General features: G+C 73.7%; 89 protein-coding genes, 1 pseudogene and 1 riboswitch (2 of these 91 only partly in view). Of the genes and pseudogenes, 47 read left to right on the top strand and 43 right to left on the bottom strand.

The features are described from left to right. Together FYW95_RS02205 and FYW95_RS02200 are read left to right on the top strand one after the other, a co-directional pair. Positions 1 to 761 carry the 3' portion of a glycerophosphodiester phosphodiesterase gene (locus tag FYW95_RS02205; RefSeq protein WP_159940123.1) on the top strand. Its footprint begins 223 nt before the window's first position, so only the last 761 of its 984 coding nucleotides appear in the window; its start codon lies beyond the left edge, outside the window; it ends in the stop codon at positions 759 to 761. Positions 762 to 900: 139 nt separating this feature from the next. Beyond that, entirely contained in the window at positions 901 to 2,142 is a 1,242-nt protein-coding gene (locus tag FYW95_RS02200) for an alanine racemase (protein ID WP_159940125.1), read from the top strand. A 52-nt stretch (positions 2,143 to 2,194) separates the two neighbouring features. Here the strand turns inward: FYW95_RS02200 and FYW95_RS02195 are convergent, their stop codons facing one another. Further along, the gene (locus tag FYW95_RS02195; protein WP_159940127.1) at positions 2,195 to 3,829 is read right to left on the bottom strand and encodes a beta-N-acetylhexosaminidase; all 1,635 of its coding nucleotides are present in this window, start codon (positions 3,827 to 3,829) and stop codon (positions 2,195 to 2,197) included. Positions 3,830 to 4,119: 290 nt separating this feature from the next. Here FYW95_RS02195 and FYW95_RS02190 point away from each other — a divergent pair, with 290 nt between their 5' ends. The 3 genes from FYW95_RS02190 to FYW95_RS02180 all read left to right on the top strand — a co-directional run bounded on the left by FYW95_RS02190 (position 4,120) and on the right by FYW95_RS02180 (position 6,704). Beyond that, complete coding sequence (locus tag FYW95_RS02190) at positions 4,120 to 5,001, top strand: DMT family transporter (RefSeq protein WP_201294608.1); 882 nt, start codon at positions 4,120 to 4,122, stop codon at positions 4,999 to 5,001. Between the two features lie 16 nt (positions 5,002 to 5,017). After that, complete coding sequence (locus FYW95_RS02185) at positions 5,018 to 6,244, top strand: glycosyltransferase (RefSeq protein ID WP_159940131.1); 1,227 nt, start codon at positions 5,018 to 5,020, stop codon at positions 6,242 to 6,244. Between the two features lie 130 nt (positions 6,245 to 6,374). Continuing rightward, complete coding sequence (locus FYW95_RS02180; protein ID WP_159940185.1) at positions 6,375 to 6,704, top strand: hypothetical protein; 330 nt, start codon at positions 6,375 to 6,377, stop codon at positions 6,702 to 6,704. A 104-nt stretch (positions 6,705 to 6,808) separates the two neighbouring features. On the opposite strand, the gene FYW95_RS02175 is transcribed toward FYW95_RS02180, so the two are convergent. Beyond that, positions 6,809 to 7,747 (bottom strand): LysR family transcriptional regulator, encoded by a 939-nt coding sequence (locus tag FYW95_RS02175; protein ID WP_159940133.1) that lies wholly within the window; start codon positions 7,745 to 7,747, stop codon positions 6,809 to 6,811. Positions 7,748 to 7,873: 126 nt separating this feature from the next. On the opposite strand from FYW95_RS02175, the gene FYW95_RS02170 reads away from it, so the two are divergent. Further along, the gene (locus FYW95_RS02170; protein WP_159940135.1) at positions 7,874 to 9,208 is read left to right on the top strand and encodes a pyridoxal phosphate-dependent aminotransferase; all 1,335 of its coding nucleotides are present in this window, start codon (positions 7,874 to 7,876) and stop codon (positions 9,206 to 9,208) included. 178 nt (positions 9,209 to 9,386) lie between these two features. On the opposite strand, the gene FYW95_RS02165 is transcribed toward FYW95_RS02170, so the two are convergent. Then, on the bottom strand, positions 9,387 to 10,544 hold the full coding sequence (locus FYW95_RS02165; protein WP_236567587.1) for a glycosyltransferase family 4 protein: 1,158 nt from the start codon (positions 10,542 to 10,544) through the stop codon (positions 9,387 to 9,389). Positions 10,545 to 10,799: 255 nt separating this feature from the next. On the opposite strand from FYW95_RS02165, the gene FYW95_RS02160 reads away from it, so the two are divergent. After that, a complete protein-coding gene (locus FYW95_RS02160; RefSeq protein WP_159940139.1) occupies positions 10,800 to 11,051 on the top strand; it encodes a DUF6457 domain-containing protein in 252 nt (83 codons plus the stop codon). 209 nt (positions 11,052 to 11,260) lie between these two features. Then, on the top strand, positions 11,261 to 12,679 hold the full coding sequence (locus FYW95_RS02155; RefSeq protein ID WP_159940141.1) for an alanine/glycine:cation symporter family protein: 1,419 nt from the start codon (positions 11,261 to 11,263) through the stop codon (positions 12,677 to 12,679). A 107-nt stretch (positions 12,680 to 12,786) separates the two neighbouring features. Here the strand turns inward: FYW95_RS02155 and thiD are convergent, their stop codons facing one another. From thiD to FYW95_RS02140, 3 genes are all read right to left on the bottom strand, one after another. Then, positions 12,787 to 13,590, bottom strand: coding sequence for a bifunctional hydroxymethylpyrimidine kinase/phosphomethylpyrimidine kinase (gene thiD, locus FYW95_RS02150; protein ID WP_159940143.1), 804 nt, complete (start codon positions 13,588 to 13,590; stop codon positions 12,787 to 12,789). After that, positions 13,579 to 13,678: riboswitch (TPP riboswitch) on the bottom strand. It overlaps the preceding gene by 12 nt. A 68-nt stretch (positions 13,679 to 13,746) precedes the next feature. Further along, positions 13,747 to 14,676: a DUF368 domain-containing protein gene (locus FYW95_RS02145; RefSeq protein ID WP_160049910.1), complete on the bottom strand. Its 930-nt coding sequence runs from the start codon at positions 14,674 to 14,676 to the stop codon at positions 13,747 to 13,749. A gap of 372 nt (positions 14,677 to 15,048) precedes the next feature. Next, positions 15,049 to 16,731, bottom strand: coding sequence for an acyl-CoA synthetase (locus FYW95_RS02140; protein WP_201294606.1), 1,683 nt, complete (start codon positions 16,729 to 16,731; stop codon positions 15,049 to 15,051). A 362-nt stretch (positions 16,732 to 17,093) separates the two neighbouring features. On the opposite strand from FYW95_RS02140, the gene rocD reads away from it, so the two are divergent. Then, positions 17,094 to 18,368, top strand: a complete 1,275-nt coding sequence (rocD, locus tag FYW95_RS02135; protein WP_159940149.1) for an ornithine--oxo-acid transaminase — start codon at positions 17,094 to 17,096, stop codon at positions 18,366 to 18,368. Between the two features lie 75 nt (positions 18,369 to 18,443). Here the strand turns inward: rocD and FYW95_RS02130 are convergent, their stop codons facing one another. Both FYW95_RS02130 and FYW95_RS02125 read right to left on the bottom strand, forming a co-directional pair. Beyond that, complete coding sequence (locus tag FYW95_RS02130; protein ID WP_159940151.1) at positions 18,444 to 19,835, bottom strand: SGNH/GDSL hydrolase family protein; 1,392 nt, start codon at positions 19,833 to 19,835, stop codon at positions 18,444 to 18,446. A gap of 49 nt (positions 19,836 to 19,884) precedes the next feature. Then, on the bottom strand, positions 19,885 to 21,108 hold the full coding sequence (locus tag FYW95_RS02125) for an 8-amino-7-oxononanoate synthase (protein WP_159940153.1): 1,224 nt from the start codon (positions 21,106 to 21,108) through the stop codon (positions 19,885 to 19,887). A gap of 261 nt (positions 21,109 to 21,369) precedes the next feature. Here FYW95_RS02125 and FYW95_RS02120 point away from each other — a divergent pair, with 261 nt between their 5' ends. Next, positions 21,370 to 22,692 carry an adenosylmethionine--8-amino-7-oxononanoate transaminase gene (locus tag FYW95_RS02120; protein WP_159940155.1) on the top strand — a complete coding sequence of 441 codons (1,323 nt, stop codon included), beginning with the start codon at positions 21,370 to 21,372 and terminating at the stop codon, positions 22,690 to 22,692. Further along, on the top strand, positions 22,689 to 23,408 hold the full coding sequence (gene bioD, locus FYW95_RS02115) for a dethiobiotin synthase (RefSeq protein WP_159940157.1): 720 nt from the start codon (positions 22,689 to 22,691) through the stop codon (positions 23,406 to 23,408). Before FYW95_RS02120 ends, bioD begins: the two co-directional genes overlap by 4 nt. 78 nt (positions 23,409 to 23,486) lie before the next feature. Here bioD and FYW95_RS02110 read toward each other — a convergent pair whose 3' ends face one another. Beyond that, positions 23,487 to 23,960: a DUF3291 domain-containing protein gene (locus FYW95_RS02110; RefSeq protein ID WP_159940159.1), complete on the bottom strand. Its 474-nt coding sequence runs from the start codon at positions 23,958 to 23,960 to the stop codon at positions 23,487 to 23,489. Positions 23,961 to 24,100: 140 nt separating this feature from the next. Here FYW95_RS02110 and FYW95_RS02105 point away from each other — a divergent pair, with 140 nt between their 5' ends. After that, on the top strand, positions 24,101 to 25,576 hold the full coding sequence (locus FYW95_RS02105; RefSeq protein WP_160049909.1) for an aminotransferase-like domain-containing protein: 1,476 nt from the start codon (positions 24,101 to 24,103) through the stop codon (positions 25,574 to 25,576). Between the two features lie 101 nt (positions 25,577 to 25,677). Here FYW95_RS02105 and FYW95_RS02100 read toward each other — a convergent pair whose 3' ends face one another. Beyond that, on the bottom strand, positions 25,678 to 26,292 hold the full coding sequence (locus FYW95_RS02100; RefSeq protein ID WP_159940163.1) for a superoxide dismutase: 615 nt from the start codon (positions 26,290 to 26,292) through the stop codon (positions 25,678 to 25,680). A gap of 366 nt (positions 26,293 to 26,658) precedes the next feature. Here FYW95_RS02100 and FYW95_RS28795 point away from each other — a divergent pair. The 6 genes and pseudogenes from FYW95_RS28795 to FYW95_RS02070 form a co-directional block, all read left to right on the top strand. Continuing rightward, positions 26,659 to 27,003, top strand: a pseudogene (locus FYW95_RS28795) (hypothetical protein); the annotation flags it as partial. A gap of 616 nt (positions 27,004 to 27,619) precedes the next feature. Further along, complete coding sequence (locus tag FYW95_RS02090; protein ID WP_159940165.1) at positions 27,620 to 28,666, top strand: class I SAM-dependent methyltransferase; 1,047 nt, start codon at positions 27,620 to 27,622, stop codon at positions 28,664 to 28,666. Between the two features lie 75 nt (positions 28,667 to 28,741). Continuing rightward, a complete protein-coding gene (locus FYW95_RS02085; RefSeq protein WP_159940167.1) occupies positions 28,742 to 30,766 on the top strand; it encodes a glycosyltransferase family protein in 2,025 nt (674 codons plus the stop codon). A gap of 11 nt (positions 30,767 to 30,777) precedes the next feature. Next, positions 30,778 to 32,424 carry a glycosyltransferase family 2 protein gene (locus tag FYW95_RS02080; protein WP_201294622.1) on the top strand — a complete coding sequence of 549 codons (1,647 nt, stop codon included), beginning with the start codon at positions 30,778 to 30,780 and terminating at the stop codon, positions 32,422 to 32,424. Between the two features lie 171 nt (positions 32,425 to 32,595). Beyond that, positions 32,596 to 34,686 (top strand): glycosyltransferase, encoded by a 2,091-nt coding sequence (locus FYW95_RS02075; protein ID WP_159940171.1) that lies wholly within the window; start codon positions 32,596 to 32,598, stop codon positions 34,684 to 34,686. 68 nt (positions 34,687 to 34,754) lie between these two features. Further along, complete coding sequence (locus FYW95_RS02070) at positions 34,755 to 36,413, top strand: glycosyltransferase family 2 protein (protein WP_370462343.1); 1,659 nt, start codon at positions 34,755 to 34,757, stop codon at positions 36,411 to 36,413. Between the two features lie 74 nt (positions 36,414 to 36,487). Here the strand turns inward: FYW95_RS02070 and FYW95_RS02065 are convergent, their stop codons facing one another. The 4 genes from FYW95_RS02065 to FYW95_RS02050 all read right to left on the bottom strand — a co-directional run bounded on the left by FYW95_RS02065 (position 36,488) and on the right by FYW95_RS02050 (position 41,266). After that, a complete protein-coding gene (locus tag FYW95_RS02065; protein WP_159940173.1) occupies positions 36,488 to 36,943 on the bottom strand; it encodes a MaoC family dehydratase in 456 nt (151 codons plus the stop codon). A gap of 195 nt (positions 36,944 to 37,138) precedes the next feature. Then, complete coding sequence (locus FYW95_RS02060; protein WP_160049908.1) at positions 37,139 to 38,272, bottom strand: enolase C-terminal domain-like protein; 1,134 nt, start codon at positions 38,270 to 38,272, stop codon at positions 37,139 to 37,141. Positions 38,273 to 38,663: 391 nt separating this feature from the next. Then, positions 38,664 to 39,785, bottom strand: coding sequence for an alanine dehydrogenase (gene ald, locus FYW95_RS02055; protein ID WP_159940177.1), 1,122 nt, complete (start codon positions 39,783 to 39,785; stop codon positions 38,664 to 38,666). 161 nt (positions 39,786 to 39,946) lie between these two features. Then, positions 39,947 to 41,266, bottom strand: coding sequence for an amidohydrolase family protein (locus FYW95_RS02050; protein ID WP_160049907.1), 1,320 nt, complete (start codon positions 41,264 to 41,266; stop codon positions 39,947 to 39,949). Positions 41,267 to 41,634: 368 nt separating this feature from the next. Between FYW95_RS02050 and FYW95_RS02045 the strand changes: the two genes are divergently transcribed. After that, a complete protein-coding gene (locus FYW95_RS02045) occupies positions 41,635 to 43,809 on the top strand; it encodes a bifunctional copper resistance protein CopD/cytochrome c oxidase assembly protein (protein WP_159940181.1) in 2,175 nt (724 codons plus the stop codon). A gap of 194 nt (positions 43,810 to 44,003) precedes the next feature. Here the strand turns inward: FYW95_RS02045 and FYW95_RS02040 are convergent, their stop codons facing one another. The 5 genes from FYW95_RS02040 to FYW95_RS02020 form a co-directional block, all read right to left on the bottom strand. Continuing rightward, positions 44,004 to 44,429, bottom strand: coding sequence for a hypothetical protein (locus tag FYW95_RS02040; RefSeq protein ID WP_160049906.1), 426 nt, complete (start codon positions 44,427 to 44,429; stop codon positions 44,004 to 44,006). A gap of 57 nt (positions 44,430 to 44,486) precedes the next feature. After that, positions 44,487 to 47,468 carry an AAA family ATPase gene (locus FYW95_RS02035; protein ID WP_160049905.1) on the bottom strand — a complete coding sequence of 994 codons (2,982 nt, stop codon included), beginning with the start codon at positions 47,466 to 47,468 and terminating at the stop codon, positions 44,487 to 44,489. After that, complete coding sequence (locus tag FYW95_RS02030; RefSeq protein ID WP_159939770.1) at positions 47,468 to 48,613, bottom strand: exonuclease SbcCD subunit D; 1,146 nt, start codon at positions 48,611 to 48,613, stop codon at positions 47,468 to 47,470. The genes FYW95_RS02035 and FYW95_RS02030 overlap by 1 nt, the downstream gene beginning before the upstream one ends. Before the next feature lie 74 nt (positions 48,614 to 48,687). Continuing rightward, a complete protein-coding gene (locus FYW95_RS02025) occupies positions 48,688 to 49,347 on the bottom strand; it encodes an O-methyltransferase (RefSeq protein ID WP_159939772.1) in 660 nt (219 codons plus the stop codon). A 199-nt stretch (positions 49,348 to 49,546) separates the two neighbouring features. After that, positions 49,547 to 50,260 carry a metal-dependent hydrolase gene (locus tag FYW95_RS02020; protein ID WP_159939774.1) on the bottom strand — a complete coding sequence of 238 codons (714 nt, stop codon included), beginning with the start codon at positions 50,258 to 50,260 and terminating at the stop codon, positions 49,547 to 49,549. 222 nt (positions 50,261 to 50,482) lie between these two features. Between FYW95_RS02020 and FYW95_RS02015 the strand changes: the two genes are divergently transcribed. The 5 genes from FYW95_RS02015 to FYW95_RS01995 are packed head-to-tail and all read left to right on the top strand — an operon-like array spanning position 50,483 to position 56,352. Continuing rightward, positions 50,483 to 52,297: an ABC transporter substrate-binding protein gene (locus FYW95_RS02015; RefSeq protein WP_159939776.1), complete on the top strand. Its 1,815-nt coding sequence runs from the start codon at positions 50,483 to 50,485 to the stop codon at positions 52,295 to 52,297. After that, positions 52,294 to 53,313 (top strand): ABC transporter permease, encoded by a 1,020-nt coding sequence (locus tag FYW95_RS02010; RefSeq protein WP_159939778.1) that lies wholly within the window; start codon positions 52,294 to 52,296, stop codon positions 53,311 to 53,313. Before FYW95_RS02015 ends, FYW95_RS02010 begins: the two co-directional genes overlap by 4 nt. Further along, positions 53,310 to 54,251 carry an ABC transporter permease gene (locus FYW95_RS02005; protein WP_159939780.1) on the top strand — a complete coding sequence of 314 codons (942 nt, stop codon included), beginning with the start codon at positions 53,310 to 53,312 and terminating at the stop codon, positions 54,249 to 54,251. Before FYW95_RS02010 ends, FYW95_RS02005 begins: the two co-directional genes overlap by 4 nt. Further along, positions 54,248 to 55,291 carry an ABC transporter ATP-binding protein gene (locus FYW95_RS02000; RefSeq protein WP_159939782.1) on the top strand — a complete coding sequence of 348 codons (1,044 nt, stop codon included), beginning with the start codon at positions 54,248 to 54,250 and terminating at the stop codon, positions 55,289 to 55,291. The genes FYW95_RS02005 and FYW95_RS02000 overlap by 4 nt, the downstream gene beginning before the upstream one ends. Continuing rightward, positions 55,288 to 56,352 (top strand): ABC transporter ATP-binding protein, encoded by a 1,065-nt coding sequence (locus tag FYW95_RS01995; protein WP_159939784.1) that lies wholly within the window; start codon positions 55,288 to 55,290, stop codon positions 56,350 to 56,352. The genes FYW95_RS02000 and FYW95_RS01995 overlap by 4 nt, the downstream gene beginning before the upstream one ends. A 10-nt stretch (positions 56,353 to 56,362) precedes the next feature. On the opposite strand, the gene FYW95_RS01990 is transcribed toward FYW95_RS01995, so the two are convergent. Then, a complete protein-coding gene (locus tag FYW95_RS01990) occupies positions 56,363 to 56,788 on the bottom strand; it encodes a VOC family protein (RefSeq protein WP_159940054.1) in 426 nt (141 codons plus the stop codon). Positions 56,789 to 56,959: 171 nt separating this feature from the next. On the opposite strand from FYW95_RS01990, the gene FYW95_RS01985 reads away from it, so the two are divergent. From FYW95_RS01985 to dapB, 6 genes are all read left to right on the top strand, one after another. Next, positions 56,960 to 57,892, top strand: coding sequence for an arylamine N-acetyltransferase family protein (locus FYW95_RS01985; RefSeq protein WP_159939786.1), 933 nt, complete (start codon positions 56,960 to 56,962; stop codon positions 57,890 to 57,892). Positions 57,893 to 58,112: 220 nt separating this feature from the next. Next, entirely contained in the window at positions 58,113 to 59,396 is a 1,284-nt protein-coding gene (gene egtA / locus FYW95_RS01980) for an ergothioneine biosynthesis glutamate--cysteine ligase EgtA (RefSeq protein WP_159939788.1), read from the top strand. Beyond that, the gene (gene egtB, locus FYW95_RS01975; protein ID WP_159939790.1) at positions 59,393 to 60,739 is read left to right on the top strand and encodes an ergothioneine biosynthesis protein EgtB; all 1,347 of its coding nucleotides are present in this window, start codon (positions 59,393 to 59,395) and stop codon (positions 60,737 to 60,739) included. The genes egtA and egtB overlap by 4 nt, the downstream gene beginning before the upstream one ends. Continuing rightward, the gene (egtC, locus tag FYW95_RS01970) at positions 60,739 to 61,479 is read left to right on the top strand and encodes an ergothioneine biosynthesis protein EgtC (RefSeq protein ID WP_159939792.1); all 741 of its coding nucleotides are present in this window, start codon (positions 60,739 to 60,741) and stop codon (positions 61,477 to 61,479) included. Before egtB ends, egtC begins: the two co-directional genes overlap by 1 nt. A 26-nt stretch (positions 61,480 to 61,505) precedes the next feature. After that, positions 61,506 to 62,480, top strand: coding sequence for an L-histidine N(alpha)-methyltransferase (gene egtD, locus FYW95_RS01965; protein ID WP_159939794.1), 975 nt, complete (start codon positions 61,506 to 61,508; stop codon positions 62,478 to 62,480). A gap of 32 nt (positions 62,481 to 62,512) precedes the next feature. Continuing rightward, entirely contained in the window at positions 62,513 to 63,256 is a 744-nt protein-coding gene (gene dapB, locus FYW95_RS01960) for a 4-hydroxy-tetrahydrodipicolinate reductase (protein WP_159939796.1), read from the top strand. Between the two features lie 44 nt (positions 63,257 to 63,300). Here dapB and FYW95_RS01955 read toward each other — a convergent pair whose 3' ends face one another. After that, positions 63,301 to 64,173: a 1,4-dihydroxy-2-naphthoate polyprenyltransferase gene (locus tag FYW95_RS01955; protein ID WP_159940056.1), complete on the bottom strand. Its 873-nt coding sequence runs from the start codon at positions 64,171 to 64,173 to the stop codon at positions 63,301 to 63,303. Positions 64,174 to 64,283: 110 nt separating this feature from the next. Then, a complete protein-coding gene (locus FYW95_RS01950; RefSeq protein WP_159939798.1) occupies positions 64,284 to 64,838 on the bottom strand; it encodes a GNAT family N-acetyltransferase in 555 nt (184 codons plus the stop codon). A gap of 97 nt (positions 64,839 to 64,935) precedes the next feature. On the opposite strand from FYW95_RS01950, the gene FYW95_RS01945 reads away from it, so the two are divergent. From FYW95_RS01945 to FYW95_RS01905, 9 genes are all read left to right on the top strand, one after another. Further along, a complete protein-coding gene (locus FYW95_RS01945) occupies positions 64,936 to 65,316 on the top strand; it encodes a phage holin family protein (RefSeq protein WP_159939800.1) in 381 nt (126 codons plus the stop codon). Positions 65,317 to 65,606: 290 nt separating this feature from the next. Then, on the top strand, positions 65,607 to 66,578 hold the full coding sequence (dapA, locus tag FYW95_RS01940) for a 4-hydroxy-tetrahydrodipicolinate synthase (RefSeq protein ID WP_160049904.1): 972 nt from the start codon (positions 65,607 to 65,609) through the stop codon (positions 66,576 to 66,578). Beyond that, entirely contained in the window at positions 66,575 to 68,260 is a 1,686-nt protein-coding gene (locus tag FYW95_RS01935; RefSeq protein WP_159939804.1) for a ribonuclease J, read from the top strand. Before dapA ends, FYW95_RS01935 begins: the two co-directional genes overlap by 4 nt. Positions 68,261 to 68,404: 144 nt before the next feature. Further along, positions 68,405 to 70,816: a DNA translocase FtsK gene (locus FYW95_RS01930; protein WP_159939806.1), complete on the top strand. Its 2,412-nt coding sequence runs from the start codon at positions 68,405 to 68,407 to the stop codon at positions 70,814 to 70,816. A gap of 326 nt (positions 70,817 to 71,142) precedes the next feature. After that, positions 71,143 to 72,621 (top strand): RodZ domain-containing protein, encoded by a 1,479-nt coding sequence (locus tag FYW95_RS27935; RefSeq protein ID WP_236567575.1) that lies wholly within the window; start codon positions 71,143 to 71,145, stop codon positions 72,619 to 72,621. 248 nt (positions 72,622 to 72,869) lie between these two features. Then, positions 72,870 to 74,327 carry a 30S ribosomal protein S12 methylthiotransferase RimO gene (gene rimO, locus FYW95_RS01920; protein WP_159939808.1) on the top strand — a complete coding sequence of 486 codons (1,458 nt, stop codon included), beginning with the start codon at positions 72,870 to 72,872 and terminating at the stop codon, positions 74,325 to 74,327. Next, the gene (gene pgsA / locus FYW95_RS01915) at positions 74,324 to 74,929 is read left to right on the top strand and encodes a CDP-diacylglycerol--glycerol-3-phosphate 3-phosphatidyltransferase (RefSeq protein WP_159939810.1); all 606 of its coding nucleotides are present in this window, start codon (positions 74,324 to 74,326) and stop codon (positions 74,927 to 74,929) included. Before rimO ends, pgsA begins: the two co-directional genes overlap by 4 nt. 77 nt (positions 74,930 to 75,006) lie before the next feature. Next, positions 75,007 to 75,537 carry a CinA family protein gene (locus FYW95_RS01910; protein ID WP_159940060.1) on the top strand — a complete coding sequence of 177 codons (531 nt, stop codon included), beginning with the start codon at positions 75,007 to 75,009 and terminating at the stop codon, positions 75,535 to 75,537. A gap of 159 nt (positions 75,538 to 75,696) precedes the next feature. Continuing rightward, entirely contained in the window at positions 75,697 to 76,053 is a 357-nt protein-coding gene (locus FYW95_RS01905; protein ID WP_159939812.1) for a helix-turn-helix domain-containing protein, read from the top strand. 109 nt (positions 76,054 to 76,162) lie between these two features. Here the strand turns inward: FYW95_RS01905 and FYW95_RS01900 are convergent, their stop codons facing one another. The 5 genes from FYW95_RS01900 to FYW95_RS01880 form a co-directional block, all read right to left on the bottom strand. Beyond that, entirely contained in the window at positions 76,163 to 76,627 is a 465-nt protein-coding gene (locus FYW95_RS01900; RefSeq protein ID WP_159939814.1) for an RrF2 family transcriptional regulator, read from the bottom strand. 265 nt (positions 76,628 to 76,892) lie between these two features. Beyond that, a complete protein-coding gene (locus tag FYW95_RS01895; RefSeq protein ID WP_160049903.1) occupies positions 76,893 to 78,380 on the bottom strand; it encodes a glycoside hydrolase family 3 protein in 1,488 nt (495 codons plus the stop codon). 161 nt (positions 78,381 to 78,541) lie between these two features. Continuing rightward, positions 78,542 to 79,576 carry a carbohydrate ABC transporter permease gene (locus FYW95_RS01890; RefSeq protein ID WP_236572029.1) on the bottom strand — a complete coding sequence of 345 codons (1,035 nt, stop codon included), beginning with the start codon at positions 79,574 to 79,576 and terminating at the stop codon, positions 78,542 to 78,544. Beyond that, positions 79,573 to 80,562 (bottom strand): carbohydrate ABC transporter permease, encoded by a 990-nt coding sequence (locus FYW95_RS01885; protein ID WP_159939820.1) that lies wholly within the window; start codon positions 80,560 to 80,562, stop codon positions 79,573 to 79,575. Before FYW95_RS01885 ends, FYW95_RS01890 begins: the two co-directional genes overlap by 4 nt. Before the next feature lie 99 nt (positions 80,563 to 80,661). Continuing rightward, positions 80,662 to 81,942 carry an extracellular solute-binding protein gene (locus tag FYW95_RS01880; RefSeq protein ID WP_159939822.1) on the bottom strand — a complete coding sequence of 427 codons (1,281 nt, stop codon included), beginning with the start codon at positions 81,940 to 81,942 and terminating at the stop codon, positions 80,662 to 80,664. A gap of 253 nt (positions 81,943 to 82,195) precedes the next feature. Here FYW95_RS01880 and FYW95_RS01875 point away from each other — a divergent pair, with 253 nt between their 5' ends. Beyond that, positions 82,196 to 83,410: an ROK family transcriptional regulator gene (locus FYW95_RS01875; protein ID WP_159939824.1), complete on the top strand. Its 1,215-nt coding sequence runs from the start codon at positions 82,196 to 82,198 to the stop codon at positions 83,408 to 83,410. Between the two features lie 155 nt (positions 83,411 to 83,565). Here the strand turns inward: FYW95_RS01875 and FYW95_RS01870 are convergent, their stop codons facing one another. Next, positions 83,566 to 84,069 carry a GNAT family N-acetyltransferase gene (locus tag FYW95_RS01870; RefSeq protein ID WP_159939826.1) on the bottom strand — a complete coding sequence of 168 codons (504 nt, stop codon included), beginning with the start codon at positions 84,067 to 84,069 and terminating at the stop codon, positions 83,566 to 83,568. A gap of 262 nt (positions 84,070 to 84,331) precedes the next feature. Further along, entirely contained in the window at positions 84,332 to 88,843 is a 4,512-nt protein-coding gene (locus tag FYW95_RS01865; RefSeq protein WP_160049902.1) for an ATP-dependent helicase, read from the bottom strand. Between the two features lie 48 nt (positions 88,844 to 88,891). On the opposite strand from FYW95_RS01865, the gene FYW95_RS01860 reads away from it, so the two are divergent. From FYW95_RS01860 to recX, 3 genes are all read left to right on the top strand, one after another. Next, entirely contained in the window at positions 88,892 to 89,086 is a 195-nt protein-coding gene (locus FYW95_RS01860; RefSeq protein WP_159939830.1) for a DUF3046 domain-containing protein, read from the top strand. A gap of 223 nt (positions 89,087 to 89,309) precedes the next feature. Further along, entirely contained in the window at positions 89,310 to 90,464 is a 1,155-nt protein-coding gene (recA, locus tag FYW95_RS01855; RefSeq protein ID WP_159939832.1) for a recombinase RecA, read from the top strand. After that, positions 90,457 to 91,029, top strand: a complete 573-nt coding sequence (recX, locus tag FYW95_RS01850; RefSeq protein WP_160049901.1) for a recombination regulator RecX — start codon at positions 90,457 to 90,459, stop codon at positions 91,027 to 91,029. The genes recA and recX overlap by 8 nt, the downstream gene beginning before the upstream one ends. 26 nt (positions 91,030 to 91,055) lie before the next feature. On the opposite strand, the gene FYW95_RS01845 is transcribed toward recX, so the two are convergent. The 5 genes from FYW95_RS01845 to FYW95_RS01825 form a co-directional block, all read right to left on the bottom strand. Further along, the gene (locus tag FYW95_RS01845) at positions 91,056 to 93,164 is read right to left on the bottom strand and encodes a S9 family peptidase (RefSeq protein WP_159939835.1); all 2,109 of its coding nucleotides are present in this window, start codon (positions 93,162 to 93,164) and stop codon (positions 91,056 to 91,058) included. A 199-nt stretch (positions 93,165 to 93,363) separates the two neighbouring features. Then, positions 93,364 to 94,461 carry an amino acid ABC transporter permease gene (locus tag FYW95_RS01840; protein WP_159939837.1) on the bottom strand — a complete coding sequence of 366 codons (1,098 nt, stop codon included), beginning with the start codon at positions 94,459 to 94,461 and terminating at the stop codon, positions 93,364 to 93,366. Next, positions 94,458 to 95,132 (bottom strand): amino acid ABC transporter permease, encoded by a 675-nt coding sequence (locus tag FYW95_RS01835; RefSeq protein ID WP_159939839.1) that lies wholly within the window; start codon positions 95,130 to 95,132, stop codon positions 94,458 to 94,460. Before FYW95_RS01835 ends, FYW95_RS01840 begins: the two co-directional genes overlap by 4 nt. An 80-nt stretch (positions 95,133 to 95,212) precedes the next feature. Continuing rightward, positions 95,213 to 96,052: a glutamate ABC transporter substrate-binding protein gene (locus FYW95_RS01830; protein ID WP_159939841.1), complete on the bottom strand. Its 840-nt coding sequence runs from the start codon at positions 96,050 to 96,052 to the stop codon at positions 95,213 to 95,215. A gap of 44 nt (positions 96,053 to 96,096) precedes the next feature. Next, positions 96,097 to 96,840 (bottom strand): amino acid ABC transporter ATP-binding protein, encoded by a 744-nt coding sequence (locus tag FYW95_RS01825; protein ID WP_201294604.1) that lies wholly within the window; start codon positions 96,838 to 96,840, stop codon positions 96,097 to 96,099. 315 nt (positions 96,841 to 97,155) lie between these two features. Between FYW95_RS01825 and miaB the strand changes: the two genes are divergently transcribed. Beyond that, a complete protein-coding gene (miaB, locus tag FYW95_RS01820) occupies positions 97,156 to 98,622 on the top strand; it encodes a tRNA (N6-isopentenyl adenosine(37)-C2)-methylthiotransferase MiaB (RefSeq protein WP_255459437.1) in 1,467 nt (488 codons plus the stop codon). A 62-nt stretch (positions 98,623 to 98,684) separates the two neighbouring features. On the opposite strand, the gene FYW95_RS01815 is transcribed toward miaB, so the two are convergent. The 3 genes from FYW95_RS01815 to miaA all read right to left on the bottom strand — a co-directional run bounded on the left by FYW95_RS01815 (position 98,685) and on the right by miaA (position 101,967). Next, the gene (locus FYW95_RS01815) at positions 98,685 to 99,956 is read right to left on the bottom strand and encodes a cytochrome P450 family protein (RefSeq protein WP_159939845.1); all 1,272 of its coding nucleotides are present in this window, start codon (positions 99,954 to 99,956) and stop codon (positions 98,685 to 98,687) included. Positions 99,957 to 99,969: 13 nt separating this feature from the next. After that, positions 99,970 to 100,776, bottom strand: a complete 807-nt coding sequence (locus FYW95_RS01810; protein ID WP_201294602.1) for a TetR/AcrR family transcriptional regulator — start codon at positions 100,774 to 100,776, stop codon at positions 99,970 to 99,972. A gap of 189 nt (positions 100,777 to 100,965) precedes the next feature. Then, positions 100,966 to 101,967, bottom strand: a complete 1,002-nt coding sequence (gene miaA, locus FYW95_RS01805; RefSeq protein WP_159939847.1) for a tRNA (adenosine(37)-N6)-dimethylallyltransferase MiaA — start codon at positions 101,965 to 101,967, stop codon at positions 100,966 to 100,968. A 91-nt stretch (positions 101,968 to 102,058) separates the two neighbouring features. Here miaA and dapF point away from each other — a divergent pair, with 91 nt between their 5' ends. Beyond that, the gene (dapF, locus tag FYW95_RS01800) at positions 102,059 to 102,874 is read left to right on the top strand and encodes a diaminopimelate epimerase (protein WP_159939849.1); all 816 of its coding nucleotides are present in this window, start codon (positions 102,059 to 102,061) and stop codon (positions 102,872 to 102,874) included. 44 nt (positions 102,875 to 102,918) lie between these two features. Here dapF and FYW95_RS01795 read toward each other — a convergent pair whose 3' ends face one another. The 4 genes from FYW95_RS01795 to aceB form a co-directional block, all read right to left on the bottom strand. Then, positions 102,919 to 104,256: a (Fe-S)-binding protein gene (locus FYW95_RS01795; protein WP_159939851.1), complete on the bottom strand. Its 1,338-nt coding sequence runs from the start codon at positions 104,254 to 104,256 to the stop codon at positions 102,919 to 102,921. 17 nt (positions 104,257 to 104,273) lie between these two features. Then, complete coding sequence (locus FYW95_RS01790; RefSeq protein ID WP_160049900.1) at positions 104,274 to 105,497, bottom strand: FAD-binding oxidoreductase; 1,224 nt, start codon at positions 105,495 to 105,497, stop codon at positions 104,274 to 104,276. 35 nt (positions 105,498 to 105,532) lie between these two features. Beyond that, positions 105,533 to 107,011, bottom strand: a complete 1,479-nt coding sequence (locus FYW95_RS01785) for an FAD-linked oxidase C-terminal domain-containing protein (RefSeq protein WP_160049899.1) — start codon at positions 107,009 to 107,011, stop codon at positions 105,533 to 105,535. Between the two features lie 146 nt (positions 107,012 to 107,157). Then, positions 107,158 to 108,762 carry a malate synthase A gene (aceB, locus tag FYW95_RS01780; protein WP_159939857.1) on the bottom strand — a complete coding sequence of 535 codons (1,605 nt, stop codon included), beginning with the start codon at positions 108,760 to 108,762 and terminating at the stop codon, positions 107,158 to 107,160. A 333-nt stretch (positions 108,763 to 109,095) separates the two neighbouring features. On the opposite strand from aceB, the gene hflX reads away from it, so the two are divergent. Next, positions 109,096 to 110,619, top strand: coding sequence for a GTPase HflX (gene hflX, locus FYW95_RS01775; RefSeq protein ID WP_160049898.1), 1,524 nt, complete (start codon positions 109,096 to 109,098; stop codon positions 110,617 to 110,619). Between the two features lie 343 nt (positions 110,620 to 110,962). Further along, positions 110,963 to 112,171: an amidohydrolase family protein gene (locus FYW95_RS01770; protein WP_160049897.1), complete on the top strand. Its 1,209-nt coding sequence runs from the start codon at positions 110,963 to 110,965 to the stop codon at positions 112,169 to 112,171. A 54-nt stretch (positions 112,172 to 112,225) separates the two neighbouring features. Here the strand turns inward: FYW95_RS01770 and holA are convergent, their stop codons facing one another. Further along, a complete protein-coding gene (gene holA / locus FYW95_RS01765) occupies positions 112,226 to 113,188 on the bottom strand; it encodes a DNA polymerase III subunit delta (protein WP_159939863.1) in 963 nt (320 codons plus the stop codon). A gap of 41 nt (positions 113,189 to 113,229) precedes the next feature. Then, a protein-coding gene (locus tag FYW95_RS01760) for a ComEC/Rec2 family competence protein (RefSeq protein WP_159939865.1) crosses the window boundary here: on the bottom strand, positions 113,230 to 115,343 show its 3' portion. It continues 220 nt past the right edge of the window; the window shows 2,114 of its 2,334 coding nt (coding positions 221-2,334); its start codon lies off the right edge, out of view; its stop codon occupies positions 113,230 to 113,232.

Raw genomic sequence — 115,343 nt, 5'->3', positions numbered from 1 at the left:
ACGCGGCCCACCGGCTCGGAGCCGAGACCGTCGAGATCGACGTCCAGCGCACGGCGGACGACGTCCTCGTCCTGCTGCACGACACCTCGCTGGAGCGCACCACCGACGTGGAGGAGGTCTTCCCGGACCGCGAATCCTACGAGGTCGGGGACTTCACCCTGGAGGAGGTCGAGCGGCTCGACGCCGGATCGTGGTTCGGCCGCTCCTTCGAGGGCGAGGCCGTCCCCACCTTCGCGCAGGCGCTCGACCGGCTGGAGGAGCTGGAGCTCAACCTCTTCCTGGAGGTCAAGAAGCCCGAGCTCTACCCCGGGATCGAGAAGGAGATCGCCGCCGAGCTCACCGGGCGCGGGGCCTGGCTGGAGCCCGCACCCGCCCGTGAGCCCGTGCGCCTCCTCGTGCAGAGCTTCGACTGGGAGTCGGTGCGCCGCTCCAAGGACCTGCTGCCGTCCGTGCCGCACGCCCTGCTGGGCCGGGTCCCCGAGAGCCAGATCTCCGACCACGCCTGGGCGCAGATGATCAACCCCAACCACACCACGATCGACGAGGCCTACGTCGAGCGGGTGCACGAGGCGGGCCTGGAGATCATGCCCTACACCGTCAACGAGCGCTCCCGCATGGACACCGTCCTGGGATGGGGGGTCGACGGCTTCATCACCGACTTCCCCGACATCGGGCGGGAGGCCATCTCCGCCTTCCAGGGGAAGGCGGAGACGCGGACCAGCGTGACGATCGTGCGCACGCCCGCGGTCCGCTTCTTCTGACCGGCCCGGCCGGGGCCGCCCCTGGCCCCCGGTCCGCGCCGGTGGCATGATCGGTCCGACCCACACCGAGGCCCGGCCCCCGGAAGACGCCGTCGAGGCGTCCCCGGGGCCGGGTGCTGGCACAGGAGGCAGGCCCCACGTGAGCGACCGGCTGACCATCCCCAGGGAACACGTCGACTGGCGCACCAAGGGCCTGTGGTGGACGGGCGGACCGATCGCCCTGGAGGAGTTCGCGGCCCGCCGCGACCACCTGTTCACCGGTCCCTTCACCTGGCCGCTGATGGTCCTGCGGGCCTCCGCGCTGGACCGCAACATCGCCGCCCTCGCCGACTTCACCGAACGCCGGGGCCTGCTGTTCGCCCCGCACGGCAAGACCTCCATGGCCCCGGCCCTGTTCCAGCGCCAGCTGGACGCGGGGGCCTGGGGCCTCACGGCGGCCACCGCCAACCAGGTCCTGGCCTACCGGCGCTTCGGCGTGCGCCGGATCCTGCTCGCCAACGAGCTGCTGGACGAGCGGGCGCTGCGCTGGATCGCCGGGGAACTCGACCGCGACCCCGGCTTCGAGTTCCTGTTCTACGTCGACTCCGCCGAGGGCGTGGCGGCGGCCGCCCGCGCCGCCGCCGCCCGGCCCGGCGGCAGGCCCCTGCGGGTCCTGGTCGAACGCGGGATCCCCGGGGGGCGCACCGGCTGCCGCACCGGAGGGCAGGTGCTCACTGTGGCCGGAGCCGTCGCCGAGGCCCCCGGCCTGGAACTGGCCGGGGTCGCGGGCTACGAGGGGCCGCTCGGCGACGCCGCCGCGGTCCGCGCCTTCCTGGCGGAGCTGCTCGGGAACGCGGCCGCGCTGGAGGCCGGCCCCGGCCCGGAGCGGCCGGTGCTCTCGGTGGGCGGCAGCGCGTGGTTCGACGTGGTCGCCGAGGAGCTCGGCGGGCGGGAGGAGGTGGTCCCCGTCCTGCGCAGCGGCGCCTACGTGGCCCACGACGACGGACTGTACCGGCGCACCACCCCCTACCGGCGCCTGCCCGAGGGGCCCGACTCCCTGGCGGGGGCCCTGGAGCTGTGGGCACAGGTCACCTCGGTCCCGGAGGAGGGGCTGGCGATCGCCGCCCTGGGCCGCCGCGAGGCCAACCACGACCAGGGGTTCCCGGTTCCGCGCCGGCTGCGCCGCCGTGACGGCGCCACCGTGGCGGCGGAGGGCCTGGAGGTGACCGACCTCAACGACCACCACGCCTACCTGAGCGTCCCCCCGGGGCTGGAGGTCCTCCCCGGCGACCTGGTCTCCTTCGGGATCTCGCACCCGTGCACGGCCTTCGACCGCTGGCAGGTCATCCCGGTGGTGGACGACGGGGACACCGTGGTGGACGCGGTGGCCACCTACTTCTAGGGCCCGGGCCACCCGCTTCCGGGGCCCGGGCGGTCCGACTCCTCCGCGCACCTCAGTCCCAGCCCACCACGCCCGGGCGGGTCTGCCACGGGCGCGGACCCTCCAACGGCCGGTACTCCACCCCGGCCGCGTCGAGCCGCTCCAGGTGCCCGCGCAGGCGCGGTTCGAACTCGGCGTAGTCGCGCTCCCCGGTCGACCACACCTGCTCGGCGAAGGCCGACAGCCGGGGGAACACCATGTAGTCCAGCCTGCGCGGGGTGTCGACGTGCTCGGTCCACACGTTCACCTGCGCGCCCAGCACGTGCGCGGCCTCCTCGTCGGTGAGCCCCTCCGGGACGGGCTCGGCCAGGTAGACGTCCTCGGTCCGCAGCAGCGTGCCCACCCTGACCGGTTCGTCGGCCGCGTCCGACTGCCGGTAGTCCAGGTAGGAGGTACGGGTCGGACTCATGACCACGTCGTGTCCGGCGCGGGCTGCGGCGACCCCGCCCTCCTCGCCGCGCCACGACATCACGGTGGCTCCGGGCGAGATGCCCGCCCGTCCTCCCCCACCGGCGCCGTCCCGCTCCAGGAGACCCCCCTCCAGGATCTCGTCCCAGCCCACCAGGCGGCGGCCCCGCGCGGTCAGGTGCGCGTCCAGCTGGCGGATGAACCAGCTCTGCAGCTCGTCCTCGTCGGCCAGCCCCTCCTCCTTGATCCGCCGCTGCGCGGAGGGGCTCGACCGCCACTGGGCCTTGGGGCACTCGTCCCCGCCCACGTGGACGTAGGGGCCGGGGAACAGCTCGACCACCTCGTCCAGGACACCCCGGTAGAACTCCAGGACCTCGTCGGTCACCGCGAGCACCTCCTCGAAGACGCCCCACTGGGTGCCCACCGGGATCCGCCCGCACTCGCCCAGTTCGGGGTAGGCGTGGATGGCGGCCTGCGAGTGGCCGGGCACGTCGATCTCGGGGACCACGGTCACGTGCCGGGCGGCGGCGTGGGCGACGATCTCGCGGACGTCCTCCTGGGTGTAGAACCCGCCGTGCGGACGGTCGTCGAACACCGGAGGGGTGGCGCAGCCCTGTTGGGTGCGCGTCCGCCAGGAGCCCCTCTCGGTCAGCTTCGGATAGCGGCGGATCTCCACGCGCCACCCCTGGTCGTCGGTCAGGTGCAGGTGCAGCACGTTGAGCTTGTGCGCGGCCATGAGGTCGACGAACCGCATCACCTCGCGCTTGGGCAGGAAGTGGCGGGCCACGTCCAGCATCGCCCCGCGCCAGGCGAAGCGCGGCGCGTCGGTGACGCTTCCCGCGGGCAGGGTCCACTCGGTGCCGCCGAGCGGGGCCGCGCGGTAGGCGTCGGCGGGCAGCAGCTGGCGCAGGGTCTGCGCCCCGTAGAACACCCCGGCCGGGTCGTTGCCGACGACCAGGGCTCCCTCGTCGTCCACGATCAGGCGGTAGCCCTCGCGGCCCAGACCCGCACCCGGGTCCACGCTCAGCCGGATCTGGGAGCTGGTCTCGTCCCCGGTGGCCAGGGGTAGCCCGGTGGCCGCACCGAGTTCACGCTGAAGCCACGTGAGCGTGCCCCGGGCGTCGGGGTCGGCGGACACCCTGGTCGAAGCGGTGAGTACGAGGCCCGCCGTGTCACCCGCCACCGCCGTGACGGGGCGGGGGATGAGGGGACGGCTGGCGAAGGGGGAGTTGTCGGTCACGGAGTACCGCTCCTATCCGGTCTAGACCATTACCGGACATGGTGCCATGATCCTCCACACGGGCGCATCCCCGGGGCCCGGCGGCCTCGGGTTCCCCGCTCGGGGTCGGTACCCCGAGAACGGGTGGGGGCAGCACCACTCCGAAACGGGGGCTGCCGTTATCGCCACGGCACGGGGCCCGTCCCTAACGTTGTGGCCGTATCCGCGGTCGGTGCACAGCGAACACCAGGGGATGACGGAATGCAGGACGGACGGGTGAGACCCGCGGGCGGGTCGGGACGGTGGCGCTGATGCTGGTGCCCGTCCTCCTCGCCGTGGCGGGGGCCTTCATTCTGGCGCTCGGCTCGGCCCTCCAGGAGCGCGACGCGGTCCGCGCCCCCGGCCACCAGGTGGCACGCGCGGGCTTCCTGCTGCACCTGCTCCGCCAGCCCCGGTGGATGGCGGGCAGCACCGCGGCGGTCCTGGGCTCGGTCCTGCACCTGCTGGCCCTGAGCGGTGCGCCGCTGACCATCATCCAGCCGATCGGGGTGACCGGTCTGCTCTTCGCCATCGCGCTCTCGGCCGCGTTCAACCGGCGCCGGGTGGCCCCGTCCCAGGCCGTCGCCGGATCCGCGGTCATGGTCGGCCTGGTCGGTGTGCTCTCGCTGTTCCCGCACGCCGCCGCCACCCCCGCCATGAGCGCGGGCGCGGCCCTGGCCCTGGCCGGAGCCGTCCTCGGCGCCGGCGCCGCGGTCCACTTCACCGCGCACTGCGTGCCCAGCGCGACCAGGGCCATCCTGCTCGCCCTCGCGGGGGGCGCGGCCATGGGCACCACGTCCGGGCTGGCGCGGGTGGTCACCGCCAACGCCTTCACGGACTGGACGGGCGTGTTCGGCCTGCTGACCGCACTCGCCCTGGCCACGGGCGTCTTCGGCGCGCTGCTGATGCAGAACGCCTACCGCACCGGCCACTTCTCGGCCGCCTACGCCACCCTCCTGATCACCGATCCGGTGGTGGGCGTGGCCATCGGCGCCCTGATCCTGGGGGAGGGCGCCCCCGGGACCGCCCCCGCCCAGCTGGCGGCGCTGGCCTTCACGGGCCTGGCGGTCGCCGGGACCGTCGCGCTGGCGCAGGCGCGCCACCGCAACCCCGAGGCACCCCGGAGCACCACCGAGTCCACCTCCACCCGCTGAACGAAGGAGTTCCACCATGAGGCCGCTGCGCGTCCTGATCGCCACCGACACCTACCCGCCCGACGTCAACGGCGCGGGGTACTTCACCCACCGCCTGGCCGAGGGGCTGGCGGCTCGGGGGCACCGGGTCCACGTGCTCTGCCCCTCCGAGCGGGGCGAGCCGTACGTGACGGCCAACGGCCCGGTGACCGAGCACCGGCTCCGCTCGGCCCAGCTGCCCTTCCAGACGAGCATGCGCGCCGCCGTCCCGCTGGGCATGGGCGGGCACATCACCCGGCTCCTGCAGCGCCTGGACCCCGATGTCGTGCACGCCCAGAGCCACTTCCCGGTCAGCCGGACGGCGATGCGCAGGGGGCGCGCGCTCGGCGTCCCGGTGGTGCTCACCAACCACTTCATGCCGGACAACCTGTACGCCCACGCCCGGATCCCGGCTCCCATGCAGGAGGTGGCGGGGTCGCTGGCCTGGATGGACATGGTCCGGGTGGCGGCCGAGGCCGACTACGTGACCACGCCGACGCCGCGCGCGGCGTCGCTGCTGCGCGACAAGGGGCTGGCCCGCGCGGTCGAGGACATCTCCTGCGGGATCGACCTGGACCGGTTCCACCCCCGGGCGGGGGAGCGCGCGGCGGCGCGGCGCCGGTTCGGCCTGCCCGACCGGGACACGGTCGTGTTCGTGGGGCGCCTGGACGAGGAGAAGCGGATCCAGGACACGATCCGCGCGCTGGCCAGGATCGTGCCGGAGCACGACGCCCAGCTGGCCCTGGCCGGGACCGGGCAGCGCGAGGCGGAGCTGCGCGCCCTGGCCGCGGAGCTGGGGGTGGCGGACCGGGTGTTCTTCCTGGGGTTCGTGCCGGACGAGGACCTGCCTCTGGTGTACGCGGCCGGGAACGCCTTCGCCATCGCCGGTGTCGCCGAGCTGCAGAGCATCGCCACCCTGGAGGCGATGTCCACCGGCCTGCCGGTGGTGGCCGCGGACGCGATGGCCCTGCCGCACCTGGTGGAGGAGGGGCGCAACGGCTTCCTCTTCCCGCCCGGGGACGACTCGTGCCTGGCCGGGCACCTGCGCACCGTGCTCGGCCCCCGGAACGCGGCCATGGGCGCCGCCAGCCGTGAGCTCGCCCTGCGGCACGACCACCACCGGTCGCTGGAGCGGTTCGAGGCCGTCTACGAGCGGCTGCGGGGCACGGCTCCCCAGCCGCTGTGGGCCGAGCGGGTGGTACCCGAACAGGCGGTGGCGGTGTAGGCGGGGGTCTCCTGTCGCGGCGTGATGTCTGAAATGCGGACTACATGGTTGTTCTGAGCTCTTTGCCACTTTCCGTATTCTTTGCGTAGCGACCCGTGATTGTGTCCTGATGCGGGAAACACAAGATGTTGTGTGGTTCGAAGGCATCAGCGCACAGTCCGGCCGCAGCCGGACCGCCCGTGGCGGCAACACGACCGAAGACCTCACCGAACGGCTCCTCAGCGCCGAGCGCGAAGCGGGATTCCACGAACGCGACATGTCGGTGTTCGAACGCGAGCGCATCGACCTGGAGCACCGGGTGAACCGGATGGAGGCGGAACTGGAGGCACTGCGCAAAAGAAGACTGGAAACCTACGCCCGGTGGTGGAACGCCCGCGACGACCGGGACCGGGCACTCCACCTCTGTCGCAAGCTGCGACGCCGGATCGACCGGACGCGCCGCAGGGAAAGTCCGGAGTGAACGGCGCGCGGCGCACGGCACCGTACCGAACACCTCATCCGACGCGTGGTCCGACCCGGGGGGGGACGGGCCGCGCGTCGTCGTTCCGGAGGGCGCTGAGCCCCCTACGCCGCGACCGTCTCGGCGATCTCCGCCTCCACCTGCCGCGTGGCCTCGCGCAGCGCGGACAGGGTCACGTTCACCGCCGGGCGGCGCACCGCCACCGAGCGCACCACCGCGTACACGTGCCGCACCGGCGCCGAGCGGGGCAGCTTCCGGTACACCAGCCCCGCAGGGCCGCCCACCATCGCCAGGGCCGGAACGGCGGCGATCCCGATCCCGCGCGAGACCAGGCTCAGCACCGTGCCCAGCCCCTCGAACTCCCACGCGGCCGAGGGCAGCCCGCCCACCTCGGCCAGCAGCCGGTCCGTGCCCTCGCGGGAGCGCTCGCTCTCGGGCGTCACGATCCACGGTTCGCTCAGCAGCTCCTCCAGCACCACCGCGACGGCGGAGTCGGCCAGGCGGTGGGTCTCGGGCACCGCCAGCACCATGGGGTCGCGCATCAGGCGGACGTGCCGCAGGCCGCCGTCGTGCCCGCGCCCCGGGTGCTGCCCCGACCAGTCGTCGACCAGGGCGATGTCCACCTCCCGCGAACGCACCTGCTGGGTCCCGGTCGCGAGCAGGGTCTGGCGCAGCAGCAGCTGCATCCCCCGGTGTTCGCGCAGCGGCGGTACGAGTAACGGGGCGAAGGCCACGGCCGCCGTCGGGAAGGCCGTGACGGTCACCGTCCCCAGGGCCAGGTTGGACTGCTCGGCGAGCACCGACTCGGTGGCCTCCACCAGGGCCAGGATCTCCTCGGCCTGGCTCACCAGGAGCCGTCCGGCGTCGGTGAGCTCGGCGCCCCGCGCGGAGCGGTCCAGCAGCGCCACCCCCGTCTCCCGCTCCAGGGTGGCCAACTGCTGGGAGACCGCCGAGGGCGTGTAGCCCAGGGCGCTGGCGGTGGCCGCGATCGTGCCCCGGGCGCTGAACTCGCGCAGGACCTGGAGGCGGCGGAGGTCGAGCATAAGGAGATCTTACGCTCAGCATCGAAAAGACTCGCTTGTACTGATGCCGTGGTCTGGGCAGTGTGTGGGTGAACAGGCCGTCACCATCGGCCACGCATTCCACGACAAGCCGGAGATGAGTCTTCCATGGCCGTCACTGTGTCCGCGACCCTCGCCGTCAACGAAGCCCTCGCCGAGAAGCGCCGCCAGGGGTGCCGTGTGCTTCCCCTGGGCTTCGGCGAGGCCGGACTCCCGGTCCACCCGGTCATGCGCGACCGACTCACCGAGGGCAACGGGGCCAACGCCTACGGGCCCGTGGCCGGGTCGGAGGCCCTGCGCGAGGCGGCGGCCGGGTACTGGAGCCGGCGCGGGCTGCCGACCGACCCCGCACTGGTCATCGCCGGTCCCGGCAGCAAGCCCCTGCTCTACAGCCTGCTGCTGGAGATCGGCGGGGACACCGCGCTCGCCGCGCCCAGCTGGGTCAGCTACGCCGCGCAGAGCCGCCTGACGGGCCAGCGGCCGGTCATGGTGCCCACGGTCACCGGTCAGGGCGGTGTCCCCCAGCCCGACCTGCTGCACGCCGCGGTCACCGCGGCCCGCGAACAGGGCCGCACCGTCAACGCCGTCATCGTCACCGTGCCCGACAACCCGACCGGCACGGTGGCCGACGCCGACACCGTCCGCCGCCTGTGCGAGGTTGCGCGCGAACTGGACCTGGTGATCATCTCCGACGAGATCTACCGCGACCTCCTCCACCCCGCCGCCCCCGGCGGGGAGGCCGCCGAGGTGCACAGCCCGGCCGAGTACGCCCCCGAGCGCACCGTCATCTCCACCGGCCTGAGCAAGAACCTGGCGCTGGGAGGCTGGCGCATCGGCGTCGTCCGCCTGCCCGACTCCGAGATCGGCCACCGCCTGCGCGGAGGGCTGCTCGGCGTGGCCAGCGAGATCTGGTCGAGCCCGGCCGCCCCCGTCCAGGAGGCCGCCGCCTACGCCTTCACCGAACCCGCCGAGCTCGTGGACCACATCGACCGCAGCCGCCGCCTGCACGGCGTGGTGGCCGGGGCGGTCACCGACGCGTTCGCCCGAGCGGGCGCGGCCGTCGCCCGGCCGCGGGCGGCGTTCTACCTCTACCCCGACTTCGAACCGTTCCGCGGACGGCTGGCCGCGCGGCACGGGGTGACCACGGGGTCCGAGCTGGCCGGGCTGCTGCTGGAGCGCTTCGGCATGGGCGTGCTGCCCGCCGTCGAGTTCGGGGAGGGCTCCGACGCCCTGCGCGTGCGGGTCGCCACCAGCCTGCTCTACGGCGACACCGAGGAGCGCCGCTACGCCTCCCTGGCCGCCACCGACCCCTTGGCCCTGCCGTGGATCCGCTCCCACCTCGACCGCCTCGACGAGGTCCTGGCCCAGCTGGTCGGCGCGGGGTCCGTGCCCGGCCCGGCCCTGCCCGGGCTCTCCGAGAGCGCGCCTCAGCCGGCCCTCTAGGCGCGGGCGGCCCTCCGCGGCGCCCGGCCCCAGACCATCTTCGGCGTCCGCCCCGTTAAGGGGGCGGGGCGGACGCGCTTCCTCCGGCCTCCCCCGGCCGCTCCTCCCGGGGGCGGCCGGAACCTCCCACCACGGCGGTCCGCCCGGCCCGGGGCCGGGCGGACCGCCGGATGACCGCCTACCGGACGGGGCCGGAGGAGGCCCGGCCGGGCACGGCGTACTCCTGGCCCGCGGCGCGGGCGACCAGCTCCCGGCTCGGCGTGATCACCGCGCGGTAGTGGTCGAGCAGCTGCTCGCCCACCGCCTCCCACGTGCGGTGCTCCACCGACGGGCGCGCCGCCCGGGCCATCCGCCGCCGCACGTCGGTGTTGTGGGCCAGCCGCCCCACCGCCACACGCAGCTCGCGCACCGACTCCGGCGCGTACAGCAATCCGTTGTGCTCGGGGGCCACCAGGTCCAGCGGTCCGCCCGAGGCCGGCGCCACCACCGGCACGCCCGAGGCCAGCGCCTCCTGGACGGCCTGGCAGAAGGTCTCGTCGGCGCCGGTGTGCACGAACACGTCCATGGACGCGTACAGCCGGGACAGGTCCTCACCGGTGCGCTGGCCGGTGAACACCGCGTCGGGCAGCCGCCGCCGCAGCCGTGCGCGCTCGGGCCCGTCGCCCACCACGACCAGCCTGATCCCGCGCAGCCGCGCCACGTGGGCCAGCAGGTCGACCCGCTTGTCGCGGGCCAGCCGCCCGACGTAGCCCACGATGGTCTCCCCGTTCGGCGCCAGCCTGCGGCGCAGCTCCTCGTCCCGGTGCGCGGGGGAGAAGCGCCGGGTGTCCACACCGCGCTGCCACAGGTCCAGCCGGGGGAACCCCCGGTCGGACAGGGCCTCCATGGTGGCCGAGGAGGGCACCAGCGTGCGGTCCACGGCCGCGTGGATCCTGCGCAGCACCGACCACATGGTGTCCCGCCCGGGCAGCCGGTAGCGGGCCGCGAAGCCGGGCAGGTCGGTCTGGAACACGGCCACCGTCGGCAGCGCCCACCTGCGGGCCGCCTCCACGGCCGCCGAGCCCAGCAGGGCGGGCGAGGCCAGGTGGACGACGTCCGGGGAGAAGGACCGGATCGCCGCGGTCATCGTGCGCCGGGCGGGCAGGCCCAGGGAGAAGTCGCGGTAGAACGGCAGGGGCAGGGAGGGCAGGCGGACCACGGGAAAGCCCGCGTAGGAGGAGGGTCCGATGCCGGGGGCCAGGACCAGGGCCTGGTGGCCCCGGGCGGCCAGCAGGTCGGCGACCCGGCACACGGAGTTGGTGACCCCGTTGACCTGGGGGAGGAAGGATTCTGTCACGATGGCCACGCGAAGCGGGCCTCGGGTGTCGGTCGGGGACATGCGGGTGGCTCCCAACGCCGGGGGATGGCTGACTCCGACGTTAGGCTCGCGGGATGAACCTCGGTTTGGGTGCGGGGGAACCGCACCGGAAGACCAGGTATGGGCTGGCCGATCGGGCGGTGACGTAGTCCGTTCGGCCGCGTGTCCACCGGGTGACCTTCGGTGGCTATGATCGCCTCACGTAATCGTTATATTGCTCCAAGGAGTCATGCGGTGACCCTCACGGAATGGGCGGAACTGGTCCGCAGAGAACTGGACCTGACCGGTACCGAACCCCTCCGGAAGGAGGACGTCGACCGGGTCCTGGACCTGGCCCGCGACGCCGCCCACTCCGTGGCCCGACCCGCGGCTCCGCTGACCACCTACCTCCTGGGCGTGGCGGTGGGACAGGGCGCGGACCCCGACGCGGCGGCGGCCGCGCTGAGCAGGCTCGCCGTGGCGCAGAGCGACGAGAGCGACGCCTGAAACGCCGCGTTCACCAAGAGAACCCCCCGGTTCGCCGAAGAAACCGGCATGTGGACCGGGTGTGATTCGTCTGTTATGCGTCGGTGCGATTCTTTGCCGGTATCGCGAGGCCCTGACCCGTGCCGACGCGACCGCGTGGGCGCCGGATGCCCGCACCGCGCAGTACCGGCGGCCCCGCCCCCACCCACTCACCAATAGGGAGATCCCCTGTGGACCAACTCCTCGAGATGGCGGACCTCGTCAACGGCATCATCTGGGGACCCTTCGTCCTCATCCCGCTGTTGTTCGTCGTCGGCGTGTTCCTCACGGTCCGACTCCGCCTCATCCAGCTGCTCCGCCTGCCGCACGCGCTGTGGCTCGCACTCGTCCGCCGCAAGGAGGACGCCTCCGTCGAGGGTGACATCTCCCACTACCAGGCCCTGAGTACGGCACTGGCCGCCACCGTCGGTGTCGGCAACATCGCCGGCGCGGCCCTCGCCATCGGCGTGGGCGGGCCCGGCGCGCTCTTCTGGATGTGGGTGGTCGGCCTCATCGGCATGGCCACCAAGTACAGCGAGGCCCTCCTGGGCGTGAAGTTCCGCCGCACCGACGCCAAGGGCGAGCAGAGCGGCGGCCCGATGTACTACCTCAAGTACGGGATCCGCGGCGGCCTGGGCACCACCCTGGGCGTCTCCTTCGCGATCTTCGGCGCCGTCGCCGCCTTCGGCATCGGCAACGGCACCCAGGCCAACACCGTCTCCCAGCAGATCACCAGCGTCACCCCGCTGGAGCCGTGGATGGTCGGCCTGGTGCTGATGCTGCTCGCGGGCGCCGTCATCCTGGGCGGGATCAAGAGCATCGGCCGCGTCGCCTCGGGCCTGGTGCCGATCATGATCATCTGCTACGTCACCATCTGCCTGGTGGTCCTGGCCGCCAACTGGGCCGCCATCCTGCCCGCGTTCCAGCTCGTGCTGACCGACGCCTTCACCGGTACCTCCGCGGTCGGCGGCTTCGCCGGTTCCACGGTCATGATCGCCATCCAGATGGGCTTCGCCCGCGGCATCTTCTCCAACGAGTCGGGCCTGGGCACCGGCGGCATCGCCGCCGCCGCGGCCAAGACCACCCAGCCGGTCCGCCAGGCCATGGTCTCCATGACCCAGACCTTCATCGACACCATCATCGTGGTCACCATGACCTGCATGGTCATCATCACCACCGGTGTCTGGCGGACCGAGGACGCCGAGGACGGCTCCCTGCTGACCAGCCAGGCGCTCACCGAGGGCCTGGGCTCGATCAGCCCGGGGCTGGCCCCTGCGGGCGCCTACATCGTGGCCATCGCGGTCGCGGTGTTCGCCTTCACCACGCTGCTGGGCTGGGCCTACTACGGCGAGCGGTGCGTGGAGTTCCTGGGCGGGCGCACCTGGGTCACGCCCTACCGCCTGGTGTTCATCGTGGTCATCTTCGTCGGCTCTGTGGCCGCCCTGGACTCGGTGTGGCTGTTCAGCGACATCGCCAACGGCCTGATGGCGCTGCCCAACCTCATCGGGCTCCTGCTGCTGTCCCCGGTCATCGCGGCCGAGACGCGCAAGTTCTTCGACCACCCGGACTGGCGCGACCCTGACAAGGTCATGAAGGACGTCAGCAAGTAGTACGCCCCCGGGGCGGACGACGAGGGGGACCGGCGCGGAGCCGGTCCCCCTCTGCTGTGCCCGCCTTGGGCCTTACGCTCCGCTTCGGCCCGGTTCGGGCGGCGGGGTCACCACCAGGCGTGGAAGTGGTGCACCGGGCCCTGACCGCCGCCCGCGTCGATCTCGTCGGCGCGCCGGATGGCCTCGGTCAGGTACTCCTTGGCCTCCCGCACGGCCGCGGCCGCGTCCGCGTGCCGCGGCAGCAGGGCCGCGATCGAGGAGGACAGGGTGCATCCGGTGCCGTGGGTGTTGCGGGTGGGCACCCGCGGGGCGCGGAACTCGACCGGGTCGGCGTCCCGCGACACCAGCACGTCCACGCTCTCCCCGCCGTCCAGGTGGCCGCCCTTGAGCAGGACCCGGCGCGGCCCCAGTTCCAGCAGTCGCACGGCCTGGTCGCGCATCCCCGCCAGGTCGGTGGCCTCGGGCTCCTCCAGCAGGTCGGCGGCCTCGGGCAGGTTGGGCGTGACCAGGTCGGCACGGGGCAGCAGCGCGGTGCGCAGCGCCGCCACGGCGGAGGACTCCAGCAGGCGGTCGCCGCTCTTGGCCACCATCACCGGGTCCACCACCACGTTCGGGAGGCGGTGGCGGTCGATCGCCTCGGCCACCGCCTCGGTGACCTCCGAGGTCCCCAGCATGCCCACCTTGACCGCGTACACGGTGGCGTCCGCGAACAGGGTGTCCATCTGGTGGGCGACGAACTCCGCGGGGACCGGGTGGACCCCGGTGACGCCCCGGGTGGACTGTGCGGTCAGCGCGGTGACCACGGTCATGCCGAAGGTCCCGTGCGCCGAGAAGGCCTTGAGGTCGGCCTGGATGCCCGCGCCTCCGCTGGGGTCGCTCCCGGCGATGGACACGACGTTGTACGCGCTCATGGGCGTTCCTTCGCTAGTGCTAACTAGGGCAGGTTCGACGGGTGTGCTCTCAGCCGGGAACGGCGTCCCGGCACCCCGCGCCGTCGGGACCGCCGAGGCGGTCCCGACCCGTATGCGTGTGTGTTCTGGTGAGGCTACCGAACGGCCGGACCGCTCCTAGAGGCGGGCCGCCACCTGGTGGTGCTCGGCCTCCTCCATCTGGACGCGCTTGCGCCGCTCCCACACGATGGCCGCCGCCACGATGGCGAAGCCGACCACCATGAGCGCCACGGTCACCGGGACGTCGGTGGGGGTCAGGATGCTGCGCTCCTCGTCCTGCCAGGGCCACAGGGCGCGCAGCGACCCGGCCATCAGGCCGGTGAGCACGACCAGGGTCATGTGGTGGAAGTTCTCCAGCAGGTACTGCAGGAGCTTCACGAACAACGACAGGCCCGTGAGCGCGCCCAGGGCGAACACCGCCAGGTAGGCGACGTCCATGTCGCTGACCGCGTTGATCGTGGGCTCGTACAGGCCCAGGGTGAGGAGGATGAAGGAGCCGGACAGGCCGGGCAGCACCAGGGCGCAGATGGCCACGGAGGCGGCGAGGAAGACCAGGGCCGGGTGGTCGGGCAGGTTGGCCCCGGGAAGGCCGGTGAGGAAGAAAGCGCCCGCCGCGAAGCCCAGCGCGACGAGGTAGTGCGACGCTCGCCACCGCTGGCCCGCGCCGGTGTAGGGGATCCACAGGCAGGCCAGGACCAGCCCGAAGAACAGCGCGTACGCGTACTGGGTGTAGGTCTCGACCAGTGGGGCGAGGACGACGGCGGCCATGCCCAGGAAGACCACCATGCCGACCAGCGCGGGGATCAGCACGCTCCAGTCCACCTGGCGGAACTGCTCCCGCGCCCGGGCGTCCCCGCGTCCGCGCGGGACGTCGGTGACCCAGCGCTTGATACCGCTGACCATGTGGCCCGCGCCGCCGATGAGCTTGTCGTAGAGGCCCGTGATCAGGGCGACCGTGCCGCCGCTGATGCCGGGCAGGGCCTCGGATGCGCCCACGGCGCCGCCGCGCACCGCGTTGAAGATGTAGCTGCCGACTGTGTTGGGCATCTGGGTTCTTGGGCGCTGTTCGGGAGGGACCCGAAGAGTGCGCCGTCCTCCGTCCTAGTGGTGCCACCGCACGCGTACCGGGTACGCGGGGGGCGGGATGGGTCAGGGCTGTCCGCGCGCTCCGTCAGGCGTCAGGGGGAAGGCGCGGGATCCTCCGGCGGGGGCCGGGGCGGGCCGTTCGGACCGGGGCGGGGGACAGGAGGCCGTGCGGTCCGAACCAGGCGTCGCCAGTCTAGCGGCGGGCGGAGCGGCCGAACGCTGACCGGAAAGCGGAAAAACCGTGTTTCGGCTGGGTAAGACCGCATTGGCCCTGGGCCCGAAATGAGGGTTTCCCTACCGTCGGGGTGCGGGACACCGCGGGGGCGCGGCGCCTCAGCGCGTGAGGCTGCCCGACCGGTCGGCCGCTGCCGGGGCGTCCTGCGCCACCGAGGCCGCCCAGCGGTAGTCCTGCTTGCCCACCGCCGTACGCCGTACCCGGTCCACGAAGTGCACGGACCGCGGCACCTTGAACCCGGCCAGCCGCACCCGGCAGTGCGCGCGCAGCTCCGGCTCCGCCAGGCGGGCGCCGGGGGCCAGCGAGACCAGCGCGGTCACCCGCTGGCCGAGCCGCTCGTCGGGGGCGGGCACCACGATGGCGTCCTCCACCGCGGGGTGCGCCTTGATCGCTGCCTCCACCTCTTCGGGGTAGACCTTCTCCCCGGCGGTGTTGATGACCACGCTGCCCCGGCCCAGCAGCACGATAGAACCGTCGGCGGCCCGGGTCCCGAAGTCACCCGACAGCGCCCAGCGGCGCCCCTCGGCGTCGGTGGGGAAGGTGCGGGCGGTGGCGACGGGGTCGTTGTAGTAGCCCAGCGGGATCCGCCCGGTGCGGGCGATGCGCCCGACCTCGGTCGAGCCCGGGGGCAGCGGGCGCAGGGAGTCGTCCAGGACGGCGATGCTGCCGCCCATGGTGAAGCTGCGGTGGTCGGGGGAGCCCGACAGGGTCCTCTCCCCGGCGGGGCCCTCCTCCCGCTCCGGGCCGGTGGCCGAACCGCACACGCCGGTCTCCGAGCCCCCGTAGGCGTCGGCCAGGGCCACGTCCGCGCGCCAAGCCCGCCACAGGGCGCGCACCGCCGGGGTGAGCGGGGTGCCGCCGGAGCGGACCGAGGCCAGGTCGGGGCACATCCCGGGTTCGGTGAGCAGGTGCCGGGCCAGCGGGCGGGCCATGGCGTCCCCGACCAGCTGGACCACGTGGACGCCCTCGCGGTGCGCGGTCTCCAGGACCCGGTCCGGGTGGAAGCTGCGGTCGGTGGACAGCACCACGCGCTTGCCGCACAGCAGCATGCTCAGCGCGTTCCACTGCCCGGCCGCGTGCATCAGCGGCCCCAGCACGAGCATGCGCTGCGGGAAGCAGCGCGCGGCGCGTTCGGCCACCTCCTCCGGGGTCCGGGCCCGGGGAGCGCCCGGCGCCCGGCGCTCCAGGGCGGCGCGGAAGATGTCCGCCTGCCGCCACAGCACGCCCTTGGGGTAGCCCGTGGTCCCGCCGGTGTAGAGCAGGTAGTGGTCGTCTCCGCTGGTGGAGGGCAGCGGCGTCCCCCCGGAGGCCGAGGCCAGGGCCCGCTCGTAGTCGGTCCCCTCGGCCCGGCGCTCGGAGCCGTCGCCGACGAGCAGCACGTGTCGGAGCCGGGGCAGGTCGGGGCGGACCGCGGTGACCGTCGCGGCCAGGGAGTCCTCCGCGACGAGCGCCACGGCGTGGGCGTCGGCCAGGACGTGGCGCAGCTCCCCGGCCACGTAGCGGTAGTTGACGTTGACCGGGACCGCTCCCGCGCGCAGGATCCCGAGGAAGGACTCCATCCACTCGGCGCGGTTGAACGCCAGCACCGCGACGTGCTCGCCCGGGCGCACGCCCGCCTCCACCAGGTGCCGGGCCAGGCGCAGGGAGCGCTCCAGCAGCGCCCGGTAGGTCAGCCGCCGGGGGCCCGCGGCCAGCGCGGTCCGCTCGGGTACGGCGTCGGCGACCGCGGCGAACAGCCGGGAGAGGGAGAAGGGGGCGTCCTGGGACGCGGTGGTGGGCACGCCTGACCTCCCTGACACGATCGGCGGGGCCGTCCACGGCATCGGCTCGCGGCGGCGGAGTGGCTGTTGGTGCGACGGTACCCGCCGGGCGGGCGCCAGATCGCGGCCGGGGTTGTGGACCGCGTCACCAGGGGAGTTATCCCAGGTCACGCCCGGTGCTCCAGGCCCGCTCAGGGGGTGTGCGCGGGACGTGCGCCCGAGGTTTCGGGCCTCCCCCGGCGGGAGTGATACGCATCACCCCTTGTGGGTTGACCGGATCATCTGCTCAACTCGTGGGGACCTCTCGCCGACAGGGGCGCTACCGCGCCCGTCGGTGGGTATCACCTTGTCTGACATCGGTCAATGGCGATCGGAGCGGCTAGATGAGCAACACCCAGAACCTGGGACAGCGGGACCCGGCCGGACACCCCGGCGGGGAGGAACTCTCCAGCGCGGACCACATCGCACTCGCACAGGCGCGGTCGGCGCACAACTACTCCCCCCTTCCCGTCGTGATCGCCGAGGGCCGCGGTGCCTGGGTGACCGACGTCGAGGGCAGGAGGTACCTGGACTGCCTGGCCGGGTACTCGGCCATGAACTTCGGCCACCACAACCCCGAGCTGCTGGCGGCGGCGCACCGGCAGCTGGACCGGGTCACGCTCACCAGCCGGGCCTTCTACAACGACCAGTTCGGCCCCTGGGTCAGCGCCCTGGCCGACATGGTCGGCAAGGAGAAGGTCCTGCCGATGAACACCGGCGCCGAGGCCGTGGAGACCGGTATCAAGGTGGCCCGCAAGTGGGCCTACGGGGTCAAGGGCGTTCCGGAGAACCAGGCGACCATCGTCGTGGCGGGCGCCAACTTCCACGGCCGCACCACCACCATCGTCTCCTTCTCCTCCGATCCCGAGGCCAGGACCGGCTTCGGCCCCTACACCCCGGGGTTCCGGTCGGTGCCCTACGGCGACGCCGCCGCTCTCGAGGAGGCGATCGACGACACCACCGCGGCCGTGCTCATCGAACCGGTGCAGGGCGAGGCGGGCGTGATCGTGCCGCCGCCGGACTACCTGCCCCGGGTGCGGGAGGCCTGCGACCGCCACCGCGTGCTGTTCATCGCCGACGAGGTGCAGTCCGGCCTGGGCCGTACCGGCACCGTCCGGGCCTGCGAGCACAGCGGGGTGGTCCCCGACGCCTACCTGTTCGGCAAGGCCCTGGGCGGCGGCATCCTGCCGGTGTCGGCGATGGTCGCCGACGAGGACGTGCTCGGCGTGATCCAGCCGGGCCAGCACGGCAGCACCTTCGGCGGGAACCCGCTGGCGGGGGCGGTGGGGCGCACCGTCGTGCGGATGCTCACCGAGGGGCCCTACCTGGAGGACGCGCGCCGACTGGGCGAGGTGCTCCGGCGCCGCCTGAAGGAGTTCGTCGGCGCCGGGGTGGTGTCCGCCCGCAGCATCGGCCTGTGGGCGGGCATCGACGTCGACCCGTCCCTGGCCTCGGGTAAGGAGCTGTGCGCGCGGCTGGCCGAGCACGGTGTGCTGGTCAAGGACACCCAGGGGTCGACGATCCGGATGTCGCCGCCGCTCGTGATCAGCGAGGAGGACCTCAACTGGGGCCTGGACCGCTTCGCGGAGGTGGTCCAGGAGCTCCGGTCCGGCCGTTAGGGGAACGACCCCGGGCCCGCCGTCCGGCTCCCTCCCGACGGTGGGTCCCACCCGTCACACCGGCAACGTCTCCGGTCAGCCGGTGGGTTGGCCGTTCAGCCGGTCCGGGGCGTCGGCCTCGTCGGCGGGGGAACCGGCGACCTCGGGGGCCTCGGTTTCCCGGGCGGGGTCGAGCGGACCGCCCAGCTCCGACTCCAGCTGCCGGGGGTCGACGTCGTCGAGGGTCTCGCGGGAGACGTAGAGCACCCGTTCGGGGCCCTCCACGATCTGCAGGCGCACCCGCTCGGCGATGGACATCTGCCCCTGGGCGGTGGGGTGGAAGCTGGCCCGGTCCACGCGCAGGCCCTCGCCCAGCCGTCCGAGCACGATCCCGTTCAGCCACGCCTCCTCGGCGCTCACCTCGTACCCGGCCAGGGCGGAGAAGGTGTTCACGTACTCGACGCTGCCGGTGGAGCGCGAACCGTAGACCTCGCCGTCCACCCGGTAGACCACGTCGCGGATGAGCCCGTTGAACCGCTGGGCGAGATCGTTCAGCCACAGCTGGTCGTTCTTGGTCAGGGTGTAGTACATGCCCGGCGGCTCCTCGGGGAACAGCCGCGGATAGCCCAGGACGAGGATCCGGGCGTCGGGCGCGCGTTCGCGGATCTGCCCGAGCACCTCGGCCAGGGTCTTCTCGAAGGAGGCCATCCGCTTGTCGATGTCCTCCTCCTGCTGGACGCAGACGCTGCTCTCCAGTAGCGGCATCCGCACGATGCAGGTGCGCAGGACCGGGATGAAGCCCAGGTCGTTGCCGCCGATGCCCAGGGTCACCAGGGACGTGCCCTCGGTCACCCGCTCGATCTGGGACTCGGGGGTGCCGATCTGCTTGAGCATGTCCGAGCCCTTGTGGCTGCTGCACGCGTAGAAGGCCAGTGCCCCGGCGAAGTCGAACTCCTCGGCGATCACCCGGGGGTAGGCGTTCTCCGAACGCCAGCAGCCCCCCGACTCGGCGGTGCCGGGCAGGTAGTCGCCCGCGCCGTCGCCGGAGGAGTAGGAGTCGCCCAGGGCTACGTAGTTGCCCCACAGCGCGGCCTCCTCGGGCTCCATGCGCACCCGCCAGTCGCTCTCCTCGTCCTCGGTGATCGGAGGGAGCTCCTCGGCCGGACACACGCCGCCGGTGACGTCGCACCACAGGGAGACCAGGCCCTCCCGGCTGAAGGGCAGCACCAGCGTGGCCACCAGGACCAGGACCAGGAACAGGGAGGTGGCGACCGCGATCCGGCGTCCGCGGCGGGGCCTCGGGCGCTCCCCGCCCCCGCCCTCCCCGGGACCGTCCTCCGAGCCGTCGCCGCCGGAGGAACCGCCGTTCCGGGAGCCGCTCCCGGAGGAGGTGCCCTCCGCGTCGCCCGGGTCGTCGCCTCGCGTGGTCCCGGAGGGGTCGTCGGCGACCGGTTCCGGCGCCTCGGGGTCCTCACCACGTGCTGCCACGGCCGTTTCCGCCTCCCGCTCCCCGACGGCTGCTGCGTCCTCCGCAAGACTACCCGGGGCGGTTCGCCCCGATCACGTCCAGAACGCGGCTGACGTCGCGCTCGTCCAGGGTCGCGCGGGCGGTCAGCCGCAGCCGGGAGCGGCCGTCCGGTACCGACGGCGGCCGGAAGCAGCCCACCCTGACACCCGCCTCCAGGCAGGCGGACCGCCACCGCACGGCGGCCTCGGGTGAGGGCGCCAGTACCGACACCACGGCGGCGTCGGGCGTGCTCGCCGACAGCCCGCGCTCCCGCAGGCCCCGCGCCAGCCGCCGGGCCCGGCTGCGCACCGCCTCGGCCCGCTCCGGCTCGGCGCGCAGGATCCGCAGCGCGGCCAGGGCCGCGCCCGCCGAGGCGGGCGCCAGCCCGGTGTCGAAGACGAACGTGCGCGCGGTCTCCACCAGGTGGCGGACCACCCGCCGCGAACCCAGCACCGCGCCGCCCTGGGCACCCAGCGCCTTGGACAGGGTCACCGACACCACGACGTCGTCCGCGCCGCGCAGCCCGGCGGCGGTGGCCGCCCCCCGGCCGCCGGGGCCCACCACGCCCAGGCCGTGCGCGTCGTCCAGCAGCAGCGCGGCGCCGTGCGCGCGGGCCGTCCGGGCCAGCGCACCGGTGTCGGTGAGGTCGCCGTCCACCGAGAACACCGTGTCGCTCAGCAGCAGAGCCCGGTCCCCGGCGCCCGCGAGGGCCTCGGCGGCCCGGCCGGGGTCGGCGTGGTCGAAGAGGGCCACGCGCGCCCCGGAGGCCCGGGCCAGGCGGGTCGCGTCGATGAGGGAGGCGTGGTTGTACCGGTCGCACACCAGCAGGGGAGGGGCGCCGCCGTCGGGGGCGGCCAGCGCGGTGACCATCGCCAGGTTCGCGGCGTACCCCGAGGAGAACACCAGGGCCGCCTCGGTGCCGTAGAAGCCGGCGAGCTCGCGCTCCAGTTCCTGGTGGAGGTCGGTGTCCCCGGTGACCAGCCGGGAGCCGCCCGCGCCCGCGCCCCACACGCGGGCCGCCCGGGCGGCGGCCTCCACCACCTCCGGGTGGCGCAGCAGCCCCAGGTAGTCGTTGCCCGCCAGGTCCAGCAGGTCGTCGTCGGCCGACCGGGGCACGGTCCGCCGCACGAGTCCGGCCTCGGCGCGTCTGCGGGCGGCCCCGTCCAGCCACGCGAAGGGGTGCGGGGGGCGCGCGCGGGCGGTGGCGCGCAGGGTCCACGGGCGGCGGGGCGCCAGGGCGGCGGGGGTCGGCATGCTGTCGGCGTCCTCCTCGGTTCGCGGCGGGACACACTCCGGTCGGACGGGGACGGGCAGAGCGGGCGCCCCCGGCGAGGGGCCGACCCAGCGGCGGCCAATCCCGCTGGGGCGGCCCGGTCCTTCGTGCCAGGGAGGCGTCTACGACTCTGCCGGTCCGGGCCCGGGGGCGTCACCCGTGGAAGCCCACAAAGTTCGGCGCCGATTCCTGGTGGGACCGTACGGGCACGTGCGCGTGCGCACGGTGAACAATGGGGCGGTATGACCCCGACGCCCCCGCACCCCGCCAGGGTCCGCGCCGCGGACACCGCCCACCTGTGGCACCCCTACACCACCGTCCCCGCAGCCGAACGGCCGTACGTGGTCACCGGCGCGGAGGGCACACGCCTGACCCTGTGGGCGGAGGAGGGCACGTACCGCGTGGTCGACGGGATGTCCTCCTGGTGGTCGGCGGTCCACGGCTACCGCCACCCCGTGCTCGACGCGGCGCTGCGCGCCCAGGTGGACTCCTTCAGCCACGTCATGTTCGGCGGGCTCACCCACGCCCCCGCCGCCGCGCTGGCCGAGGCCCTGGTGGAGATCACCCCCGAACCGCTGGAGCACGTCTTCCTCGCCGACTCCGGCTCGGTCGCGGTGGAGGTGGCCATGAAGATGTGCTTGCAGTACCACCGCTCCGCCGGCGATCCCGGCCGTCGCCGCTTCCTGACCTGGCGGGGCGGCTACCACGGGGACACCTTCCACGCCATGAGCGTGTGCGACCCCGAGGGCGGAATGCACTCCCTGTGGGGTGACGTGCTGCCCGCGCAGGTCCACGCGCCCGAGCCGCCCGCCGGGTTCGGCACCGAGCCCGACCCCGCCTACGTGGCCGCCTTCGGGCGCCTGGCCGCCGAACACGCCGACGAACTGGCCGCGATCATCGTCGAGCCGGTGGTGCAGGGCGCCGGGGGCATGCGGTTCCACCACCCGGGCTACCTGCGCGAGCTGCGCCGGATCGCCGACGCCCACGGGCTGCTGCTGGTCTTCGACGAGATCGCCACGGGCTTCGGCCGCACCGGGGAGCTGTTCGCCGCCGACCACGCCGGGGTCAGCCCCGACGTCCTGTGCCTGGGCAAGGCGCTGACCGGCGGCTACCTGACGCTCGCCGCCGCCCTGTGCACGGGCCGTGTGGCCCGCGGGATCGCTGGGGGAGAGGTGCCGGTCCTGGCCCACGGGCCCACGTTCATGGGCAACCCGCTGGCCTGCGCCACGGCGCTGGCCTCGGTGCGGCTGCTGACGGAGGGCGACTGGCGGGGCGACGTGGCCCGGATCGAGGCCGGACTGCGCGAGGGCCTCGCCCCGGCAGCGCGACTACCCGGGGTACGCGAGGTGCGGGTGCTCGGCGCGATCGGCGTGGTGGAGCTGGAGGCCCCGGTCCGTACGGCGGAGGCCACCCGGGCCGCGGTGGAGGCGGGGGTGTGGCTGCGGCCCTTCCGCAACCACGTGTACGCCATGCCGCCGTACGTGTGCGACTCCGGGGACGTGGCCGCCGTCGCCGCCGGGATGGTCGCGGCGGTGCGCGCCTCGCTCGCCGGAGGCCGGTCATGAGCGTCCTGGTGGTGACCGGTACCGGTACCGAGGTCGGCAAGACGGTGGCCACCGCGGCGGTGGCCGCGCTGGCCCGCGCGCGGGGGCGGCGGGTGGCCGTCCTCAAGCCGGCGCAGACCGGGGTGGGGCCGGGCGAGCCCGGCGACGCGGACACCGTGGCCCGGCTGGTGCCGGGGGTGGCCGCCGCCGAACTGGCCCGCTACCCCGATCCGCTCGCCCCCGCCACGGCCGCCGCCCGGTGCGGGGCCGCACCCGTGCGGGCGGAGGAGGTCGCCGACGCGGTGCGGGGGCTGTCGCACGCGCACGACCTCGTGCTGGTGGAGGGCGCCGGGGGACTGCTGGTGCGGATGAACGCCGACGGGCAGACCCTGGCCGACACCGCGGTGCTGCTGTCCGCGCCGGTGCTCGTGGTGGCCCGGCCCGACCTGGGCACGCTGAACGCGACCGCGCTGACCGCGGAGGCGCTGCGCACCCGCGGCCTGCGTCCGGCCGGGGTGGTGGTGGGCTCCTGGCCCCGCCGGCCCGACCTGGCGATGCGCTGCAACCTCACCGACCTGCCCGCCATGGGCGCCGGACCGCTGGTGGGCGCGCTCCCGGAGGGAAGCGGCGCGCTGGACCCCGCTGGGTTCGCGGACGTGGCCCGCCGCTCCCTGGCCCCCGCCCTGGGCGGAACCTGGGGGGTCGGGGACCTGTCGGAGGCGCTCACCCGCCCGTAGCGCCCCCGGACGGCCCGCCCGGGCCGGGCCGTTGCGGGACGGCCCCGGCGCCCCCGCGGCGGGCCGCGACAGTCCCGCTCAGGACGGGACCGGCACCGGGGAGGCCAGGGTGAAGGCGTCCGCGCCGGGGCCGCGCTCGCGCAGCCGGCGGGCGCGTTCCGCGGCCTCCTCCGGCGGCACCGGGGCGCCGTCGGCGGCCCACCACAGGACGCGTTCCACCTCGGGGAAGGCGCCCGCGCGTTCCCTGAGCGCCAGCACGTCCCGGTGCGCCTCCTCCACGAAGGCCCTCAGGTCCACCGTGGAGCGCCACAGCACCAGGAAGCGTATGTGGTCTCCCTCGTCGGCGAAGTGGACCTCCTCCAGGTGTCCGGGGTGGGCCCGGGCGCGCTCGCGCAGGACGGCGGCGAAGGCGCCCAGGAACCGCCGGTCGCCCCGGACGGTGCGCGCCTCGGCCAGGACCGGCCCGCCGCCGCGCCGGCCTCGGCCGCCCTCCCCGCTCCGGTGCGGCTGGCGGGCGACGGGCGCGTGCTGGTGCGGGATCAGGATCGACATCGCGGGCTCCTCGGAGGGGTGGGCGGAAGCGGATCGGATTGGACTGCTCATGAAGGGTCCATTTTGCTCTGTTGGTATTCCGACTCGAATGCCATTATGGAAGTCCAGGTTGAGTGGACATAGATCCAATGGAGCGGAAAATGGACTCTTCTCGGAGCGCGGCGGAGCTCGCGGACCTCCTCGGCGCCTGGCCGCGCGGAGACGGCCCCCTCTACCAGCGCCTCGCCGACACATTGCGCGGGCTCCTCGACCAGGGCACCCTCACCCCCGGTGAGCGCCTGCCCTCCGAGCGCGCCCTGGCCGCCGCGCTCCGGGTCAGCCGCACCACGGTCGTGTCGGCCTACGACTCCCTGCGCTCGGCGGGCATCCTCGACAGCAGGCAGGGCAGCGGCACCCGCGTCAGCGAGCGGATCGAACCGGTGCGCCCGGACGGCTGGACCGCCAACGGCAACGGCAACCCCATGTACCGCAACCTCTTCCAGCGGGACGAGGGCCTCATCTCGGCCGCGTGCCTGGCCACCCCGGCGCTGACCGGGGTGGAGGAGGCCGTCCGCGAGGTCGTGGCCGAGGACCTGCCCGCGCTCATGGCCGAGGGCACCTACTATCCCAGCGGCCTGCCCGCGCTGCGCCGGGCCGTCGCCGACCACTACACCGAGCGGGGCCTGCCCACGGCCCCCGACCAGATCGTGGTCACCACCGGCGCCCACCAGGCGGTCAACCTGGTCGCCCAGCTGTACCTGCGCAAGGGCTCCCCCGTGGTGGTGGAGGACCCCAGCTTCGCGGGCTGCCTGGACCTGATGAGCGACCGGGGCGCCCGCTTCCTGCCCGTGCCCCTCGACGAGCAGGGCATGGACGGCATGGGACTGCGCCGCGCCGTCACCGAGCACGCGCCCCACCTCGTGTACACGATGCCCTCGTACCACAACCCCACCGGAACGATGATGTCCGCGGCGCGCCGCCGCGAGCTGGGCGAGCTGTCCGCGCGCCACGGCGTGCCCGTGATGGAGGACTTCGCCTACACCGGCCTGCGCGCCGCCGACGAGCCCCCGCCGGTGGCCGCGTTCGCCCCGCGCGGGGCCGAGGTCATCACCGTGGAGTCCCTGTCCAAGATCGGCTGGGCCGGGATCCGCCTGGGCTGGCTGCGCGCGCCCGCCGAGATGGCCCTGCGCCTGAGCCGCCGCAAGATCCTGGCCGACCTGGCCAGCCCCCTGCTCGACCAGGCGGTGGCGGTCCGGCTCATCCGGCGCTACGACGAGCTGTCCCGGCAGCGTTCCGAGCTGCTGCGCGAGGCCCTCGACCACATGGAGGGGCTGCTGCGCGAGGCCCTGCCCGCCTGGGAGTGGCGGCGGCCCGACGGCGGCGCCGCCCTGTGGGTGCGCCTGCCCGGCGTGCGGGCCCGCTCCTACGTGCAGGTCGCGCTCTGCCACGACGTGGAGCTGGTCCCCGGCGCCATCATGTCCGCCTCAGAGGACGACCGCCACGCCGAGTACTTCCGGCTGCCCTTCGCCTACGACCGCCCCACACGGGAGGAGCTGGTCTGGCGCCTGGCCCGGGCCTGGCGCGAGCTGGACCGGTACGGCCCGGTGGAGGCCGACCCGGTCCGCCTGGTGGTCTGAGCCGGGCCCCGCCGCGCGCGGCCCGGGTACACGCGAGGGCGGCACCCCAGGGGTGCCGCCCTCCGCGGCGTCCGGCGCGCGCCGGACCGGAGAGGTCGGCCTCAGCCGATCTTCACCGCGCGTGCGCTGGCGAAGCGCTCCTGGACGTCGGCCCAGTTGACGACGTTCCAGAAGGCCTTGGCGTACTCGGCCTTGACGTTCTTGTACTGGAGGTAGAAGGCGTGCTCCCACATGTCCAGCATCAGCAGCGGAACCGAGCTCAGGGCGGTGTTGCCCTGCTGGTCGTAGAGCTGCTCGATGACCAGGCGCTGGCCCAGCGCGTCCCAGGCCAGGATCGCCCAGCCCGAACCCTGGATGGTCGTGGCCACGGCGGTGAAGTGGGCGCGGAAGGCGTCGAAGGAACCGAACTGGTCGTCGATGGCCGCACCCAGCTCGCCCTCGGGCTTGTCACCGCCCTCCGGGGACAGGTTCTTCCAGAACACGGAGTGGTTGACGTGGCCGCCCAGGTTGAAGGCCAGGTTCTTCTCCAACATCGGGATGGTGCCGAAGTCGCCGCTCTCACGGGCCTCGGCCATCTTCTCCAGGGCCGTGTTGGCACCGGAGACGTAGGTCGCGTGGTGCTTGTCGTGGTGCAGCTCCATGATCTGACCGGAGATCCACGGCTCCAGGGCCGCGTAGTCGTAGGGCAGTTCAGGAAGCGAGTACGGCGCAGACATCTCTGACGCACCTTTCCAATGACGCGAGTCGTCGTGTTCGGCAGCGATGGGATCGCTAGGCAGCAAGCTACCAGCCAGCCGGTCGCACACCCGATGTCAGGCTGTTTACACACCGGCCCGGGAATAAACCGGGGCGTGCTCCGCCCCGGGTGCGCGCGGCCGGGGCGCCGTCCCCCGGGGGCGCGAGCCGACCCCTCCGCCACCCGTTCCGCCCCTCCCCCAGCGCTTCCCCGTCCGGCCCCTCCCCGTCGCCGCCTCCGCCGCGCGCCCCCGTCAGCGGACCGCTCGGTGGAAGTTCCCCACCGATCGACCCGGCCTCCGGGGAGGGCGGAGATAATTCAGCGCCGAATTCGAGGGCGGGACCCGGTGGCCGCCTTCTTCGGCGGTACGTCACCCTATTCTCCGAGGCCGTCGCCAACCCATGCCTGTCGCGCCGTACCGAGGGCTCCCGCTCCCGCGTCCGCGGGCACACCGTCCGCTCCCGCCGCCCGGAACGGCTCCTTCCGCCCCGAGACCGAGGGGCCGCGCGCCGTCGCCGTCGTCCTGGTGGCCGTGTACCACATCTGGTTCGGCCGGGTCTCCGGCGGCGTGGACGTGTTCCTGCCGCTCGCCGGTTTCCTCATCACCGGTTCCCTGGTCCGCTCCCCGGAGCGCGGCGGCCGCGTACGGTTCGCCGCCTTCTGGACCAGACTCGCTCGCCGTGGCCCACCGCCCCCAATCAGGCCTGGGCCTACTTCGACACCGGCGCCCGCCTGTGGGAACCGGCCCTGGGCGGCGTCTGGGCACTGCTCATCCACCGGGTCGACCTGCCCGACAACGTCGTCCTCGTGCACCTCACCGACCACGTGTGTCCCCGGGGCACCTGTGAGGCCGTCGTCGGCAACGTGCTCGTGTCCTGGGATGAAAACCACATGACGGCGACCTACGCCTCGACCCTGGCCCCGGCCATGGACGGGGCCCTGCGCGAGGCCACGGCGATGGTGACCGGGGTTCGGCCGAGTTCTGACCGCACCCCTGGGAGGGGCCGGAGGAGCCCGCGAGGAACCGGAGGCGTCGGAACGAGAAAGCCGACATGAGAAATTCGTGAGGCAAAGGTGAACAAGAGGCGAATTGCGGTCACTCCGGGTTTCGATTCCCTCCGCCAGGGGTCCGTTATTTCGGCGAAGCGTTAAGGTCGAGAGCATCTGTGTGGATTGCCGTCACCGTTCCCGCGCGAGCGGACGCACCGGCGGTTCAACCCCGGGGAAACGCCGTCTTCCCCGCATGCTCCCCCTGAGGGTCGCGTCCGGCGGCACCGTGTCAGAAACTTCCGTGGAGGTACCCCGCCATGCGGTCGCTGCGCAGTCGTCTCCGTCCCCTCCTGGTCACCTGCGCGGTGGTCGGAGCCGCCGTCCTCTGCGTTCCCGCGGCCCTGGGCCTGCTCGGACTCCTCGACTGGGTGTCCGCGGTCACGCTCACCCTCCTGGGCCTGTTCGGCGGGGCGGTGGGCGCCCTGGCGCTGGGCACGCTCCTGCTCCACCGCAGGGTCGGCGCCCTGGGCCGGGAGGTGCGGACGGTGATGGACACCCACAGCCGCAGGGTCGCCGAGACGCTCGGCGACGACCGTCTGGAGTCCGTCCGCGCCATGGAGGACCTCCGGGACCGACTCGACGGGTTGCGGGAGCAGGCGCTGCCCCGGGTCAGCCGTGAGCTCAGGCACGCCATCACCGTGCAGGGCCGCGACGACTACGAGCAGCAGGTCGCCTGGACCGAACTGCGCGACCACCTCGACACCGCGCCCTTCATGCCGCCCCTGCGCGGGTGGGCCGCCTCGCCCGACGTGCTCAGGCTCCTGGTCCGCCACATCGACCGGCTGCGCCCGGAACTGGTCGTGGAGTGCGGCAGCGGGGCCTCCAGCGTCTGGATCGGCTACGCCCTGCGCCGTGCGGGCGGCGGCAGGCTGGTCGCCGTCGAGCACGACGCCCGCTACGCCGAGCTCAGCCGGGCCCTGGTCGCCGCGCACGGTCTGGACGACATCGTCCAGGTCCGCCACGCCCCCCTCGTGGAGACCGAGCCCGCCACCGTGACCGTCGACGGTCAGGAGCGCACCACCGCCGACCGCTGGTACGACGCCTCCGTCTTCGCCGACCTGGAGGACATCGGCCTGGTCTTCGTCGACGGACCGCCCCAGGCCACCGGCCTGCAGGCCCGCTACCCGGCCGTGCCCGTCCTGCTGCCGCGCTGCACCGAGGACGCGGTCATCGTCCTGGACGACGCCGCGCGCCCCGACGAGCAGGCCATCGGCGACCGCTGGCTGGCCGAACACCCCGAACTGCACCGCACCGAGGAGGCCGCGGAGAAGGGAGCCCACGTCTTCAGCCGCAAGGGGGCCTGACATCCCCTCCTCCTCCACCGCACCACCCGCCGGGCCCCCTCGCGGAGCCCCATCCGACACACCCGAGGTCACCCGATGATCAGCACCGCCCTGAGGCACGCCCTGCGTGCCCGCGGCACCGAGGCAGCCGTACTCTGCCACGCGGGCGCCGACACCCGCCCCACCCTGGCCGAGCTGCCGTTACGACCCGGCGACCTCATCCTGGACCTGGACACCCACCCCATGGGCCGGCGCGTGGAGGTCCCCAACGCCTGGATCAGGGACGGGGAGCCCGAGGTCGGCCTGGTCGCCCTCGTGGCCGCCACGCCCACCGACCTGCACCGGGCCCTGACCGTGGCCACGCACCTGCCCCGGGCCGTCCAGGTCGTGGTCGGCCTGGTCGCCACCCCCGGCCACCAGGAGCCGCCCGTCCCGGCCTCGCCGGGCATGGGGCAGTGGCGCGACCTCCAGGAGATGCGGGTGCGCCGGGTGAACCCGCGCGGCTGGCTGTGCGAGCTGTTCTTCCCCAACGGCGTCGAGACCGCCCAGGTCCTCGACGCCCTCCTGCACGGCACCCGGGGCCGCCGCCGCGGCCCCGCCCTGGCGCCCCTGGCCGTCCTCAACGGCCCCGAGGCCGCCCTGTGGCGGCCCGGCGACACCGGCGTCCACGGGGTGGAGGCCGCCGGGCCCGTGCCCCTGCGCCGGGTGACGCCCGTCGGGGACCTGGCGCTGCGCGTGGCCGAGGACGCGGGCGCGGACGCCCCCGCGTGGACCGACGACGTCGTGCCGGTCCTGGACCGATCCACCACCGGAACCGACGCATGGGAACGCGTCGCCGCCCCCGGCGGGCATGACACGGCCCGGGCCCTCGTGCGGACGGCCGATCCGGTCAACGCGATCGCGCCCATCGACGAGTTCACCGTCAACCCCACCGGTTTCACCCGGGCTCAGACCAGCCACCTGGCCGACCTGACCCTGCACGACGGCCACGCCGTCATCCGCGAGGGGAGCAAGGACCTGGTGCGGGTGCGCCCCGACGGCACCGTCACCGACGTCGACCTGTCCCGGCTGCGCCACCTGCGCGGCGTCCGAGTGGACTGGTCCGGGCACACCGGGCCCGCCTCCGCCGTCCGCGCGGTGGCCTCCCTGGCCGCAGGCGGGGTCCCGCTGGTCAGCGGGCCCGTGCCCGCCTGGGCCTCGGGGCTGGGCGAGCCGCTGGTCGACCTCCTGACCGGAGCCGAGGAGGCGGACCTGGCCGACGGGCTGCGCCGCGAGGAGTACAGCGTCCGGCTGCGCCGGGCCGCGCTGCGCACCCACGGCCAGCGGGCCCGGTGGCGCGCCCTGGCCGCCCAGGCGGGCGTGCCCCTGCCCCCGGAGCCGACGGTGTCCGTGGTCCTGTGCACGCGCCGCCCCGAGATGGTGGGCTTCGCGCTCGCCCAGATCGCCCGCCAGCGCGGTGTGGACGTCGAGGTCGTCCTGACCCTGCACGGCTTCCCCGCCTCGCTGCCCGAGGTCGCCTCGGCCGTGGCCGCCTTCCGGGAGACCGGCGTCCCCCTCATCGTGCACGAGGCGGACGCCGACCAGATCTTCGGCACCGTGCTCAACGACGCGGTCGCCCGGACCTCCGGCACCCTGGTCTCCAAGTGGGACGACGACGACTGGTACGGCCCCGAGCACCTCGCCGACCTCGTCCTGGCCCGCACCTACTCCGGCGCCGAACTCGTCGGCGTCGGCCAGGACTTCGTCTACCTCCAGGAGATCGACCTCACCCTCTGGCGCAGCCGCAAGTCCGAGGCGGCCACCCGGTTCATCGCCGGGGGCACCATCCTCACCGACCGGGCGGTGCTGGAGGAGACCGGCGGGTTCCGCCCGCTGCCCCGCGCCATCGACACCCAACTCCTCATCGCCGTCATCCGAGGCGGCGGACGCATCTACCGCGCCCACGGACTCGGGTACGTGCTCCGCCGTACCGGCGGCGGGCACACCTGGTCCGAGGACATGGCCTTCTTCCTGCACAACCACACCCAACAGTGGCGCGGCTGGCGTCCGAGCACCCTCCTGGAGGGTGAACCGACCCCTCTGGGCCAGCACGCCACCGAGCACACCGGGGGACACCGTTGACCACGCTGGACATGAGCCCGGAGCCCAACTCCGACGAGCGCGCACCCGAGCCCGGCACCGCCCTTCCGCGAGGCGAGGTCGACTACCGGGACCAGCCCCGCGCGCGGCGCAACGACTACTCGCCGCTCCGACCGCCCGCCCTGGGAGCCTGGACGCCCACGCTGTCGGTGTCGGTGGTCATCCCCGCCCACGGCCAGCCGGAGAAGCTCGCGCTGGTCCTGGCCTCCCTGGCCGGACAGAGCTACCCGGACCACCTCATGGAGGTGGTCGTGGTGGACGACGGCTCGCCCGAGCCGCTCACCCTGCCCGAGGTCCGCCCGGCCAACACCCGGCTGATCACCTCCGCGCCCGGCGGGTGGGGGTCGGCGCACGCGGTCAACAGCGGTGTGGCCGTCTCCTCCGGCCAGGTGGTCCTGCGCCTGGACGCGGACATGCTGGTCTACCGCGAGCACGTCGAGTCGCAGATGCGCTGGCACCACCTGGTCGACTACGGGGTGGCCCTGGGCCACAAGCTGTTCGTGGACTTCGACCCGGCGGCGATGACCCCGGAGTACGTGGCCGAGGAGGTGCGCGCCGGCCGGGCAGCGGAGCTGTTCGACCGCGAGAGCGCCGACCCGCACTGGGTGGAGCGCCCGATCGAGAAGAACGACCGGCTGCGCGCCGCCGACCACCTCGCCTACAAGGTGTTCATCGGCGCCACCGGCTCCCTGCACCGCACCCTGTTCGACGCCGCGGGGGGCCTGGACCCGCGGATGATCCTGGGCGGTGACAGCGAGTTCGCCTACCGGGTCTCCCAGCAGGGCGCCCTGTTCATCCCGGACCTGGACACCAGCAGCTGGCACCTGGGCCGTTCGCAGATGCAGACCCGCCGCGACGCGGGCATGCGCTACCGGGCCCCCTACGTGGCCAACCGGGTACCCGACTTCCACCTGCGCCGCAGACGGCCCGACCGGCTGTGGGAGACGCCGCTGGTCGACGTGGTCATGAACGCGGACGGAGCCACCCTGGAGGACGTGGACACCACGGCCTCCGCCCTGCTGAACGGCACCACCCCCGACATCCGGCTGTGGCTGGTCGGCCCCTGGAGCGAGCTGGACGACGGGCGCCGCTCCCCCCTGGACGAGGAGCGGCTCGACCTGCGGCTGATCCAGGAGACCTTCCGCGGCGACCCCCGGGTCCGCGTGGTGGAGACCGCGCCCGGCCATGACCCGCGCGTGCCCTTCCTCCTGCACGCCCCCGCGGGCCCCGCGCTGCGCAGGCGGGCCCTCGCCGACCTGGTGGAGGCGGCCAACAAGAACAAGGCGGGGCTGCTGTGCGCGCCCCTGCCCGGGGACACCCGGGGCGAGGGCGTGCTGCGCCTGGAGCGGGTCTCCGCCTACGCCCGGGTCCGGCACCTGTGGCCGGGGGCCTCGGGCGAGGAGGTCGAGCGCCGGGTGGAGGAGGTCCACGGCACGCACTGGATCTCCGGCACGGACCTCGTGGTCCCGGAGGAGGAGGCCCAGGTCAAGCTGGAGGAGCCCGAGGTCCTGCGGCGCAAGCTCGACCAGGCGCTGGCCGACGTGGAGCGCATGCGGGCCCGGGCGCGGCGGGCCGAGCGCAAGCTGCGCTGGTTCACGCCGGGGCTGACCCGCAGGGCTCTGCGCAAGCTGGCCCGCTGAGCGCCGGGTACTGAGCCCGGGCCGCCTGGCCCGGGGCGCGGAGGGGGGCGGTGTGTCCGGTGTTCCGACACACCGCCCCCGGCGACCTCGAAAAGTGTCATCCTGACTACTCTGAGTGTTTGGAACTGGAGTCGGCGCGGCTCCGTCTTCCCACACCACAGAGGTCGCCCGATGATCACCTCCGTACTCCGCCAGGCTCTGCGCACCCGAGGCAGGGAACCCGCGATGCTGTGCCACACCGGGTTCCGGCCGGGCGGCTGCGAGCACCTCGCCCGGCTGCGGCTCCGGGACGGCGACGGCCTCGTCGACCTGGACGCGCGCCCCATGGGACGGGCCGTCGGGGCCGGGGGCGCCCCGGAGGGGGGCGGAGCGGTCGGCCTGCTCGCCGTGGTCGCGGCCAGCCTCACCGACCTGCGCCGCTGCCTCACCCTGGCACCGCACCTGCCGTCAGCGGTGCACCTGGTGGTGGCCGTGCCCGACAGCCCCGGCCACCAGGGGCCCCTGCTGCCCGCGCCGCCCGGCGGTGACGAGTGGCACGGCCTCCACGAACTGCGGGTCCGCCGGGCGGGACGGCGCGGCTGGGTCTGCGAGCTCTTCTTCCCCGACGCCACCGACACCGCAGTGGCCCTGCACCAGCTCCTGCGCGGAACGGGCGGACCGCGGCGCGGCCCCGCGGCCGTCCCCCTGGCGGGGCTGCACGGGCCCGAGGGGGCCCTGTGGCGCTCCGGTGACGTCTCGGCCCCGGGCCTGAGCGCCACCGGCCCGGTCCCCCTGCGCCGGGTCACCCCCGTCGCGGACCTGGCCGTGCGCACCCACGACGGGACCCCCCTGCCCGGGTGGGAGGACGACGCCGTCCCCTGCCTGGACGTGGCGACCACCTCCGCGGAGTCCTGGGAGGGCCGGGGCCGCGCCGCCGCCGACTCCGCGGCCGGTCCGGGGACCGGGCCCGTGACCGCGCCGGACGCCGGCTCCGGGGCCGCCGCGGTTCCCGGCGGGGGCCTCCCTCCGGGCCCGGGCCGGGCGGTCATCACCGACCTGGTCGCCCCCGTCGACGAGCGGGTCGTCAACCCGTGCGGTTTCACCCGGGGCGCGGACGGCCCCATGGGCGACCTGACCGTCCACGGCGGCCAGGCCGTCCTCCGGGACGGGGACACGGTCCTGGCCACCCTCCCCTCCGACGGCACGGTCACCGACCTCGACGTCGCCCGCGCCCGCTACCTGCGCGGCGTCCGGGTGGACTGGTCCGGACACAGCGGCCCCGCGGCCGCGGTCCGTGCCGTGGCCTCCCTCGCCGCGGCGGGCGTCCCGTTGGTCAGCGGCCCCGTGCCGGCCTGGACCGCCGCCCTCGGCCGCCCCCTGGCGGACCTGCTGACCGGGGTGGGGGAGGAGGCGCTGCGCGACCCGCTGGTGCGCGAGGAGCACAGTGTCCGCCTGCGCCGAGCGGCCCTGCGCGACCACGGACTGCTCACCCGCTGGCGCCTCCTGGGCGGGCTGGGCGGTGTCCCGCTGCCGCCCGAGCCCCGGGTCTCCGTGCTCCTGTGCACGCGCCGCCCCGAGATGGTGGGCTTCGCGCTCGCCCAGATCGCCCGCCAGCGCCACGTGCGGATGGAGGTGGTGCTCACGCTGCACGGCTTCCCGGCCGACCTGCCCGAGGTCCGCTCCGCCGTCGCCGCCTTCACCGCGGCACCGGTCACGGTCCACGAGGCCCCCGCCGACCAGGTGTTCGGCTCGGTGCTCAACGACGCCGTCGACCGCGCCTCGGGCCAGACCGTCGCCAAGTGGGACGACGACGACTGGTACGGCCCCGAGCACCTCGCCGACCTCGTCCTGGCCCGGACCTACTCCGGGGCCGACCTCACCGGGTGCAGCCCGGACTACGTCTACCTCGGCGAACTCGACGCGACCGTGTGGCGGGACTACCGCTCGGAGATCCCCTGGCCCCACGTGGCGGGCGGAACCATGCTCACCGACCGCTCCGTCCTGGAGGAGACCGGGGGGTTCCGCCCACTGCCCCGGGCGGTCGACAGCCAGCTCCTGCTGGCCGTACGACGCGGCGGCGGGCGCGTCTACCGGACCCACGGCCTGGGCTACGTGCTCCGCAGGGCGGGGGAGGGCCACACCTGGGCGGAGGAGACGGACTACTTCCTGCGCAGGAGCGCCGGGCAGTGGTCCGGCTGGCGGCCCAGCGCCCTGATGGAGGGGGAGCCCGCACCCCTGGGGCGCACCGACGGAGTGAGCGAGTACACGGGAGGACACCGTTGAGCACCTCAGAGAGCGCTCCCCGCCCGGGGCTGGTCCCGGAACGGAGCCGCGTGCGGCCGAGTACGCGGATCGAGACCGCCGTCACCGGCTCCTCCCGGGAGCCCGCCGGGCCCGTGCTGTGGCGCAACGACTACACCCCCCTCCGGCCGCCGGAGCTGGGCGGCTGGGAGCCGGCGCTGTCGGTGTCGGTGGTGGTCCCCGCGCACGGCCACCCGGACAAACTGGCGATGGTCCTGGCCTCCCTGGCCGGACAGAGCTACCCGGACCACCTCATGGAGGTGGTCGTGGTGGACGACGGCTCGCCCGAGCCGCTCACCCTGCCCCCCGTGCGGCCGGAGAACACGGTGCTGATGCCCTCGGCCCCCGGGGGCTGGGGCTCCGGGCACGCCGTCAACACGGCTGTGGCGGCCTCCTCCGGGGAGGTCGTCCTGCGTCTGGACGCGGACATGCTGGTCTACCGCGAGCACGTCGAGTCGCAGATGCGCTGGCACCACCTGGTCGACTACGCGGTGGTGATGGGGCACAAGCTGTTCGTGGACTTCGACCCGGCGGCGATGACCCCGGAGTACGTGGCCGAGGAGGTGCGCGCGGGCCGGGCAGCGGAGCTGTTCGACCGCGAGAGCGCCGACCCGCACTGGGTGGAGCGGGTCATCGACCGGTACGACCGGCTGCGCACCGCCGACCACCGGGCCTACCGGGTCTTCGTGGGCGCCACCGGCTCCCTGCGCCGCGAGCTGTTCGACCGGGCCGGGCGCATGGACGCCGAGGTCGTCCTCGGCGGCGACAGCGAGTTCGGCCACCGCGTCGCCCAGCAGGGTGCGGTCTTCGTGCCGGACCTGGACACGAGCAGCTGGCACCTGGGCCGTTCGCAGATGCAGTCCCAGCGCGAGGCGGGGACCCGGTTCCGGATGCCGTACGTGGCCAACCGCGTGCCCGGCTTCCACCTGCGCCGCAAGTGTCCGCGGCGGCAGTGGGAGGTTCCGCTGGTGGAGGCGGTGATGGACGTGGCGGGGGCCGGCCTGGAGGAGGTGGACGCCACCGCGTCCTCCCTGCTGTGCGGGGACACCCCGGACATCCGGCTGTGGTTGGTGGGCCCCTGGGAGCGCCTGGGGGACGAGCGCAGGTCACCGCTGGAGGAGGAGCACCTGGATCTGCGGCTGGCCAGGGAGGCCTTCCGCGGCGACCCCCGGGTGCGGTTCACCGGGGCCGCTCCCGAACACGACCCCCGGACGCCCTTCCTGCTGCGGGTGCCGACCGGGGTCCGGCTGGCCTCCGGGGCGCTCGCCGAACTCGTGGGGGCGGCCGACCACACCGGGGCCGGGCTGCTGTGCTGTCTGCGGCCCGGGAGCGCGAGCGGGGAGGGGGCACTGCGCCTGGAGCGCGTCTCCGCCTACGCCCGGGCCCGGCACCTGTCGCCCGAGCTGACCGGCGAGGAGCTCGACCGGCTGGTGGAGCGGGTCTGCGGGCTGCGGTGGGTGGGCGGGGAGGGGGTCTTCGCGGCCTCCTCCGCCGCGAACTCCGCGGGGAGGTCCGCCAGGAGGTCCGCCAGGAGCTCCGCCGCGGGGGAGGCCGGGAGCGACGCGGACGCCCGGGAGCTGCGCCGACGGCTGGAGCAGGCGGAGAAGGAGGCCAGGAGGCTGCGGCGCCGCGCGGAACGGGCCGAGCGCAAGCTGCGCTGGTTCACCCCCGACCTGACGCGCCGGGTGCTGCGCCGGATCGCCCGCTGAGACCGGTGCCGCGCGGCCGGTGCCCGGAGCCCGCAGCCGGGTCCCGACCGCGCGGCTGAGGGCCCGGGGACTCCTCAGGGAACCCAGAGGCCGAGGGACTCCGCGACCAGGGCGGGGCGCTCCTGGCCCTCGATCTCCACGGTGTGGGTCGTGGTCACCAGGTAGCCCTTGGGGGTCTCCTTCACCGAGGTGAGCTCGATGCCGTCACGGATGCGCGAGCCGGAGACGACCGGCTGCAGGAAGCGCACCTTGTTGAGCCCGTAGTTGATGGACATGCTGGGCTTCTTGGTCAGCGAGATGGCCGACTGGGAGAAGTGGGCCAGCATCGACAGGGTCAGGAACCCGTGTGCGATGGTGCCGCCGAAGGGGCCCCGGGCGGCCCTCTCCTGGTCGACGTGGATCCACTGGTGGTCCTTGGTCGCGTCGGCGAAGAGGGAGATCTGTTCCTGGCCGATGGTCACCCAGTCGGTGTGGCCCAGGTGCTCTCCCTGGGCCGCGATGACCTCGTTGATGTCGGCGAATACGCGCACCGCGCCTCCTGGTCGTGGGGTCCGGGCGTGGGGGCCGGACGGTGCCGCAACTCTACCTAACACTGTTCGGTTATGGGGAGGGGGCCGGCGGTTCCCCGCAGAACGGCCGTGCCGCGGGGGAGCGGTGAGGGTGTGCGGGCGGTCGGGGGCACGGGGCGGTCCGGGAGGCCCGGGGCGGCCGCCCCGGAACCGGTGTCAGCGCCGCCGTTCGCGGCCCCGCAGCAGCTCGCGGGTGCCGTCGGCGTCCACCACCAGGGCCAGCGCGGTGCGCTCGGCCACCGCCGAGCGGTCCACCCCGTGCCCCAGACCGCTCTCGGTCAGCGGGACCGGCACCACGCCGTCGTGCGCGCGTACCGGTGGCAGCACCAGGTCGCGGCCGCGGTTCCCGGCCCCGGGCATCTCCACCGGCAGGGCCGCCCCCGTCAGCGAGGCCAGGGCCACCGTGGCGGCGCGGCCGATCCCCGTCACCGCCGACGAACCGCACCAGACCTGCCAGCCCGCGTCCACGGCCCGGTCCACCGCGCGGCGGGCCGCCGTCAGGCCGCCCAGGCGCACCGGGTCCACGTTCACCGCGTCCCCGGACTCCTCGCGGATCGCCTCGGTGAGGTCCTCCACCGACTCCAGCGAGCGGCCCAGCGCCACCGGGGTGCGCAGTTCGGCGGCCAGGCGGCCGTGCGCCGCGAGGTCGTCCGGGGCGAAGGGGTCCTCGATGGCCAGCAGGCCCAGGCCGTCCATCGCGCGCAGCGCGTCCAGGTCGGCGGGGGACTCGGTGTAGCGGCCGCCCGCGTCCACCTGCAGGACCAGGAACGGAAAACTCGTCTGCACCGCGCGCACCACGTCGGCGTCCCAGCCCGGTTCGACCTCCAGCCTGATCCGCCGGAACCCCGCCCCCACCTGGCGGTTCACCTCGGTAACCACCGATTCCACGCTCACCTGGCGGGTCAGGGTCACCCCCGCCGTGAGCGCGGTGCGCTCCCCGCCCAGGGCGTGTGAGAGCGGAGTGGAGCGCTGGCGGCTCCACAGGTCCCAGCAGGCGGTGTCCAGGGCACCGGCCACGGCCGGGTCCCAGGGCAGGTCGGCCCAGGCCTCACCGGCCTCCGTGGGGCGGCGCCAGGAGTGGTGCAGCAGGGCGGGGGCGAAGGCGGAGGTCAGCGCGTCCCACCGGGCCCGGGTGGCGTGCGGGAGCTCGCCCCAGCCGCTGACGCCCTCGTCGTCGGCCACCCGGACCAGAACGGGGCCGTCCGCGCCCCGGCCGCCGGCCTGGGGGCGCAGTCGGATCAGTTCGAGTTCGACGATCCGGGTCACGGTCGCCGAGCCGGTGTGTGCCACGCTGTCCCACCTCGGTGCTCGTCCTCCCGGGCCCGGCCTGCGGACCGGACGCGGGCTTTCCTCTCGACGGTACCCGTGCCCGACCTGCGCGACCACCCCGAGCCGCGCGCCGTCGGCACTTCCCCTCAGCTCTCGGGGGAGACCCGCGTGAGCCCGGCGCGCTCCCCGGCGTGGGAGCGGGGGCCACGTCCCCATGAGCAGCCGTTGGAGGACGGCCCCGTGGGCCAGGCCGAAGAGCGCCCTGCCGATCTGCCCGGGGGCCTCGGCCGAGCCTGTCCGCCTCCTGCCGGGCGCGCACGCCGGAGCCGTCCACGGCACGGCCGTGGACGGCTCCGCTCACACTCGGGGGGAGGGACGGCCGCGGCGGCCGGAGGGCCGCCGGGGCGTGCGGTCAGCCCGTGGCCAGCACCTCGTCCAGCGGGCGGTGCTTGAGCCCGTGCGCCTCGGCGACCGGGGCCGAGACCACGTCGCCGTCGAAGGTGTTCAGGCCCCCGGCCAGCGCCTCGTCCTCGCGCAGGGCCCGTTGCCAGCCCTTCTCCGCGAGCGCCAGCGTGTAGCGCAGGGTGTCCTTGGTCAGCGCGTGCGTGGAGGTGTTGGGCACCGCGCCGGGCATGTTCGCCACGCAGTAGAACACCGCGTCGTGCACCTGGAAGGTGGGGTCGGCGTGCGTGGTGGGACGCGAGTCCTCGAAGCAGCCGCCCTGGTCGATGGCGATGTCCACCAGCACCGCGCCCGGACGCATCCGCGACACCAGCTCGTTCGACACCAGCTTGGGGGCCTTGGCGCCCGGAACCAGCACCGCGCCGATCACCAGGTCCGACTCCAGCACCGACTGCTCCAGCTCCAGGGCGTTGGACACCACGGTCCGGACCCGTCCCTGGTAGAGGGCGTCCACGTGGCGGAGCTTGTTCACGTTCAGGTCCAGCACGGTCACGTCGGCGCCCATGCCCACCGCGATCTGCGTCGCGTTCAGGCCGGACACGCCCGCGCCGATCACGGTCACCCGGGCCGGGCGCACGCCCGGGACCCCGCCCATCAGCACGCCGCGGCCGCCGTTGGGGCGCTGAAGGGTCACCGACCCCACCTGCGGGGCCAGGCGGCCCGCGACCTCCGACATCGGCGCCAGCAGCGGCAGCGAGCCGTCCGGCAGCTGCACGGTCTCGTAGGCGATACCCGTCACCCGCCGCTCCAGCAACGCGTCGGTGCACTCGCGCGAGGCGGCCAGGTGCAGGTAGGTGAAGAGGGTCTGGCCCTCTCGCATGCGGTGGTACTCGGCGGCGATGGGCTCCTTGACCTTGAGGATGAGCTCGCCCGCGGCCCACACCTCGTCGGCGGTGTCCAGGATGCGGGCGCCCGCCGCCTCGTACTCGGCGTTGGGGATGGAGGAGCCCAGACCCGCGTCGCGTTCGACGACCACCTCGTGGCCCCGGCTGACGAGTTCGTGGACTCCCGCGGGAGTGATGGCCACCCGGTACTCGTGGTTCTTGATCTCGCGGGGCACGCCGATGCGCACGGTTCCTCCTACTGCCTGCTATCTCCGTTGATACCCCCACTGTGACCTGCGGAGGTACCTCGGCGCCATCGCCAACATGCATGGCTGTCGGTGGCCTTGTTGACAGTGTGTAAGCCGACTGTGTGGGATGGGACACGGGGTGGCGCCCGTGATGGGCGGGTTCACACCGAGGTGTCCCGGTGCGGTCGTCCGCTCGTCTCCCCCCTGGCCCTCGCCCTTCCCGGCTCCCCCGTCTCTCCCGCCTCCTCCGGTGGTGGCGGGCCCGCGCTCCGCGGAGCACGCGTGTGTCCCAGGACCCATACCCGCTCCACCCGTCCCCGCAGCACCCTGCCCGCGTAGGGACTCGGATCCGTTCCGGGGACGGTGACCCGGGCGTCGGGGTCGAAGGCGACCAGGTCGGCGTCGTGACCCGGTGCGATCCGCCCCTTGCCGCCCAGGCCCAGCAGGTCGGCCGGGCCCCGCGAGGTCCACCGGACCAGGTCCGCCAGACCCCGGCCGCGCCGGTGCGCCGCCGTCCACAGCGCCGTCAGACTCCACTCCAGGGTGTACAGCCCGTGGGCGGGCAGGTGTCCGGACCCGACCGTGGTGATCGCCGGGTCCGGGGCCAGCAGCGCGCTCCACAGCGCCTTGCGGTTGGCCTCCGAGCGCACCGGCGGCCGACAGGCGTGCGCGGGCGACCCCGGCTCCAGCGCCTCGGCGGGCAGGCAAAGGTAGTGCGGGCACGTGTGGGCGGACAGGGACACCCCGACCGACCCCGCCGCCGCGAGCAGGGCCGCGCACTCGGCCGCGGTGAACGGGCCCACGTGCGTACGCGCCCCCACCACGCGGGCCGCGGCGATCACCCGCTCCAGTCCGCGCCGCTCGGCCCGGGGCGGCCGGTGCTCGGCCGCCACCGGCGGGGTGCCCAGCTCCGCGGCGTCCTCCGCGTGCACCAGGAGGACGCTGTCCAGCGCCGCCAGTTCGGCCATGGCCTTGCGCAGCCGCGCGTCGCTGAGCGCCGACAGGTCCGGGGCGCCGCCGTCGGAGAGGGAACAGGAGAAGGCCACCGCGCCCGCCGCCTGCAGGTCGGCCAGGTCGAGAGGGCTGGTGTCGCGGGTGACCCCGCCCAGGAACAGTACGGAGACCGCCGCGCCCGCCGCCGCGCGCTGGTGCGCGCGCAGAGCGTCCGCGCAGACGAGGGCGGGCCGCGCCGGGGCGGGGGAGGCCACCACGCAGGTCACCCCGCCGCGCAGGGCGCTCTCGCCCACCGCGCGGTAGGACTCCGGCAGGTCCCGGCCCGCGGCGTGCACGCCGGTGCCCAGGTCCACGGCGCCGGGCAGCAGCGCCACGTCGCCGAGGTCGGTCACCTCGCGCGCGGGCAGGTCCGCGGAGTAGGCGTCCACCACCTCGATCCGGCCGCCGACCACCCCGACCGAGGCGGCCGCGACCCCCCGGGCGGTGACCACGCGCCTGGATCTGACCACACTGTCGAACACGGTCATCGCCGTCCCCTTCTACGCTCGCGACGAGAGGGTGTGCTGTGAGGAGCCACGGGAGGGACCGCGGCGTGGGGGCGTCGAACGGCGAGGCAAGCGGGAGGACCGACGTCTCGACTGGCTCCCGAGCGTAGCGCGAAGGGCCCCTCCGGGGCCGGGAAACGCCATATTTCCCGGGTTCGCGGAGCCCGCGGCCGGGTGGGAACGCGCATCGCGGCGCCCGAGTCCGACGCTGTGTAGTAGACGGCTAACCTTGGTTGGGGCGCTCCTCCGTACCCGGCCCCGACCGCCTGACCGGGCAGTTCGGCGGCGGTGCCGCGGCCGGGGGGCGCCGACCAGCCATCGGACAACGAGATCGACGACGGAAGTGGCGCGTGGCTCCTCCCGCACAGAACCCGAAAGCACTCCCTCGGGAGCACCGTGACAACACTCCGGGCCCGGAGCGGTTCCCGCTCTTCGCCGCGGTCGCCGCAGCGGTGTGCCTCGTCGGACTGGCGCTGACCCTGCTGCTCGGCGGCGCCGCCTTCCCCGAGGTCATCCCCGGCCTGCCCGACGCCGGTGAGGCGGTCCGCTGGGGGATGCCGCTGGCCAAGGTCACCATGAACGCCTCCGCGGTCGTGGCCGTGGGCCTGCTCCTGGTCGCCGCGGTGCTGCTGCCCTCGGAACGGGGCGCCCTCTCCGCGCAGGCTGTCGGCTACGTGCGCGGCGCCAGCTGGGCGGGGCTGGTCTGGGCCGTGGCCGCCGTGCTGGCCCTGTACTTCCAGGCCTCGGAGTTCCTGGCCAGACCCGTGGGCCAGGTCTCCGTCGACGAGGTCACCGCCTACGCCGGATCGGTCTCCGGCGGTATCGCGCTGATGTTCGTCGTCCTCCTCAGCACCGGTATCGCGCTGTTCGGCCGCACCGCCACCACCGCCACCGGAGCCGTGTGGCTGCTGGTCCTGGCCCTGGCCGCCCTGACGCCGCCCGCGCTGACCGGCCACTCGGCCTCCTCGGGCGCGCACGAGCTCGCCGTGACCGGGCTGGCCCTGCACGTCATGGCGATCAGCGTGTGGGTGGGCGGCGTGGTCGCGCTCACCTACCACGTGATGCGCCGCGACGCCCAGGAACCGGCGGTGGCCGCCCACCGGTTCAGCCGCCTGGCCCTGTGGGCCTACGTCGGCGTGGCGATCAGCGGCGCGGCCAGCGCGCTGGCCCGCCTGTACTCCTTGGAGGAGTTGGTCACCACCGAGTACGGACTGATCATCCTGGTCAAGATCGTCCTGTTCCTGGTCCTGGGCGCGTTCGGCTACCTGCACCGCGAGTTCGCCCTCAAACGCCTGCCCGACGCGGCGGCCGGGGGCTTCCAGCGGTCGCTGTTCCTGCGGGTGGCGCTGGCGGAGATGCTCGTCATGGCCGCCGTGGTCGGCGTCTCCGTGGGTCTGGGCCGCACCGCGCCGCCCCCGCCGCTGGAGAGCACCGTGGACCCGGCCGCCGCCATCCTCGGCTTTCCCGTCCCGCCGCCCATGAGCGCGCAGACGCTGCTCACCCTGTGGCGCCCCGACCTGTTCTTCATCATGTTCGTGGTGGTAGCGGGCGGACTGTACGCCGCCGGTGTGACCCGGCTGCTGCGCCGGGGCGACACCTGGCCGGTCGGGCGCACGGTGGCCTTCGCGGCGGGCCTGCTGACCATCGTCGTCGTGCAGCTGAGCGGGTTCGCCACCTACGCGATGGTGCTGTTCTCCACGCACATGATCCAGCACATGGTGCTGGCGATGCTCACCCCCATCCTGCTCGTGCTGGGGGCCCCGATCACCCTGGCCCTGCGCGCGCTGCGGCCCGCCGCGCGGCGCGGGGACCGGGGGCCGCGCGAGTGGCTGAACCTGTTCCTGCACAGCGGCTACTCCAAGGTGGTGACGCACCCGGCGGTCGCGGCCCCGCTGTTCGTGTTCAGCCCCTACCTGCTGTACTTCACCCCGCTGTTCGGCATGCTGATGAACGACCACCTGGGTCACCTGGTCATGGGCGTGCACTTCCTCCTCACGGGCTTCCTCTTCTACTGGATCATCGTGGGCGTGGACCCGGCCCCGAGGAAGTTCCCCTTCCTGCTGCGCATCCTGCTGCTGCTGGTGGCGATGGGCTTCCACGCCTTCTTCGGCATCACGATCATGATGCAGTCGGCGCCGCTGGCCATGGAGTACTACGGCCAGTTCGACGTTCCCTGGCTCCAGGGCCAGGCCGAGGACCAGTACGCGGGCGGCGGCGTCGCCTGGGCGCTGGGCGAGATCCCGACCGTGCTGGTCATGATCGCGCTGGTCTGGCAGTGGTCGCGCGACGACGAGAAGCAGGAGCGCCGCCGCGAGCGGCACAGTCGGCGCGGCGGCTCCGACGACGCCGACATGGACGCCTACAACGCCTACCTGGCCGAGCTGGACCGCCGCTCGCGGGCCGCGGGGGCGGCCCCGGCCAGGACCGGAGCGGGCGGCGCGCAGGCCGGCGGGGACCCCGAGGCCGCCGAGCAGCCCGAGGCGACCGGGGACGCCGCGGGCTCCCAGGAGCGCGACGGCGCCTGACCCGGTGGGCCCGGTGGTCCGGGGTCCCGGGCTGGGCCCCGCGCGCCGGGCCCGGACACGGACCGCGATGAGGCGGAGGCCACCGGGAACAGCCGGGGTCGGCCATGCGAACGCCCCCGCGCCCGGAGACCGGGGGCGGGGGCGTTCGAGCGCGGGAACGGACGGTGCGGTGCGGGGCGGGTCCAGTCCGGCCCTCAGACGAGCAGGGCGGCCAGGCCCGAGCCGAGCAGACCCAGGGACACGCAGACCAGCAGGCCGACGGCCAGCACGGGCAGGGACGGACGCAGGGAGGCCAGGGCGGACCGCTGACCAGCGAACCGGCGGCGGGCCACCACCGGCAGCAGCGCCACGTTCATCGCGTACACCACGGCGGCGACGCAGGTGGCCGTGGCGAACGCCGTCCAGAAACCGACCCCCGCCGACAGGGAGTTGACCGCTGCCAGTGTCGGAAGCGCCACGAGCAGGAGCACCGAGACGACCCCGAACGCCCCGCGCACCACGGGCGTGGCCCCGCGCGCGCTCCCCGAGACCACGAGGAGCAGACCGACGAGGGCGGCCATCATGATGGCGCCCACGATTCCGAACACGGCGATGTTGACCAGCGAATTCACGCCGCTCATTGTCGCACCGTCCCCGGGGGGCCCGGATCCGGGGTGGCCGGACCCGGGGGAGCGCGGTCAGCCCACGTGCTCCACCCGCGAGCCCGCGGCGGTCTTGACCACCCGCAGCCGCGTCGACACGCGTTGGCGCAGGTCGGCCACGTGGCTCACCACGCCCACGGCACGGCCGCCGTCGCGCAGCCGGTCCAGCACGTCCAGGACCTCCTCCAGGGTGTCCTCGTCCAGGGTGCCGAACCCCTCGTCCACGAACAGCGTGTCCATGTCGGCCCCGCCCGCCTCGGCGCTGGCCACGTCGCCCAGGCCCAGCGCCAGCGCCAGCGAGCTGAAGAAGGTCTCCCCTCCCGACAGCGTCGCCGGGTCGCGCTCCACACCCGTCCAGGCGTCGACCACCCGCATGCCCAGCCCCCCGGCCGAACGCGCCCGCCCGTCACCGGCGGCCTTGTCCACGGTGTACCGCAGCTCGTAGCGGCCGTCCGACATCGTCACCAGGCGGTCGTTGGCGGCGGCCACCACCTGCTCCAGCCGTGCGGCCAGCACGTACGCGGACAGGCGCATGTTGTCGGCGTTGTCGGGGGAGGTGCCCGCGGTCAGACCGCGCAGCCCCTCGGCCACGGCGTAACGGCGCAGCACCGGTTCCGAGCCCGCCAGGCACCGGCCGAGTTCGACGCGCAGGTCGGTGAGCCGCCGCGCGCGCCCCGCCAGCATGTCCCGCCAGCTCACCGCCCGGTCGGCGGCCACCGACGCGGCCTCGGCCGCGGCGGTCAGCGCATCCAGGTCGGGCACGGGTCGCTCCTCCGCCGAGACCAGGTCCGGGTCGGCCAGGGCCGCCCGGGCGGCGGCCAGCCGGTCGTCGAAGGAGCGGGCCCGCTCGCGCAGCGAACGCCGCTCCCGCTCCTCCAGCGCGGCCTCCCACACCTGTGCCTCGTCGGCGAACCGGGCCTCGGAGCACGCCCGCTCCGCCTCGGCGGCGGCGGTGCGCAGTTCCTCGGCCGCCCGGTCGCGGTCGACCACGGCCTCTGCGGCGGCGCGCAGCTCCTCGGCCTCACCGCCCAACCTGGCGATCCGCTCCCGCAGCCCGGCGTCCTCCCCGCGCGCCCGGTCCAGCAGCGCGGTCAGCCGGTCGTGCTCGCGCAGGTCGGCGTCCCGCCGCACCGTGGCCTCGCTCTCCTGGCGGACCAGGTCGCCCTCCAGGCCCCGGGCGCGCTCCAGGTCCTCCTCGGCCCGCTCCAGCTCCTCCTGCACCCGCTGCGCCTCGCCCGCGGCGGCCCGGACCTCCGCCAGCGCCTCCGCGTGGGCCGCGACCTCCGCGCGGGCGGCCTCCGGGGTGCGGCCCTCGGCCCGCTCGGCGGCGGCCGCGCGCCTCTCCCGCAGCGCCACGACCTCGTTCTCCGCCTCGGTGCGGCGCGCGGCGGCGGTGTCGGCCGCGGCCTGGGCCCGCCGCTCCTCCTCCGCCGACACCAGCCCCTCCGCGCTCGCCAGGGCGGGGGAGGGATGCTCCACGGAACCGCACACCGTGCACGGTTCGCCGTCGACCAGTCCGGCGGCCAGTTCGGCCGCCATGTGGGCGATCCGGCGCTCACGCAGGTCCAGGGCGCGGTCCCGGGCGGCCTGGGCCGAGTCCACCGCCGCGCTCTGCCGCTCCAGCGCCGCCGCCAGCTCCCGGCCCAGCCGTTCGTGTTCGGCCGCCGCGTCCCGGCGCCGCTCGGCGGCGGCCAGGGCGGTCTCGGCCGCCTCCGTCTGGACGGCCTGGTCGCGCCACCGGCGCAGCTCCTCGGCCAACCGCTCCACCCGGGGCGGAAGGGAGGCGATCAGTTCGCGCTGGTGCTCCAGCCGCCTGCCGATGTCCACCAGACGCTGGTTCACCGCGGTGACGGAGCGGCCCAGTTCCCGGCGGCGCTCGGCCTCCGCGCGCAGCCCCTCCAACCGGGCCAGCTCGTCCCGGCGCTCCCGCTCGGCCGCACCCAGTAGCTCCCGGGTCGGCCCCGTCCCGCCGGCGGCCGCCACCAGCCCGCTGACCAGGGCCCAGCGCTCGGTGACGGCCAGCTCGGCCTTGTCCAGTTCGACGCGGCGCCGGTCGCGGGCGCCCAGGAAGGGCAGCACCGACTCGGCGCGCTCGGCGGCCTCCAACCGGGACTCCAGGTCCGCGCGCCACCGGGTGTGCTCGGTGAGCCGGGCGAGCTCCTGACGGGCGGCCGCCAACCGTTCCTGGCGGGCGCGCAGCTCACGCCCCTCGGCCAGGGCGGCGCGCGCGGCCTCGCGGGCGCCGGTGAACCCGGCCGCCACCGCCTCGGCGTCGCGCGCGGTCGCGGCGGTGACGCAGGCCAGGTCGGCGGCCCAGGCGGACAGCTCCTCGGGCAGGCCGGGAGCCTCGGAACGGCCCACCTCGGCGATGCGCCCGGCGACCGCGCGCACCCGTTCGTCGGCCGTCTCCACCTCCCGGCGCAGTCTGTTGGCGTGCCCCTTGAACCACTCCTCCACGTCGCGGAACATCCGGGTGTTGAAGATCCGCTCCAGGGAGTCGCGCCGCTCGTCCGACTTGGCGCGCAGGAAGCGGGCGAAGTCGCCCTGGGGCAGCAGGGCGGTCTGGCAGAACTGTTCGAGGGTGAGCCCCAGCAGGTCGCCGACGAACTGCCCGGCCTCGTCGGGGCGGTTGGTCACGCCCTCCCAGCGCCCGTTGAGCCGCTCCTGGACGACGACCTTGGCGTTCTCGGTCCTGGTCCCGGTCCCGCGCTTCTTGGGCCGCTCCCAGCGCGGACTGCGCTCGATACGGACCCTGCGGCCCCGCACCGTGAACTCCAGGGTGATGCGGGGGAGCCGGTCCGGGGGAGCGTGGTCGCTCTTGGGGGAGCGGTCCTTGCCGCGCGCGCCCGGCACGCTGCCGTACAGGGCGAAGCAGACCGCGTCCAGCACGGAGGTCTTGCCCGCGCCGGTGGGACCGTGGATGAGGAAGAGGCCGCCCGCGCTGAGCCGGTCGAAGTCCACCTTCTCGGTGCCCGCGAAGGGGCCGAAGGCCTCGATGGTGAGGGTGTGCAGCCGCATCAGAGCGCCCCCTCCTGCAGCCGGACCTGTTCGACGGCGGCGTTCACGAGGGCCTCCTCCTCGGGGGTGGCGGGGGTGCCGCGGACCCATTCGACGAAGTCGGCGATCACCTGGCGCTCGCTGCGGTCGGTGACGGGGGCGGCGACCGGGCGGGCGTCGGGGTCCGCGCCCTCGGGGGCGAACTCCAGGACCAGCGTGTGCGGGAAGCGCTCGCGCAACCGGTCCATGGGGTGGGCGGGGCGGCGCGGGTCGGTCAGCGTGACCTGGAGCCAGTGGCCGGTGTAGGCCTCCCACTCGGGGCGGGTGAGCAGGTCCTCGATCCGGCCCCGCACGCGGGCGAGCGGCCGGGGGACGGGCGCCTCGGCGAACTCGGCGCCCGCCAGGCCCTCCGCGTCCAGGTCCACCACCCAGTAGCCCTTGACGTGGCGCTCCTCGGAGAAGGAGTACGCCAGCGGGCTGCCCGGGTAGCGCACGGCGGGGGTGATGGTCTGGCGTCCGTGCAGGTGGCCCAGGGCGGCGTAGTCGACCCCGTCGAAGACGGAGACGGGCACGTGGGAGGCGCCGCCCACGGAGATGTCGCGTTCGCTGTCGGAGGGTTCGCCGCCGGCGACGAAGGCGTGCGAGAGCACCACCGAGCGGGTGCCGGGGCGCTCGGCCAGGTCGGCGCGCACCAGGTCCATGGCGTGCCCCACGGCCGCCGCGTGGCCGCGTTCGGGCAGGTCCCAGTGGTGGCGGGCGATCTCCGGTTCCAGGTAGGGGATGCAGTAGAAGGCGACCGGACCGTGCTCGTCCTCGATCACGACGGGGGTGCCGATGCCGTCCAGGGAACTGCGCAGGTGGACGCCGGAGGCGTCGATGAGGCCGGTGGCGAAGGACATCCGCGCCATGGAGTCGTGGTTGCCGCTGATGAGGACGGCGCGGGCCCCGGTGGCCCGGATGCGGCCGAGCGCCCGGTCGAAGAGCCGGACCGCGTCCACCGGGGGCAGGGCGCGGTCGTAGAGGTCACCGGCCACGACCACGACGTCGATCCGGCGTTCGCGGATGGTGTCGACGAGGTGGTCGAGGAAGGTGGCCTGGGCGTCGAGGAGGTTCTCCCGGTGGAAGGAGCGGCCCAGGTGCCAGTCCGAGGTGTGCAGCAGGCGCATGGCACTGGACACTACCGAAGAACCGCGCGCGGGCGGTGGTGTTCGCACGCGGTCGGCCCCCGGGGAAGTCCGGGTCAGTGCTTGCGCGCCAGGGTGAGGCCGTCGCCGATGGGCAGCAGGACCTGGGTGACGCGGTCGTCGGCGACGAGGCGGTCGTTGAACTCGCGGATGCCCCGCACCCGCGGGGAGGCGTTGTCGGCGTCGACCACCCGGCCGTGCGAGAGGGTGTTGTCGGCCAGGACCAGCCCGCCCGGCCGCAGGCGCGGGACCAGTTCCTCCCAGTAGCCGACGTAGCCCTCCTTGTCGGCGTCCACGAAGGCCAGGTCGAACTGGGGCTCGGGGGCCAGAGCGCGCAGGGACTCCAGCGCCGGGCCGAGCCGCAGGGTGATCCGGTCGGCCACCCCGGCGCGCTCCCAGTGGCGCCGGGCGACGGCCGTCCACTCCTCGCTGATGTCCAGGGCCAGCAGGCGGCCGCCCTCGGGCAGGCCGCGCGCCAGGCAGAGGGAGGAGTAGCCGGTGAAGGTGCCGATCTCCACGGCGTCGCGGGCCCCGCTGATCCGGGTGAGCAGCGTCATGAGGGTGCCCTGCTCCGGTCCGATCTGCATCCCCGTGTACTCGGGGAAGAGGCGCGCGGTCTCCTCGGCCAGGTCGGCCAGCACGTCGTCGACGGGCTCGCTGTGGTCGGAGATGTAGGACTGCAGCTGCGGCGTGATGCTTTCCGTGGTTCGAGTCACGCCGCCACCCTAGGGCAGGGACACGCGGTCGCGGGCGGAGGCGCGGCGTACCGGCGCCGTGCCTCCCCCCGTCCGGGCCGTTCCGCCCCGGTCGTCCCGGTCCCTCCACCGCCGGGGAGGAGCCCCCCGGCGGCCCTCCTCACCCGGGCGGCGGGCCCCGAAGGGCCGGAGGGACGGTCTGCGGGCCCCGCGGCCCGCCTCAGTAGTCCGGCAGCAGGGTGGGCCAGTCGAAGAGGTAGATCGTCCCCACGATCACGCTCACGGTCAGCAGGGGGGTGACGAACTTCTTCTCCACGGGGCCGTCGGTGGCGAAGCCCTTGCCCTGGCCGAAGCGCCTCTTGTAGAAGGGCCAGAAGATCGGCACGCCCATCTTGGTGATCATGTCGCCGAAGAAGTGCAGCACCACGCCGAAGGCCACCGCCAGGCCCAGCCAGCTGTAGTTCACCCCCGAGGCGAACAGCGCCAGCGTGATGCCCGCCGTCCCCATGGCGTTGATGACGCCGGAGGCGACGCGGTTCTTGTCCAGGCCGAAGCCCAGCCCCTGCAGGGCGATACCGATCAGCAGGAACACGAACACCTGGACGGCCATCTCCGACCACAGGGCCAGCAGCTGTACCAGCACGCCCATGAGCACCGCGAAGAAGAACGAGTGCGTTCCCATCCGGTGGCCGCCGAAGAGGAAGCCGAGCATGTCGCTCAGCGTCTCGGTGACCCTGCCGTAGGTCTTGGTCACCGTGGCGCTCTTGTGGTCCAGATCGGGCAGCAGGGCCGCGCCGGCGCAGACCAGGGAACCGGCGATGATCTCACCGGGCCCCAGGTGGAAGCTGAGTCCAAGGAATTCCCTGCCCTGGACCAGCGGAACGACCGCCATCCAGCCGACCACGCCACTCAAGGCGTGCGAGTGCCCCATCATGGCCGGAACCGTAGCGGAGTACGGCATTCACTGCCAACGCGGGGCTGCGGTGCTCACCCAGTGCTCCTGCGCCACTCCGGCACCCTCCGTGAGGTACGGGTGAAAGCCGATGTCACGGCGCTCCCCGTAGGTCGTTGACGTTACTCGCCGCCGGTTGGTAAACAACCAACAACCCCCGGGTGGCGCGCCACCGAACCCCACGATCTCTGACAGGGGCCGCACATGACCTCCCACCAGCCTCCCGCCGGGACCCTCCGCCGCGCCGCCGCCGCGGGCGCGGCCCTGCTCGTGGTCTGCGGCACGGCCGCCGCGGACGGTTCGGAGCCCCGCGACATCCTCACGATCGCCATCGCCCAGCAGGTGGACTCGTTCAACCCCTTCACCGCCCAGCTCGCGGTCACCACCAACATCCTTCGCCACGTCTACGACTCGCTCATCACCGTCAGCCCCGAGACCGGAGAGCCCGCGCCCGCGCTGGCCGAGTCCTGGGAGGCCAGCGACGACGGCCTCACGTGGACCTTCCGTCTGCGCGACGACGCCGTCTTCAGCGACGGCGAGCCCCTCACCGCCGACGACGTGGCCTGGACCCTCACCACGATGATGGAGAACGAGTCCGCGGCCGTCGCCAACGGCAACTACGTCTCCGCCTTCGAGTCGGTCACCGCCGGGGACGACCACACCGTGCTCGTCGAGCTGGAGGAGCCCCAGGCCACCATGACCGCGCTCAACGTGCCCATCGTGCCCCGGCACGTGTGGGAGCCGATCCTGGAGGAGGAGGGCGAGGCCTTCTCCGAGTACGACAACGAGGACTTCCCCACGGTCGGCAGCGGCCCCTTCGTCCTCACCGGCCACGACCGGGGCAGGTCCATCACCCTGGAGGCCAACCCCGGCCACTGGCGCGGCGGCCCCCGCTTCGACGAGGTCGTCCTGCGCTACTACTCCGAGAAGGACGCCGCGGTCGAGGCCCTGCGCGGCGGAGAGGTCTCCTTCGTCTACGAGCTGACCCAGGCCCAGGCCACCGCGCTGGAGTCAGCCGAGGACATCCACGTCAACATCGCGGACGGAAAGCGGTTCCAGGCCTTCACCATCAACCCCGGGGCGGTCACCCAGGACGGTGAGGAGTTCGGCGACGGCCACCCCGCCCTGGCCGACCGCACCCTGAGACAGGCCATCGTCATGGCCATCGACAACCAGGAGGTCGTCGACAAGGGGCACGGGGGCCAGGCCGTGGCCGCGGGCGGCTACATCCCGCCGCGCTACACCGACTTCCACTGGGAGCCGGAGGAGGACCCCCTGGCCTTCGACCCCGAGGCCGCCAACGCCATGCTCGACGAGGCCGGGTACGAGCGGGGCGAGGACGGCGTACGGGTCTCGCCCGACGGCGACCGCCTCCGGCTGCGCATGCACGTCCACCAGGACCGCCCCGACAACGTCAACACCGGGCTGATCCTCGTCGAGCGCCTCGCCGACATCGGCATCGAGGTGGAGAACCTGACCGTCGACCCCGGCGTGCTCAGCGACGCCCTCCACGCGGGCGAGTACGACCTCATCTTCACGGGGTGGACGGTCAACCCCGACCCCGACTACGTCCTCAGCATCCACACCTGCGGGGCGCTGCCCGTCGAGCCCGGGACCATGCAGGGCGACGCCTACTTCTGCGACGAGGAGTACGACGAGCTCTACGAGGCACAGCTCGCCGAGTACGACCGCGACGCCCGCGCCGAGATCATCCACCGGCTCCAGGAGGTCCTCCACCGGGAGGCCGTCGTGAACGTGCTGGCCTACCCCAACATCGTGGAGGCCTACCGCACCGACCAGATCGCCTCCATCCAGTACGAACCCGCCGAGGGCGGCAACATCTGGGGCCAGGACGGCTACTGGGCCTGGTGGTCGGCCGAACCGGCCTCCGCCGAGGCCGCCGCCACCGGCCCCTCCACCGGGATGTGGATCGGCACCGGGGCCGTCCTGCTCGTCCTCGCCGCGGCCGGAGGCTTCCTGCTGCTGCGCCGACGCTCCACCATGGAGGACCGCGAGTGACCAGTACCGCCGCCCGGCCGACCGCCGCCGGCCGGGCCCGCAGCGTCGCGCGCTACGCGGCCGGACGCCTGGCCACCGCGGCGGCCTCCCTGGCCGCCGTGGTCGTCGCCGGGTTCTTCCTGTTCCGAATCCTGCCCGGCGACCCGGTCCGCGCCATGACCGAGGGCCGCGAGGTCACCGCCGAGCAGCGGGAGGAGCTGCGCCGCCAGTTCGGGCTCGACCGGCCGCTGTGGCAGCAGTTCCTGGACTACGTGACCGGCCTGCTGCGGATGGACCTGGGCACGTCCTTCCAGTACCGCGAGCCGGTCGCCGACCTCATCCTGGAGCGGATCGGCCCCACGGTCCTGCTCGCCGGGACCGGCACGCTCCTCGCCGCGCTGCTGGGACTGTTCCTCGGCGCCCGCGCCGGATGGAGGCCGGGCGGCCCGGGGGACCGCGTCAACACCGCGGTCGCCCTCTTCTTCTGGTCGGTGCCCACGTTCTGGCTCGGCCTGCTCCTGATCGTCCTGCTGGCCTCCGGGCGCGGGTTCATGCCCGGGCTGTTCCCGACCGGCGGCATGACCGCCCCCGGCACCACGGGGCCTGTCTCCACGGTGCTGGACACCGCCTGGCACATGGTGCTGCCCGTCACCACGATGGTCGCGGTCATCTACGCCCAGTACCTGATGATCATGCGCTCCTCGCTCATGGACGAGAAGGGCGCCGACTACCTCACCACGGCACGCGCCAAGGGCCTGCGCGACGCCCTGGTGCGGCGCAGGCACGCCGTTCCCAACGCGCTGCTGCCCACGGTGACCCTGCTCTTCCTCAACCTCGGACAGGTGGTCTCCGGCGTGATCCTGGTGGAGACCGTCTTCTCCTGGCCCGGACTCGGACAACTCTTCTACTCCGGCCTGCGCGTGCCCGACCTCGGCCTCGTCCAGGGCCTGTTCGTGGTCTTCGCGGCCTCGGTGATCCTCATGAACCTTCTCGCCGACCTCGTCTACCCGCTGCTCGACCCCCGGGTGCGCCCGTGAGCGCCCCCGCCGGGCTCTCCAGGCCCTCCGCCCCGCGCGCCCTGGCCCGCGTGCGGCGCCGCGAGGCCGTGCGCCGCTTCGCCCGGGAGTACGCCCGCAACCGCGCCGGGGTCGCGGGGCTGGCGGCGCTGCTGGCCATCGGCGCCCTGGCGCTGGCCGCCCCGCTCCTGGTCGACCAGAACGAACTCACCGTCACCGGAGCCCCGGGCGCGGCCTACCAACCGCCCGGCGCCGAGTACCCGCTCGGCACCGACAACTTCGGCCGCTCGATCCTGGACCTGGTCGTCTGGGGCTCGCGGGTCTCGCTCACGGTCGGCTTCCTGGCCACGGGCGTCTCCGTGGTGCTGGGCACCCTGGTGGGCATGACCGCCGGGCACTTCGGCGCCTCCGGCGGTTCCGCGGGGCGGTTCGTGTCCTCGGCGCTCATGCGCGTCACCGACTGGTTCCTGGTCCTGCCCACCCTTGTCCTGGCCGTGGCACTGGCCGCCGTCCTGCCGCGCGGCACCGGAACCATCGTCCTCGCCATCGGCCTCACCGTCTGGCCCGCCACCGCCCGGCTGGTGCGGGCCCAGACCCTGGCGGTGGAGGCCCGCCCCTACGTGGAGCGGGCGCGCGCCCTGGGCGGCGGGCACGCCCACGTCATGGTCTGGCACGTGCTGCCCAACGTCATGCCGGTCGTGCTCGCCCAGACCACGCTGCTCGTGGCCACCTCGATCATCGCCGAGTCCACCCTGGCCTTCCTCGGCGTGGGCGACCCCACGACCGTGTCCTGGGGCGGCGTCCTGGAGGCGGCCCGCAACGCGGGTGCGATCAGCTCGGGGATCTGGTGGTACATGGTTCCGCCCGGTCTGGCCGTCGCCGTGGTCGCGCTGTCCTTCACCCTGTGCGGCCGGGCCCTCGAATCCGTCATCAACCCGCGACTCCGGGAGCAGCGTTGACCTCCCTGCTCGACGTCCGCGACCTGCACGTCACCTACCGGACCGGGGACGGCCGGGTACCCGCCGTGCGCGGTGTGGACCTGGCCCTGGACCCCGGCGACACCCTGGGGGTGGCGGGGGAGTCCGGCAGCGGCAAGTCCACCGCGGCCCTGGCCCTGCTGCGCCTGCTGCCCGACACCGCCGACGTCACCGGCCAGGTGCTCCTGGAGGGCGAGGACGTGCTCGGCATGCGCTGGGGCCGCCTGCGCGCGGTGCGCTGGGCGGGCGCCTCCGTCGTCTTCCAGGGCGCCATGCACTCGCTCAACCCCGTCCGGCGGATCGGCGACCAGATCGCCGAACCCATGGCCGTCCACGGCACCGTCCCGGCCAGGCGGGCTCCCGAACGGGTCGCCGCGCTGCTGGAACAGGTCGGCCTGCCGTCCTCGCGCGCCCGCGACTACCCCCACCAGCTCTCCGGCGGCCAGCGCCAGCGGGTCATGATCGCCATGGCCCTGGCGTGCGAGCCGCGCCTGGTCGTCGCCGACGAGGCCACCACCGCCCTGGACGTGATGATCCAGGCGCAGATCCTGGCCCTGCTGCGGCGGCTGGTCGCCGAGCACGGTATCGGGATGCTCATGATCAGCCACGACCTGTCCGTGCTGGCCGCCACCTGCGACCGGGTCGCGGTCATGTACGCGGGGCGGATCGTGGAGCGGGGACCGGCCCGGGAGGTCGTGCACGAGCCCGCCCACCCCTACGCCGGGGCGCTCAGCGCGGCCTTCCCCCGAATCGGCGACCCGGCCTCGCGGCTGGCCCCCCGGGGGCTGCCCGGCGACCCTCCCGACCCCGCCGACCCGCCCCCGGGCTGCGTGTTCCGGCCGCGCTGCCCGGTGGCCGAGGCGGTGTGCGCCACGGTCGACCCGCCGCTGTGGCCGGTGGTCCCCGCCGGCTCCGACCACCAGGCGGCCTGCGTGCACGTGGGCCCGGCCCGACCGCTGACCACCCGGGGCGAGGGGGCGGCGCCACCCGCCCTCGCCCCCGTCGAGGAGGAGGGCCCGTGAGCACGACCGAGACCGACTCCCACGGGACCCCGCCCGCCTCCGGGGAGGGCACGGCCCCCCTGCTGAGCGCCCGGGGGGTGGAGGTGGCCTTCGCGACCGGGAGGCGGGGAACCGCCCGCGCCGTGGACGGCGTCAACCTGGACCTCGCCGCCGGGGAGATCGTGGCCCTGGTGGGGGAGTCCGGCTGCGGCAAGACCACGCTGGCCCGGGTACTGCTGGGGCTGGAGCGGCCCGCCGGCGGCGCCGTGGTCTTCGAGGGCGCCCCGCTGCGCCGCGGCTCACGCGAGATGCGCCGCTACCGCCGCCGGGTGCAGCTGGTGCAGCAGGACCCCACCGGGTCGCTCAACCCGCGCCGCACCGTCTACGAGTCCGTGGCCGAGGGCTTGCGCATCCACGAGGGCACCACCGCGGACGAGGCCGACCGGGTGGCCGCCGCGCTGTCCCGGGCGGGCCTGCGCCCCCCGGAGCGCTTCCTGGCCCGGTACCCGCACGAGCTGTCCGGCGGCCAGCGCCAGCGCGTGGTGATCGCGGGAGCCCTGGTGCTGGACCCCGAGGTGCTGGTGGCCGACGAGCCGGTGGCCTCCCTGGACGCCTCCGTACGCGGCGAGATCCTGCGCCTGCTCCTGGACCTGCGCGACGACCTGGGGCTGTCCGCCCTGGTGGCCACGCACGACCTGGGCCTGGCGTGGAACATCGCCGACCGGGTCGCGGTGATGTACCTGGGCCGGGTGGTGGAGCTGGGCACGGTGGAGCAGGTCCTGTCCTTGCCCGCCCACCCCTACACCCGGGCGCTGCTGTCAGTGCTGCCCGAGGCCGACGGCGAGCCGGTGGTGCTCTCCGGCGAGCCGCCCGACCCCAAGCGGGTGCCCCGGGGCTGCCGGTTCCACCCGCGCTGTCCGGTGCTGGCCTCCGGGGAGGCCGAGCGCGCGGGCGTCGCCGACCGCTGCCGGACCGAGGACCCCGCCGTCCTGGGCGGCGGGGCCGAGCGGAGGGCGGCCTGCCACTGGGCTGCGGCCGACGCCACCGGGCGGGTCCGCGGGGCGGGGGCGGGCACCGGCTGACGGCGGGGCCTCAGCCGATCCGCTCGGCCAGGGCGATGATGACGCCCTCGGGGCCGCGGACGTAACAGAGCCGGTAGGCGTCCTCGTACCGCGCCAGTTCGCCCACGAGTTCGGCGCCGTGGGCGCGCAGGCGGACGAGGACGTCCTCGATGTCGTCGACGGCGAACATGATGCGGCGCAGGCCCAGGGTGTTCGCAGGCGCGTTCCCGGGCTCGGCCGCGACCGCCTCCGGCGAGTGGAACCTCGTCAGCTCGATCCGGCCGTGGCCGTCGGGGGTCCGCATCATGGCGATGTCGCCCCGGACGCCGTCGAGTCCGACGACACCGTCCACCCAGCGCCCCTCGACCGACGCCCTTCCCTCCACCTCCATCCCGAGTTCGGTGAAGAACGCAATGGCGGCCTCAAGGTCGTCGACGACGACGCCGACGTGGTCCATCCGCTGAATCGTCATGCCGCCGAGCCTAGGGGCGGGTGCGGACACTCGGGGCCTGACCACGGACGTCTCCAGGAACGGGTGTCCCATGCTGGTGCGCCCTGACCGATTCCGGACAGCGGGACGTGGTGATATTTCAGGAATCGTCGCCCCCGTGCGCTGGTTTCGACGGGCATGTCACACACCAGCGCAGCCCTCGGAACCGACACCCCCCACGGCCTGGCGCCCGCGCCCCCGCCGGAGCGCCTCACCACCGAACGCGACTTCTGGCACGGCGCGGAACTGGACCTGGACGCCTACCTGGCCCGGGTGGGCCTGCCCGGCGACCTGCCGCCCACCCTGGCCACCCTGCGCGAGGTGCACCGCGCGCACCTGGTCGCCATCCCCTTCGAGAACCTCCAGATCGTCCTGGAGCGTCCGCTGCCGCTGGACGTGCCCGCGCTGGTGGACAAGATGGTCCACCAGCGCAGGGGCGGTTACTGCTACGAACACAACCTTCTGCTGGCCGCCGTGCTCGATCGCCTCGGCTTCGCCGTCACCGGCCTCACGGCGCGCGTGCTGGCCGGTACGGACGGCGGCCCCCGCCCGTCGACCCACTCCCTGCTGCGGGTGGACCTGGCACAGGGCCCGTGGCTGGCCGACGTCGGCTTCGGCGGCGGGGGACTGCTGGAACCCGTGCCCCTCGCCGACGGCCACCAGGAGGTCCAGGGCGGGTGGGGGCTGCGCCTGGACCGCGTGGCCGAGGTCGGCGAGGACGAGTGGCTGCTGCGCTCCTTCGACGGCCGCGGCTGGCACCCCCTGTACTCCTTCACCACCGCGGCGGCGCTGCGCCAGGACTACGCGATATTCAGCCACTTCCTGACCAGCCACCCGCGCTCGCCGTTCCGCGGCCGGGTCATGGTCCAGCGCATCGGCCCGGGCGTCCAGCACCGGCTCGTGAACACCACCCTGGTCACCGCGGCTCCCGACGGCACCCGCGAGGAGCGCGAGCTCCCGGCGGAGGAACTGGGCCGCGTGCTGGAGGAGGTGTTCGGCCTCGGCCTCGACGCGGAGGAGAAGGAGGCCGTCGCCCGGCGCGCCCGGGAGTTCGGTCAAACGGAGCGTTAAGATGTGATGGTCATCACATCAGAGGTGCGTGGGAGCCCTCACCCACCGCTGGTCCTGCACCGTCAGCTCTCCGGCGGCCGCCCCGCTCCGGTTGAGTCGGGAACCTACCGATGTGCACGGAGGTTCGGCGCAATCCAGACGTTCGGGAGAAGGGCGCCCTGGGCAAAACCCAGGAGGCGTCACCCGACAGTGGGGTGGCCGCTCGTGAGGGAGCAGCTCCATGACGCAGATGACCACGGCGGACGTCCACGAGTACATCAACGGCGTCTGCTTCAAGACCGGCCCGCCCGGCAAGGTCGGGACCGAGACCGAATGGCTCGTCACCGACCACGCCGACCCGACCGCACCCGTTCCGCTCGACCGCCTCGCGGCGGCGGTGGAGGCCGCAGGCCCACCGCCCGCGGGAAGCAGCGTCACCTTCGAACCCGGCGGGCAGCTCGAACTGAGCTCGCCCGCGCTCCCGGGACCGGCACAGGCCCACCAGGCGCTCGCCGCCGACCTGGACCACGTCGCCAAGGCACTCGCCGAGGCCGGGCTCCACTTGGCCGAGACCGCGCTCGACACCGTCCGCCCGCCCCGAAGACAGCTCCGGCTGCCCCGGTACGCGGCCATGGAGCGCTTCTTCGCCCGCCAACGGCAGCCCAGCGGCCACACCATGATGTGCAGCACCGCCTCGCTCCAGGTGTGCCTGGACACCGGGGCGGACGCCGACGACGCGCGCGGGCGCTGGGAGCTCAGCCACCGGATCGGCCCGGTGCTGGTCGCCGCCTTCGCCAACTCCGCCGTCTGGAGGGGGCGTCCCACGGGGTGGAAGTCCACCCGGTGGGCCGTCTGGGCGGCCACCGACGCCACCCGCACCCGGCCCGTCCTGGACGCCGGCAGCCCCGGTGATCCGGCCACCGCGTGGGCCGAGTACGCGCTGGCCGCCCGGGTCATGGCGGTCCCCGGCGGGGCCTGGACCGTGGACCCCGGCATCACCTTCGCCCAGTGGATCGAGGGCCGGGGGCCGCGTCCGGTGACCCGCACCGACCTGGAGTTCCACCTCAGCACGCTCTTCCCGCCCGTGCGCCCGCGCGGCTGGTGGGAGCTGCGCATGACAGACGCGGTCCCGCCGCGCTGGTGGCCGGTCCCGATGGCGCTCGCCGCCGCGCTGGCCGACGACCCCGGCGCCCGGGCGGTGGCCGAGGAGTCCACCGAGAGGATGTGCCGGGGCCGCTTCCCCGACCGCCTCCTGTGGATGCGCTCGGCGCGGAGCGGCCTGGCCGACCCGGAGGTCGCCCGCTGCGCCCGCGACTGCTTCGACGCCGCCGTGGCCGCCCTGCCGCGGATGGGCGCCGCGGCCCTCGCGGCCCTGGTCAACGACTACGCGGACCGCTACACCCGGCGCGGGCTCAGCCCCGCCGACACACCGCCGCACGTGCCCGGGCCCCGTACGGCCCCCGGGCGGCACTCCGGGACGGGAACCGCGACCCCTGACTCCGCACCCGCGGGAGGAGCACGGTGAACCACGAACAGGAACGCGTGAAGGAGCGCATCGCCGCCGAACTCGACCGGAGCAGGCGGCGCAGCATCGGTCTGACGCTGGACGCGCTCGACGACGGGGAACTGCTCGCCCAGCACTCGCCGCTGATGTCGCCGCTGGTGTGGGACCTGGCGCACGTCGGCAACTACGAGGAGCAGTGGCTGCTGCGCGCCGCGGGCGGCCGCGAGGCGCTGCGCCCCGACATCGACGTCCTCTACGACGCCTTCGAGAACCCGCGCGCCGAGCGCGTCAGCCTGCCCCTGCTGCGCCCGGAGGAGGCGCGCGAGTACAACGAGCGCGTGCGCCGGGGCGTGCTCGACGCCCTGGACGAGGCCGACCTGGGCGTGCCCGGCCCGCGCACCGCCCCCGACGGCGAACGCTCCCTGCTGGAGGCCGGGTTCGTCTACCACATGGTCATCCAGCACGAGCACCAGCACGACGAGACCATGCTCGCCACCCACCAGCTGCGCAGGGGCGAGCCCGTCCTGCTGGAGGAGGACACCGGGATCGCCCGGCTCAGCCCGCCCGAGCGGGACGAGGTCCTCGTGCCCGAGGGCGAGTTCACCATGGGCACCGACGACGACCCCTGGGCCTACGACAACGAGCGGCCCGCCCGCACCGTCGACCTGGGCCCCTACTGGATCGACACCAGGCTCGTCACCAACGCCGCCTACCAGGGGTTCATGGCCGACGGCGGCTACGAGAACCCCCGCTGGTGGACCCCCGAGGGATGGGAGTGGCGCCAGCGCCGCGGCGCGACCTCCCCGGCCTTCTGGACCCGCGAGGGCGACGGGTGGTCCCGGCGCCGGTTCGGCCGCCGGGAGGTGGTGCCCGCCGACGAGCCCGTGCAGCACGTCAGCTACCACGAGGCGCGGGCCTACGCCGCCTGGGCGGGCAAACGGCTGCCGAGCGAGCCCGAGTGGGAGAAGGCCGCCCGCTTCGACCCGCGTACCGGCCGCTCCCACCGCTACCCCTGGGGGGACGCCGAACCCGGCTCCTCCCGCGCCAATTTGGGCCAGCGCAGGCTCGGGCCGTCCCCCGCCGGACGCCACCCCGAGGGCGCCTCGCCGCTGGGGGTGCAGCAGCTGATCGGCGACGTCTGGGAGTGGACCTCCACCACCTTCACCGGCTACCCGGGCTTCCGGGCCTTCCCCTACCGCGAGTACTCGGAGGTCTTCTTCGACGACGGGTACAAGGTGCTGCGCGGAGGGTCCTGGGCCACCCACCCCACCGCGATCCGCTCCACGTTCCGCAACTGGGACCACCCGATCCGGCGGCAGATCTTCAGCGGGTTCCGCTGCGCGCGCGACGCGGACACCGACTGATGTGCCGCCACCTCGCCTACCTGGGGCCGCCGCGCACGGTGCACGAGCTGCTGTACGCGGCGCCCCACGGGCTGCACGTCCAGTCCTGGGCGCCGCGCATGCAGCGGTACGGCACGGTCAACGCCGACGGCTTCGGCGTCGGCTGGTACCCGCCCGGAGAGGGGGCTGAGCCGCTGCGCTACCGCCGGGCCATGCCCATGTGGGGCGACGCCTCCTTCGCCGACGCCGCGCGCGCCATCACCTCCGGGTGCGTGGTGGCCGCGGTGCGCGACGCCACCCTCGGCTTCGGCTCGGAGGAGTCCGGCGCCCAGCCCTTCCGCGCCGACCGGCTGCTGTTCAGCCACAACGGCGCGGTCAAGGACGACGAGGCGCTCGCCGCGGCCCTCGCCTCGCCCCCGCCCCGGGGCGCGCTGGACGCCCGCGCGGCCCTGGACTCCGCACCGCTGTTCGCCCACACCGTGCGGCTCTGGCGGGCCTCGGGCGACCTGGCCGGAACCCTGGCCAGCGTGGTGCGCCAGGCCCGCGAGCACTCCGAGGGCCGCTACAACCTGCTGGCCAGCGACGGGGAGTCCCTCGTCGGCACCGCCGCGGGGGACACCCTGTTCACCCTGCGCCAGCCGGACGGAGGGGTCTTCCTGGCCTCGGAACCCTTCGACGACGCACCCGGCTGGCGTTCGGTCCCCGAGGGCTCGGTGGCCGTGGCCACACGCGAGCGCACCGAGGTCCACCCCATCGACTGAACGCCCCGGGTACCACAGGAGGCACCGTGTTCCGGATCGACCGAAACCTGACCGCTGACGACCTCGACAAGGCACTGCGCTCGGACGTGGCCGAGGGGCTGACCGCGAGCCCCAAACAGCTTCCGCCCAAGTGGTTCTACGACGAACGCGGCAGCGCCCTGTTCGAGGACATCACCGCGCTGCCCGAGTACTACCCCACCCGCGCCGAGCGCTCCATCCTGGAACTGCGGGCCGACGACATCGCCGGGGCGGCCGACGCCGAGGCGCTCATCGAGCTCGGCTCGGGCTCGGGGATCAAGACCCGGCTCCTGCTGGACGCGATGGGGCGCCACGGCCGCCTCACCCGCTTCGTGCCCGTCGACGTCAGCGGCGACTTCCTCGCCGACTCCGCACGCCGCGTCGCCGACGACCACCCCGGCCTGGACGTGCACGCCGTCGTCGGCGACTTCGAGGAGCACCTCGGCCTGCTGCCGATCAGCGAGAACGGAGGACGCCAGCTGCTGGCCGTGCTCGGCTCCACCATCGGCAACCAGGAACCCGGCCCGCGCGACGCCTTCCTCCGCGACATCCGCGGCGTGCTGCGCCGCGGCGACTCGCTGCTGCTCGGCGCCGACCTGGTCAAGGACCCCGCCCGGCTGGTCGCCGCCTACGACGACGCCCGGGGGGTGACCGCCGCCTTCAACCGCAACGTCCTCTCGGTGATCAACCGCCGGCTCGGCGCCGACTTCGACCCCGACGCCTTCGACCACCTGGCTCGCTGGAACGCCGAGGAGGAGTGGATCGAGATGCGGCTGCGCTCCCGGGCCGACCAGCGCGTCCGGGTCGCCGGCCTGGACCTGGAGGTCGGCTTCGCGGCGGGCGAGGAGATGCGCACCGAGGTCTCGGCCAAGTTCCGCCGGGACGGGCTCACCGCCGAACTCGACGCCGCGGGGTTCGACCTCACCCACTGGTGGACCGACCCGGACGGGGACTTCGCGCTCACCCTGGCCGCCGCGCGCTGACCCCGCCGCTCCGGCTCCGGTACGCTCGTCCCGTGTTCAAGGTAGGAGTTTTCGGCGCCGATGGGCGCATGGGGTCAGAGGTCGTCAGGGCTGTCCAGGGCGCTGAGGACATGGAACTCGTCGCGGGCGTGGACAGCGCCGACGACCGGGACGCGGTACTGGGGGCCGACTACGTCGTCGACTTCACCCACCCGGACGCGGTCATGGACAACCTGGAGTGGCTCATCGGCCACGGCATCCACGCCGTCGTGGGCACCAGCGGCTTCGACGAGGCCAGGCTGGAGCGCGTACGCGCGATGCAGGCGGCCAAGCCCGGCGCCAAGGTGCTGATCGCCCCGAACTTCGGCATCGCCGCGGTGCTGATGATGCACTTCGCGCGCAAGGCCGCGCCCTACTTCGAGTCCACCGAGATCATCGAGCTGCACCACCCCAACAAGGCCGACGCCCCCAGCGGCACCGCCTACCGGACCGCCGAGCTGGTCGCCGGGGCCCGCCGCGAGGCCGGGACCGCGTCCATGCCCGACGCCACCACCTCGGAGATCCCGGGGGCGCGCGGCGCCGACGTGGACGGCGTGCGGGTGCACGCGCTGCGCATCGCCGGGCTCATCGCCCACCAGGAGGTCGTGTTCGGCACCGACGGGGAGACCCTGAAGATCCGGCACGACTCGATGAACCGCACCTCGTTCATGCCGGGCGTGCTGCTGGGCGTGCGCGGGGTGGCCGACCTGCCCCAGCCGCTGACGGTCGGACTGGACACCCTGCTCGGCCTGGACTGACCCGGACGGGCCGCGCCTTCCGGGCGCGGCCCTCCGCGTGCCGGCTACCCCAGCGCGAGCGCGACCGAGAACAGCACGCCGAAGGCCATCTGCAGCCGCCCGGTCTCGCCGAGCCCCAGAACGAGGTCGCGGCCCGCCTGGCCGCCCAGCACCCGGCGCAGCGGCGGCGCCGCGAGCGGGGCCGAGAGCAGCACCAGCGGCGTCCACCAGAACACCGGGGTCAGCGCCAGGGCCGCCGCGTAGGCGACCGCGATCGCCCCCGCGTACAGGCGGCGGGTGTTCGCCTCGCCCAGGCGCACGGCCAGGGTGATCTTCCCGGTCTCGCGGTCGGTCGGGATGTCGCGCAGGTTGTTGATCACCAGCACCGAGCAGGAGAGCAGCCCCACCGGCACCGACGCCACCCAGGCCGGCCACGGCGCCGAGCCCAGCTGGACGAACACCGTCCCCACCACGGCCACCACGCCGAAGAACACGAACACCGAGACCTCGCCCAGCCCCCGGTACCCGTAGGGCGTGCGGCCGCCGGTGTAGTACCAGGCCGCCGCGATCGCCACGGCGCCCACCAGGAGCAGCCACCACGAGGAGGTGGCCACCAGGACCAGGCCGACCGCCCCCGCCAGGGCGAAGCTGACCAGCGCCGCCGCCAGCACCTGTCCCGGCGCGGCCAGGCCGGTCGCGGTCAGCCGGGCCGGGCCCGTGCGCGCCTCGGTGTCGGTGCCCTTGACCCCGTCGCTGTAGTCGTTGGCGAAGTTCACGCCGACCTGCAGTGCCATGGACACCACCAGCGCCAGCAGCGCCTTCCACCAGACGAAACCGTCCAGGGCCACCGCCAGCGCCGTTCCCACCGCCACCGGGACGACGGAGTTCGGAAGCGTACGGGGACGCAGCCCCGAGACCCATTGACTGACCGTGGCCACGCTGCCGGTCCCTCCCCACTCGACGACGGTGCGTCCCACCCGGCGCGCACCGCAACAACCATCCAACGGTAGTCCCTGCTCGCGGCGGCCCCCAACCCGGCCGGGGCGGGTCAGGCGGAGATCGACGCGTGCAGGCGCACCATCGGCAGCAGCCGCCCCATGTCGATCTCTCGGCGGGCCCCGTCCGGGCGCCACCCGCAGGACTCGAAGAAGTCCCGCAGCGCGTTGGCCTCCTCGGGGACCCACACGTGCGCGGTGCCGAAGCCGGCCTCCACGAGGTGGTCCACGCACGCGTTCACCAGGCGGCTGCCGTGCCCCTGCCGCGCCCGGGAGGGGTCAACGTGCAGCGCGAACACCTCCGCGTCCGTGGCGGGCCACAGGTCCGGGTCCCCGGCCGGGCCGAAGGCCGCGAACCCGACCACCGTCCGCACCCCCTCCACCTCGTCGGTGGCGACCACCAGCCGGTGCCGGGAGGTGGGCGGCGACTCCAGGGCCGCGGTCCACTGGGCGCGGAACCCCCCGCGCGCCTCCTCACCCCCCAGGGCCCCGGACACGTCCTCGGGCAGCAGGGCCCCGTACACCGCCCGCCAGGAGGCCACCTGGATGTCGACGACGGCGTCGACGTCGGCGGCGCGTGCGGGACGGACGAACTGGGCACTCGACACGGCGGGGTTCTCCTTCGGGGACGGACGACACGCCTGACGGCGAGGTCAACTGCACCGGAGTTTCCGGACCTTGCGCTGGCATGGGAACATCTACGGTGTGAGCCTCATTATCAGAGTTATCGTGAACGCGCTCGCCCTTTGGGCGGCTGTCCTCCTGATCGACGGGATCGACGTCACGGCGCAGGACACGGTCGGCCAGATCCTGGTCTACCTCGTCGTCGGCGCGATCTTCGGTGTGGTCAACGCGGTCATCAAACCGATCGTCAAAACGGTCGGCTGCCTGTTCTACGCTCTGACGCTGGGCCTGATCGGCCTGGTGGTGAACGCGCTCCTGCTCCTGCTCACGAACTGGATCGCCGGGCTGTTCGACATCCCCTTCCAGATCGATGGGTTCTGGCCCGCCTTCTGGGGCGCGATCGTGGTCACCATCGTCAGCTGGCTGCTGAGCATGTTCCTGCCCGACGGCAGGGACGACTAGCACCTGACCTGCGATGAGCCCCCGGGCCCGGCCGGATGGCACGGGCCCGGGACGGGTAGGTTCACATCTCGCGGGGCCACCACCCTCGACCAGCGAGGACGGTGGGTCCCCGGCACACAGATCTTTCCCGCGACCGACGCGTATCCGCCGGTCGCGGAGGCGGACACGCAGCGCCGCCCATCCGTGCACATGCACGGGACACCCACAGCTGTTGACGCACACCGAGAGGAGGACGGGCACCCGCGGACCCCACCGCCCGACGGCGGCGGTCCGAACGCCTTTGCGACACCATGATGAACACCAAGAACCGCCCGTTCGGCAAGATGTTGACCGCCATGGTCACCCCGATGCTCGAGGACGGGGAGCTGGACTACGAGGGCGCGGCCAGGCTGGCCACCTACCTCGTCGACGAACAGCACAACGACGGCCTCATCATCAGCGGGACCACCGGCGAGTCGCCCACGACGAGTGACGACGAGAAGGACCGCCTGCTCAGGGCCGTCCTGGAGGCCGTCGGCGACCGCGCCACGATCGTGGCCGGGGTCGGCACCAACGACACCCGCCACAGCATCCGGCTGGCCAAGGCGGCCGAGAAGGCGGGCGCACACGGCCTGCTCACGGTCACCCCCTACTACAACAAGCCGCCCCAGGAAGGGCTCATCCGGCACTTCACGTCGATCGCCGACGCCACCGACCTGCCGGTCATGCTCTACGACATCCCGCACCGCACCGGGACGCCGATCGCCTCCGAGACCCTGGTCCGGCTGGCCGAGCACCCGCGCATCGTCGCCAACAAGGACGCCAAGGACAACCTGGGCGCCAGCTCCTGGGTCATGGAGCGCACCGACCTGGCCTTCTACTGCGGCACCGACATCCTCAACCTGCCGCTGCTGTCGGTGGGCGCCGCCGGGTTCGTCAGCGTCGTCGGCCACATCGTGGGCGCCGACCTGTGCGACATGATCGACGCCTTCGAGAAGGGCGAGGTCGGCCAGGCCCTGGCCATCCACCGCCGCCTCACCCCCGTCTACACCGGCATGTTCCGCACCCAGGGCGTCATCACGACCAAGGCCGTGCTCAACCTGTTCGGCCTGCCCTCCGGTCCGGTCCGCACGCCGCTGGCCGACGCCTCCTCCGAGCTGCAGGCCCTGCTGCGCGAGGACCTGGCCGCCGCGGGCGTCAAGGGACCGATCGGACTGGCCCCGCACCAGGCCGTCCCCGCCAGCGCCGTGCGCGTCGAGCGCCTCACGGAGGGATCCGTATGAGCCACCCGCACCCCGAACTGAGCTCCCCGCCGCCCCTGGGCGAGGGCGCCCTGCGCGTCGTGCCGCTGGGCGGCCTCGGCGAGATCGGCCGCAACATGACGGTCTTCGAGTACGGCGGACGCCTGCTCATCGTGGACTGCGGCGTGCTCTTCCCCGAGGAGGAGCAGCCCGGCGTCGACCTGATCCTGCCGGACTTCGAGTACATCCGGGGCCGGCTCGACGACATCGAGGCGATCGTGCTCACCCACGGGCACGAGGACCACATCGGCGGCGTGCCGTTCCTGCTGCGGGAGCGGCCCGACATCCCGATCGTCGGCTCCAAGCTCACCCTGGCGCTGATCACCGCGAAGCTGGGCGAGCACCGCATCAAGCCCGAGACCATGCTGGTGGAGGAGGGGGAGCGCCACGAGTTCGGCCCCTTCGACCTGGAGTTCTTCGCGGTCAACCACTCCATCCCCGACGCGCTGGCCATCGGCATCCGCACCCCCGCCGGGTCGGTGCTGCACACCGGCGACTTCAAGATGGACCAGCTGCCGCTGGACGGGCGCCTGACCGACCTGGCGGGCTTCGCCCGTTTCGGCGACGAGGGCGTGGACCTGCTGCTGTCGGACTCCACCAACGCCGAGCAGCCCGGCTTCATCATCAACGAGCGCAACCTGTCCGAGGCCATCGACAAGGTCTTCCGGCAGGCCGACAAGCGCATCGTGGTGGCCTGTTTCGCCTCGCACGTGCACCGCGTCCAGCAGGTCATCGACGCCGCCACCAAGCACGGCCGCAAGATCGCCTTCGTGGGCAGATCCATGGTCCGCAACATGAACATCGCGCGCGACCTGGGCTACCTGGCCATCCCCGGCGACACCGTCATCGACGCCCGGCAGTTGGACGACATGCCCGCCGACGAGGCGGTGCTGATCTGCACCGGTTCGCAGGGCGAGCCCATGTCGGCGCTCAGCCGCATGGCCAACCGCGACCACCAGATCCGGATCGAGGAGGGCGACACCGTCCTGCTCGCCTCGTCGCTGATCCCCGGCAACGAGAACTCGGTCAACCGGGTGATCAACGGCCTGACCCGCTGGGGGGCCAAGGTCGTGCACAAGGGCAACGCCCTGGTGCACGTCTCGGGCCACGCCCCCGCCGGCGAGCTGCTGTACGTGCTCAACATGGTGCACCCGCGCAACTTCATGCCCGTGCACGGCGAGTGGCGGCACATGCGCGCCCACGCCGACCTGGCCAGGCTCACCGGTGTGCCCGACGACCGGATCGTCATCGCCGAGGACGGTGTGGTCGTGGACCTGTACAAGCAGCGCGCCAAGATCACCGGCGCCGTGCAGGCCGGGTACGTGTACGTGGACGGCTCCTCGGTCGGTGACATCACCGACGCCGCGCTCAAGGACCGCCGCGTCCTGGGCGAGGAGGGGTTCGTCTCCGTCGTCGTGGCGGTGGACTCGAACACGGGCAAGATCCTGGGCGAGCCCGAGCTGCACACCCGGGGTGCGGGCATCGGCGCCGACGCCTACGACGACGTCATCGACCGGATCCAGGCCGTGCTGGACAAGGCGGCCCAGGACGGGGTCAACGACCCGCACCAGCTGCGCCAGCTCATCCGCCGCAGCACCGGCCGCTGGGTCAACGAGACCTACCGGCGCCGCCCCATGATCATCCCGGTCCTGGTCGAGGTCTGACCCCGTGCGACGGCCCGGCGCGTCCGGGCCGTCGCGTTCCCCGACACGCCGCCCCGCATACGGGCGCACGGGGTGGACGGCGCAGTAGGCTGCCCGCCGTAGTGGGCCGTCCTGCCCGACCGTTCCCGTGGAGGTGATCCCCCGATGGCCACCCGCGCCTCCTCCGGCGGCTCCGGACGCAAGAAGAAGCCTCCGGCCAGGAAGCGCATGCCCGACGGGCCGATCGCCTTCGCCGTCACCATGTTCGGCCAGTTCCTGCTGGTCCTGTGGAAACTGCTCGCGCACACCGTCGGCGGCACCGCCCGCGCGGTGGGTCGCAGCGCGCGCGGCCTGGACCCCGACCTGCGCCGCGACGGGGCCGGACTGGTCCTGCTCGCCGCGGGCGTCCTCATCGCCGCCGCCGTGTGGTGGAACAGCGACGGACCGCTGCTGGAGTACACCCGCGCGCTGACCCTGGGGGCCTTCGGGACGTTCTCCCCGATCCTGCCGCTGCTGTTCCTGCCCGTCGCGGTCAAGCTGATGCGCACGCCCGGCAGCGGCCGGGAGGGCGACGCCGGACGGCTGTTCATCGGCTTCAGCGCCATCCTGCTGGGCCTGCTCGGCCTGGTCCACATCGCCCACGGAGTTCCGCAGCCCTCGGACGGCCTGGCCGCCCTCCAGGAGGCGGGCGGGCTCATCGGCTTCGTCGCCTCCGGGCCGCTCAGCGCCGTGGTCACGCCCTGGCTGACCGGTGTGCTCCTGCTCCTGGTGCTGGTCTTCGGCGTCCTCGTCGTCACGGCCACCCCCATCCGCCGCATCCCCGACCGCCTGCAGGCCCTGTTCACCGTGCTGATGGAGCGCGACGCCGTCGCGGACCCGCCGAAGGGGAAGCCACGCAAGCGCAAGGCGGCCCCGACGGTCGCGGGCGACCACGAGCGCCCCTACGACAGCCCGGTGCTCGGGGAGCCCGAACCCGTCGTGGCCCCCGCGCTGACCGACGAGGAGGAGAAGCCCGCCAAACCCAGGGCCCCCCGCAGGAAAGCGGAGGTCCCCGACCCCACACCCGCGCCCGCCGCCACCGAGCAGCTGACCATCCCCTCCCGCGTGGTGGAGGGCGACTACGACCTGCCCGCGCCGACGATGCTCAAGCCCGGCAGCCCCCTCAAGCCGCGCACCAAGGCCAACGACGACGTCGTGGAGGCCCTGTCGGGGGTGCTCAACCAGTTCAACATCGACGCCGAGGTGACCGGTTTCACCCGCGGTCCCACGGTGACCCGCTACGAGATCGAGCTCGGTCCGGCGGTCAAGGTCGAGAAGGTCACCGCGCTGGCCAAGAACATCTCCCTGGCGGTCAAGAGCGCCGACGTGCGCATCCAGTCGCCGATCCCGGGGAAGTCGGCGATCGGCGTGGAGATCCCCAACACCGACAAGGACATCGTGAGCCTGGGCGACGTGCTGCGCTCGCCCGCGGCCACCTCCGACGACCACCCCATGCTGGTGGGCCTGGGCAAGGACGTCGAGGGCTCCAACGTGGTCGCGAACCTGGCCAAGATGCCGCACGTGCTGGTCGCCGGTGCCACCGGCGCCGGTAAGTCCACCTGCATCAACGGGCTCATCACCTCGCTGATGATGCGCGCCACGCCCGACGAGGTCAGGATGATCCTGGTCGACCCCAAGCGGGTCGAGCTGACCATGTACGAGGGCATCCCCCACCTGATCACCCCCATCATCACCAACCCCAAGAAGGCCGCCGAGGCCCTGCAGTGGGTCGTGGGGGAGATGGACCGCCGCTACGACGACCTGGCGGCCTCCGGCTACCGGCACGTGGACGACTTCAACGCCGCCGTACGCGCCGGTGAGCTCACCGCACCGCCCGGCAGCGAGCGCGAGTACGAGCCCTACCCGTACCTGCTGGTGATCGTGGACGAGCTGGCCGACCTGATGATGGTCGCCCCACGCGACGTGGAGGACGCCGTCGTGCGCATCACCCAGCTGGCCCGCGCCGCGGGGATCCACCTGGTGCTGGCCACCCAGCGGCCCAGCGTCGACGTCGTCACCGGCCTGATCAAGGCCAACGTGCCCTCCCGCCTGGCCTTCGCCACCTCCAGCCTGTCCGACAGCCGGGTCATCCTCGACCAGCCCGGGGCGGAGAAGCTGGTGGGCAAGGGCGACGCCCTCTTCCTGCCGATGGGCGCGGGCAAACCGATCCGCCTCCAGAACGCCTGGGTGTCGGAGAAGGAGATCCGGGGGATCGTCGAGCACTGCAAGAAGCAGTCCGAGCCCAGCTACCGCGAGGACGTCGCGGCCCCCGACACCAAGAAGAAGGAGATCGACGAGGACATCGGCGACGACCTGGACCTCCTCCTCCAGGCGGTGGAGCTGGTGGTCACCACCCAGTTCGGGTCCACGTCCATGCTCCAGCGCAAGCTGCGCGTGGGCTTCGCCAAGGCGGGGCGGCTCATGGACCTCATGGAGAGCCGCGACGTGGTCGGTCCCAGCGAGGGCTCCAAGGCCCGGGACGTCCTCGTCACCCCCGACGACCTGCCCGCCGTCCTGGAGGACATCCGCGGCTCGTGAACCGGCGCCCCGCACCAGGGGGCGGGGCGTCCGGCGGGGAGCGGCCGGGCGCCCGTGGAGCCCGCGCACCGCAGGGTGCGGAGGCCGTGGGGTTCTCCGGAAGCAGGAGTCACGGCGGGGCGGGACCGGGTGAGAGAGGCGGGGCGGCACCAGCCCCATCCCCCGTGTCATGGACTTTCCCGATCATCCACTCGAATCCCTTAAAAACGTTCCTGCCCGATTTGGTGGGATCTTGGGGGCTTCATGGGGCGTGGTGGCCTGCGAGAACGCCTCCGGAACGGCAGAGTGGGACCCGTCAGTCACACACAGTCGCGGGGGGAGTGCGCATGGCGACCATAGGCCAGACCCTGTCTGCCGCCCGGGTCGCGGCGGGCCACACGGTCGCGGACCTCAGCGCCCGTACACGCATCCGGGAAACCGTCCTCATGGGTATCGAGCAGGAGGACTTCGCCTCCTGCGGCGGAGACTTCTACGCACGCGGCCACATCCGCGGGATCTGCCGCGCGCTCGGCCTGGACCCGGCGCCACTCCTGGACGAGTACGACCATGAGCACGCCACGGGCTCCATACCGGCCTTCGTGCCTCCGCAGCGCCACCCGGCGGCCACGCCGGAGGGTATCCGGGCGGCGGCCGCCGCCCGCGCGGCGGAGGAGGGTGCGACACCGGGGGTGACGCACCGCTTCGGGGACGACGACTCCGGTGTCGGCGCCCAGCGCTGGGGCCACTTCGAACGCAGGCAGTTCCTGGGGCGCCCGGCCGAGGGCGACACGCGCCGGGACGCGCCCGCGGCTCCGGTGCCCGGCCCCCGTGAGGGCGGGGAGGGGCGGCGCGGGGACCACCGGACCGCCGTGGGCGCCCCCGCGTACACCGGTCCCGCCCACGCGGAGCCCGTGCCCGAGGCGCCCGCACGCGGAGGGTTCGAGTACGACGCCCGCCCGGGCCGGGAGAGCGCCGGGGAGCGGTACGGCGAACCCGCGCACGGGGCACACCAGTACGACGACGCCCACTACGACGACCAGTACGAGGCACCCGAGTACGGCGCCTACCCGCGGACGGAAGCCGGATCCGCGGCGTACGCGGACGACCTTCCCCTGCACGAACAGCCCGAACACGAACAGCCCGCGTACGAGGACCCCGCCCCCGAGGAACGCGGGTACGGCGGCGGGCGGCCCCTCTTCACCCGGCAGCTGCGCAGGGGAGCCGCGCACGGCCAGCCCGTGTACGGCGGCCCCGGGCAGCCCGGGCACGGCGCGCCGCACGGCGGCAGGCACGCCGCGGGCAGCAGGCCGCCCGGCGGCAGGCCCGCGCCGCGCCCCGTGGTCACCGGTTCCCGCCGGGGCCGGGCCGAGGCCGTCCGGCGGCACTGGCCCTGGGCCGTGGTCTGCGGCATCGTGCTCCTGGCCGTCCTCATCGGCGTCCGTACCTGGCAGGACTGGGACGCGGGCAACCCGCTGCGCGCGGCGATGGGGAACCCCGGGGGCGAGAGCACCGTGGACTCCGCCGTGCGTCCCGGCGGGTCGGAGACGGCCGAGGCCGCGCCGCCCCAGCCCGCGGAGTTCACCGTCGAGCTCGCCGCCTCCGGCCGCAGCTGGGTCGAGATCACCGAGGCCGACGGTGAGGACCTCTACGTCGGGTTCCTGCTGGAGGGCGAGAGCCAGGACTACGTGGCCGAGGACAGCCTCAACATGTGGATCGGCGACGCCGGCGCGGTCCGGGTCACCGTCAACGGCCAGGAGCTCGGGCCCCTCGGCCTCCCCGGTGAGGTCAAGGAGGTCACCGTCGGGGCGGAGGGCCTGATCCAGTGACGGCGCCGGCTCCCCGTGGGCCGCCGGGCGACCGAGGACCCGGTGCCGTGACGGCACCGGGTCCTCGTGCTGTGCCCGCCCCCGCTCCCCGGTCAGGGGGCGGCCGGGCCGGAGTACGGCCGGGTGAGCCGCTCAGGGTAGTGTGGGGGGCTGCGGGCGGCGCCATGCGACGCCGCGCCCCGGACGCGTTCCAACCGTCGCGGCCCGGCTCCCCGCACCACTCGAAGCTCTCCCACACCTTGGAAGCCATGTCATCGCGCCGTACTGTCTCACTCGTCACCCTGGGGTGTGCGCGTAACGAGGTCGACTCCGAAGAGCTCGCCGGGCGTCTGGCCGCGGGCGGCTGGGAACTGGTCGACGGCGACACCAAGGCCGACGTCACCCTGGTCAACACCTGCGGGTTCATCGACGCCGCCAAGCAGGACTCCATCGAGACGCTGCTGGAGGCAGCCGAGAACGGCGGCAAGGTGGTCGCGGCCGGGTGCATGGCCGAGCGGTACGGTTCCGAGCTCGCCGAGGCACTGCCCGAGGCCCAGGTCATCGGCTTCGACGACTACGCCTCCATCACCGACCGGCTCGACGACGTCCTGTCCGGACGCTCGCTGGTCCCGCACGACCCCCGCGACCGGCGCACCCTGCTGCCGATCAGCCCGGCCGAGCGCGACGCCTCCCAGGCCCACGTCCCCGGTCACGGGACCTTCGCCGGAGCGGCCCTGGCCGACGCCCCGGGGGCCGAGGGCACCGAACTGCCCTACCGCGCGGCCGTCCCGCGCCGCCGCCTGACCGGCGGCCCGGTGGCCAACCTCAAGATCGCCTCCGGCTGCGACCGGCGCTGCACCTTCTGCGCCATCCCGACCTTCCGCGGCGCCTACATCTCCCGCCACCCGGACGAGATCGTCCGCGAGGCCGAGTGGCTGGCGGGCGAGGGCGTGCGCGAGGTGTTCCTGGTCAGCGAGAACTCCACCTCCTACGGCAAGGACCTGGGCGACGTGCGCGCCCTGGAGAAGCTCCTGCCCCGCCTGGCCGCGGTGCCCGGCCTGGACCGCGTCCGGGTCAGCTACCTCCAGCCCGCCGAGGTCCGCCCCGGGCTGGTGGAGGTCCTCACCGGCACCCCCGGCGTGGTCCCCTACTTCGACCTGTCCTTCCAGCACGCCAGCGGCACCCTGCTGCGCCGTATGCGGCGCTTCGGCGACCGCGAGCGCTTCCTGGAGCTGCTGGAGGCGGTCCGCGGCCGCGCCCCCGAGGCCGGGGCCCGCTCCAACTTCATCGTCGGCTTCCCCGGCGAGACAGACGCCGAGTTCGAGGACCTGGTCTCCTTCCTCAGCCAGGCCCGACTGGACGCCATCGGCGTGTTCGGCTACTCCGACGAGGACGGCACCGAGGCCGCCACCCACGGCGGCAAGCTGCCCGAGGAGGTCGTCGCCGAGCGCGTGGACCACCTCAACCGCCTCGCCGAGGAGCTGATGGTCCAGCGCGCCGAGGAGCGGATCGGATCGCAGGTGACCGTCCTGGTGGAGTCGGTGCTGGAGGACGGCGCCTACGAGGGCCGCGCCGAGCACCAGGCCCCCGAGGTCGACGGCAGCACGATCCTGTACGGACAGGACCTGGCCGTCGGTGACCTGGTGCGCGCCACCGTCATCCAGTCGGCCGGTGCCGACCTGGTCGCCGAACAGGACGACACCCAGCCGGAAGCCAGCAGCAGATGAGCACTCCCGACCCCGCGGCCGTGCCCGACCCCCGCGTCCCCCTCTGGAACATCGCGAACATCCTCACGATGAGCCGCCTGCTCATGGTGCCGCTGTTCGTGTGGTTCATGTTCCTGGACGGCTCGTGGTGGCGGTTCGCCGCCTTCTCCGTCTTCGTGCTGGCCGCCATCACCGACCGCGTCGACGGTGAGCTCGCCCGCCGCCACAACCTCGTCACCGACTTCGGCAAGATCGTGGACCCGATCGCCGACAAGGCGCTCACCGGGGCCGCGCTGGTGGTGCTCTCCCTGCAGGGCGACCTGTGGTGGTGGGTCACCATCGCCATCCTGGCCCGCGAGTGGGGTGTCACCGCGCTGCGCTTCGCGGTGCTGCGCTACGTGGTCATGCCCGCGAGCAAGGGCGGCAAGCTCAAGACCGTCCTGCAGGTCGTCGCGATCAGCGTCTACCTCTTCCCGCTGCGGGTGCTGCCGCTCAGCTGGGCCTTCGTCTGGTTCGCCAACGTGGTCATGGCCGCCGCGCTCGTGGTCACGCTGTGGACCGGCCTGACCTACGTCCTCGACGCCGTACGGGCGGTCCGGGGCCGCCGGGAGCACTCGGAGTGAGCCGGCGGGACCCCCGGGACGGAGAGCCGGGACGCGGCGCCCGGGGCGGAGCGCCCCGTGAGGAGGACCGGGTCCGCCTGGGCTCGGAGGGGCGGGAGTTCCGCGTCGAGGTGCTCACCGCGGCCGGGGCCGCCCACCGGGCCCTGCTCGACCGCGGTGCCACCTGCGCCACCGCCGAGTCGCTCACCGGCGGTCTCATCGGCGCCCACATCACCGCCATCCCCGGCTCCTCGGGGTCCTACCGGGGCGGCGTGGTCACCTACGCCACCGACACCAAGGCCGCCCTGCTCGGGGTCCCGGAGGACCTGCTGGCCGAGCACGGCGCGGTCCACCCCGACGTGGCCGCGCACATGGCGCTCGGCGTCCGCCGCCTCCTGCGAGCGGACTTCGGGGTCGCGGTGACCGGCGTGGCCGGGCCCGAACCCCAGGACGGGCAGCCCGTCGGCACCGTCTATGTGGCCGTCGCCACCTCCCCCGAAGACACCCGTGTCCGGCCGTTCCGTTTCACCGGGGACCGTGCGGGTATCCGATACCGCACGGTCGAGGGGGCGCTGGTGCTCCTGGACTCGGTCGTTCGAGGGAGCACGGAGGGGAACCACCGGGCCTGAGCTTTCGGTTGGTGCCCCTTATCCCCGCGCCGGGGGAACAAAACCACCCCCGGACGAGGTTCCCCCTCCAGCGAACAGGACGGCAAGAGGTGCCCGAATCGGGCGTAGGGCGGGTACGGTGTTGTATATGAAGGTCGCTACCGGTGGGAGGGAGCGCGAATGATGGTCCTGCTTCGTCACCTACTTGGTGACGTGCTCAGGCGGCTCCGGCAGCGCCAGGGCCGCACCCTCCGTGAGGTGTCGGCCGATGCACGTGTATCCCTCGGTTACCTGTCGGAGGTCGAGCGCGGGCAGAAGGAAGCCTCTTCCGAACTGCTCTCCTCGATCTGCGGGGCGCTGGGCGTCCCGCTTTCACAGGTACTGAGAGAGGTCTCCGACCAGCTCGCCCTCGCCGAGCTGCAGGAGGCCGCGCTGCTGGGCGACGCGGTCCCGAGCGACCCCGTCACCGCCCAGGACCTCGGCATCGACCCGGTACCGGATCGCGTTCCCCAAGTCGCCGACATGGTCGGGGTCTGACCCCGTCTCGGATCTGTCCGTCCGTCATCACCGTGACCGCGAAGGAGCCGGCCCCAGGGCCGGCTCCTTCACACGTGTTCGGGGCCGACGGGCGGCGGACGCCCGGGGCTCAGCGGTGGGTGTGGTTGACCCAGGCCTCGGGGTCCTCGGCCAGGGAGCGCACGGTGTCGGGCAGTTCGTTGGTCACCAGGTGTTGGAGGTTGACGCCCTCCAGGATGGCGCGCTCGCTGGCGCGCAGGGCGATCCACACCTGTTGCAGGCTGCGGGCCGCTCCGTCGTAGTCCACGTGCTCGGGCCGCTCACCGCGCACGTTGGCGAGGGGCCCGTCGACCGCGCGGATGATGTCGGCCAGGGAGATCTCCGCCGCGGGGCGGGCCAGCCAGTAGCCGCCGACGGGGCCGCGCTGGCTGCGCACCAGACCGGCACGGCGTAGCTGGGTGAGGATGTTCTCGAGGAATTTTCCGGGGATGGCCTGCGCACGCGCGAGCTGCTCGGCCGTCACCGGCCCCTCGTCGGCGACGGCGAGCTCCGCCGCCGCGCGTAGCGCGTAGTCGACCCGGGCTGAAAGGCGCATGCTGTGATTATGCCGTGGTTAGAAGGGCGAATGGGGCACCGGGCGCCGACGGATGCGCCGACGGCCGGGGTGCTTCAGGTCAAGCGTACTTCTCCTACCGGCTTTCAGGGACATCGGTGACGTTACGGCCCGGCCGTCCCCGGTTCCGCGCCCCTCCGGTGCGACCGGCCCCTCCGCGGCCCGGACCGGACGTGACCGGACGGGGGCAGGACCCCGTCCGGTCGGCGGAGGTCCCCGCCCCGGTCGCGGGCCGGACGGGCGGGGGTCAGCTCCGGCCGGAGGAAGCGCCCACCGCCCCGCCCAGCAGCTCGGCCGCGCTCAGTCCGTTGACGTGGGCGGCACCGTAGGTGCTCACGTGCGCGCCGCAGTCGGGCCGCCAGATGGGCAGCCCCATCTCCACCACCACGGCCTCGGGGCGGGCCCGGAGCAGGCGGCTCACCAGCGCCCGGGCGCCCTGGTAGCGGTGCGCGTCCCGTACCACCACGACCAGGTCGCGTCCCCGGGCGCCCTCCAGCAGCCGGTCGGCGTGCCCCGGCTCGGGGGAGACCCGCTCGACGTCGGGGAACCAGGGGCCCAGTCCCCAGGGCACCTCGCCCACCGCCATACCGGCGGGGGCGTCCACCTCCACCACGTACGGGTCGCTCAGCGGGGGCAGGTCGCCCGCCACACGCACCGCGCGGCGGGCCCCGGCCAGGCCCACGCCGTCGGTACCGGGGACACCGTCGGCACCGGTGGCGGCCGACCGGCGGGCGGCCGAGGAGCGGATCCACGCGCGCAGATCGGCGTTGCGGGCGGCGGCCTCCTCCAGGCGCTCCGCGGGCAGGCGTCCCTCGCGCACCGCCTCCACCAGCGCGGAGCGGACCAGATCGACCTGGTCGGCGTAGACGTACCTGCCCAGGCACAGCAGGTCCACCCCGGCGGCCACCGCGCGCACGCTCGCCTCGGGGATGCCGATCCGGCCGCTCACGCCCTGCATGTCCATGGCGTCGCTGACCACGCTCCCGGTGAAGCCCAGCTCCTCCCGCAGCAGGTCGTTGAGGATGTGCGGAGTGAGCGTGGCCGGCCCCTCCCCGCCCAGTCCGGGCATCTCGATGTGCGCGGTCAGGATGGACCGCACCCCGGCCTCCACGGCCGCGCGGAAGGGCAGCAGCTCGCGCCGGCGCAGGAGGTCGGCGTCGGCCTCCACACGCGGCAGCACGTGGTGGGAGTCCTGCGAGGTGGCGCCGTGCCCGGGGAAGTGCTTGGCGCACGCGGCCACGCCCGCCTCCTGCAGGCCCAGCACGGCGGCGGCCGCGTGCCGGGCGACCAGCTCGGCGTCGGCGCCGAAGGAGCGGGTGCCGATCACCGGGTTGTCGTCGGCGACGTTGACGTCCACCGAGGGGGCCAGGTCCAGGTTGAAGCCCAGCCCGGCCAGCCGTCCGCCCAGGGAGCGCAGGGTGGCGCGGGTCAGGTCGGGGTCGTCCACAGCGCCCAGCGCGGCGTTGCCCGGGTAGTCGCTGCCCCGCGCCTGGCCGATGCGGGTGACGTCGCCGCCCTCCTCGTCCAGGGAGATGAGCGGGGTGTCGGCGGCCTCGGCCAGTGCGGCGTTGAGCGCGGCGACCTGCTCGGGGCCGTCGAGGTTGTTGTGGAACAGACAGACCCCGGAGACGCCGTCTGCCAGACCCTCCAGGACCCAGCGCGGGGCGTGGTAGGACTCGAAGGGCACCAGCAGCGTGGCGTTGGCCAGGCGCGCCAGGGTCGGGTCGTACGGCATGCGGACTCCGTTCGGGAAGGGGTGCCCGTCACAGGGCAGACGAAGGGCGGGGAAGCGGGGAGACGGGGGAGCAGGGAAGCGGCGGAGCGGACCCCGGCACGGACCCGTGTCCGGGTTCCGCGACGCGGGGCCGCGGAACCCGCCGCGCCGGGCGGAGGCGGTCAGCCCTTGACCGCGCCCATGGTCAGACCGGAGACCATGCGCCGCTGGACGAACAGGAAGAAGATCATCACGGGGATGGTCAGCAGCGTGGAGGCCGCCATGATCGGTCCCCACTCGGTGCCGAAGCGGCCGAAGTAGTAGGACAGGGTCAGGGGCAGCGTGTAGTCCTCCGTGCTGCGGCCCAGGAACGTCAGTGCGACGATGAACTCGTTCCAGGCCGTGATGAAGGCGAAGATGCTGGCCGCCACCAGGCCCGGCGCGACCAGGGGCATGAGGATGCGCCAGAAGACGGTCCAGGAGCCGGCGCCGTCGATGGCGGCCGCCTCCTCCAGCTCCTTGGGCACCGCGGCCACGAATCCCCGCAGCATCATGATGGTGATCGGCAGGGACACGGCCGTGTACACGATGAGCAGGCCGGAGAGGTTGCCGAGCAGCTGCACGCCGCTCAGGTCGGACAGCTGCCGGAAGTTGATGAAGATCGAGATGATCATCGCCTCCATCGGCACCATCTGGATCACCATCAGCAGGATGACGAAGGCGGTGCGCAGCCGGAAGCGGAACCGGGCCACGGCCACGGCGGCCAGCAGCGACAGGAACGCTCCCATGGCCACGGCGGAGACGGTGACGAACAGGCTGTTGGCCAGGAACTGCCAGAAGTTCACCCCCGGGATGAGCTGTCCGTTGAGCACCCGGTCGAAGTGGGCCAGGGTCGGCGCCTGCGGCAGGAGGGTCTGGTCGCGGGTGAAGATCTCGCCCACCGGCTTGAAGGCCGTGATGACCATCCAGTACACGGGGAACACGGAGAACAGGAACACCGCGACACCGGCCAGGTACAGCGGCAGGCGGCGCAGGCGGCGCAGCGGACTGCGGCGGTAGACGCGTCCGGCGCCGTCGCCTCCGGCCCCGGCGGCCCCTCCCGTGGCCCCGGCGGCCCCTCCCGTGGCCCCGGCGGCTCCCGCGCTCCCGTCCCCGGTGCGCTCACGGGCGGCGTGCTCGCGGGCGGTGGAGCCCGCACTGTTGTCGATCGCGGTCATCGGGTCTCCCCCTGGCGGATCATGATGCGCAGGTAGTACGCGGTGACGGCGAGGATCATCACGGTCATGACCACCGCGATCGCCGAGCCCATGCCGTAGTTGGCCGGGTTGGCGCTGAAGCCCTGCTGGTAGATGTAGTACGAGAGCAGGTAGACGTCCTTGTTCTGGAAGCTGTTGGCCAGGATGTACAGCTGGGTGAACACGCGCAGGTCCCAGATGACCTGCAGGACCAGCAGCAGGGCGAACAGCGGTCGCAGCATGGGGAACGTGACGTTCCAGAACGCCTTCCAGGCGCCGGCGCCGTCCATCCTGGCGGCCTCGTACAGCTCGTGCGGGATGCTCTTGAGCCCGGCGAGCACCGAGACGGCCACGAAGGGGAAGGACTGCCAGACGATCACCGTGACGAGGATCGAGAACAGCGACAGCGGTTCGAGGAACCAGTTGTACTCCAGCCACCCGCCGCCCACCAGCCAGTCCGGCATCCGGTCCAGCATGACGTTGACCAGTCCGCGCTCGGGCAGGAACAGCCACCGGAAGACCAGCGAGGCGCTCAGCGCCGGGGTGGCCCAGGCGAGCATCATGCCCAGGGCCACGAACCCCGAGAACCACTTGGGGAGCTTGTGTAGCAGCAGCCCCACGAGGGTGCCCAGCACCATCGTGATACCGACCATCAACACGCAGACCACGACCGTGTTGCGCAGGATGGTCCAGAACGTGGGGTCGGTCAGCAGTTTCTGGTAGTGGGCGAAGTCGTTCCAGGTGGGCCCGGGCTGGTTGGGCAGCAGATTGCGGGTGGTGAAGCTGGTGAGCGAGTACCACACCATCTGCACGATCGGCCACAGCAGCACGATCGCGAGCAGGATCAGGGCCGGGGCGATGAGCAGGTACGGGGTGGGCAGTCCGCGGCGGCGCGGAGCGGGTGCGGCCTCGGTGTCTTCGAGGGGCCGGACCTCGCGCGCGGGGGCGGGTTCGACGGTGTGTGCCATGGTCTTCTCAATCGAGGCGTGGGCCGGGCGCGGCGGGCGGGGTCCGCGCGGGACCCCGCCCGCACACCGCTCTGCGCGGTCGCGGTGGGACGGTCGCGGCTACTCGACCGGCTCGTTGAGGATCGCGGTCAGCTCCTCGTTGGCGGCCTCCAGGACCTCCTCGGGGTCACCGCCGCGGACGATGTCCAGGACGGCGCCGGGCAGGATCTTGCTGTCCTGGTCGGCCGCGGTCCAGCGCGGGGTGGTCGGGAAGAACCGGGTGTTCTGCATCTGCTCGGCGGCGGCGGCCCGGTCGGGGTCCTCCTGGTACTCCGGGCTGTCCAGCAGCGCCGGGTAGGCCGGGAAGAAGCCGGCGACGTCGGCGTAGCCCTTGCCGCCCTCCTCGTCACCGAGGACGGTCAGCAGCTCGAAGGCCAGGTCCGGGTGCTCGGTGGTGCTGAACACCGTCAGCGCGGAGCCGCCCGCGAAGGCGGGGGCGATGCCGTCGGCGCCGGGGATGGGCGCGGCGGCGATGTTCTCGACCACCGCGGGGTCCTCGGCCTGCTCCTCCATGGAGCCGCGTGCCCAGCCGCCGTCGATGTACATGCCCAGCTCGCTGTTGGCGATGTCGGCCAGGGCGATGAGCTCGTTCTGGCCGACGTAGTCCTGCGGGGAGACGCCGTCGGTGGTCAGGCTGGCGTAGAACTCGACGGCCTCGACGGTGGCGGGGTCGGTGAGCCTGCCCTCCCACGTGTCACCGTTCTGCACGGCGATGTCACCGCCGTTGCTCCAGATGAAACTGGCGATGCCGTTGGTGAAGTCGGTCGGGGCTGCGAAGCCGGGGACGTCGTACTCGTCCTCGATGGCCTCGGACACCTCCAGCAGCTCGTCCCAGGTCTGGGGCGGCTCGTGGCCGAGCTCCTCCAGCCAGTCCGCGCGGTAGTACAGGGTGCGCACTCCGGAGAACCACGGAACGCCGTACTGCACGCCCTCGTAGGTGCCGTACTCCAGGGCGTTCTCGTCGATGCCCGCCGCGGCGTCCCAGTTGCCGACCTGCTCGGTGATGTCGAGCAGGGCGCCCTGGGAGGCCCAGGAGGCGACCTGGTCGTTGCCGACCTCCAGGACGTCGGGTGCGTCGCCGCCGGCGAGGGCGTTGGTGATGGACTCCTGCGCGTCGGGCCACGGGATGAACTCGACGTTGACCTCGACGTCGGGGTTGCCCTCCTGGAAGCGCGCCTCGGCGTCCTCGAAGTACTCGACGAGGGGCTCCTGGGAGGTGCCCATGACCCAGACGGTCAGGCTGTCGGCCTCACCGCCGCCATCGGCGGGGTCCGAGCCGCCGCCGCACGCGGCGGCGAGCAGGACCACGGTCGTGGCCGCGGCGATCTTGGGGAACCTCATGTGTACCTCTTCTCCCTTCGCACGGCGCGCCTGGGGTCGACGCCTGTGCTCGAGCCGACCTGCGATGATCGGAGGATCACCCGGCGACTCGACGACTTCGTGGGGGTTGTGCTGGGATAGCACGTTGGCCGCCCCGCCGGCGCGGGTACCGGAAGGGCCCGGAGCGGGCCTGCCAGGACGTGACCTCCTGTGAGGTTGTGAGCTAAATTAACAGGAAACTTTCCTAATAAAAACAGGGTGAGGTGTCACGGTTATGTCTCAACGTCCGGGGACTCCCCGGCTGCTACGCCAGCTCAACGATCGCGCGGCGCTGGAACTGCTGCTGTCCGCGGGACCCTTGACCAGGACGCAGCTCGGGACGAGGACCGGCCTGTCCAAGGTGACCGCCTCCCAGCTGCTCGCGCGGCTGGAGGAGCGCGACCTGGTGCGCGTGGTGGGCAGCCAGGCGGGCGGCCGGGGGCCCAACGCCGCCCTGTACGCGGTGGTTCCCGAGAGCGCCTACGTCGCAGCCCTCGACGTCAGCGCGCAGCGGGTGACCGCGACGATCGCCGACATCACCGGCCGGATCATCAGCGACGTGACCGTCGACCCCAGCGCCTCCGAGGACCCCGTGGCGCTGGTGCACACCGCGGTGATGCGCCTCGCCGACACCGCCGGGGTCCCCCTGGACAAGGTGCGTGCCTGCGTCATCGGCACGCCCGGCGTCGTGGACCCGCGCACCGGTGACATCCGCTTCTCCTTCGACCTGATGTCCTGGCACGAGGGCATTCTGGAGGCCCTGCGCGCCGACCTCAAGCGCTCGGTCGTGATCGAGAACGACGTGAACCTGGCGGCCCTGGCCGAGCACTCCGAGGGCGCCGCCTCCGGGGTGGCCGAGTTCGTGCTCATCTGGCTCAGCGCCGGCGGAGGCGTCGGCATGTCCACCATGATCGACGGCCGCATCCACCGGGGCAGGTCCGGCGGCGCGGGCGAGATCGGCTACCTGCCGGTGCCCGGCGCGCCCATGCCCACCGACGTGGGGCTCTCCGGCGGCTACGAATCCCTGCGCGACGGCTCCCGCCGCGAACTCCCGCACGGCTTCCAAGCACTGGTCAAGGCCGGTCAGGTGGTCGAGCTCGCCGCCGGGTACGGCATCGAGGGCTCCGACGTCACCGAGGTGGTCGCCGCCGCCTCGGCCGCGGGCACCCCCGGGGCGGACGCCTTCCTCGACGCCTTCGCCGAGCGCCTGGCCCGGGGGGTGGCCGCCGTCACCGTCATCCTCGACCCCGGCCTGGTCGTGCTGGGCGGCGACGTCGCCCGCGCGGGCGGGACCAAGCTCGCCGAACGGGTCCAGGCCGCCACCGCCCGCATCGCCCCCAACGCCACGGAGGTCGCGCTGGGCCGGGTGGAGGGCAGCCCGGTCGTGCGCGGAGCGCTGCTGCACGCCCTCGAACGGGCCCGCGAGGAGGTGTTCTCCTCCACCGTCTGACCGGTTCCGGCCACGCCCTTGGGAGCCCTCCCGGACCGGCCGCCTCCGGGTTCGGGCCGCCTCCGGCGCTCCAGCCCGCCCTCCGGCCCTCCTCACCCGGCCGGGGCGCGGCGTCCGCCGCGGAGCGCCAGCGGCGGCGGCCCTCCGAACGGCGGTCACAACCCGCGGGCCATCACCACGCGCGGCAGTACGCGGATGTCCTCCTCCGAGTCCCAGAGCCGCACCAGGCCAGGCCCCCACGCCCGTCGGGGCAGGACACCGAAGCCCCGGGCCGCGTACCAGGGGCCGTTCCACGGCAGATCGCGGAAGGTGGTGAGCGTGAGTCGGGCGTGACCGGCGGCCGCGGCCTCGGCGCACACCGCCTCCAGCAGGGCGCCGCCGACACCCCGCCGCCCGTGCTCCGGACACACGGCGAGCTGTTCCAGGTGCGGGTGGCCGTCCACGGTCACGGTGGCGGCCAGGCCCACCGGCGCCGGGTCCGCGGCACCCCGGCCCGCCGCGGGGGAGCCCGGCGGCGGGCCCTCGGCCACCAGGACCCGTTCCGCGCGGGCCAGCATCCCGCGGGGGTCGTCGGGCGGCAGCACCACCCCGGCCTCGGCGAACACCGTGTCCGCCGCCAGCGACACCTCCACCAGGCGGGGAACGTCCCCCGCACGCATCGGCCGGATCCTCCCGGGTCCCATCCCGTCTCCCTTCGGCGCCTCGGAGACCATGGTGGCCGGAACCGGCCGACCCGGCCAGCCGTTTTCGCGCGCCCCCGCCGCCCCCGCCGCCCCCGCCGCCCCCGCCGCCCCCGCCCGGTACACACCGCCCGTCACGTGAGGGGACCCGAACGCGGAGCGCGCCGATGACGGGTCGCGGGGGCGGGAGGGCGGACGAACCCGCCACCGGCGCCGACGGGGGACCGCGTCCGCCTACACGTCAGCGGCGCAGCCGGAGGCCCCTGGGCGTCACGTGGAAACCCGCCGCCACCAGGGCGCCGTCCAGGGGGGTGCCGAAGACCTCCGAGCCGTCCGCGCGCTCCACCGTCAGGTCCCCCACGGAGCCGCCCCGCACCACCTCGGCCAGGGCCCGGGCGGCCCGTTCCAGCAGGTCGGCGGACGACCCGAAGGTCAGCACCGAACGGCCGCCCCGGCCCACGTACAGGGTCGGGCGCCCTCCGTCGAGCACCACCAGCGCGCCCGCCGTCCGCCCGGGCCGGGGCACCGCCTCCCCCTCGGCTCCGGAGGGCCAGGGCAGGTCCAGGCCGAACGGGTTGGCCGGGTCGGTCGCGGCCAGCACCACGGGGGCGCCGGCGGCGCCGTCCACCGCCCGCAGCCGGTCCACCGCGCCGGGCAGCGCGAACTGGGCGCCGCCCAGACCCTCCACGAAGTAGCCCCGGCGCACCCGCCCCGACTCCTCCAGCGTGCGCAGCACCCGGTACTCGTCCGGCGAGATCCGCCCGCCCTGGTAGCCGCGCACCAGGACGCCCCGGCGCTCCAGGCGGGCCTCCACCCGGGCCAGGGTGAGCCGGGTCGGGTCCTGCTCGCGCTCGGGCAGCACCCACCAGCGGCCAGCGGCCGCGGGCGGACCCGACCGGGTCGGCAGCGCCGGCCGGCGCCCCGCCGACCGGCGCGGCGCGCGCCGCGCGGCCGTCCCCGTACCCAGCAGGGCGCGCAGCGGCGCCAGGGTGTCGTTGGTGACGCAGCCCGACCACACCAGCTCCCACAGCGCCGCGACCAGGTCGGCGTCGGAGACCGCGCGAACCCCCTCGCGCGCCGTCGCGCGGTCGGCGACGTCGCGGAAGAACAGTGCTCCGCCCTCCCGCAGGACCTCCAGCACGGTGTGCGCGAGGGTTCCCTCCCCGGGCGGCCGCGGCTCGGGCAGCACCAGGGAGGCCTCGTCGGCCGGGGCCAGGTACACCCACCCGTCCCCGCCCGGCAGCGCGCCCCCGCCCGCCCACACGACCTCACCGGCCTGGGTCAGCTCGTCCAGGCGCCCCGGCGCGTAGTCCTCCACCCGGGCGGGCAGTACCAGCGACTCCAGCGCCGACGCCGCCAGCGGTGACCAGCGCAGCGACTCCACCGCCTCGAACACCGCGTCCGGCCCCCGCCAGCGCTCGCCCGGCACGGCCCGCTGCCACAGCGGTGCGAAGCGGGCCAGCGACTCCGGGCCGACCGGTTCGACCTCCCGGCGCAGCCGGGCGACCGAGCCGCGCCGCAGCCGGCGCAACACCTCGGCGTCGCACCACTCGGTGCCCGCCCCGCCCGGCCGGAACCCGCCGCTGGAGACCCGGCCCCGGCGGGACAGCTCCCGCAGCGCGCCCTCCACGACGTCGCGCCCCAGACCCAGCCGCTCCGCCGCCTCGGCGGCGGTGAACGGCCCGTGCGTGCGCGCGTACCGCGACACCAGGTCGAGCGTGGGGAACTCCACCGGCTCCAGCAGAGCCCCGGGCACCCCTTCCGGCGGGCCCACCCCCAGCGCGTCGCGCAGCCGCGCCACGTCCTCCACCGCGCACCAGCGCTCGGCGCCCGCCACGGGCAGGCGCACCACCCGGCCCTCGTCCTCCAACCCGGCCAGCCACTCGCGCCGGGCACCCCGTCGGGCGGCCTCCACCGTGGTCAGCGGCCCCACCTCGCGCAACAGGTCCGCCGCGCCCTCCGCGTCCCGGGCCCCGGTGCCCTCGGCGGTGCGCTGCAGGCGGGCGTCCACCTCCTCCACCACGCGCGGGTCGAGCAGCTCCCGCAGGTCCACCCGGCCCAACAGGTCGGCCAGCAGGGACGGGTCCAGGGTCAGCGCCTGCGCCCGCAGTTCGGCGGCGGGGGCGTCGCCCTCGTACAGGAACGCCGCCGTGTACTCCATCATCAGCGACCGGGCGAAGGGTGAGGCGTGCTCCGTGCGTACCTCCACCACGCGCGTCCGCCGGTCCCGGATCCGTGTGAGGGCCTCCAGCAGCGCGGGCACGTCGAACACGTCCCGCAGGCACTCGCGTACCGTCTCCAGCACGATCGGGAAGGACCCGTAGCGGCCCGCCACCGACAGCAGGTGGGAGGCCCGCAGCCGCTGCTGCCACAGCGGCATCCGCCGGTCCGGGCGCTGGCGGGGCAGCAGCAGCGCCCGCGCCGCGCACTCGCGGAACCTGGCCGCGAACAGCGCCGACCCCGGCAGCTCCTCGGTGACCGCAGCCTCCGCCTCCTCCGGGTCCAGCGCCACCAGGTCGGTCAACCAGCCCGTCCGGTCCAGGGCGCCGTCCCCGCCGTCCGGCAGCCGCAGCACGATGCCGTCGTCCCCGTGCACCACCTGCGCGTCCGTGCCGAACCGGGCCCGCACCCGGTGCGCGATCGCCAGCGCCCACGCGGCGTGCACCCGTGCGCCCAACGGCGAGTGCACCACCGCCCGCCAGTCGCCGACCTGGTCGCGGAAGCGCTCGATGACCACGGTCCGGTCGTCGGGCACCTGGCCGGTGGCCTCGCGCTGGTCGGCCACGTAGGCCACCAGGTTGCCCGCCGCCCACGCGTCCAGGCCCAGGCCCTCGGCCAGGGCCATCGCGCGATCCGCGTCGGCCTCGGCGAGTTCCCTGGTCAGCTCGCCCACCGCACGGCCCAGCTCGGCGGGCCGCCCCTGCGCGTCGGCCTTCCAGAACGGCATCCGCCCGGGCCGCCCCGGCGCGGGCGAGACCAGAACCCGGTCGGAGGTGATCTCCTCGATCCGCCACGAGGTGGAGCCCAGCACGAACACGTCGCCCACCCGCGACTCGTAGACCATCTCCTCGTCCAGTTCGCCGACCCGGGTGGGCGCCCGCCCGGGAGCGGAGTCCGAGGCCAGGTGCACCCCGTACAGCCCCCGGTCCGGGATCGTGCCGCCGCTGACCACCGCCAGCCGCTGTGCTCCCGGCCGCCCCCGCACCACGCCGGCCTCCCGGTCCCAGACCAGGCGCGGGCGCAGTTCGGCGAACTCATCGGAGGGGTAGCGGCCCGCGAGCATGTCCAGCACCGACTCCAGCACCGCGTCGGTCAGGCCCGAGAAGGGGGCGGCCCGCCGCACCAGGGCGGCCAGGTGGGCCACCGGCCAGTCGTCCATGGCGGCCATCGCCACGATCTGCTGGGACAGCACGTCCAGGGGGTCCCGCGGCATCTCCAGGCGCTCGATGCCGCCCTCCCGCATCCGCTGGACCACCACGGCCGTCGCCAGCAGGTCGCCGCGGAACTGGGGGAGGAAGACCCCGCGCGAGGTCCCGCCCACCCGGTGCCCGGCCCGGCCGACCCGCTGCAGGCCGCTGGCCACCGAGGGCGGGGACGCCACCTGCACCACCAGGTCGACCGCGCCCATGTCCACGCCCAGCTCCAGGCTGGAGGTGGCCACCACGCAGCGCAGGCGACCCTCCTTCAGCTCGTCCTCGATCAGCGCCCGCTCCGCCTTGGACATGGAGCCGTGGTGGGCGCGGGCGAGGACCGGCGCGCCGCCCCGGCTGCTCCCGGACTGGGCCAGGACCCGCGCCGGGACCTCCTCCGGGGGCAGGCCCGGGGCGTGCCGCTCGGCGTGCAGGTCGTTGAGGCGCGCGCACAGGCGCTCGGCCGTGCGGCGGCCGTTGGTGAACACGATGGTGGACCGGTGCGACTCGACCAGGTCCAGGACCCGCGCCTCCACGTGCGGCCACAGGGAGCCCCGGTCCGGGGCTCCCGGGGCCTCGGGGGCGTGCGGCGCCGGGCCGGGTTCCTCCATGTCGGGTACGGGCACCGCCACGCGCAGGTCCATGTCGGGGGAGTCGGGCGGCGCGACGACCTCGGCCCCGCCGAGGTACTCGGCCACCACCTCGGCGGGGCGCACGGTCGCCGACAGCCCGATCCGCTGCGCCGGGCGCTCCAGCAGGGCGTCCAACCGCTCCAGGCTCAGCGCCAGGTGCGCGCCGCGCTTGGTGCCCGCCAGCGCGTGCACCTCGTCGACGATCACGGTCTCCACCCCGGCCAGTCCCTCGCGGGCACGCGAGGTCAGCACGAGGAACAGCGACTCGGGGGTGGTGATGAGCACGTCCGGCGGACGGCTGGCGAGCCTGCGGCGCTGGCCGGCGGGGGTGTCGCCGGTGCGCACCCCCACGGTGACGGGGGACAGCTCCCGCCCCTGCGCCTCCGCGGCCGCGGCGATCCCGGCCAGGGGGACCTCCAGGTTGCGCTCCACGTCCACGGCCAGGGCCTTGAGGGGGGAGACGTACAGCACCCGGCAGCGCCGGGAGCGGTCCTCGGGCTGCGGAGCCGAGGCCAGCCGGTCCAGGGACCACAGGAAGGCGGACAGGGTCTTGCCCGAACCCGTCGGGGCCACCACCAGGGTGTCGCGGCCCCGGGAGACCGCGTCCCAGGCCCCGACCTGGGCCGGGGTGGGGCCGGAGGGGAAGGCCTGTGCGAACCAGGCCCGGGTGGCCGGTCCGAAGCGTTCCAGGGAGTGAGGCGCACGGCTCATTCCGCCAGTGTGCCCCCCGGGTGTGACGGATCACCGATACTGGGCCCGATGAGACTCACGGTTTTCTGGAACAAGATGCACGAGCAGTTCGGCGAGGCCTACGCGCACAGCCTGGCCCAGGACTACGTCCTGGAGGGGGTCGGCTCCCGCACCGTGCAGCAGGCGCTGGCCGACGGCGTGAGCGCCAGGCAGGTCTGGCACGCCGTGTGCGACGCCTTCGACCTTCCCGCCTCCGCACGCTGACCGGGCCCGCGCCCGCGCCCGCCGGCCGAACGCGTGCCCCGCGGGCCGCGCGCACGCCTCGAACCGCTGGTCGAACACGCGCCTCGAACGCCACATCGAACACAGGTTCGGGTAATGTGGGTTGTCCACAGGCGAACGTCGGGCGTCGCGATTGTCGTACCGACCGCGTAGCGTCGTGCGCATCATGAAGAAGAAGGCATCGACCCAACAACAGGGGTATCCCGTGGCATCTGGAGACCGAGACAAGGCTCTCGAAACAGCGCTCGCCCAGATCGAGCGGCAGTTCGGCAAGGGCTCCGTCATGCGTCTGGGCGATGACGACCGCCCGCCGATCGAGGTGATCCCCACGGGGGCGATCGCCCTCGACGTGGCCCTGGGCATCGGCGGTATCCCCAAGGGGCGTGTCGTCGAGATCTACGGTCCCGAGTCGAGCGGTAAGACGACCGTCGCCCTGCACGCGGTGGCCAGCGCCCAGAAGGCGGGCGGCATCGCCGCCTTCGTCGACGCCGAGCACGCGCTCGACCCCGAGTACGCCAAGAAGATCGGCGTCAACACCGACGACCTGCTGCTCTCCCAGCCCGACACCGGTGAGCAGGCGCTGGAGATCGTCGACATGCTGATCCGCTCCGGCGCGATCTCCATCATCGTCATCGACTCCGTGGCGGCCCTGGTGCCCCGCGCCGAGATCGAGGGCGAGATGGGTGACAGCCACGTGGGTCTGCAGGCCCGCCTGATGTCCCAGGCGCTGCGCAAGATCGCCGGTGCGCTGCACCAGACCAACACCACCGCGATCTTCATCAACCAGCTGCGCGAGAAGGTCGGCGTGATGTTCGGCTCGCCCGAGACCACCACCGGTGGCCGGGCGCTCAAGTTCTACTCCTCGGTCCGGCTGGACGTGCGCCGCATCGAGACGCTCAAGGACGGCACCGACGCGGTCGGCAACCGCACCCGCGTCAAGGTGGTCAAGAACAAGGTGGCCCCGCCCTTCAAGCAGGCCGAGTTCGACATCCTCTACGGGGTGGGCATCTCCCGCGAGGGCAGCCTCATCGACCTCGGCGTGGAGCACGGCATCGTGCGCAAGTCGGGTGCCTGGTACACCTACGACGGCACCCAGCTGGGCCAGGGCAAGGAGAACTCGCGCAACTTCCTGCGGGAGAACAGCGACGTGGCCAACGAGGTGGAGAAGAAGATCAAGGAGAAGCTGGGCGTGCCCGCCAAGGGCGACGACAGCGCCTCCGGCCCGGCCGCCGACCCCGCCGAGCCCGCCAAGGAGTCTCCGGTGTCCGCTCCGGCCCCGGCTTCGACCACGGCGGCGGCCAAGGCTCCCGCCAAGCGCGCCTCGGCCAAGACCACCAAGGCGCCCGCGACGGATGAGTGAGGGCCGCCGGTCCCGCTCCGCGCCCGAGGCCGACGACCACTCCCCGGGCGGCCGTCCGCCGTCCGGGGAGGATCCCGAGACCCGGGTCCGGGGCCTGGTCCTGCGGATGCTCACCCACTCCCCGCGCACCCGTGCCCAGCTGGAGCGGGCCCTGCACCGCAGGGGGTTCGAAGAGGAGGTCGTCAACGCCGTCCTCGGCGAGTTCGGCGAGGCCGGGCTGATCGACGACGCGGCCTTCTCCCAGGCCTGGGTGTCCTCCCGCCACCACGGAAGACGGCTCTCCCGCCGCGCCCTGGCCCAGGAGCTGCGCACCCGCGGGGTGGAGGAGGACACCGTCCGGGAGGCGGTCTCCGAGCTCAGCGACGAGGACGAGGAGGAGGCCGCCCGCGACCTGGCCCGCCGCCGCCTGGCCGCCAGCCGGGGCAGGGACAGGGAGATCCGGATCCGCCGGACCCTCGGTGTCCTCGCCCGCAAGGGGTACTCCTCGGGGCTGGCCTACCGGGTGGTCCGCGAGGAGCTCGAGCGCGAGGGTGTCGAGGCCGACCTGTACGACCCCGACGCCTGAGGCCGCCGGGCGGTGGGCCGGCGGGGTCAGTCGCCCGTACCGGTTCCCGCCGCACCTGATCCAGCGGTACCGGCCCCCGCGTCACCGGCTCCTCCGGCGGCCTCGGCCGTCTCCGGTGCCCGTCCGGCCCCGGCCTCCGCCGGCTCCCCGGACGCCTTGGCGGCCTCCGGATCCCCGGGCCCGGGGGGATCGGTCGTCAGCTCCAGCGCGGGCACGTCGGCCTCGAACCCGAACACCCGCGCGTAGAGGGCCAGCTCGGCCTCCAGGGCCCGCAGGCGCGCGCCCGGGGCGCTGAACCCGTGTCCCTCGCCCTCGAACTCCAGCAGGGCGTACTCCACGCCCCGCAGCCCCAGCGCGGTGGCCATCGCCCGCGCCTGCTCGGGGGGTACCACCCTGTCGTCCAGCCCCTGGAGCAGCAGCACCGGCACATCGATGTCCCCGGCGCGGTTGACCGGTGAGCGCTCGAGGTAGCGCTCCGTGAACCCGGGCAGCGTCCCCACCAGGGAGTCCAGGAAGTGCGACTCGAAGTCGTGCGTGGTCTCGCTGAACCCCAGCAGGTCGGTCACGCCGAACAGCGACACCCCGCACGCGAAGGTGTCCCCGGTCAGGGCCATCAGCGCCGTGTACCCGCCCGCGCTCGGTCCGCGCACGGCCAGCCGCCGCGGATCGGCCGCCCCCTCCTCCACCAGGGCCCGCGCGGCGGCCAGGCAGTCCGCCACGTCCACCACGCCCCACTCCTTGTGCAGGCGCTTGCGGTAGGAGCGCCCGTACCCGGTGGAACCGCCGTAGTTGACGTCCACCACGCCGATCCCGCGGCTGGTGAAGTAGGCCTTGGCCAGGTCGAAGGCGCGCGTGCACGCCGAGACCGGTCCGCCGTGCGCCCACACCACGTACGGCGCCGGGCCCTCGGACCGGGCCTCGGGGTGGGTCGGCGGGTACACGTTGGCGTACACCGGGGCCCCGTAGCGCCCCGGCAGCGTCCGCTCCCGGGGAACCGGCAGGTAGGCGGGGTCGGGAGGCTTGTCGACGGAGGAACGCAGCACCTCCACGCGTCCGGTGTCGGGCTCCAGCCGCACCAGGCACTGCGGTTCGGTGGGGGAGGAGGCCACCGCCACCACGGTCCGACCGTCGGTGTCCAGCATCGACCACGTGGTCAGGTCGGTGCGCACCGGCGCCAGGTCCAGGGTGTCGGGGTCGTACACCCCCGGCGTCATGTCGGCGTGGCCGTGCAGCACCACGATCCGGCCCGAGTCCAGGACACAGAACGACCGGTTGCCCAGGAGCCCCGGGGACGCGTGGAACTCCTCCTCGGCCGGGTAGAGCGCGATCGCCTGCCCGGTCAGCCCGGCCTGGTACAGGTTCCACCAGCCCGGCCAGTCGGAGGCCAGGTACAGCGTCGCGTCGTCGGCCCAGACCGGGGAGACCACAGACTCGTCCACACCGCCCTTGAGCGTGTACTCGCCCGACAGGCCCGAGGCCTCCAGCGCGCCCACCCTCAGCTCGCTGCCGTCCCACGGCATACGGGGGTGGTTCCACCGCACGTAGGCCAGGTGTGCGCCGTCCGGCGAGGGCGTGGGCGAGGCGTAGAAGTCCGCGCCCGAGACCAGCTCCCTCAGTGCCGCCGGGTCCTGTGCGCCCCGGCCCGACAGCGGTACCGCCACGATCGACCGGCGGACGGCGCCGCGGGAGTGCTGCTCGCGCACGCACAGCACCGCGCGCCCGTCCGGGCTCAGCGCCGGGTCGGCGTAGCGGGAGTCCCCGTCCTCGGGGGTGAGCGGCACGGGCTCCCGTGATCCGCGCTCCAGCAGGTAGAGGCGTTGGTCCTCGGCGGAGGAGAACACCACGCCCATGCGGACGATGGCCTTGTCGTCGCGGCGGGGAACCGGCAGGTAGGCGCGGCCCCCGTACTCGTGCACCCGGGTGCCCGCGCTCCAGGGGGAGGGCAGCAGCTCGGTCACCGTCCCGTCGGTGTCACGCCGCATGAGGGTCGTGCGCCCCTCCTCCGGGCGTCCCTCCTCCCACCAGATCTCCCCGCCCGCGATGGAGGGGAACGCCAGGCGCCGCACCCCTCGGGTGACGTCGCCTGCGCTGATGGGCGAGGGCCAGGAGCCGTGAGAACTCGACAGTTCAGACATGTCCGCTCAGGGTGGGTCGTGGGTTCGATGAGATGACATGTCGACCTTAGTCTTCGCACGCCTTCCTGTGCAGTCCTGGACGGCAGAGGCGCGTACCGGGTGTCCCGGGCCGCCGCCCGCCGCGACGGCGACGGCCCCGCCCGCGCCGTGGGGCGCGGACGGGGCCGTCGCGGTCGGGACCGTGGCCTGCGGGGCGGGGTCAGCCGCGTCCGGCCGGGGATCCGTCCCCGTCGGTGCCGTTGCCGTCGGTGTCACCGTCGCCGGGTTCGGCGCGCCCCTCCTCGGTGAGGGTGTCGGGCAGGGGTTCCTGCACGGTCGGTTCCACCGCGACGGCTCCCGCGGCGCCCGTGGCCGTGTCGGCCTTCGTCGGGGCGCCCTCAGCGTCCGTGGGCTTGGCCGAAGGCCTGCCGCGGCGGGAGTTGCGCCGCTCCAGCCAGATCGCCACCCGGCTCAGGGTCAGGTTGATGGCGATGTAGATGAGCGCGCAGATGATCGCCGCGGGGATCACGTTGCTCTCACGTGTGGCCAGGAGGGTGAAGCTGCGCAGCAGTTCGGGGAAGGCGATGATGTAGCCCAGCGCGGAGTCCTTGAGCAGGACCACCAGCTGCGCCACGATCGCGGGCATCATCGAGGTGACCGCCTGCGGGATCAGGATCAGCCACAGGTTCTGCGTCCGGGTCATCCCGATGGCCTGCGCCGCCTCGGACTGGCCCTTGGGGACGGCGAGGATGCCCGCGCGGAAGACCTCCGCGAGCACCGAGCCGTTGTACAGGGTCAGGCCCGTGACCACGGCGGCCAGGGCGGTCACCTGGAAGGTGCCGGTGGGGATGTCGAACAGCTGCCAGGCCACGATCGGCAGCGCCATCGTGAAGAAGATCAGCATCAGCAGCGGGATGCCGCGGAAGAACTCCACCACGGCCCCGGCCGGGACGCGGATCCACCAGCGCTCCGACAGGCGGCCGATGCCGAAGAGCAGGCCGAAGACGATCGCCAGGACCGAGGCGGTCAGGGCCGCGGTCAGGGTGTTCTGTAGGCCCGGCAGCACGTAGGAGGTCCACGTCTCGGGCCGCAGGAAGGGCTCCCACTTGTCCGCGGCCCACTGCCCGGCCGGGTTGACCGCCCAGGTGGCCGGGTCGAACAGGGAGGTCTCCCGCTCGGTCAGGGTGCGGTTGAAGCCCAGGTAGAGCACCGCAAGGCCGGCCGCGAACAGGATCAGGGTGGCGACGGTGTAGACGACGTTGCGCACGCGGGCCCTGGGGCCGGGTACGTCGAAGAGGACGGCGGTCTGCACGCTCATCGGACCACCGCCACACGCTTGGAGAGCCAGCCGAAGAAGTAACCCGTCGGCAGGGTCAGGATCAGGAAGCCGATCGCGAAGCCGACGAAGGTCGGCAGGACCGGCGCGATCCCCTGGTCGAACATGAGCTTCATCTCGCGGGACGCCTCCTGAACGCCCAGCCCCGCGACGGAGGCGACGGTCGTGTTCTTGGTCAGCGCGATCAGCACGCTGCCCAGCGGGCCGACGACGGTGCGCAGCGCTTGGGGGATGACGATGAGCCGCAGGTTCTGGGTGAAGGTCAGGCCCAGGGAGCGCGCGGCCTCCACCTGGCCGAGGGGGATCGTGTTGATGCCCGCGCGCAGCGACTCCGAGACGAAGCAGGCGGTGTAGGCGGACAGGCCGATGACCGCCCACCAGAAGACGTCCATCGCGACGCTGTCGGCCATGCTCAGGCCCAGGGCGCTGTTGAGGCCCAGCCCGCAGAAGAGCAGGACCAGGGTCAGAGGGGTGTTGCGGACGCCCTCGACGTAGGAGGTGGCGAGCCCGCGCAACAGGGGTACGGGGGAGGCCCGCATCGCGGTGAGCAGGATGCCCAGCACGAAGGAGAGGAGGGCGCTGACGAGGGTGAGCCGGACGGTCCATGAGAAACCGTCGACAACCCTGTCGATATTGCTGAGAAAGGCTTCCATGGGTCCCAGCCGGTCAAGGGCCGTGGGGGGGGGGGGGGCCCCGCCCCCCCCCCACGGCGTGTGGTCAGTGGACGAGGGAACTACTCGCAGTCCTCGGTCTCGGGAGCGGACTCCTCGTAGGCGAAGTCGGTGGCGCCGAAGGCGTCCTCCAGGGCCTGGGTGGCCACGCTCTCCTCCCACATCTTGGCGATGGCGGCGTTGACCTCCTCGCAGCGCTCGGTGGAGCCCTCGGGCAGGCCCACGCCGTACTTCTCCTCGCCGAAGGGGTTGTTGACCATCCGGAAGTCCTCGGGGTTCTGCGCCGCGAAGCCCGCGAGGATGGTGTTGTCGGTGGTCACCGCGTCGACGGTGCCGTTGCCGAGCAGCTCCAGGCACTCGGAGTAGTTGCCGGCCTCGCGCAGTTCGGCGTCGATGCCCATGTCGTCGACGATGTTGTGGGCCGACCGGGAACCGGAGGCCGAGCAGAGCACCTTGCCCTCCAGGTCCTCCGGACCCTGGATGTCCTCGTTGTCGGCGGCCACCAGGATGTCCTGCTGGGCGACGTAGTAGGGGCCGGCGAAGTCCACGACCTGGCGGCGCTCGTCGGTGATCGAGTAGGTGGCGACCACCATGTCGACGGTGCCCTGCTGCAGGAAGGACTCGCGGTTGGCGGAGGCGGCCTCGGTCCACTCGATCTGGTCGGGCTCGTAGCCCAGCTCACCGGCGATGTAGGTGGCCACGTCCACGTCGAAGCCGACGGGGGCGTCGCCCTCGAGCAGGCCCAGGCCCGGCTGGTCGTACTTGACGCCGATGGTGATGGTCTCGCCGCCGTTGCCGCCGTCACCGCCGCCGCCGCCGACGTCGGCGGTGCCGCAGGCGCTGAGGGCGAAGGCCAGGGCGGCGGTGCCGCCCAGGATGCTGCTGATGCGACCGACTCGCATAAGGGATACCTCTTCCTTGGTTCGTGTGGAGAACGCGGAGAAACCTAGTGGGTCAGGATCTTGGAGAGGAAGTCCTGGGCCCGCTCGGACCGGGGGTTGGTGAAGAACTCGTCCGGGGTGTTCTCCTCGACGATCTGCCCGTCGGCCATGAAGATGACCCGGTTGGCGGCGCGGCGCGCGAAGCCCATCTCGTGGGTGACCACGACCATGGTCATCCCCTCGCGGGCCAGGTCGGTCATGACGTCGAGGACCTCCTGGACCATCTCGGGGTCCAGTGCGGAGGTGGGCTCGTCGAAGAGGATCACCTTCGGGTTCATGGCCAGGGCGCGGGCGATCGCCACGCGCTGCTGCTGGCCTCCCGAGAGCTGGGCCGGGTACTTGTGCGCCTGGTCGCCGATCTGGACGCGGTCCAACAGCTCCATGCCGCGCTTCTCGGCCTCCGCCTTCCCCTGGCGCAGGACCTTGGTGGGGCCCAGGGTCACGTTCTGCAGCACGGTCTTGTGCGCGAACAGGTTGAAGGACTGGAACACCATGCCCACGTCGCTGCGGAGCTTGGCCAGGCCGCGCCCCTCGGCGGGCAGGGGCTGCCCGTCCAGGGTGATCGTTCCGGAGTCGATGGTCTCCAGACGGTTGATCGTCCGGCACAGCGTCGACTTGCCGGAACCGGACGGACCGATGACGACCACCACCTCGCCGGAGTTCACCGTCAGGTTGATGTCGCGGAGCACGTGCAGGTCGCCGAAGTGCTTGTTGACGTTCTCCAGCACGACGAGAGGAGTTGAGGTCATGTTCGGAACCTAATGGGTCCATGTTGCCGTGTCATCACGAAATCACCGGCCGCCCGCGGAGTAGCAGACTTGTTACGACGCGATCAGCGAAACTGTTACCCGTTTGGATGATTGAGTGGCCGTTTGTCGCTCCCTGTCGTGATTCCGTGCTTCAGCGTCTCACATACACCCTGCTCAGCTGGACACAACCTCCCCTCCTCTCCCGCGGTACCCGAGGGCGCACCCGGAATCGGGGGGCCGCCCGCGGAGGAGGGGCGCCGCACGGTCCGCGACAGCGGATAGCCTGGTTCCGTGAGCCAGAGTCGTACCTACCAAGTGCGGACCTACGGCTGCCAGATGAACGTCCACGACTCCGAGCGCCTCTCCGGTCTGCTGGAGGACGCTGGGTACGCGCGCGCAGCCGAGGACACCACCGCGGACATCGTCGTCTTCAACACCTGTGCGGTCCGGGAGAACGCCGACAACCGGCTGTACGGGAACCTCGGGCACCTGCGTCCGGTCAAGGACGCCAACCCGGGCATGCAGATCGCCGTCGGGGGCTGCCTGGCGCAGAAGGACCGCGGGGAGATCGTGCGCCGCGCCCCCTGGGTCGACGTCGTGTTCGGCACCCACAACATCGGTTCCCTGCCCACCCTGCTGGAGCGCGCCCGCGTCCAGCGGGAGGCGCAGGTGGAGATCGCCGAGTCGCTGGAGCACTTCCCCTCCACGCTGCCCAGCCGCCGCGAGTCCGCCTACGCCGCGTGGGTGTCCATCTCGGTGGGTTGCAACAACACCTGCACCTTCTGTATCGTGCCCGCGCTGCGCGGCAAGGAGCAGGACCGCCGCCCCGGCGACGTGCTCGCCGAGGTGCGCGCCCTGGTCGACGAGGGCGTCAGCGAGATCACCCTGCTCGGGCAGAACGTCAACGCCTACGGCAGCGGGTTCGGCGACCGCCAGGCCTTCTCCAAGCTGCTGCGCGCCTGCGGCGAGATCGAGGGGCTGGAGCGGGTCCGCTTCACCTCCCCGCACCCGCGCGACTTCACCGACGACGTCATCGAGGCCATGGCCGAGACCCCCAACGTCATGCCGCAGCTGCACATGCCGCTGCAGTCGGGGTCCAGCCGGGTGCTCAGGGCGATGCGCCGCTCCTACCGCCAGGAGCGCTTCCTGGGCATCGTGGAGAAGGTGCGCGCCGCCATGCCGCACGCCGCGATCACCACCGACATCATCGTGGGCTTCCCCGGCGAGACGGAGGAGGACTTCGCCGAGACGCTGCACGTGGTCCGCGAGGCCCGCTTCGCCATGGCGTTCACCTTCCAGTACTCCAAGCGCCCCGGCACCCCGGCCGCCACCATGGACGAGCAGGTGCCGCCCGAGGTGGTCAAGGAGCGCTACCAGCGGCTGGTCGAGCTCCAGGACCAGATCTCCTGGGAGGAGAACCAGAAGCTGGTCGGCCGGGAGGTCGAGCTGCTCGTCTCCGAGGGCGAGGGCAAGAAGGACGGTGAGCACCGCCGTCTGTCCGGCCGCGCCCCCGACAACCGCCTGGTGCACTTCGCGGTCGGCGACGGCGAGGAGCCCCGCCCCGGCGACACGGTGACCGTGGAGGTCACCTACGCCGCCCCACACCACCTGGTGGCCGACTCCGGCATCCGCGACCTGCGGCGCACCCGTGCAGGGGACGCCTGGGCGGCCCGCAACGGCCAGCCCGTGCCCGACACCAAGCCGGGGGTGCTGCTGGGGATGCCCGCCGTCGGGGTTCCGGCCGCCCAGCCCGCCCCCGCGGGCGGCTGCTGCGAGCTCTGACCCCGCTTTCCACGGACGTCCCCGGCGCACCCGCACCGGGGACGTCCCCGTGTTCGTGCTCCTCACAGGCGCACGGGCAGGCTCTCCGTCCGCAGCGCCCCCGGGACGGTCTCGCGCCGGGGCTCTCGCCCGGGGACCAGTGAGAGGCCGGGGTGGGCGTTCAGCAGGGAGCCGACGGCCACCTCTCCCTCCTGGCGGGCCAGGGCCGCCCCCAGGCAGTAGTGGATGCCGTGGCCGAAGCCCACGTGCGCCTCACCGGGCCTGCCGCGGTGGCGGGTGATGTCGAAGCGGTCCGGGTCCGGGTGCACGCGCGGGTCGCGGTTGGCACCCGCGATGGCCGCGATGGCGCGCTCACCGGCGCGCAGGCGACCGCACCTGAGCTGGACGTCCTCGGCCGCGTAGCGGGCCTTGGCGAGCACGGCGGTGCCTCCGTGGCGGAGCATCTCGTGGACCGCCGAGGGCAGCAGAGCTAGGTCCGACCTGAGCGCCGCCACCTGCTCGGGGTGGGCGAGCAGGGCGTGCAGCCCGTTGCCCAGCAGGTGGGCGGTGGTCTCGTGTCCGGCGATGATCAGCGTGAACACCAGGGTGACCAGTTCGTTCTCGCTGAGCCGTCCGCCGTCCTCGTCACGCGCGCGGACCAGCGCGCCGAGCAGGTCGTCACTGGCGGTCGTGCGCCGCTCGGCGATCATGGTCCTGATGCGGTCGATCATCTCGCCGAGCGCGTCGTTCATCAGTCCGGGCCGGGTGGGGTCGAAGTGGGCCAGCTGGTCGCTCCACACCCGCCAGGTGGCACGGTCCTCCTCGGGAACGCCGACCAGGTCGCAGATCACCGCGATCGGCAGCGGGTAGGCGAAGTGCGGCATGAGGTCCACGATCCCGTCCCCGTCGGCGTGGTCGGGCAGGCGGGCGATGAGGCCGTCGGTGATGCGCTGGACCTGGGGGCGCATCGTCTGGACGCGGCGCACGGTGAAGGTGCGCGAGACCAGCTTGCGCAGCCGGGTGTGGTCCTCGCCGTCCTTGTCCAGGAGCGACTCGGTCAGGTAGGCGACCAGGTCCGGGCGCAGGCCCATCTCGCGGAAGGCGTCGGCGCGGGTGACGGTGGCCTCCGTCCCGGACACGTGGGCGGGGTCGAGGACGAACCGCCGGTCACCGAGGATGGTGCGCACGTCCTCGTCGTCGACGAAGAGGACGGCCTCCTGGGTGTCGAGGAACAGGGCCCGGGCCGAGCCGCCCGCGGCCCGGACCCGCTCGACCACGGCCAGGGGGTCGGCGGCGAACTCGGGGGAGCGCAGGTCGAGGGGGGCTTGGGGGGCGGACGGGGACGTGGCTGCCATGGGTCCTCCTGGTCTAGGTCGAGCGTGTGGCCTGCTTCCGTCGTTCGATCTCGTCGCTGAGCCGCCCCTCCAGACGGGAGAACACCTCCACCACCCGGGGCTGGGCGGTACGAGCGCCCCCTGGGAGGACCTCCTCCTCCATGAGCAGGCGGATGCTCTGGGCGATGAGGTCGGCGCGGGTGGCGTGGTCGGGGACGTGGAAGTCGACGTCCTCCAGCAGCGGGGCGGCGAACATGTGACCCAGGAAGGCCGCGCTGAAGGCGTAGATCTGGTCGTCGAAGGGACGGTCGGTGCGCAGTACCCCGTGTTCGCGCAGCAGGGTCCAGACGGTCCGCAGGGCCCGGATCCGCTCCTGGATGAGGTCGCCGACCACGGCCGACGCGCTGTGTGAGAGGTCGGTGAAGGACTCGGCGCTCCCGGTGAACACGTACCGCAGGACCGGGGATTCGAGCTGGCGCAGGTAGAGGTTGCGCGCCATCTCGCTGGGCCGGATGTTGTCGGGCGACCGGCGCATGGTCTCCAGCAGGTCCCGGACCATGTCGAGTTGCGCTCGCATGACGACCGTCATGAGCAGCGCGTCCTTGGTGGCGAAGTGCAGGTAGACGGTCCCCTTGCCGACCCTGGCGCGCCGGGCGACGTCCTCGATGGTGACCTTGCGGTGGCCCCAGGTCAGCATCAGCTCCTCCGCGGCGTCCAGGATGCGGTCGGCGCGTAGTTCGCGTTCGGCGGCGGACGTGTCGGTGGACGGGGCCACGGTGTACTCCTGCGGTTCGAGGACGGGCGCGGTGCGGCTGACCACGCGTGTTGACGCGATGACCATATCCGCACCCCTCCTCGGTGTGACCGTGTGACCAGTTTTGAAATCTGGTCATGCAGTCAAAGTAGGCGGCCGGAGCCGCCCTTGCAAGGGGCCGGGCCACAAACGCGGAAGAGGGGAGGCCGGGCCCTGACCAGGGCCCGGCCTCCCGGAACGGTCGTGGGTGCGCCGGAGCCCGGCGCGGTGGCGGAGCTACTCCGCGGCGCGCTGGGAGGCGGGCACCCAGGTGGTCACGTCCACCAGGGCGTCACCGGGTTCCTCGGCCGCTCCCGCCAGCGCCCGCTCCACCTGGGTCAGGGCGTGCTCGACCAGATCCGGGGCGTCGTAGGGCAGCCAGCGCACCCGCGGGTCGCGGCGGAACCAGGACTCCTGGCGGCGGGCGAAGCGGCGGGTGGCCTGGGCGGTGGCCGCCCTGGCCTCCTCCTCGCCCAGCTCCCCGTCCAGCTGGGCGAGCGCCTGGGCGTACCCGAGCGCGCGCGAGGCGGTGCGGCCCTCGCGCAGGCCGCGCCGGTCCAGTTCGCGGACCTCCTCCAGCAGGCCCCGCTCCCACATGCGGTCCACCCGGGTGTCGATGCGCTCGTCCAGCTCCGGGCGCGGAGCGCTCAGGCCGATCTGCGTGCAGGGGTAGAAGGGGGTGTGGTCGGGCAGGGTCGCGGTGAAGGGGCGGCCGGTCAGCTCGATGACCTCCAGGGCGCGGACGATGCGCCGCCCGTTGCCGGGCAGGATGGCGCGGGCCGCCGCGGGGTCGGCCTCGGCCAGGCGGGCGTGCATCACCCCCGGGCCGACGTCGCCCAGCTCCGCCTCCAGACGGGCGCGGACCCCGGGGTCGGTGCCGGGGAACTCCAGGTGGTCCAGCACCGCCCGCACGTACAGGCCCGAACCGCCCACCAGGACGGGGATGACGTCGCGGTCGGCGCACTCCTCGACGCGGTCGCGGGCCATGGCCTGGTAGCTGGCCACGTCGGCGGGCTCGCTGACCTCCCACACGTCGAGCAGGTGGTGGGGCACCCCGCGTCTCTCCTCCTCCGTGAGCTTGGCGGTGCCGATGTCCATGCCTCGGTAGAGCTGCATGGAGTCGGCGTTGATCACCTCACCCCGGCGCCCGGTGCGCTCCTCCAGGCGCAGGGCCACCTCGACGGCCAGATCCGACTTGCCCACAGCGGTCGGGCCGACGACCGCGATCACCTTGATCATCCCCCCAGACTAGTCAGCCCGTCCCACCCGCCGGTCCGGTCCGGGCGCGGGGACGGCGGGGAGGGGCCGCGCGCGCACCTAGGATGGACCCATGCGATTCGCCAAGGGCCACGGAACAGAGAACGACTTCGTGATCCTCCCCGACCCCGACGGGGAGCTCGACCTCACGGAGGAGACCGTCCGCCTGCTGTGCGACCGCCGGGCCGGTATCGGCGGTGACGGCGTCCTGCGCGTGGTGCGCACACGCGCCCTCGGCGAGGTCCTCGCCCCGGCCGCGCGCACGGCCGAGCGCCCCGAGTGGTTCATGGACTACCGCAACGCCGACGGCAGCGTCGCCGAGATGTGCGGCAACGGGGTGCGCGCCTTCGCCCGCTACCTGCTGCACGCGGGCCTGGTGGAGGGCGCCCGCTTCGAGGTGGGTACGCGCGACGGCGCCAAGGAGGTCCAGGTGGAGGCCGACGGCACCATCACCGTGGACATGGGCCGGGTGGAGATGCAGGGCACCTCCTCGGCCAAGCTGGCCCGGCAGGTGGTGCACGGCGCCCAGATCTCCGTGGGCAACCCCCACCTGGCCTGCGAGGTGACCGGACCCGTCGCCGCGGTGGACCTCTCCGAGCCGCCGGTGCTGGACCACGACGCCTTCCCCGCCGGCGCCAACGTCGAGGTCTACGCCGAGGTCGCTCCGGGCGTGCTGGAGATGCGCGTGTACGAGCGCGGCTCCGGCGAGACCCGCTCCTGCGGCACCGGCATCGTGGCCGCCGCCGCGGCGGCCACCCCCGAGGGCGAGGGCGCCACCTGGCGCGTGCGGGTCCCCGGCGGGGAGTGCACGGTTTTCCTGGACGCGGACGGCGCACGGCTGAGCGGCCCCGCCGTCATCGTGGCCGAGGGCGAGACCACCCTGGTCTGACGGGCCGCCGCGACCGGCCGCGGTCCGTCGTGGCACCGGTGGGTTCAGCCCCGGCCCAGCAGCCGCTCCACCGGCAGCCCGCGCAGGGAGGCGTCCAGCACCCGCGCGGTGTGCGTCACCGCCACCGGTGCGCCCGCGCGGTCCATGGCCGCGGCGATCTGCAGGGAGCAGCCGGGGTTGCCCGACACCAGCACGTCGGCGCCGGTGGCGGCCACGCCCTCGGCCTTGCGGTCGCCCAGCTCCCGGGCGACCTCCGGTTTGAACAGGTTGTACACCCCCGCCGAGCCGCAGCAGATCTCCCTGTCGGGCAGGTCGGACACCGTGAGCTCGGGAATGCCCGCGAGCAGGGCCCGGGGCGGCGCGGTGACCCCCTGGCCGTGGGAGAGGTGGCAGGCGTCGTGGTAGGCCACGTGCAGCGGCAGGGGACGGCGCTCGGCGCGCGGGCCCAGCTCCACGAGGAACTCGGTGAGGTCCGCGACCCGCTCGGACAGCGCGCGGCCCCGCCGCACCCACCCCTGGTCGGCGCCCGCCTCCGCCAGCGTCCGGTCGAGGTGTTTCATGCTGGAGCCGCACCCGGCCGAGTTCACCACGAGCCGGTCCACGCCCGCGCGCTCGAAGACCTCGACCAGGCGCCGGGCGAACGCGGCGGCCTCCGCCAGGCGTCCGGCGTGCCCGGACAGGGCGCCGCAGCACCCCTGTTCCGGGGGGATCACCACCTCACAACCCTCCATCGCCAGCACGCGCGCCGTCGCGGTGTTCACCTCGGGGAAGAACGCCCCCTGCACGCAGCCGACCAGCATCCCCACCCGGGCCCGGGCCCGTCCCGCGGCGGGCACCAGCTCCGGCAGCGGGGGAGGGGGAGAGGACAGCGGCGGCGCGACGCGCTCCATGGTGGCCAGGGCCGGGGAGAGGCGGTCCAGCAGCCGGGAGCGCCGCACCAGGGAGGACACCCCGCTGGCCTGGTAGGCGCGCAGGGGACCGCGCATCAGCCGCAGCCTGCGGCGGTGGGGGAAGAGCGCGAAGACCGCCCCGCGCAGCGCCCGTTCGCCGAGGGGGCGCTCGTGCTCGCGTTCCACCCGGTGGCGGGTGTGCTCCAGCAGGGCGTCATAGGCCACCCCCGAGGGGCACGCCGAGACGCAGGCCAGGCAGCCCAGGCAGTTGTCGAAGTGCCCGACCGCGGCCTCGGTCAGCACGTCCTCGGTGTGCATCTGCGTCATCAGGTGGATGCGCCCGCGCGGGGAGTCCATCTCCTGGCCCCACAGCACGTTCGTGGGGCAGGTGGGCAGGCAGAAACCGCAGTGGACGCACTCGCCGAGCAGGTCGCCGAAGATCTGTTCGGTGTCCGGGCCCGCCTGCGGGTCCCGGGTCGGTAGGTCGCTCACGAACCCTCCTGTGGTGGTCAGATGCCGCCCGCGAAGCGTCCGGGGGCCAAGCGGTGGTCGGGGTCGAAGGAGTCCTTGAGCGCGCGCATCAGCGGGAGGCCGGGGACCTCGCCCCACGGGTCCACCCCCGCGTCGTGCACGTGCGGTTCGGCGCGCAGCAGGGTCGCCGACCACCCGGGCCGCGCGCGCACGCCCTCGGCCACGGCCCGCACCGCCTCGGCCGGGGTGCCCGGGGGCAGGCAGGCGTACAGCGTTCCGGTGCGCAGCGAGCCCCGCACGCGGACCCGCGCGCCCGCCGAGGCGGCGAGCCCGCCCACCCGTGCGGCGGCGCGCACGCTCTCCGCGGGCGGTACCGACACCAGCGCGAGCGTGCCCCGCCGGGGCAGCAGGCCCCAGTCCCCGGGCAGGGCGTCGGCCGCCTCCGGGTCCCCGCCCAGCGCCCGCGCGGTCTCGGCCACCCGGGCGGCCAGGCCGTCGGGGGTGCCCTCCAGGACCACTTTCAGGCGCCAGCCGCCCTCCGGCGATCGGTCCAGCTCCACCGCCGAGGGAACCACCGCGGTCCGCCGCAGGGCCGCCAGCGCCTCCTCGGCCTCCTCCGGCGAGCGCGGCGCGCGGCTCACCAGGCGCAGGGCCGGGGGAGCCGGGTGCAGGCGGAAGGCCACCGAGGCGACCACACCCAGGGTGCCCAGGCCGCCGGTGTGCAGCTTGGCCAGGTCGTACCCGGCCACGTTCTTGACCACCCGGCCGCCGCTGCGGGCCACCACGCCGTCGGCGCGCACCACCGTCATGCCGATGACCAGGTCGCGCAGTGCCCCGCTGAGCAGGCGGCGCGGACCGCTCACCCCGGTGGCCACCATGCCGCCCACGGTGCCCCCCGTCCGCACGGGGTCCGCCGACAGCCTCTGCCCGGCGGCGGCCAGCGCGTCGTACAGCTCGGCCACGGGGGTGCCCGCGCCGACCTCCACCACCAGGTCGCCCGCGATGTGCTCGATCCACGACAGGCCGGTGGTGTCCACGAGCAGGTCCAGGCGGCGCGGGGGAGAGCCCCAGTCCAGGGCCGTGCCGCCCCCGCGTGCGACCACGGCCAGTCCCCGCCCGGCGGCCTTCGCCAGGACCCGGCCCAGGTCGGCGGTGTCGGCGGGGCGCACGACGTGTGCGGGTACCAGGCCGCCCACCGCGTCGGCGTCGGTTCCCGCGCGCGGGGCGCGGCCCCCGGCGTCCAGCCCTTCGGCGAGTGTCACGCGCCCTCCCCCACTGCCACGTCCTCTCCGGGGTCTCAGAACTGTTCTGCCCGGCCCGACTCCACCAGCGGGTGCACCCCGGTGCGCACCCCCGGGCGCTCACCGCACAGGCGCGGGGTGGGCAGGAGTTTGTCCGGGTTGGCGATGCCGCCGGGGTCCAGGGCCCGGCGGAACAGGTCGAAGGTGGCCAGGTCGTCGGGCCCGTACATGCGCGGCATCTTGCACGCCTTGTCCACGCCCACGCCGTGCTCGCCGGTGATGGAGCCCCCGTGCTCGATGCACAGGTCCAGGATGGCTCCGGAGACCTCCTCGGCCCGCTCCGCCGCGCCGGGCTCGGCGTCGTCGAAGAGCACGAGCGGGTGCAGGTTGCCGTCCCCGGCGTGGAAGACGTTGGCGACGCGGATGCCGCTGTCGGCGGACAGTTCGGTGATCCGGCGCAGCACCTCGGGCAGGGCGGTGCGCGGCACGACCCCGTCCTGGACGATGTAGGCCGGGCTGATCCGGCCGACGGCGGCGAAGGCCGACTTGCGGCCCTTCCAGATCCGGGCCCGCTCCTCGGCTCCGCTGGCGGTGCGGGTCTCGAAGGCGCCCGCCGCGGCGCACAGGCGGGTGACCGCCATGGCCTGGGCGTCGACCTCGGCCGCGGGCCCGTCCAGTTCCACGATGAGCACGGCGGCGGCGCCCTCGGGATAGCCGCAGGCCACGGCCCGCTCCGCCGCCTCGATGGCCAGCGCGTCCATCATCTCCACGGCCGAGGGGAGCACGCCCGCGGCGATGATGGAACTGACCGCCTGCCCGCCCGCGTCCATCGAGGAGAACGCGAAGAGCAGGGTGACGGTGCGCTCCGGGGCCCGGGTCAGGCCGACGGTGACGCTCGTGGCCACGCCCAGGGTGCCCTCGGAGCCGACGAAGGCCCCGACGAGGTCGTAGCCGTGCGCGTCGGGGTTCTTGCCGCCCAGGCTCACTCGCTCGCCGGAGGGGGTGACGACGTCCAGGCCGCGCACGTGGTTGACGGTGAACCCGTACTTGAGGCAGTGGGCCCCGCCGGAGTTCTCGGCGACGTTGCCGCCCACCGAGCACACCTGCTGGCTGGAGGGGTCGGGGGCGTAGTAGTAGCCGTACGGGGCGGCGGCGCGGGTGACGTCGAGGTTGGCCACGCCCGGTTCGACGACGGCGCACTCGTTGTCGACGTCGATCTCCAGGACGCGGCGCATACGCGAGGTGACGAGCAGGACGCCCCCGGGGTGGGGGAGCGCTCCCGCCGACAGGCCGGTGCCCGCGCCGCGCGGGACGAAGGGCACGCCGCTGTCGGCGCACAGGCGCACCACGGCGGCGACCTGGTCGGCGGTGGTGGGGAGCACGACGACGCCGGGCACGGAGCGGTGGTGGGTCAGGCCGTCGCTCTCGTAGGTGCGGCGCCGGGCGGTGTCGGTGAGCACGCCGTCATCCCCGCAGACGCGGCGCAGGTGCGGCACGAGCGCGGCCACGGCCTGCGTCTGGGCGGTCTGGGACATGGGCGCCTCCCGGTTCCACCGGCCCGACGGGACTGGTCCCGCACGTGCCGGATGCGGCCTCGCAAGGCGAACGTACGACCGCCCCCCGTGCCGAGGCAAGAGGGGCGGCGGAAACTGCTTTCCGTTTCGCGAAAAATGTCGCGAATCTACGGCATGCGCTCGTAGGCGGGCAGCGTCAGGAAGTCGACGTACTCGTCGGCGAGCGCCACCTCGGTGAACAGCTCGGTGGCCTGTGCGAACAGCTCCTCGTCGAAGTGCTCGCCCCGGGCCTGGCGGATGGCGGCCAGCTCCTCGTCGATGAGCTGGCGGACCAGCTCGGCGGTGACCTTGGGGCCGTCGTCCAGCGTGATGTCGTTGTGCAGCCACTGCCAGATCTGCGAGCGCGAGATCTCGGCCGTGGCGGCGTCCTCCATCAGGTTGTGGATGGCCACCGCGCCGTTGCCGCCCATCCACGCCGCCAGGTACTGCAGGGCCACGTTGATGTTGTTGCGCAGGCCCGGGACGGTGACGCCGCCTCCGGTGCGGCCCACGGCGAGCAGGTCGGCGGCGGAGACCTCCACCTCCGGGCGCTGCTTGTCGATCTGGTTGGGCCGGTCGCCCAGGACGCCGTCGAAGACCTCCATGGCGACCGGGACCAGGTCGGGGTGGGCCACCCAGGAGCCGTCGAAGCCGTCGGCGGACTCGCGGGACTTGTCGTCGCGGACCTTGGCGAAGGCGACCCGGTTGACCTCCTCGTCCCGGCGGGAGGGGATGAAGGCGGCCATGCCGCCGATGGCGTGCGCGCCGCGCTTGTGGCAGGTCTTGACCAGCAGTTCGGTGTAGGCGCGCATCATCGGCGCGGTCATGGTGACGGCGTTGCGCTCGGGGAGCAGGAAGCCGCGACCGCGGGTGCGGTGGGTCTTGATGATGCTGAAGAGGTAGTCCCAGCGGCCCGCGTTGAGCCCCGCGGAGTGCTCGCGCAGCTCGTAGAGGATCTCCTCCATCTCGAAGGCGGCCGGGATGGTCTCGATCAGGCAGGTGGCGCGGATGGTGCCGCGCGGGATCCCGAGGCGTTCCTGGGCCAGGACGAAGATGTCGTTCCACAGCCGCGCCTCGAGGTGACTCTGCATCTTGGGCAGGTAGAAGTAGGGCCCCTTGCCCTTGTCCAGCTGGCGCTGGGCGCAGTGGAAGAAGTAGAGCGCGAAGTCGACGACGCCGCCGCTGACGCGCTGGCCGTCCACCAGGATGTGCTTCTCGTCCAGGTGCCAGCCGCGCGGGCGCACGACGATGGTGGCGAGCTCGCCGTCCTCCTTCAGGGCGTAGGTCTTGCCCTGGGGGGAGGTGAAGTCGATCGTGCGGTCGAGCGCGTCGCGCAGGTTGAGCTGCCCGCCGATCATGTTCTCCCACAGCGGGGTGTTGGCGTCCTCGAAGTCGGCCAGCCACACCTTGGCGCCGGAGTTGAGCGCGTTGACGGTCATCTTGCGGTCGGTGGGGCCGGTGATCTCGACCCGCCGGTCGGTGATGCCCGGGGCGGGCGGCGCGACCCGCCAGCTGTCGTCCTCGCGGATGTGCTTGGTCTCGGGGAGGAAGTCGAGGTCGACCCCCGCCGAGATCTGCTCCTGCCGGGCCACGCGCGCGGCGAGGAGCTCCTGGCGGCGCTCCTCGAAGGTGCGGTGCAGCTCGGCGACGAGCGTGAGCGCGTCCTCGGTGAGGATCTCGTCGAAGCGGTCGTGGAGGGGGCCGGTGACCTCGACCCCGTGCGTGGCGCCCATGGAAAACCTTCCGCAATACGAAATAAGCTTCTGGTATGTGGAAAACGAAGTTACCGCCCGGTTCGTCCGGCGGTCAACGTCGCACGTGTCTCACATGACGGGGAAGTTTCCCGCCAGGGCAAGGTCGTAAAAATTTCCTTGGCAAAAGTCCGATTCCTTGGCCTTACGCGATGTCCGGACCAGTCTGCCTCCGCGGTAGGCAGCGTGGTCCTGCTCACGTGGCCTGCGATAATTCGGATGCCCCGACGGCGGCGAGGTGCCACCATCGAGAGGGCACGCGCCCCGCCGCGGGAAGAATAGCGGCGGCGGACACGTTGACCCACCTGGAGGGATATGAATACAGCTCACACCCGCGGAAACGCCCGGCCCGAGGCCGAGGACGAGTTCCGCGAGGCGATCACCGTCGGGGACGGGGTCAACGCAACCGATGCGTCCCGGGACACCGGCGGCGAGCGCTACCACGACCCGAACAACGTGCCCGACCAGGGCGAGATGGAACTCGCCGACCGTCACGCGCTGCGCCGCGTCCAGGGCCTGTCCACCGAGCTCACCGACGTCACCGAGGTCGAGTACCGCTCCCTGCGCCTGGAGCGCGTCGTACTCATCGGCGTGTGGACCCACGGGACCCAGGCCGACGCCGACAACTCTCTCGTCGAGCTGGCCGCCCTGTCCGAGACGGCGGGCGCCCTGGTCCTGGAGGGGCTCACCCAGCGCCGCTCCAAGCCCGACCCCGCCACCTACGTCGGCAAGGGCAAGGCCGCCGAACTGCGCGACATCGTGGAGGCCACCGGCGCCGACACCGTGATCTGCGACGGAGAGCTCACCCCGGGCCAGCTGCGCCAGCTGGAGGACGTGGTCAAGGTCAAGGTGATCGACCGCACCGCCCTGATCCTGGACATCTTCGCCCAGCACGCCCGCAGCAGCGAGGGCAAGGCACAGGTCGAACTCGCCCAGCTCAACTACCTGCTGCCCCGACTGCGCGGCTGGGGTGACTCCCTGTCCCGTCAGGCCGGCGGCTCCGGCGGTGGCGGCGCGGGCGGCGGCGTGGGCCTGCGCGGTCCCGGTGAGACCAAGATCGAGACCGACCGCCGGCGCATCAACGACAAGATGGCCAAGCTGCGCCGACAGCTCGCGCACATGCGCACCGCGCGCGACGTCAAGCGCGACGTCCGGCGCACCCGCGAGGTGCCCTCGGTGGCCATCGCCGGGTACACCAACGCGGGCAAGTCGAGCCTGCTCAACCGGCTGACCGGCGCCGGGGTCCTGGTCGAGAACGCCCTGTTCGCCACCCTGGACCCGACCGTCCGCCAGGCGCGCACGCCCGACGGCCGCGGCTTCACCCTCAGCGACACCGTCGGCTTCGTCCGGCACCTGCCGCACCAGCTGGTGGAGGCCTTCCGCTCCACCCTGGAGGAGGTCGCCGACGCCGACCTGGTCCTGCACGTGATCGACGGGTCCCACCCCGACCCCGAGAGCCAGATCAGCGCCGTCCGCGAGGTGTTCGCCGACATCGACGCCACCGACGTGCCCGAGCTCATCGTGGTCAACAAGGTGGACGCGGCCGACCCGGACGTGCTCCGGACGCTGCGCACCCGCTACCCGGACATGGTCGAGGTCTCGGCCCGCACCGGACAGGGCGTCCCCGAGCTGGTGACGGCCCTGGCCGAAGCGCTGCCCGAGCTGGCGCACGAGGTGCGCGTGCTCGTGCCCTACTCGCGCGGCGACCTCGTCGCATGGGTGCACGAGGAGGGGCGCATCCTCAGCGAGGAGCACACCGCGGAGGGAACGGCCCTGCACGCCTTCGTCCCCGAGCTGCTCGCGTCCAGGCTCAACGAGTACACGCCCAGCACGGCCTGACCTGCCCGGAACCGGGGCGCCTCCGATCGGGGGCGCCCCGGTTCCGTCGTGGTGCTCATCACGGTGTGAACTCGCGAGTTTTGCTCCGAGGCGCTCGCATTCGTCCACGGGGGAGGTGTACACGGACTCCGCGGATGGACTACGGTTTTGGAGCACCGGCCGCCAGTGGCCGCTGTCCCGCGACAGCCGACACCTCCTCCACCGTCCGGCACCGTGGCGGTCGTGCGGCCGCCTCCAGGCTCCGTCGGACCGTTCCAGATACGAGGTCGCCATGTCCGCCCGTGCACCCCACGACCGCGTTCTCCCGCCGCGGCGGCGGATCTGACCGACGGGGGACGCATCCATGGCGGTGGTACTCCTCAGCAACATCGGTCGACTGTGGACCGGGTACGAGCTGATCACCAAGGCCGCACTCCTGATGGACGACGACCGCGTGGCCTGGGTGGGCCCCGCTGCCGAGCTGCCCCAGCGCCTCCCCGGCGTGGTGGAGGACCTCACCGACGTCGACGACGTCATCAACATCGGTGGCGGCATGATCACCCCCGGTCTGGTCGACGCCCACTGCCACCCGGTGTACGCGGGCGACCGCTACGCCGAGGTCGCCATGTGGGCCAAGGGCGCCTCCAAGGGGGACATCTTCGCGGCCGGGGGCGGTGTCTCCACGACCGTCACCATCACGCGGGGCACCGACCCGTGGACGCTCTGCAACGCCGTCCGTGAACGGCTCCGGCACTGGGTGCTGACCGGCAGCACCACCGTGGAGGCCAAGACCGGCTACCACCTGACGCGGGACGGCGAACTCGCCGACGTGCGCCTGCTGCGCTCGCTGGAGGAGGAACCCGGCATGCCGCGGCTGCACGTGACCTTCTTCCCCGCGCACGGGGTGCCGCCCGAGTTCTTCGGCCGTCCCCGTGAGTACGTGGCCACCGCCGCCTCCTGGCTCAGCGACGCCGCCCTGGCCGGGGCCGACGGGGTGGACGTGTACTGCGACAACCAGCAGTTCACCACCGAGGACGCCCGGATGCTCCTGGGCGTGGGCCAGTCGGTGGGGCTGCGCACCACCCTGCACGCCTGCTCCCGTCCCCGGCACGGCGCCGTGCGCATGGCCACCGAGCTGGGCTGCTCCTCGGTGGACCTGCTGCACGAGACCGACGAGAACGACGTCCTGGCCCTGGCAGCCACCCGCACCCCCGTGGTGGCCTGCCCCACCACCTCGCTGCACGAGCGCCGCACCCCGCCGGTGCGGGCCCTGCTCGACCACGGCGTGCCGATCGGCCTGGGCACCGACCACAACCCCGGCCAGTCCGGGACGATGTCGATGCCGCTGGTGGTCTCACTGGCCATCTCCATGTTCGAGATGACCGTCCGGGAGGCGCTGCACGCCGCCACCGTGGGCGGCGCCCGGGCCCTGGGCCTGACCGACCGCGGCATGCTCACCCCCGGCAGTCTGGCCGACCTGGTCCAGTGGGACGCCGACCACGAGGGCGCCTTCGCCTGGTCGATGGGGCTGAACACCCTGCGCGTGTGGCAGGGCGGCAAGACCATCCGCTGAGCTTCCCCGCGGGCGCGTGGTGTTCCCCGGCCCCTTCACCCCGCCTCGGTGCGTTCAGCGGGCGGCGCGGGCGCGGGCGATCTCGATGACCGCGCGCTCCAGCGCGTACTCCGGGTCGCGCCCGGCGCCCTTGATCAGCGCGTCGGTCTCGGCGACCACGGCCATGGCCCGGGTGATCCCCGCGGTGCTCCAGCCCCGGGCCTGCTGGCGCAGGGTGCGCAGCTTCCACGGCGGCACCTTGGCCCGCTTGGCCAGCTCCGCCTCGGAGGTGCCGCGCGGCGGCTGGGCGGCCACGGCGATGCCGCGCACCGCACCGGCCAGGGCACTGTTGATCAGCACCGGGGCGGTCCCCACCGCCAGCGACCAGCGCAGCTGTTCGAGCGCCTCGGGCAGGCGGCCCTCCACGGCGCGGTCGGCCACGGTGAACCCCGAGGCCTCGGCCTTGCCGGAGTGGTAGCGGGCCACCGCCTCCGCGTCCACCCGGCCCTGGGTGTCGGCGATCAGCTGGGTGCAGGCCGCGGCGATCTCGCGCAGCTCGCTGCCGACCGCGTCCACCAGCGCCTGCGCGGCGTCGGCGGTGATCTGGCGCCCGGCCTGGGAGAACTCGCTCCGGACGAAGGCCACCCGCTCGGCTGGCTTGCTCGGCCCCTTGCAGTCCACGCGCTGCGCGCCCGCCTTGAGCGCCGCCTGCAGCAGCGCCTTGCCCTTGTTGCCGCCCGCGTGGGTGAGCACCAGGTTGACGTCGTCGGCGGGGTCGGCGAGGTAGTCGGTGACGGTCTGGGCCAGGTCCTTGGTCAGGTCCTGGGCCGAGCGCAGCACCACCACCCGGCGGTCCCCGAACAGGGAGGGCGAGGTGACCTCGGCCAGCGTGGACATCCCCACCTGGGCGGGCACCAGGTCGTGGACGTCGACTCCGGGGTCGGCCTCACGGGCCGCCGCGACGACCGCGGCGACGGCCCGGTCGACGAGGAGTTCCTCGTCCCCGACGATGATCGTGAGCAGGGCGGGTGCAGGCATACACAGAGCATGCCACGCCGCACCGACCGGCGGTGCGCCTCTCACTCCGGACCGCGCACCACGGCCGTTCCCGGGCCGGAACCGCCGCCGTCGAGCACGGCCACGTCCCCGTCCCGGTCGGTGCGCAGGTTCACCCGCGCGACCCGCTCCAGGAGTGTCCACGTGAACGGCGCCGGATGCCCGTAGGGGTTGTCCGCGCCCACCGAGGTCACCGACACCACCGGGGCCGTGGCCTCCAGGAAGGCGGGCTCCTGGGTGCCCGCCCCGTGGTGGGGCACGGCCAGCACGGTCACCGCCAGCAGGTCCGCGTCCGGCCCCCCGAGCAGCCTGCGCTGCGCCTCCTCCTCGATGTCGCCGGTCAGCAGCACCGACAGAGCCACCCCGTCCGCGCGGACCACCACCGAGCCGTCGTTCACCGCGCCAGTGAAGCCCGTCTCCGGCCACAGCACGCGCAGCAGCCAGGGACCCACCCGCAGCCGCTGGCCCCGCCGCGCCTCCAGCAACTCCACCCCGGCCTCCGCCAGCAGCCGCCCGGTGGCGCCCTCGCCGAAGCCGGGCGGTGCCAGCGCGGCCGCTACCGCGCGGTGCCGCAGCACCCCGGGTGCGCCGTCCACGTGGTCGGCGTGGTCGTGGCTCAGGATGAGCAGGGGAACCTCGCGCACCCCCAGCCGTTCCAGGCAGCCGTCGACCGCCTCGGGGTCCTCGCCGGTGTCGGCGACGACCGCTGCCCCCGGACCCACCGACAGGACGAACGCGCTGCCCTGGCCCACGTCGCACGCCACCAGCGCCCACCCGGGCGGCGGCCAGCCGCCGGGAACGCACCGCGCGGCCAGGTACAGGACCAGGGCGGCCACCACCACGGCGGCGAACACCCGTCGCGGCCGCCCGTGGGTGAACACCAGCACCGCCAGCACGGCCGCCAGGAACACCCCTCCCGCCACGTCCGAGCGCCACGGCAGAGCGCCGTACGGCACCCGCGCCCCGGCCTGGGCCACCGCCGCGATCCAGGTCGCACCCCACCCGGGAAGGCGTACCGCCACCGCGGCGGCCTCGGGCCACACCGCGGCCAGGGCCGCCACCCCCGAACCCGTCACGGTCACCACCGCGACCACCGGGGCGGCCAGCACGTTGGCCGGGACGGCCACCCACGGCAGCTCTCCCGACAGCAGTACCAGCACCGGCGAGACCGCCACCTGCGCGGCCACCGTCACGGCCAGCGCCTCCGCCGCCGGGAGCGGAAGACGGTGCGACCACTCCCGGGTCCACGGCGGCACCAGCAGGAGGATCCCCGCGGTCGCCAGCACCGACAGTGCGAACCCGAAGGAGGCGGCCAGCCCGGGGGAGACGAAGAGCACCCCGACCACCGTGGCGCACAGCGCGCCCAGCGCCGCGGGCGCGCGTCCGGTGGCCAGCGCCAACAGCCCCACCGACCCCATGAACGCCGCGCGCACCACGCTCGGCTCCGGTCGACAGACCAGGACGAACAGCCAGATCATCGCCGCGCCGCCGACCACCGAGCACCACGGAGGAGCACGCAGCAGCCGGGCCGCCGCCAGCACGAACCCGGTCAGGATGGCCAGGTTGGCGCCGCTCACCGTCAGCAGGTGCGTCATCCCGGTCGCCCGGAAGTCCTCGGAGGTTCGCGGGTCCAGCCCGGACACGTCGCCCACGATCAGCGCGGGAAGCAGTCCTCGTTCGGGCGCCGGGAGCACGGCGGCGGCCTCGCGCAGGCGCTCCCGCACCCGTCCGGCCAGGGCCTGCGTACGGCTGGGCGCGCCCACCCGCTCGGGAGGACCGCGGACCAGGACCAGCGCGGCCGTGAGCGGGTCGTCCTCCGCCCCGAGGAAGGTGCCCCGGGCCCGGAAGGGCTGCCCGGGCAGCAGCCCGGACCACTCCCGTCCCGAGGCCAGGACCACCACGGGCGCCCGCGAGGCCCGTACCCCCTCCCCGGTCCGCACCCACGTGGTGCTGGCCCTGACCACCCACTCCGCCCGGCCCGGCCGGGGCGTGCCCGCCCGCTGCCGCGGATCGGCGGCCACCACCGCGGCGAACTCCACCGTGCTCGGGTGCTCGGAGACCTCCCGGGCCGCGCTGTGCGCGACCCGGTGCACGTGCACCCCGGTCACCCCGGCCACCGTGGCCGCGCAGGCCAGCG

It is taken from the genome of Nocardiopsis sp. FR4, assembly GCF_009830945.1.
Lineage (GTDB): Bacteria > Actinomycetota > Actinomycetes > Streptosporangiales > Streptosporangiaceae > Nocardiopsis.
The sequence above is the reverse complement of the archived record's forward strand: the minus strand, read 5'-3'. Positions and strand labels throughout refer to the sequence as shown.

Bases quoted from the DNA above. Each gene is read 5' to 3' on its own strand.
- FYW95_RS02190 (WP_201294608.1), top strand. From the start codon at position 4,120: ATGCTGGTGCCCGTCCTCCTCGCCGTGGCGGGGGCCTTCATTCTGGCG.
- FYW95_RS02185 (WP_159940131.1), top strand. From the start codon at position 5,018: ATGAGGCCGCTGCGCGTCCTGATCGCCACCGACACCTACCCGCCCGAC.
- FYW95_RS02175 (WP_159940133.1), bottom strand. From the start codon at position 7,747: ATGCTCGACCTCCGCCGCCTCCAGGTCCTGCGCGAGTTCAGCGCCCGG.
- FYW95_RS02170 (WP_159940135.1), top strand. From the start codon at position 7,874: ATGGCCGTCACTGTGTCCGCGACCCTCGCCGTCAACGAAGCCCTCGCC.
- thiD (WP_159940143.1), bottom strand. From the start codon at position 13,590: ATGAGCGCGTACAACGTCGTGTCCATCGCCGGGAGCGACCCCAGCGGA.
- FYW95_RS02145 (WP_160049910.1), bottom strand. From the start codon at position 14,676: ATGCCCAACACAGTCGGCAGCTACATCTTCAACGCGGTGCGCGGCGGC.
- rocD (WP_159940149.1), top strand. From the start codon at position 17,094: ATGAGCAACACCCAGAACCTGGGACAGCGGGACCCGGCCGGACACCCC.
- FYW95_RS02125 (WP_159940153.1), bottom strand. From the start codon at position 21,108: ATGCCGACCCCCGCCGCCCTGGCGCCCCGCCGCCCGTGGACCCTGCGC.
- FYW95_RS02120 (WP_159940155.1), top strand. From the start codon at position 21,370: ATGACCCCGACGCCCCCGCACCCCGCCAGGGTCCGCGCCGCGGACACC.
- bioD (WP_159940157.1), top strand. From the start codon at position 22,689: ATGAGCGTCCTGGTGGTGACCGGTACCGGTACCGAGGTCGGCAAGACG.
- FYW95_RS02110 (WP_159940159.1), bottom strand. From the start codon at position 23,960: ATGTCGATCCTGATCCCGCACCAGCACGCGCCCGTCGCCCGCCAGCCG.
- FYW95_RS02105 (WP_160049909.1), top strand. From the start codon at position 24,101: ATGGACTCTTCTCGGAGCGCGGCGGAGCTCGCGGACCTCCTCGGCGCC.
- FYW95_RS02100 (WP_159940163.1), bottom strand. From the start codon at position 26,292: ATGTCTGCGCCGTACTCGCTTCCTGAACTGCCCTACGACTACGCGGCC.
- FYW95_RS02090 (WP_159940165.1), top strand. From the start codon at position 27,620: ATGCGGTCGCTGCGCAGTCGTCTCCGTCCCCTCCTGGTCACCTGCGCG.
- FYW95_RS02085 (WP_159940167.1), top strand. From the start codon at position 28,742: ATGATCAGCACCGCCCTGAGGCACGCCCTGCGTGCCCGCGGCACCGAG.
- FYW95_RS02080 (WP_201294622.1), top strand. From the start codon at position 30,778: ATGAGCCCGGAGCCCAACTCCGACGAGCGCGCACCCGAGCCCGGCACC.
- FYW95_RS02075 (WP_159940171.1), top strand. From the start codon at position 32,596: ATGATCACCTCCGTACTCCGCCAGGCTCTGCGCACCCGAGGCAGGGAA.
- FYW95_RS02050 (WP_160049907.1), bottom strand. From the start codon at position 41,266: ATGACCGTGTTCGACAGTGTGGTCAGATCCAGGCGCGTGGTCACCGCC.
- FYW95_RS02040 (WP_160049906.1), bottom strand. From the start codon at position 44,429: ATGAGCGGCGTGAATTCGCTGGTCAACATCGCCGTGTTCGGAATCGTG.
- FYW95_RS02035 (WP_160049905.1), bottom strand. From the start codon at position 47,468: ATGCGGCTGCACACCCTCACCATCGAGGCCTTCGGCCCCTTCGCGGGC.
- FYW95_RS02030 (WP_159939770.1), bottom strand. From the start codon at position 48,613: ATGCGCCTGCTGCACACCTCGGACTGGCACCTGGGCCGCTCCTTCCAC.
- FYW95_RS02020 (WP_159939774.1), bottom strand. From the start codon at position 50,260: ATGATGGGGCACTCGCACGCCTTGAGTGGCGTGGTCGGCTGGATGGCG.
- FYW95_RS02015 (WP_159939776.1), top strand. From the start codon at position 50,483: ATGACCTCCCACCAGCCTCCCGCCGGGACCCTCCGCCGCGCCGCCGCC.
- FYW95_RS01990 (WP_159940054.1), bottom strand. From the start codon at position 56,788: ATGGACCACGTCGGCGTCGTCGTCGACGACCTTGAGGCCGCCATTGCG.
- FYW95_RS01985 (WP_159939786.1), top strand. From the start codon at position 56,960: ATGTCACACACCAGCGCAGCCCTCGGAACCGACACCCCCCACGGCCTG.
- egtA (WP_159939788.1), top strand. From the start codon at position 58,113: ATGACGCAGATGACCACGGCGGACGTCCACGAGTACATCAACGGCGTC.
- egtC (WP_159939792.1), top strand. From the start codon at position 60,739: ATGTGCCGCCACCTCGCCTACCTGGGGCCGCCGCGCACGGTGCACGAG.
- dapA (WP_160049904.1), top strand. From the start codon at position 65,607: ATGATGAACACCAAGAACCGCCCGTTCGGCAAGATGTTGACCGCCATG.
- FYW95_RS01935 (WP_159939804.1), top strand. From the start codon at position 66,575: ATGAGCCACCCGCACCCCGAACTGAGCTCCCCGCCGCCCCTGGGCGAG.
- FYW95_RS01930 (WP_159939806.1), top strand. From the start codon at position 68,405: ATGGCCACCCGCGCCTCCTCCGGCGGCTCCGGACGCAAGAAGAAGCCT.
- FYW95_RS27935 (WP_236567575.1), top strand. From the start codon at position 71,143: ATGGCGACCATAGGCCAGACCCTGTCTGCCGCCCGGGTCGCGGCGGGC.
- rimO (WP_159939808.1), top strand. From the start codon at position 72,870: ATGTCATCGCGCCGTACTGTCTCACTCGTCACCCTGGGGTGTGCGCGT.
- pgsA (WP_159939810.1), top strand. From the start codon at position 74,324: ATGAGCACTCCCGACCCCGCGGCCGTGCCCGACCCCCGCGTCCCCCTC.
- FYW95_RS01905 (WP_159939812.1), top strand. From the start codon at position 75,697: ATGATGGTCCTGCTTCGTCACCTACTTGGTGACGTGCTCAGGCGGCTC.
- FYW95_RS01900 (WP_159939814.1), bottom strand. From the start codon at position 76,627: ATGCGCCTTTCAGCCCGGGTCGACTACGCGCTACGCGCGGCGGCGGAG.
- FYW95_RS01895 (WP_160049903.1), bottom strand. From the start codon at position 78,380: ATGCCGTACGACCCGACCCTGGCGCGCCTGGCCAACGCCACGCTGCTG.
- FYW95_RS01890 (WP_236572029.1), bottom strand. From the start codon at position 79,576: ATGACCGCGATCGACAACAGTGCGGGCTCCACCGCCCGCGAGCACGCC.
- FYW95_RS01885 (WP_159939820.1), bottom strand. From the start codon at position 80,562: ATGGCACACACCGTCGAACCCGCCCCCGCGCGCGAGGTCCGGCCCCTC.
- FYW95_RS01880 (WP_159939822.1), bottom strand. From the start codon at position 81,942: ATGAGGTTCCCCAAGATCGCCGCGGCCACGACCGTGGTCCTGCTCGCC.
- FYW95_RS01875 (WP_159939824.1), top strand. From the start codon at position 82,196: ATGTCTCAACGTCCGGGGACTCCCCGGCTGCTACGCCAGCTCAACGAT.
- FYW95_RS01870 (WP_159939826.1), bottom strand. From the start codon at position 84,069: ATGCGTGCGGGGGACGTTCCCCGCCTGGTGGAGGTGTCGCTGGCGGCG.
- FYW95_RS01865 (WP_160049902.1), bottom strand. From the start codon at position 88,843: ATGAGCCGTGCGCCTCACTCCCTGGAACGCTTCGGACCGGCCACCCGG.
- FYW95_RS01860 (WP_159939830.1), top strand. From the start codon at position 88,892: ATGAGACTCACGGTTTTCTGGAACAAGATGCACGAGCAGTTCGGCGAG.
- recX (WP_160049901.1), top strand. From the start codon at position 90,457: ATGAGTGAGGGCCGCCGGTCCCGCTCCGCGCCCGAGGCCGACGACCAC.
- FYW95_RS01845 (WP_159939835.1), bottom strand. From the start codon at position 93,164: ATGTCTGAACTGTCGAGTTCTCACGGCTCCTGGCCCTCGCCCATCAGC.
- FYW95_RS01840 (WP_159939837.1), bottom strand. From the start codon at position 94,461: ATGAGCGTGCAGACCGCCGTCCTCTTCGACGTACCCGGCCCCAGGGCC.
- FYW95_RS01835 (WP_159939839.1), bottom strand. From the start codon at position 95,132: ATGGAAGCCTTTCTCAGCAATATCGACAGGGTTGTCGACGGTTTCTCA.
- FYW95_RS01830 (WP_159939841.1), bottom strand. From the start codon at position 96,052: ATGCGAGTCGGTCGCATCAGCAGCATCCTGGGCGGCACCGCCGCCCTG.
- FYW95_RS01825 (WP_201294604.1), bottom strand. From the start codon at position 96,840: ATGACCTCAACTCCTCTCGTCGTGCTGGAGAACGTCAACAAGCACTTC.
- FYW95_RS01815 (WP_159939845.1), bottom strand. From the start codon at position 99,956: ATGGCAGCCACGTCCCCGTCCGCCCCCCAAGCCCCCCTCGACCTGCGC.
- FYW95_RS01810 (WP_201294602.1), bottom strand. From the start codon at position 100,776: ATGGTCATCGCGTCAACACGCGTGGTCAGCCGCACCGCGCCCGTCCTC.
- miaA (WP_159939847.1), bottom strand. From the start codon at position 101,967: ATGATCAAGGTGATCGCGGTCGTCGGCCCGACCGCTGTGGGCAAGTCG.
- dapF (WP_159939849.1), top strand. From the start codon at position 102,059: ATGCGATTCGCCAAGGGCCACGGAACAGAGAACGACTTCGTGATCCTC.
- FYW95_RS01785 (WP_160049899.1), bottom strand. From the start codon at position 107,011: ATGTCCCAGACCGCCCAGACGCAGGCCGTGGCCGCGCTCGTGCCGCAC.
- aceB (WP_159939857.1), bottom strand. From the start codon at position 108,762: ATGGGCGCCACGCACGGGGTCGAGGTCACCGGCCCCCTCCACGACCGC.
- hflX (WP_160049898.1), top strand. From the start codon at position 109,096: ATGAATACAGCTCACACCCGCGGAAACGCCCGGCCCGAGGCCGAGGAC.
- FYW95_RS01770 (WP_160049897.1), top strand. From the start codon at position 110,963: ATGGCGGTGGTACTCCTCAGCAACATCGGTCGACTGTGGACCGGGTAC.
- holA (WP_159939863.1), bottom strand. From the start codon at position 113,188: ATGCCTGCACCCGCCCTGCTCACGATCATCGTCGGGGACGAGGAACTC.